This window comes from Marinobacterium iners DSM 11526 (genome assembly GCF_900107855.1).
In the GTDB taxonomy this organism is placed as follows: domain Bacteria; phylum Pseudomonadota; class Gammaproteobacteria; order Pseudomonadales; family Balneatricaceae; genus Marinobacterium; species Marinobacterium iners.
In genome coordinates, this window is the sequence record NZ_FNRJ01000003.1 from 113,690 (window position 1) to 229,032 (window position 115,343).

Genomic DNA, 115,343 nt, shown 5'->3' on the forward strand with positions numbered 1-115,343 from the left:
GCGATTACATCAGCCGGTTTTGGTTGCATGGCAGCACTGGATGCCGAAAAATATCTGGATGATCTCGACGCCTGATGATTCCGTGGCTGGCTGATGACAGCCTGCTCTTTCCTCCGCTCGATAAGGCCCTGGCAGAGCCCAACGGCCTGTTGGCGGCTGGCGGAGATCTGAGCAAGGCAAGGCTTTTGAGTGCCTATCGCAGCGGGATCTTTCCCTGGTATAACCCCGGGGAGCCTATCCTGTGGTGGAGCCCTGACCCGCGTTGCATTGTGTTGCCGAACAAACTGCACGTATCGCGCAGCCTGCGCAAACGCCTGCGCCGCACTGACTACCGGGTGACTTTTGATCAGGCCTTTGAGCACGTGGTCAGAGCGTGTGCAGGGCCGCGTCGAGGACAGCAGGGCACTTGGATCAGCCATGAGATTTTCTCGGCTTACGTGAATCTCCACCACCAGGGCATCGCACATTCGGTTGAAGTCTGGATGGGTGATGAACTGGTCGGTGGGCTTTATGGCCTGGCCATTGGGTCGGTTTTTTTCGGCGAATCAATGTTCTCGTACCAGCGTGACGCCTCAAAAATAGGCTTCACCTGGTGCGTGACACAGCTCAAACAATGGGGATATCAGCTCATTGATTGCCAGGTATATAACGACCATTTGGCGAGCTTAGGTGCGATAGAAATCACACGACATGACTTTGCTGCAAGTCTGGATCAGCTGTGTGAACAGTCGCTTGATCATATCTGGCAATTTTCCATTACCCGCGAGGCAGTTTGTGAAAATTCGTGTAGCTGATCTGTGTGCGCTGCGGTTCTATGCCACGCCAGAACATGATTGCAGCTACTTGCCTGACCGACAGGCGCGCACTCTTTTTGTAGACCCGCGTGCCGATATTGATCGTAACCTGTACAGCCAGCTGTCAGAACTGGGCTTCCGGCGCAGTGGTGGACATATCTATCGACCGCATTGCGAGCAGTGTCAGGCCTGTATTTCCGTTCGCGTACCTGTTGCTGAATTCAACCCCTCCAAAACACAGCGGCGTATCGAGAATCGTAACGCCGACCTGATTGTTCGTGCTGTTCCCTGCCAGCTTACACACGAGTACTACGCGCTTTATGAGCGTTATATCAATCAGCGCCATGCTGATGGCGACATGTACCCCCCCTCCCCGGATCAGTTTTTCAATTTTCTTGTTGAAGGTACGGTGGATTCCTGTTTTTACGAATTCCGCAACCAAGAAGGTACGCTCCTGGCAGTGGCGGTATCCGATATACTGGAACAGGGGATGTCGGCTCTCTACACTTTCTATGATCCTGATATGGAGTGGCGCAGTCTCGGTGTGTACGCCGTTATCTGGCAGATTCGACAAACCGCAAGGAGCGGCAAGGAGTGGCTGTATCTTGGCTATTGGGTGGAAGACTGCCGCAAAATGAACTACAAGATTCGCTACCGGCCGCTGGAGATGCTTATCAACAGCGAGTGGCGTCGATTGAGCCCTGAGGCAAGCACCGATTAGCTTTTGAAATCGGGCGTCTTTTAGGGCACAATACTGCGCTTTCCACACTCAGGCTAACCAGCCTCAAAGGTAGGTAGTGAATGGCTAAAGAAGATTCATTTGAAATGGAAGGTACCGTTATCGATACCCTTCCCAATACCATGTTCCGCGTTGAGCTCGAAAATGGCCACGTTGTGACTGCCCATATCTCCGGCAAAATGCGCAAGAACTACATCCGTATTCTGACTGGCGACAAGGTCAAGGTCGAACTGACTCCCTACGACCTGAGCAAAGGCCGTATCGTTTACCGCGCCCGCTGATATCACGAGCGCGGCTGCGGTGGATGGCAGCCCTCAGGCTGCCACCGCTGCGACCTCCAGACAGATCTCTCCATCCTCGCCGATACCAATATCCACTTCTCCGCCGGATTCTGCCAGTTCTCCAAACAGAATCATCTCGGCCAGCGGCTTCTTCAGCTTTTCCTGAATCAGACGCTGCATCGGGCGGGCACCCATCTTCTCGTCATAACCGTTCTCAGCCAGCCACTGGCGTGCAGCCTCATCCACATGCAACACTACATGTTTGTCGTCCAATTGAGCCTGGAGCTCAGTCAGGAACTTGTCGACCACACCCTTGACGATTTCCAGAGTCAGGGGCTTGAACTGAATCACGGTATCCAGGCGATTGCGGAACTCCGGTGTAAACAGTCGTTTCAGAGCCTCCATTGCATCCGTGCTGTGGTCCTGCTGAGTGAAGCCGATTGACGGCCGGCTGTGTGCTTCGGCACCTGCGTTGGTCGTCATCACCAGAATGACGTTGCGGAAGTCTGCCTTACGACCGTTATTGTCGGTCAAAGTGCCGTTATCCATCACTTGAAGCAGCAGGTTGAACACCTCAGGGTGCGCCTTCTCGATCTCATCCAGCAGCAGTACGCAATGCGGTGACTTGGTGATCGCTTCTGTCAGCAGTCCTCCCTGATCGAAGCCCACGTAGCCCGGAGGCGCACCGATCAGGCGTGAGACGGTGTGCCGTTCCATATACTCTGACATGTCAAAGCGCACCAGCTCGATACCCAAAATGCGCGCCAACTGCTGGGTAACCTCAGTCTTGCCGACACCGGTTGGGCCGGCAAACAGGAAGCTGCCCACCGGCTTGTTTGGCTCCTTGAGGCCTGCACGAGACAGTTTGATGGCCGAAGCCAAAGAGCTGATCGCTTCATCCTGCCCCAGTACCACCATCTTGAGATTGCTTTCCAGCTTACGCAACTGATCCTTATCGGATGTGGACACGCTTTTCGGCGGGATACGTGCGATCTTGGCGACCACCGACTCGACTTCAGCCACGTCGATGACCTTTTTGCGCTGTTCAACGGGCATGAGCCGCTGATAGGCCCCCGCTTCATCGATTACATCAATGGCCTTGTCCGGCATATGCTTGTCATTGATGTAGCGATCCGCCAGCTCGGAGGCTGCGCGCAGTGCCGCATCGGTGTACTCCAGGTCGTGATGCTCCTCGAAGCGAGACCGCAGGCCGCGCAGAATGTGGTAGGTATCATCCACGTTCGGCTCAAGCACATCAATTTTCTGGAACCGGCGCGCGAGCGCACGGTCTTTCTCAAAGATGCCACGAAATTCCTGAAAAGTGGTCGACCCGATGCATCGGATCTCACCGGAACTGAGCAGCGGCTTGAGCAGGTTGGAAGCGTCCATGGAGCCGCCGGAAGCGGCACCTGCCCCGATAATGGTATGGATTTCATCAATAAACAGGATAGAACGCGGCTGTTGTTTGATCTCGTTCAACAAGGCCTTGAGCCTTTTTTCGAAATCACCGCGGTACTTGGTGCCCGCCAGCAAAGCACCCAGATCAAGGGCATAGACAATGCTGTCGGAGATAATATCCGGCACCTTGTCTTCAATGATCAGTTTTGCCAGTCCCTCGGCAATCGCTGTTTTGCCGACACCGGCCTCCCCCACCAGCAGAGGGTTGTTCTTGCGACGACGTGACAAAATCTGTACCACCCGTTCGACTTCGGAGTCACGCCCTACCAGCGGATCGATCCGACCCAGTGCAGCCTGCTGATTCAGATTGACGGCATACTGAGACAGGGCGCTTTTGCTGCTTTCACCACTCTCTTCACCATCAGCACCCAGCCCGGGTTCGTCAGACTCCTGTTCGTTGATGCGGGATATACCGTGCGAGATGTAGTTGACCACATCCATGCGTTCGATGCCCTGCTGCTGCAGAACAAACACAGCGTGACTTTCCTGCTCGCTGTAGATGGCCACCAACACATTGGCGCCATTGACCTCAGACTTGCCGGAGGACTGCACATGGAAAACTGCACGCTGCAATACGCGCTGAAAGCCAAGTGTCGGTTGGGTTTCCATGTTGGGAATGTTATCCGGCAGCAGTGGTGTGGTTTCATCGATAAACACCGACAACTGCTGGCGCAAACGGCTCAAATCGGCGCCGCAGGCATTGAGCACCGCAACCGCCTGACGGTTGTCGAGCAACGCCAACAGCAAGTGCTCAACCGTCATGAATTCATGTCGCTTATCCCGGGCTGACCGGAATGCAACGCTCAGGGTGTCTTCAAGCTCTCGATTCAGCATGGCATTCGCCTCCCGTCAGACCGATTCCACTTCACACAGCAGAGGGTGCTTGTTCTCTCTGGCATATTGATTCACTTGTGTGGCTTTAGTTTCAGCCACATCGCGGGTATACACTCCGCATACGCCTTTACCCTGAGTATGGACCGCCAACATCACTTGTGTAGCCTTCTCTTGGTCCATATTGAAAAAAATCATTAATACCTCGATGACAAAATCCATCGGTGTGTAGTCATCGTTCATCAGCACCACCCTGTACATGGGAGGGCGCTTGAGTTGCGGTTTGGTTTCCGCTGTTGCCAGACCACCATCATCATCGTGGTGTTCTTCATCAGCATTATGGTTTGAACTCATGAGCCTGAACTCGCGTTCGTTCACAAACAACGTCGATACCTTCGATATTAGTCTAAAACAACCGGGAAAAAACCCGGCAATGTCTAGTGTCATTAACTGCAAATGCTATACTCGCGCTTACAAGGAGAGGTTAAAGGCAGCCGACGGATAAGTCCATGGTGCTGCCCTTGCCTGTAGTCCCTGGCGTAGAAATGCATACACATAAGGAGTTCCTGCAACGCCGCATCCCTGTTTTGATCGGTATTGCAGGTAATGACCAAGGAGCTGTGCTCCGAATGTCACGGGGGAGTATTTTATGCAAACAGGGACAGTCAAGTGGTTCAACAACGCCAAAGGCTACGGTTTTATTCTGTCCGAGGCCTGCGAAGAAGAGTTGTTCGCGCACTTTTCTGCCATCGCGATGGATGGCTACAAAAGTCTCAAGGCGGGCCAAGCGGTCCAGTTCGAAATACAGCAGGGCCCAAAGGGGCTGCACGCTGTGAATATTCAACCTGCGGAGTAGCCAACCGGTCGCTGCATGTCGAGAATCCTTCTGTTCAACAAGCCTTTTCGTGTACTGACCCAGTTCACGGACTCTGAAGGACGCTCGACACTGGCGGATTTCATCAAGGTTCCTGGTGTCTACGCGGCCGGTCGCCTTGATTTTGACTCCGAAGGACTGCTGATTCTAACGGATGATGGTCGGTTGCAGCAGCAACTGGCCAACCCTGCATTCAAGCTGCCCAAAACCTATTGTGTTCAGGTTGACGGCGAAATAAGTGAAGCGGCACTTAATCGGCTGCGCCAGGGCGTTCAACTCAAGGATGGCCCGACTCGCCCGGCTCGGGCCCGTCGAATCAACCCACCCCGCTGGCTTTGGCCACGCAACCCACCCGTCAGGTTCCGCAAGGAACAGCCCACCAGCTGGATCGAACTGATTATTACCGAAGGTCGCAACCGACAGGTGCGCCGCATGACCGCAGAGGTCGGCTTCCCGACCCTGCGCCTGATTCGTTGGTCGATCGGTAATTGGACACTGGACTCGCTGGCGCCAGGGCAGTGGCGCGAGGAGCAGGTGAACCTGCCCGCGCCACCTGCACGACCCGCTGCCGCACGGCGCAACAGTCGTCGTCCATCTGCAAAACGCCCGCGCAGCCGAGCCTGAATCCTCACCGGACAAATACGCTGCCAAACTGCTATTATTGCGCCCGAATCCAAACCTTGTCGGGAGTTTCAATGCGCTGGACACCCCACGCAACCGTTGCCTGCATCGTTGAACAGGAAGGCCGTTTTCTGCTCGTCGAAGAGATGGCAGGTGGTAAAGTCGTTATCAATCAGCCTGCGGGCCATCTGGAACGCGGCGAGTCCTTTGTTGCAGCCGCTCGGCGCGAAACCCTTGAAGAAACCGGTTGGCAGGTCGAGCCCGAGGCTTTGTTGGGCATGTATACTTACTTCGCCCCGTCCAATGGTGTGACCTATCACCGTTTCTGTTTTATCGCGCGCGCCGTTGCCGAGCTGCCTGACGCCAGTCTTGATGAAGGCATTATCCGCCCGCTCTGGCTGACACGAGACGAAATGGAGCAACACCGCGCCCAATTGCGCAGTGAATTGGTGACCCGCTGCGTTGATGATTATCTTGCAGGCACCCGTTACCCTCTGGACTTTATTCAGGAAACTGTCTGAACCATGAATTCTGCTAACGCCCAGACCAAAGTGATCGTCGGCATGTCCGGCGGTGTTGACTCTTCCGTATCGGCTCTGCTGTTGCTGCAGCAGGGCTATCAGGTCGAAGGCCTGTTCATGAAAAACTGGGAAGAGGATGACGGAACCGAATACTGCACGGCCAAGGAAGATATGGCCGATGCCCAGGCCGTGTGTGACAAACTGGGCATCCCGCTGCACAGCGCCAACTTTGCGGCCGAGTACTGGGACAATGTATTCGAACATTTTCTGGAAGAATACAAGGCCGGGCGCACCCCCAACCCGGATATTCTTTGCAACCGCGAGATCAAGTTCAAGGCATTTCTTGAGTATGCTCAGCTGCTGGGCGCTGATCTGATTGCGACCGGCCATTACGTGCGCCGTGGTGAGCGTGACGGCCATACCGTACTGCTCAAGGGACTGGACCCGAACAAGGACCAGAGTTATTTCCTGCATCAGGTCGGCGAAGATGAGCTTAAACTGACACTTTTCCCGGTTGGCGAGCTGGAAAAGCCCGAAGTGCGTCGACTGGCGGAAGAACATGGGCTGATAACCCATGACAAGAAAGACAGTACCGGTATCTGCTTTATCGGCGAGCGTCGCTTCAGCGACTTCCTGAAACAGTATCTGCCGGCACAGGCTGGCAAAATCGAAACACCTGACGGTGACGTGATCGGTGAGCACCAGGGACTGATGTATTACACCATCGGTCAGCGTCAGGGGCTCGGCATAGGGGGGCTGAAAGATTATCCTGAAGAGCCCTGGTTTGCGGCGGCGAAAGATCTGGATCGAAACGTGTTGATCGCGGTTCAGGGACAACATCCCCTGCTCTATTCCAACTGGCTGCATGCAGGTGATATTTTCTGGATCAGCGGCGAAGCACCCGAGCTGCCGCTGCGCTGCAAGGCTAAGGTGCGTTACCGTCAGGCGGATCAGGACTGCACCGTGGAAGCCGCTGCCGAAGGCGGTTACAGAGTGGTGTTTGACCAGCCGCAACGTGCCGTAACCCCTGGCCAGTCTGTTGTATTCTACGTAGATGACCTTTGCCTTGGTGGTGGTGTCATCGAAACCACCTCGCGCCATTCGATAGCCGGCTCGGCTAAGGAGCACTGATGTCGCGTCAACATGATGAACAAACCATCGCGCTGGCCGGAATGTTTCAGGCCGCCAGCCTGGTGGACCAGATCGCCCGTCGTGGCATGGTGCCGCAGAACAACCTTGAAACCAGCATCGCCAGCCTGTTCGTGACCGATCCGCGCCAGACGGAAGATGTCTATGGCGGTGTCAACAACATCCCCTACTCGCTCAACCTTGGCCTGCGTCACCTGCAGGACATGGTGGACAAGAACGAGAGCGCCCAGAACAAGCAGATTGTGCAATATGTGCTGGGCATGATCATGTTGGAGCGTCAGCTCGACAAACACCCTGACGTGATGCAAAAGATCGGCGAAGGTATCGATGAGGTGGCACGCAAGGCGCGCTATTTCAGTGAGCAGGATGACAACGCCGAACTCGACCCTTCAGCCTATACCCACAGCAACGTGATCGCGGCGCTGGATGGCCTGTATCAGACCACCGTGAGCACCTTCAGCTTCCGTATCCAGGTTGGCGGTGATCCAAGGCATCTGCAGAACACCGAAAACGCCGCACGTATTCGCGCTCTGTTGCTGGCCGGTATCCGTTCTGCACTGCTCTGGCGGCAGGTCGGTGGCAAGCGCTGGCATATGCTGTTTTTCCGTTCGCGCCTCAAGCCTTCGTTGAGACGCATTCTCAAGTCATCCTGATCCAGAGCCGCACTGGCGTACCCAGCTGCGGCCATTTCCCGTATAATTCGCGCTTTATCGACGCAAGCCAAGAGTGAGACTGTGTAACATGGAGCTTTCTGCCCTTACCGCCGTATCCCCGGTTGATGGCCGCTACGGCAGCAAAACTGCCGACCTGCGTGCTGTATTCAGTGAATTCGGTCTGATCCGTTCCCGCGTCCAGGTCGAGATCCGCTGGCTGCAGCAGCTGGCCGCCCACCCGCAGATTGTGGAGGTTCCGGCGCTGAGTGAAGCCGCCAACGCGCAGCTGAACCGTATCGTGGACGAGTTCGGTATCGAGCATGCCGAGCGCATCAAGGAAATTGAACGTACTACCAACCACGATGTAAAAGCGGTCGAGTACTTTATCAAGGAGCAGATCGCCGACAACGCCGAGCTGGCCGCGATCAGCGAGTTTGTTCACTTCGCCTGCACCTCGGAAGACATCAACAATCTGTCGCACGCACTGATGCTGCGCCATGGCGTTGAAGTCACCCGCAATCAGATGCAGCAGGTAACCGATGCCATCGCGGCACTGGGGCGCGAACATGCTGACCAGCCTATGCTTTGCCGCACCCACGGCCAGACCGCTTCGCCGAGCACCATGGGCAAGGAGATGGCCAACGTTGCATACCGCCTGCAGCGTCAGTTGAAGCAGATCGACAATATCGAATATCTTGGCAAGATCAACGGTGCCGTAGGCAACTACAATGCTCACCTGTCCGCCTATGCCGATATCGACTGGGAAGCCAACGCCAAATCTTTCGTCGAGAGCCTGGGGCTGAGCTGGAACCCGTACACCACTCAGATCGAGCCGCATGACTACATCGCCGAGCTGTTTGATGCCGTATGCCGTTTCAACACCATCCTGATCGATTTTGACCGTGATGTGTGGGGCTACATCTCGCTTGGTTTCTTCAAGCAGAAGACAGTGGCCGGTGAAGTAGGCTCTTCCACCATGCCGCACAAGGTTAACCCGATCGACTTCGAAAACTCCGAAGGCAACTTGGGCATCGCCAATGCGATCATGCAGCACCTGGCCAGCAAACTGCCGATCTCCCGCTGGCAGCGTGACCTGACCGACTCCACCGTACTGCGCAATCTGGGTGTCGGTTTTGGCCACAGCCTGATCGCCTACCAGGCCAGCCTCAAGGGTATCAGCAAGCTGGAAATCAACGCTGCCCGTCTGGCGGAAGATCTGGACAACGCCTGGGAAGTGCTGGCCGAGCCGATTCAGACCGTGATGCGCCGCTACGGCATCGAGAAGCCCTACGAGAAACTGAAGGACCTGACCCGTGGCAAGACCATGAACCAGTCCACCATTCAGGACTTCATCGACACGCTGGATATGCCCCAGAGTGCCAAGGATGAGCTCAAGGCGCTGACGCCATCACTCTACACAGGCAACGCCGCGGCTCAGGCCAAGCGCATCTAAGTTGTTTCACGGGGCCTTCTGGCCCCGTTTTTGATTCCATGACAGTCTTTTACAGGTGCAGGTATGGAAACACTGCTCGCTACCGATAATCACCCCATTCGATATGTTAGCCTGGGCAAGGGCCAGCCCGTAGTGTTTCTGCATGGCTGGACCTCTGGCGCTCGCGAATGGCTCCCTTTCGCCTCCGAGCTGGCCGAATCCCATCAGGTCTTTTGCTGGGATGCCCGTGGTCACGGCACCCATGAACCTCCACCCTGCGATCAGATGGTGATCAGCCAGATGGCGGCTGATCTTGACCGCCTGCTCACCGAACATGATCTGCGCGATGTGGTACTGGTGGGCCACTCCATGGGCGCTCTGATCAGCTGGGAGTACATTCGCAGCTACGGACTTGGGCGCCTCGGTGGCCTGTGCATAGTAGACCAGTCCCCCAAACTGGTTACCGATATCGACTGGCCTCTGGGTATCTACGGCGACTTCGATTACGACCGCAACCAGCGCTTCCTGCAACGGTTGGAGCAGGACTTTGCTGAAGGGGTGCTGGAGCTGGCGGCGCACGGCCTTAACCGACGCAGCCGCGAGAACTATGAAGCCAACTCGCGCGGTTTTCAGCAAATGCGCGACTATCTGCGCGGGCTGAACGCACCGGCACTGACTCGGTGCTGGGATTCGCTGACGCAACAGGACTACCGCGACCTGCTGCCACAGATCGACCTGCCGACTCTGCTGATCTACGGTGACAGTAGTCAGTTCTACAGCTCGGAGGTGTCGCAATGGGTTGAGGCCCAGCTGCCCTTCCCCGAACTGCATATCTACCCCAAGACGGATCACTCACCACATCTGTGGCATAAAGAGCGCTTTGTGCATGACCTTAAACACTGGTGTCGACGACTGTGAGTCTGATACGTCCTCTGTTACTTTGTCTCACCCGCCTTGCCCCCTATAATGCGGCTCAATTCTGTTTGTGAGGCACCGCATGCTCGACAATATTCGCATCATCATGGTCAACACCTTTCACCCCGGCAACATCGGCGCTGCGGCCCGTGCTTTGAAAAACATGGGCCTGAGCCAACTCTGGCTGGTTGACCCCATCGAGTTTCCGCATGCAGAGGCCGAATCACGTGCAGCCGGTGCCAAGGATCTGCTCGATAATGCCGTGGTCGTCAAGACCGTCGAAGAGGCCATTGCCGATTGTCAGCTGGTCATCGGTACCAGTGCCCGCCAGCGCAGCTTCGATCAGCCTCTGATGGACGCCGAAGCCGCCGCAGCCATGATGGTGGATGAGGCCCGCAGTGGCCAGATCGCCATTCTGTTTGGCCGCGAAACCATGGGGCTGACCAATGAGGAGATGCTGCTGTGCAACCGCCATCTTTACATTGATGCCAATGAAGACTATCCGGTACTCAACATCGCCCAGGCGATACAGCTGGTCACCTACGAGCTGCGCAGAGCCGCCCGTGGTGCAAAAGCCGTAGCCGAGCCTGCACCCTATCCACGCCAGGGTGAGATCACCCTGTTTTATGAACATCTTGAAAAGGTGCTGCGTCGCACCGGCTTCATCATCCCCCAGCATGAGGGGCGAGTGATGGAAAAACTGCGCCGTTACTTCAATCGCACCCGCCCCGAAAAGGCCGAGTTGGGCATGTTGCGCGGCATTCTGACTTCGGTTGAAGAGGTGCTGGAGCGCGAGAAGCACTGAACCAAAGTTGACTTCGTTGCCAATGCACCACTCTGTCAGACTGAGGTCTGCAATCAACAAGGAGAGATCAATGAGCCATTCACACAGCCTGCTTGAGCTGGCCGCCCAGGCCGAAGCCCTGCGCAACGGCCTGCAACAGACCGCTCGCGACTACGAACAGTTCGAGTTTAACGTTGACGGTGTGCACAGCTGCATGGCGCGTATTCAGAAGTGTATTCGTATGGTCGGTAACGACCGTCAGGCCGCACTGGCCAACCGCGACAAGCGCAAGGTGATGGCTGAGCTTGAAGATGCGGTCACTGAAATGGCGGAGCTGCTTAATCTTGATCACTGAACTGAATTGGGGCGAGCTAAGCCCTGAAATCTTTCTGCGTGACTACTGGCAGAAAAAGCCCCTTTTGATTCGTAACGCCTTCCCCGGCTTCCAACCGGCAATCGATGCAGATGAGTTGGCCGGCCTGGCATGTGAAGATGATATCGAGTCACGCCTGATCATCAATGATCCAGCCAGCGGGCACTGGGCACTTGAGCACGGCCCTTTTGCACCCGAACGCTTTGCTGAGCTGGGTGACGCCCCCTGGACTCTGCTGGTACAGGCCGTGGATCACTGGGTGCCGGATGTTGCCCCGCTGCTGGAGGCTTTCAACTTCATTCCTCAGTGGCGCCGCGATGATCTGATGATCAGTTACGCCAGTGATGGCGGTGGTGTGGGACCGCATTATGACAACTATGATGTGTTCCTGCTGCAGGCAGAGGGCGTGCGCCGCTGGGAAGTGGGTGGCCTGTTTGGTGAAGACTCCCCTCGACGTGAAGATACTCCGGTCATGATCTTGCCTGAATGGCATGCCGAGCAGAGCTGGGAACTGAACCCGGGGGATATGCTCTACTTGCCGCCCCGTGTGGGTCACAACGGGGTGGGTGTGGGTGATGGCTGCATGACCTGGTCGATCGGGTTTCGCGCCCCTTCCCATGCAGAGATCTTGCGTGGCCTGACCGACACGCTATGCGACTCACTCAGTACCGACTTGCGTTACACCGATGCTGACCTGGCATTGACTGCCAAACCCGGTGAAATTGATGCAGCCGCAATTGCCCGCCTAAGCTCAATCCTGCAGCAATACCTTGGCGACCCTGACCGACTTGCACACTGGTTTGGTACCTTCATGACTGAGCCAAAGTACCCGGAGCTGGCCGGAAGTGATGAAACCCTGACAGCAGCCGAGTTGGCTGAAGCACTTGAGGAGGGTGCGGAACTGGTGCGTGCAGAAGGGGCACGACTGGCTTGGCATCAGAACAGCGATTCCAGCCTGACCTTGTTTGCGGATGGGCAGCCTTTTCCTGTTTTTGCAGTTGCAGCAAAAAACCTAGCGCAGCAATTGTGTCTTCATCACAGGTTTAGACCTTTGTTTGATGACGAGACAGCACCGCTGCTGCTGGCATTACTCAACCAAGGTAGCCTGTATCTCGAATAAGCGGCATCAAACTCTCATTTCAACTCTAAAGGCCATTCTTTCACGAGTGGCCTTTTTTATTTCGGATCGACTTTGGTCGTAAGGAAATCCACCATAAGTCACTGATATAGCGAATTTTTACTGTAAATGTAGTGAGAATTTTTTAGATTTTTTAGATATAAGCCGGATAACCAAAATAACTTAAAACCCGTGTAAAACACGTTTTTATTGACTAATACCAAAGTGGCTAATCCTTAAGTTTTAGGCACTCAAACCACGGTAATTACTGGGGTTTTAGAGTTTCAGACTCGTTTTCCTATTGTAGTTAAATTACAGCCGAAAAAAGGTTTCGAATGTAGTGAGACTACATTTTTGTTGCTGTGCACAAAATCATTTTGACACCCTCACAGCATGCGCCCATTATTCGCTTCAACAAGGCACTGCCACTCCAGCGGAATGACAGCGCCGCAAGATCTGGAACGGGGTTACCCGATCCAACATTACCTAAACACAAACACTGTGAAGGAATGACCATGTCAGCTTACAAAAACGAGATCGATGCCATCGCTACCGTCCGCGCTGCCGCCGGCAACACCTGGGAAGCGATCAACCCTGAATACGCGGCTCGCATGCGCATTCAGAACCGTTTCAAGACCGGTCTGGATATCGCACGCTACACTGCCAAGATCATGCGTCAGGATATGGCCGAGTACGATGCCGACAGCTCTCAGTACACTCAGTCTCTGGGTTGCTGGCATGGTTTCATCGGTCAGCAGAAGCTGATCGCCATCAAGAAGCACTTCGGTAACACCAACAAGCGCTACCTGTACCTGTCCGGCTGGATGATTGCCGCGCTGCGTTCCGAGTTTGGCCCGCTGCCCGACCAGTCCATGCACGAGAAAACCTCTGTACCGGCGCTGATCGAAGAGCTCTACACCTTCCTGCGCCAGGCTGATGCCCGTGAAATGGGCGGACTGTTCCGCCAGCTGGACGACGCTCGCGAATCCGGTGATGCAGCGAAAGAAGCTGACATTCAGGCTCAGATCGACAACTTCCAGACCCACGTCGTGCCGATCATCGCCGACATTGACGCCGGTTTCGGTAACGAAGAAGCCACTTACCTGCTGGCCAAGAAAATGATCGAAGCCGGTGCCTGTGCGATCCAGATCGAAAACCAGGTATCTGACGAGAAGCAGTGTGGTCACCAGGATGGCAAGGTAACCGTTCCGCACGCCGACTTCCTGGCCAAGATCCGCGCCGTACGCTACGCATTCCTGGAGCTGGGTGTTGAAGACGGTGTCATCGTTGCCCGTACCGACTCTCTGGGTGCCGGCCTGACCAAGCAGATCGCCGTAACCAACGAACCGGGCGACCTGGGCGACAAGTACAACAGCTTCCTGGATGGTGATTACATCGACAGCGCAGCTGACATCGACAACGGTGACGTGGTTGTTAAGGCTAACGGCAAGCTGCTGAAGCCGAAGCGCCTGGCCTCTGGCCTGTTCCAGTTCAAGAAAGGCTCCGGTGAAGACCGCGTGGTTCTGGACTGCATCACCTCACTGCAGAACGGTGCCGACCTGCTGTGGATCGAGACCGAGAAGCCGCACGTAGGCCAGATCGCTGCGATGGTTAACCGCATCCGTGAAGAAGTACCCAATGCCAAGCTGGTGTACAACAACAGCCCGTCCTTCAACTGGACGCTGAATTTCCGCCAGCAGGTGTTCGATACGATGGCTGAAGCCGGTCAGGATGTATCCAAGTACGACCGTGCCAACCTGATGAGCGTTGAATACGACGAAACCGAACTGGCCGCCGTTGCTGACGAGAAGATCCGCACCTTCCAGGCTGATGCAGCCCGCGAAGCCGGCATCTTCCACCACCTGATCACTCTGCCGACCTACCACACTGCGGCCCTGTCTACCGACAACCTGGCCAAAGAGTACTTCGGTGACGCTGGCATGCTGGGCTACGTTGAAGGCGTACAGCGCAAGGAGATTCGTCAGGGTATCGCCTGCGTTAAGCACCAGAACATGGCAGGTTCCGACATGGGTGACGATCACAAAGAGTACTTCTCTGGTGACGCTGCACTGAAAGCCTCTGGTAAAGACAACACCATGAACCAGTTCTGATCTGGTCTCATAGCCCCTTGCAGATCAAGGGGCTATGAATAAAGAATATTTCGTGTGCCAATCGTGTGCCGAAATATCACAGAGCCGCGCCATTCTTCCCCGAGATGGCGCGGTTTTTTTGCCTCTCCTTGGCAAATACAGGTGTCTATTCGCCTCCGGAGAGAAACATTTCCAAAACCTCGGGACCGTCTTTTTCAACTATCAGTTCACGGGCAGCTTGGCCTTTTATACCTTTTAGATTCAGGTCTCCGCCATATTGTAGATAGAGACGAATGAGTGCATGCGCTTTATCGCGATTAAAAAACCGAGCGGCCCGATGTAAAGGACTCTCACCATGATTGTTCTGCAAGTTCGGATCTGCACCTTTATCAAGCAGGTATGGTGCGAGCCGTTGTCCAAAAGAGGTCGCCTCATGCAAAGGTGTGTCGCCCTTTTTATCCTGCGCATTAACATTGGCTCCCTTTTCTATTAACAGCTCAAATAATTCATCGGTAAATCTGTCTGCCTTGCGAGTAGCTTCGTGAAGCGGTGTTTTTCCAGCGTCGTCCCCTAGTTGAACACTGGCGCCTTTTTCAATCAGTTGAATGGCGGCCTGCTGATTAAGTTTTTCGATCGCCAAATGCAGCGCTGTGCACCCAAGACTATCCCATCGTGCATCCAACAGACTGCATCTATCCAGTAGAAACTCAAGTAGCTGTAAACTGCTTTCTGTTTGATCCCATTCAGCGGCATAATGAAGAACCGTTTTCCCGTAGCAAATCAGAGTATCGCAATCACACTGATCAACCTCGATTAAGCGGCGAATCTCAGATAGATCTTGGTTTGCAAGTGCATACTGTAGTGTCTTGCAGCGCTCCTCTCGGGAAAGCCTAAGCGGTACATCATTTCTTTCATCAGCAAGGAAGTGTTTAAAAAAACTTGCCATCTGTCGAGCCGTATTTTCTTCCCAAAGCGAGTCTTTAAGTGAGATATTTTCAGATATTTCACCTTCTTTTGTGAAAGCAATAAAGGTAGGCGCGACTTTCGGATCAAGACCTTGCTGATTTATATAATTGAGCCAATGTAAAGCGTCCACTCTAAAGATACTGGTATGTTTTAATGCTTCATTCAGAACAGGGTGATCCAATAGCTGTTCAAACGCCTGACAGGGCTCGCAGTCTGGCATCGCGATATACATAATAGCCCGATATTCTTTTTTCTTAGCGCGCTCTGTCAATTGCTTGATGACGCTGTTTTTCATGGTGGCTGGCGAACGTTTTGTCCGGGTAAAAATAAAATCACCACTGAGCTTGGGTCTGGCGGGCATAGCTGCAAGAGTAATACCTGCTTTTGCAGCTGATTCGATTATTCTTTTAGATTGGTTTTTTCGAGAGATAAAACCATAATAGGAATCGCTAAAATCATTGTATTGTAGGAAAACAAATTGCTTCAGAGATAACCAGTCGTTAAAAGCCTGCAACCCTTCCTCAACATTATCCTCCCCATCCAAGGCAAATTCCGCCGTCAACTCATGAGTACGTGCCATGGCATTGGCTTGCCAAACCAGCTCATCCAACCCCTTAACGTCCAATTGCATCAACAACCAATGCTCTTCGGGATTCAGCGAAACCAAAGCGTAAAACAGAGCCTCTATAAAAGTCTCGCCCTCTTCATAATCATAGGTATCTATCAATTGTTTTAGTTGTTCAAGACTTTTTTCAGGTAGCTTGCGTGTAATATTAATGAAAAAAGTCATTTCTTGTTCATTCATAATCATCCTAAAGTTTCTTGTATATCAGAAATTATTCTGAGGGCCATCTCTTCCATAAGCCTGATTATTAAAAGTGTTTATTTTTCTTAGGGAACTACAGTCCTCGCCTACGCCTTGTGGCGCAAGCTACCTGAACTTGGCAGACTCAACCGCAAAGAGATAGCTGCACCCTCGGGGTCGTTCCCGTATCTTTACGGTCATACTCATGGCGATGCTGTCATCAATCCAATGTAACACTGCGTTCAAATGCTTCTGCGGGCATCTGAAAACCCAGGGCAGGCGACCATCATTGCCTGCATGTGCAAGCTGATCGTGGTGCTCAACACCATGCTCAAGAATGAGACACGATGGGGCAGAAAATCTGCCCCAAGTATTTACTAGACACCATCGCCACTTGGTTGTCTGTAATTCACGGCCAAGCCGTTCTGCGGTTCTGTGCTTATTTCATTGGTTGAATTTGGAAATCGGCAGCGCCCAATCCAGCTTCGGTGAAGGTGATGAGGAACCGGTTTGCAGCGCCCTTTGGATCAGCAATCCACATTTCTCTCCATGCACGAGAGCCTGGCACCCCAACAGGTTGCTGAACTACGAACTTGAAAATTCTGGCGCCCGGTTTAACTCTCAAACCTTCGGGCAGCTGCTCTAAGGCTGCAGTGGTATCGGAAACCAACTGTGCATTGGCAAGAGTGCCTTCACTGGCTACTCCGGGTTTGATCTGTGAAACAGGCTTCAACTGATCGTTTGATTGGCATGCTGTAAGCGCAAGCATGACGGTGGCAAGAAAGACTCCTTTCTTCATAAACTTTTCCATCGGTTAATTCATTTCCTTAGTGTTAGTGAAGGTTTTTACATATTACGCCCGCATAAAGGGCGCCCGATTAGGGCATCCAGTGGACGGTCGCCAGGCCGGGAACGGACTTGATTGATTTGTTAAATGTCGTCGCGCCATTCCCTATGCTTGCACGCCCTATTGTACTCAAGCCATGGCACGTCGTGCGACACCCAAATATGGGCCTCTGGCTTCAAACCGGGATCATCGTCCAGAGTGGCTACCCGAACAATTACGTGAGGCTGCCCAAGCCTCTCGGCAACCAAATGAGATCCACAGCGTTTGCAGAAATGGCGCAATTTGCCAGGAGATGATTCGAACGTAGAAATAGAGTCTATGCCACTGAGCCAGCGGAAATTCTCGCGCTTTACTCCCGCGGTGGAGGCAAACGGGGCCGCATGGGCTTTACGACAGGTCTGACAATGGCAATGCACGATCGGCATATCCAGAGAGTCGATTTCGTAACGTATCTCGCCACACAAACAGCTTCCCTTCAACCCCATAGGGGATCTCCTTCTGTACATTTAACACCTTGCAGCAAGCGCGCCCACGGAATGGAGCCGTAGTGGGTGTCGCCGTGCCTGCACTGGTTATGCAGTGTTGGCACGGGCTAGTAATTCCAATGCCTGTTCAAAAATCTTCTCTACATGCTCTCTGTTCTCAATATTTTCTGGAAGTGCTGCCCGGTCGCCTTCAACACCCGCGATCATTTCCTGGAGCATGCCAGGACGCTCAGCATCAAGACGCTGAAGCAGTCCCGTCAATAGATACAGAGCCGCATCGGCTTTAACGCTTTCCATATATTAACCTCAGTTCCCAGTTCCATAATGCTGCATAGCGTCGCCGTGCCTGTTCTAAAAGCGCATGTGCAAACTAATAATTTCATGGCCGTATGAATTGTCAATAGAACATAGCCAGGCGCCACTAGGTGATTTATTGAATACGTATGTAGCCTTGCGTTCGGCAGCCGGAAAGCCTGGACCCGATACTACAGTGTTTGCTAGCACCAAAGCTGTATCTCCCGACTCTAGTATCTCCATACCGTTTTGCTCAACTTGCAATCCGTTTTTGAAATATACAGCTATAGCTTCAAAAGCTTTACGGATTTCACTTTTTCCCACTGCATTCCGGCCCGGCTCTATAACTAATACTGCGTCATCAGTATAGATATCCATGAGGGCATCGAAATCCTCAGCAACGATAGCTTTGTCTGCCCTTTCGATTTGAAGCTGTACTGGATGTTGATTCATTTTCTTATTTCTCCTTTATGCATGATGCAAAACACAGCGGCGCGAGTTTACGAGTGATATTCCATGATGAGCTCAGGGTGCCCAGTGTGCTCATCGATCTGCTCTCCAAGTAAATTGAATCCGTGCTTCTCATAAAATTTGATGCTCGGAATATTATCTTTATAAACAGTGAGCTGAATCTTCTCTCGCCTATTCTTCGCATCATAAATTAGAGCAGAACCCAATCCTTTGCCTTGCAGGCCTGGTCTCACAAAGATCGCAGCTAGATTGTTCTCATACAGGCTATAGAAACCAACCACCTCTCCCTCTTTTTCATATACAAGCGTCTCCGATGCAGGAATGTATACATCACGCATCATGCCAATCATCGACTTCCAAAATTCAGGTTCGATAAAGTTGTGGGCTTTAACCGATGCAGATAGCCAGATTCCCAAGATTTGATCAATATCGGCTGCCTGATAGTCGCGAATCATTTATTTGTTTCCTGGTTCTTGTAACGCAAAGTTTTGCGGCAATTTTGGAACCGCGAAGCGGTGGAGAAATTGTCCGACAATAGCGTTTTTTAAGTGCTGCCTAGATCTCAGTTGCATCTGGGACATCATAAATATTGTCAGTGATCTCGCTCATCAGACGGTGATCTAGCAAAACCTGCATAATGACTTTTACAGTCTCAGAGCATGGGATCATTGTGTTACTGGCATTATCAAAATTAATACCCCACCCCCTAGCATTATTGACTCTTTGTAGATTTTGGATGAAATTCAGCCGATTATAGATCCCTTTTTTTTCAATAACGGCCATTCTTCTCAACTGTATGGAGTTGTTTCCTACATACTCTACTATTGGCGATAGATCAGAGAATAAGTTACTGAACGAAGGTGACTGCTGAAGCTGTGAAAATGCAGCAACATACTCTTCACGATACTTCATTGCAGACTCAAACCCGCGTTTATTTGCAATAAATGCCGTATTACCAAAAACGTAAAAGTCGAAACTTTTTTCAATAGAAAAACTATTATTCTCCACTGCCGATAGTTCTCCATTGGAAAAAATCATATTTATATACTTCTTAGGGTAAGAGGTCTTCCATGATGACGTGGAACGTTTTACAGCATAGACCGTAATGCCATTTAATGTAAACTTAACCACATACCCTTTAGCCCCTTTCAGATCTTTTGACTCTGAGATCCTATGTTCGCTTTCTAGACGATCTACGAGAACCTTTAGGTTGGAGAAATCTGTAGTAGAAGGATCTAAAGTAAGACAGCTACTTTCATTATTTTGCGATATGTAAGTATATGGGCTGTGCTCTGTTATCCTATCAATCTCTTTCTTGACGAACTCTTTTAGTTTCGAGTTTAAATCGTCCTCAGTTTGAACATAAAATGCACGAAATCGTGAAGACGTAGTACTATCTTTGAAAACCCATAGATGTGGATTAGAATTATCGAAGTCGAATGTTTTCAAAGATTGGAAGTCAACTGACATTAGCCACCTCTCGCAACATAGCAATCTTGTATTGTTTGCACACTATAATCACCGGGGATCAGGTTTCCTTTATACAACACTCTTACACTTCTTTCGTTTCCGTTTATTTCTATTTCTGCCTCATAAAGCTTCCATCCAAACATCAGCAAAAGTGGATTCATTATTATCTGTCCTGACTTGTATGTTATTGCGAACATCCAGATCAAGAACACGGCAAAACCTAAAAGTTTTTCAGGATATTCGTAGCTAATCCCCATGAATGAAACAACATACGGAAAAACATAGTTAATAATGTCGTTGGGAATTGCTTTCGTTTTTTTTACTCTGGCCTCAAATGGAAACGATATTTTTTTGAGCGATATATTGGATAAAATTACTGAGACAAAGGTTATAAGGAGAAAAGCTATAGACAAATATGGGTTAGAGAACGAGTTAAAGTAACATTCGCTCATTTTTGAAATGTCACAAAATGAGCGCCCCCACCAAGAAAACGGTATGTCTTGGACGGCAAGTATTAGGGCCAGCGGTAGGTAAGAGCCAATGAAAATTACAAAAGCTGAAAAAATTCTAAATTGCATTTCGAATTACCATCCGATATCTCCTGGCACACTGACACTTAACGCCGCATTAAAGGGCCGAGCGTAGCGAGGTCCCAGTGAGCGCAGCGAACGATTTTAAATGCTTTGTTATGCATTTGACGTTCCTCCGTAACTTGATACTTGCTCAAGATATATTGAGCCACTATCAGTTTGAATTAGCTCGACTAAAACACCTACGGATACACCCAACTGAAAATTACATTCAACTAATGATTTGAGACCCGTTTCGTTTGGCTCAAAGTGGCTAACAGCGACTGCAATCTTAGATTGCTCTATGTTGCCTCCACATTCAGTAATAGCAACATCGAAGTCTTGTTCTATCGCTTCTTCGGCAGAAGAATCCATCTTAAGAGCATACCCGTAAGTAGAACCAATCTTTTCAAAGCTTCTATTTTTAAAAAGATCTACAACCTCAAGGCCAATTACTTTAAGTTCTTCGTCAGTCATAGTCATTTTGATGCATAACATTTTGATACTGCGCATGCGCATTTTCGCTCACGTAAGGAGCCATGATATACTCGCTAACTGACTGTATATACGGGATAAATTATGAATCACAGCCATTCTCCTCCGTTGAAAACGAGCATGCGCATTTGTGCGAAGTGTTGTGCGCAGTTGCAGTATCCCGCAGCACAGTATCCATAATCACCTGATACTGAACTATTTTCAAAACTCATTCCAGTAGCAAATGAGCACAGAACTACTGCTATGGGACTGAGCTGTCAATCCATCTCCTTCCCGATCTGATACTGGGCAGACCTTGGTCTGCCCTTTTTTGTTTCATAAACATGACTCCCAACCCGGATATGTTCTGTTATTCTTGTGTCCTACCGTCACAATTTACAGCCAACAAGGATAATGACAGGGAGTGCTTCATGACTAACGCCATGCCCACGCTACAGGATGCCCGGCTGGAGCTGGAGGATCGGGTTGCCGTACTCACGCTTGCACGCGATGACCTGCGCAACGCCCTGACCGGTACGGCCCTGATCGATGACATTGTCACCACCGTTGAATGGGCCAATCGCGCCCCTACAGTTTCTGTACTGGTAATTACCGGTGATGGCAGCGCGTTCTGTGCCGGTGGCAATATCAAGGAGATGCAGTACCGTGATGGTGACCACCGCCAGGGCCCCTTCGGCGGTGATGCACTGGAACTGGAACGCAAGTACCGTCAGGGTATCCAGCGTATTCCCTTGGCGCTGCATCGCGCCGAGATTCCCGTCATCGCGGCTGTTAATGGCCCAGCGATTGGTGCCGGCTGTGACCTTGCCTGCATGTGCGATATTCGGATCGGTTCCGAACGCGCCACTTTCGGTGAGACGTTCGTTAATCTTGGCATCATCCCCGGTGATGGTGGTGCTTGGTTTTTGCAGCGCTTGATCGGTTATCAGCGAGCGGCAGAAATCACGCTGACCGGACGCCTGGTTCACGCAGAGGAAGCGGTCGAGATCGGACTTATGCTGGAACAGGTGCCTCAGGATCAGCTGATGACGAGGGTCATGACGCTGGCTCGCCAGATGGCTGCCAAGCCGCCACAGGCATTGCGCATGAGCAAGCGCCTGATGAAACAGGCACAGCGGCACGAACTGCCGGACTTTCTGGAACTTTGTGCTGCCTGGCAGGGGATGCTGCACAACACCGATGATCATCAGGAAGCGGTGATGGCATTTGTTGAAAAACGTGAAGGCCTCTACAGAGGTCGATAAGATCTAGCGCTGCAGCAGGCGGTGAATGGTTGGCAGCATCTCTTCCACCGCCCGCTCCCCTTCCCTGATCGCTTCTTCTGCTCGGTAAAACTCCAGCAACCCAATATCGGCCAGCGGTGGCGACAGCAGGATATCGGGTGGATCCCCCGCCATGCGGCTACGTGTAATACGGTCCTGTATGATATTGATCGAGCCGGCAATGGCATCAAACATGCTCGGTGAATGATCCTCAGGCTCATCAGCTCCGGTCAGCCGGGTTGTATATTCGTCGACCAGCTCAGTTAACCGACCCATCACGCCATTGCGCGGCTTTTGTGTTTCGACCGGTTTAGGTTTATGCAGGTGGCGCCCGATGATATCGCCATTCAGATTGACCGCAATCACCACCTCAGCACCCATCGCTCGGCACAGAGATACCGGCACCGGGTTCACCAGGCCGCCGTCTACCAGCCAGTGGTGATCATGACGAATGGCTGGAAACAGGCCCGGTAACGAGATTGAGGCCCAAACGGCCTGTAACAGTGAGCCCTCGGTAAACCATACCTCACGCCCTGTCTCCAGCTCGGTGGCTACCGCGCCATAGGCGCACTGAAGTGATTCAATATGGGTATCGTCATCAGAAATGTAGGTGTTCAGAAAGTGGTGGAAACGTTCAGTATTGACGAAACCTTGACGAGAAAGATTCAGTTCGAAAAATCGAGCGGTCTCGAATCGGCTCAGTGAACGCACCCACTGTTCGAGGCGGTCGAGACTGCCACTTGCACAGGAAGCGCCAACCAGTGCACCAATTGAGGTGCCGCAAATGATTTCGGGCTTAATCCCTTCCCGGGCCAGTGCATTGATCACACCGATATGAGACCAGCCGCGTGCGGAACCACTCCCCAGTGCCAGGCCAATTTTCATGCGTAGATCTCCCTGTCATTTCGACATCAGTTAGACATGCTGACCCGCACAGTAACCTGAAGCCCAGGCCCATTGGAAGTTGTGTCCCCCCAGATGCCCGGTCACATCCAGGCACTCACCGATGAAATACAGCCCCGGGGCCTTGTTGGCCGCGAATGTTTTTTGAGACACCTCAGCCGTATCAATGCCTCCAAGAGTTACCTCCGCGGTACGATAGCCCTCGGTGCCTGAGGGTTTGACCTGCCATCGGTTGAAACGCTCGGCAATCTCGGCAATGCGTGCATTGCGGCACTGGCCAATCTCGTCGTGTATTTGCCAGAGATCGCACAACGTCTGTGCCAGGCGCTTGGTCATATGCTGTGCCATGAGGGTACGTACCTCGGCCTTTGGGCGCTCGTCACGTTGCTGCCTGAGCCAGTGTTCAAGGTCAGTGCCCGGCACAAGATCGATTTCAACTGCATCGCCTCCACGCCAATAGGATGATATCTGCAGAATGGCTGGACCGCTCAGGCCGCGGTGGGTAAACAGCAGGTTCTCATTGAATGAAACGCCGTTGCAACTGACTCTGACCGGCTGAGATACCCCTGCCAGTGGCTTCAGGTGCTCCAGCAGATCAGGTTGGAGTGTAAAGGGTACCAGTGCCGCCTGACGCGGTGTGACGTTGAGTCCGAATTGCTCGGCGATCTGGTAGGCAAATCCGGTGGCACCACCGTTGGGAATCGACAGACCGCCGGTGGCAATCACCACCGATTCGGCAACAAATTGTCCGCGGGATGTGCGCAACGCATAGCCACTGGTGGTGGGCTTGACTTCAAACACCTGGGTTTCGGTCATAATCTCAACCCCTGCCCATTCACACTCGGTCAGCAGCAGCTGAAGAATTTCCTTGCTGGATTCGTTACAGAACAGCTGACCGGGTGTTTTCTCGTGGTATTCGATGCCATGGCGGTCAACCAGCTCAACAAAATCAGCAGCCCCAAAACGACTCAGCGCTGATTTACAGAAATGCGGATTGTCACTCAGGAAGTTGGCTGCCGTGTTGTGTAAATGGGTAAAGTTGCAGCGCCCACCACCTGACATGAGAATCTTGCGACCGATCTTTTTGGTGTGTTCGAGCAGCAGTACCCGACGGCCGCGGTAGGCCGCAATAGCCGCACACATGAGACCAGAGGCACCGCCGCCGATTATGATGACATCCCGCTCAGACACGCCTTAATCGTCCTGTTCAGCATCGGGCTGGACGGCTTTGTCCTGGGGCTTGTCTTTGGCAGCATTGAGCTTGCGAATCTTGGCCGCCAGCGGCCCTCCATGACGGGTTCCCTTACGCCCGGCAGCCTTGTCCCGTTCCAGCGCGTTCTGGCTGCCCTGCGCCTTCTCATACACGGACTTCTGTTTCTTGCGCTGTTCAAGTGCGCGCTTGCGCCGCGCTTCCTTGCTGGTCGGATCCGCAAGGCGCTCCTGTTTCTTGGGCTTGCGCTCCAGTACGGTCATGAAGGCGCCGATCTTGCGTTGTTTTTTACCGCGACTCATCAGTTACTCTCCCCGGCTTCAGCGGCTGCCAGTGCAGCGGCTTCGGCGGCGGCCTGTTCGGCCTCAATTCGTTTACGTTCCCACTCTTCGACGGTTTCGAAGGTTATGGGGCCCAGCTTGCCTGCACGCAGCTCAGTGAGCAGGATTTCAGACGCCTTGTGGCGGTCGACAACACCACCTGGACGAAGGCAGCCTCGCTTGCGACCGATCTCATCCAATAGTGCTTCGCGCCCTTCGGGCAGGGTTTTGAGTTTATAGCGCTCCACCAGTCGCTGCGGATAATCCTGCAGCATGAAGCCTGCGGCATAGGCCGCCACCAGTTCATGTTCTATGGCGGTATCCTTGATCGCACCGCTGGCGGCAAGGCGGTAACCGGAGTCTTCATCCTCGATTTTCGGCCACAGAATGCCCGGTGTATCCGACAACGCCATGCCGTTGTGCACACTGTAACGCTTCTGAGCCTTCGTGACGGCCGGCTCGTTGCCGACTTTGGCAATCTTGCGCCCAAGCAGTGCATTAATCAGAGTCGACTTGCCCACATTCGGGATGCCCATGATCATGGCACGTACGGGACGATCCTGACGGGTGCGTGCCGGCACCATCTGCTTGCACAGTTCCGGAATTCGCTTGATCAAAGCCTTCTGCTGCATATCCAGTGCAACTGCCGTGATCGCTTCGCGCGCATTGAAGTGATCGAGCCACTCCCGAGTCCGCACGGGATCGGCAAGGTCCTGCTTGTTCAGCAGTTTCAAGACCGGCTTGTTGCGCCGCAGCTGATCAACCAGCGGGTTTTCACTCGACATGGGCAGGCGGGCGTCCAGGACCTCGATCACCACATCGATCTCATCCATTACCTGCGCAATTTCCTTGCGCGCCTTGTGCATGTGTCCGGGAAACCAGTTGATACGTGACATTAACAATCCAGTGCTTGCAAATCAGGGGGCAGCATTATACCTGCAGGCCGTACTCAACCATACCTGCAGGTGCTTGCAACATGATAAAATTATACACTTCCAGCCTGAAAACGCCGATTCGGGGACATGAATGGACAGTAATACTGAACGGGGACAGCCTCTGCTGGCCCGACAGCCGATCTTCGATCACCAGCAGCGTGTTATCGCCTATGATCTGTTGTACAAGGAAGACGAACACCTGAACGCGATGTTGCAGACGGACCCTGAAGCTGAATCCAGCTCAGAGGTGATTCTGCACGCCTATACCAGTATTTCGGATCAGGGCGAAGTGAAGCGCGTGCCCGCATTTATCCAGATTGCACCACGCATGATTCTGGAAGGCACCATGCCGACACTGCCGGCCAAGCAGGTCGTGATCTGTATTCGCCTGACTGAGCCGGGCAACATGGATCTGCTGCGTGCTCTGCATAAAATGTCGAAAGATGGCTACCGTATTGCGCTCACCGACTTCCGCTTCAGTCCCGAATACGATACTGCCCTTAAAATTGCCAAGATTATCAAAATTGATGTTGGCCAGTTGGATCGCGAGGAAATTCGCCGCCAGGCAGAGCTGCTTGCGCCTTACAAGTCTACTCTGCTGGCAACCAACATCACCAGCTTCGACACGCTTGAACACTGCATCGAGAGCGGGTACAAGCTGTTCCAGGGCAGCTTTCTGAGCAAGCCCAAGGTTGTGAAGGGCCGCAAGGTCAATGCCAATCAGATAGCCTTGATGCAGCTGATGCAGGAGCTGCAGAAGCCCAATGCTACACCGGAAAAGCTTGAAGACTTGATCATCCGTGACCCTATACTCACCTATAAGCTGCTGCGCATCGTCAACTCTGCCGCCTACTCACTTGTGCGCCAGGTTGAGTCGATCGCGGAGGCTGTTGTGTTGCTTGGAATGGAGCAGATCAGAAAGTGGGCCACCCTGATTGCGATGACGGCGAACCGAGATAAGCCGGAGGAACTTACCCGCATCTTGCTTACCCGTGGCCACATGTGTGAAATGATCGCGCTGAGTGAACATCAACCCAACCCGTCCGGTTTCTTTATGGTTGGCATGATGTCGGGCCTTCATGCGATGCTGGATATTGATCAGGAAACACTGCTTGAGCAGCTGCCACTGGGCGAGGATATCAAAGCGGCATTGGCTAGAGGTGAAGGCAAGATGGGACAGCTACTAAGGCAAGTGATCGCGTATGAATCCGGTGACTGGGATCAGTTGCCCAGCGATTTTGATATCTCGCTGTATGAGGCAACCTATCGTCACAGCTTGAAGTGGACCAAAGAGTCGATGCAGGCGATGTACGAATAAACCCATAAAAGAAAGCGCGTATCCGGAGAAGGGGTAGCCGGATACGCGCAGTGTGTACTTCCTTTTCAGCCTGCTCTGACAGGCCAGCGCACATCCGGTACGCTGTTGAATCCAGTATAGCCTTGGCTTTGAGCTTGTCACTGCAAAGTTAAAATATTTTTTAACTTTTCTGTTTTTGTTTTTAAATAACAAAAGGTTGGAAAGGAATTCAAGAAAGCATATGAGGATTGGTCGATAGAGCTATGGGCGGCGGGCAGTTTTGCCCGCCGCAACAGTAATCAGGCGGATGGCAGTTCCAGCTTTTGTTCGGAAACGAGTATGCCGTTGTTATCCGCATAGATAAATTCGCCCGGGTTAAAGGTCACCCCACCGAAGGTAACTGGTACGTTCAGCTGACCGACACCCAGCTTTTCTGTCTTCATGGGATGGGTTCCCAGTGCCTGGACCCCCAGCTCATCCAGCTCGGAAATCGCATTCACATCACGGATACAGCCGTAGATGATGATCCCTTCCCAGCCATTCTGCTGAGCCTTTTCAGCCAACATGTCCCCCAGCATGGCACGGCGCATTGAACCACCGCCATCCACTACCAACACCTTGCCTTTGCCGGGCTGAGCAACTTGCTCGCGTACCAGCGAATTGTCTTCAAACGCCTTGATGGTGACGATCTCACCACCGAAGGTTTCGCGACCGCCATAGTTGCCGAACATCGGCTCAACAACGCGTACCAGTTCCTCAAAGTGATCACACAGATCAGGCAGCAGATCTTGCATCGGGGTGCTCCTTGTTTCAGTTGGCGTAAATGTGCGCCATCATCGCCGATCGATTATATGTTTGCACTACAACTTAGGCATGGGGCCACAGCCCCATACCTTGAGAACTTAAACCGCCGATACTACATCGAGCAGCACCTGTACCGGGTGCGGCAGCTGCTGATCGTCAAAACGTTTCACCTGAGAGCGGCAGGAGTAGCCAGTGGCCATCAGCTTGCCCCGGTTTTCCGGGTGGTTGACGATATCGCGCCAGCTCAGGTCATAAATATCCTTCGAGCGCTGCAGGTTGGCAGTTTCATGACCGAAGGTGCCCGACATGCCACAGCATCCTGTCGCCACCACATCCAGCTGCTGGCCCAATGCAGAAAAAATGTTCTGCCACTGACGAATGCTCGGTGCAGCAGAGGTTTTCTCTGTGCAGTGAGCCATCAGACGGTATTCGCCCTGAGGCAGAATTTCAGGCAGCTCAACACGCTCCAGCTGCTGACTCAGCCATTCCTGAATCAGCTGTACCGGCGGCAGCTCACCTTCGACAGCGTCCTTGTACTCCTGGCGGTAGGTAAGTGTCATGGAGGGATCGATACCCACCAGCGGCAGGTCTAACTCAGCCAGTTGGTTGAGCATGCGCGTATTGCGCTGAGCCGCCTTGTCAAACGCAGCCATAAAGCCATGGACATGCAGAGGTTTGCCGTTGGGCATGAACGGGGCCACCATGACGTAAAATCCGAGTTTGCCCAGCAGATCAACCAGGTCCAGCACCAGCCGGGTTTCAAAGTAGCTGGTAAAGGCATCCTGCACGATCACCACGGCGCGTTCACGCTGGGCTGCACTGAGCCTGCTGGCGACCTCTGGCGTGGCCCAGTCGATGCCGCGCTGATCCAGACCTTGCCTGAGGCTGTTGGTGCAGATCACGGGGCTGTCGACCATGCCACCGATACGGCGCATGACACTGCGTACCAATGTATTGCGCATGGCCCAGTTGTACGGAGCCGGATACTTCGACAACGCTGGGATCATGAACTCAAGGCTACCGACCAGATAATCCTTGACCGGGCGCAGATAGCGGCCGTGATAAACTTCAAGAAAACGCGCACGGAAGTCCGGCACGTTAACCTTGATCGGACACTGGCTGACGCAGGACTTGCAGGCGAGACATCCCATCATCGCCTCATGTACTTCGTTTGAGAAGTCATAGCGCCCCTTGCGCCTGGCCAACGTGTTGCTGATTTTCTTCGGCAATGCCAGCAGACCACTGCGGCTGCGTGCCTTTTCAGCTTCTGCTTTCACATCCACGCCACGGCTGGCCATCAGGCGCAGCCATTCACGGATCAATGAAGCGCGCCCTTTTGGTGAGTGAATACGCTCACGGGTGCCTTTCCAGCTTGGGCACATGGCATCGTTCGGGTCGTAGTTGTAGCAGGCACCGTTCCCGTTACAGTTCATGGCGGAATCGTATTGCTCACGCACCGCCGCACTGATCTGCCGGTCATGCTGCCCCCGCGTCGGGACCGCATCGATCTTGAGCAGTTCGGCTCCATCAATCGCAGGCGTTGCAATTTTGCCCGGGTTCAGCTGGTTGCGCGGATCGAAACAGCCCTTGATCTGCTGCAGTACAGGATAGAGCGGGCCGAAAAACTCGGGGGCATATTCGGAACGCACGCCTTTGCCGTGTTCGCCCCAGAGCAGCCCCTTGTACTCCTGTGTCAGGCGCACCACCTCATCGGTAATTTCACGGATCAGCTTTTCCTGCTCGGGGTCTTTCATGTCGATGGCGGGACGCACGTGCAGTACACCGGCATCCACATGACCAAACATGCCATAGGCCAGACCGCGATCATCCAGTACCTTGCGGAACGCCATGATGAAGTCGGCCAGGTTTTCCGGTGGCACGGCGGTATCTTCCACAAACGGGATCGGACGCTTCTGCCCCTGCGCGTTGCCCAACAGACCTACGGCTTTCTTGCGCATGCCCCAGATCTTGTTGATCTCGCTGGCGCCATACACCACGCTGAAGCCGAAGCTTTTACCCGGTTCGCCGCTGATCTGCTCAAGATGTCGGCAAAGCTTCTCGACCTTTTCGCGCAGCTCCGCCTCATCATCACCGGTGTACTCCACCAGATTGATCCCCTGAATGACCGGGTCGCCCTCTTTCTCGGGGAAGTAGTTACGCACGCTGTCCCAGACGATATCGCCCATTGCCAGATTCAGCACTTTGGAGTCCACGGTCTCGATCGAGGTGGGCTGCCACTGCATCAATGCCTGAGCATCACGCAAAGAGGCTTCAAAGCTGTCATATTTAATGTTGACCAGTGCTGCATGTTTGGGGATCGGCAAGACATTGAGCTTTGCTTCAGCGATAAACGCCAGTGAGCCTTCGGCGCCGCAGAGGATGGAGTTCAGATTGAAACGGCCGGATTCATCACGGATATGGGCCAGATCATAGCCGGTCAGGCAGCGGTTCAGCTTGGGGAAGCAGGTATCAATCTCATCCTGTCGCTCACGCTGAATGCCATCCAGCAGACGGTGTACTTCTCCCACACGATCGGTACGTTGCTTAATTGTTTGCAGCTCGGCCTCATCAATCGGGCCGGATTGCCACAGCGTACCGTCCAACCAAACACTGGTGAGCTCAAGAACATGGTCACGGGTTTTGCCATACAGCACCGATCCCTGGCCGCTGGCATCGGTGTTGATCATGCCGCCGATGGTGGCGCGGTTGCTGGTGGACAGCTCCGGCGCAAAAAAGAGTCCGTAAGGCTTGAGCGCGGCATTGAGCTGGTCCTTGACGACCCCGCCCTGCACTCGCACCCAGCGCTCATCCGGATTGATCTCCAGAATCCGGTTCATGTGCTTTGACACATCAACGATCAGGCCATCGGTCAACGACTGCCCGTTGGTGCCGGTGCCGCCGCCGCGAGCACTCAGTACGATGGAACGGAAACGGGGTTGATCCGCCAGACGCGCTATCAGCACAAGATCTTCACTGTTTTTCGGATACAGCACACCTTGAGGCAGGATCTGATAGATGCTGTTGTCGGTTGCCAGCACTACGCGGTTGGCATAGTCCGAGTTCAGATCCCCCTTGAACCCTTGCTGTTTCAGGGTTTCGATAAAGTCCAGATACAGGCTTTGAGTATCGTCGATGCTGTCAATGCGAGGGATCATGGTGCTCTCCGGGGCTTGTTTGAGGCGCAAGCGGGCTGTCATCAGAACAGACAGTCTGACAACCATTGTTCAGTGGCGGGTAATGATGCAGAATCTTTATTTATCATTCAAATGATTAAATTCTATAAATTAATCAATATGGCTAATCAATAATGAGCAGCCCGATCGGTATTCGTCATCTGCAGGCTTTTATCGAGGTCGCACGCTGCGGCAGCTTTACACGTGCCGCCGAGCATCTGTTTCTGACCCAGTCCGCCCTGACCGCTACCATCAAACAGCTGGAGCAGGATGCAGGGCTGATTCTGTTTGACCGCACCACTCGGCGCGTTGTGCTCAGTGCCGAAGGAGAGCGTTTTCTGCCGGTAGCCGAGCGCCTACTGTCGGACTTTACCGCAGCTCTGACCGACCTGCGCGCCCGTGCTCAGCTGCAACAGGGGCAGGTCAGCGTGGCGGGCTCCCCTTCGGTCGTGACCCGCCTGCTGCCCGCAGCCTTGCTGCAGTTCCGCACCCGCTTCCCTTCGATCCAGGTCAACATCCGCGATGAAAGTGCCGGCAGCCTGGAGCAGCGCGTGCTCAACAATGAGGTGGATTTTGCGGTCGCCGGCAACCACTCACAGCAACCCGAGCTTGAATACGCCCCCCTGTTGCGCGACCGCTACGGGCTGGTGGTGCCCAGCGATCACCCGCTGGCGCGGCATACCCATCTGTCATGGCAGGCGATACCCGATGATCATCTGTTGTTGCTGTCGCAGGATACCGGCATTCGCGCCCAACTCACCCGCTTCAGTCAGCGAGGCGATATTCCGATTCGATTGGACCGGGTTCAGATTGAGGTATCCAACCCTGCCGCCATGGCGGCGCTGATCAGTCAGGGACTCGGTATCAGTCTGCTGCCGGCCCTGGCCGCCGACGTGCACTCCTTTGCGGGGCTGGTTTTCATTCCGCTGCATGAACCACAGATCGAGCGTGAAATCTGCATCATTACCCGCAAGGGACGAGCACTGAGCCCGGCTGCAGCAGCACTGCTCGATACCCTGCGAGAACATCTGCACCAGACCCAGCTGCCCGCCTGGTGCAGCGCAATCAATTGAGCGGGATCTGTTTATGCCTGTGCGACGTAAGGATCTTAAACACAGCCTAGCGTGCATGAGATTACCCGATGCCGACTCGACCGATCCTTTTCTATGATGGCCAATGCCCACTTTGTCGCAAGGAAATTGCCCACTACCAGCGGCTAGACCGCCAACAGCGGGTTGATTGGCAGGATCTTTTCACTCCCAAATCCAACCCGGAGCACTATGGTCTTGATCGTATTCAGGCAATGCGCGTGATTCATGCGGTTGATCGGCAGGGACAGCTCCAAACCGGGGTACATGCCTTTATGGTGATCTGGCGAGAGCTGCCCTACTACAGACACCTGGTCAGCGTGATCGATCAACTGCATCTGACTCGGCCGCTGGACTGGGCCTACCACCGTTTTGCCATCTGGCGTTTTCGATCTCGCTGCAAGCAGGGTTGTAAGCTGCCACCTGTCAAAAGGCTCACCAACTCATGAGCCTGCCGGGGGGTGTCCAAGATCAGGATACTGTTGCTTTAGGCGATGCAGCCGCCAGATTGTGATGGCGTTGGTAACCAGCACCAGCCCCTCAGCGAGAGTGGCTCCCACTGAGCCGATCAGGATGTTGCTGGTCATCCAGCAAAGCGCTGCAGCCCCCAGCATCAGCCGCATCGGGATACCACGAAGCAAAAACATGCCCAGTGTACCCAACGTACCGGCCAGCAGAGCGAAAAGGTCATGCCAGCTCTGCCAAGTCACCCAGGCTCCAGCCATATTGAGCGCCAATATCACTCCAAGCAGCCACAGGTTTCCAGGGTAACGGCGGGCCAGAATTATGCGCAGGATCACAATCAGTGTCAGCACTGAGGCTGTCCAGCTCTGAAACAGGGCAAATTGCAGCGCAAAGGCTACATTCGCCGCCAGCAGCCAGACCATCAACCGTTGGTCCTGTTTGCTGGCAAAGGCGATCAGGCATAAGACAAGCGCTGTCAGACTGACCAGCTGGCCTGCGAGTTCCATTGGACTTAAGGATGCCAGCATCAGCGTACTGCCCATTTCGAAAGACTATCAGCGGGTATCCGCATCACCTGCCTCGAAGTCGTCAGCATTATGCCGTTCAGGCAACTGTTCAGCCTCATCACCCCAGGTCCGGTTTACCCGACGACCACGTTTAACAGCTGGACGAGCATCAATTGTTTCGGCCCAGCGTTTCACATGCGTATAGCTGTCAACGTCCAAAAACTCGGCGGCACCATAAAGGCGCCCCAGCACCAGTGCGCCATACCAGGGCCAGATCGCCATATCAGCGATGGTGTATTCATCTCCAGCAACATACTCATGCTCAGCCAGCTGACGGTTCAGTAGATCGAGTTGGCGCTTCACTTCCATGGTGTAGCGATTGATGGGATATTCGTATTTCTCGGGTGCATAGGCATAAAAATGACCAAAACCACCGCCCAGGAAAGGTGCGCTTCCCATCTGCCAGAACAGCCAGTTGAGGGTTTCAGTACGCGCAGGCATTGTTTTGGGCAGGAAAGCATCAAATTTTTCGGCTAGATAAACCAGAATAGAGCCTGACTCAAACACACGCTGAGCCGGCATAACACTCTGGTCCAGCATGGCAGGAATCTTGGAGTTCGGGTTTATCTCCACAAATCCGCTGCCAAACTGATCACCCTCACCAATACGAATCAACCATGCATCGTACTCAGCGCCGCTGTGCCCCTGTGCCAGCAGCTCCTCCAGCATGATCGTCACCTTGACACCATTGGGGGTTGCCAGCGAGTACAACTGCAAGGGATGCTTGCCTACCGGCAGCTCTTTTTCGTGGCTTGCACCGGCAACCGGGCGGTTAATACTGGCAAACTGACCGCCACTGGGTGCTTCCCAGGTCCAGACTTTTGGCGGGATGTAACTGGAATCACTCATAACAACGCTCCTGTTGATCCGCATGGATCATTCATCCTGTGGGCTGGAAGGAACAAAATCAAGCGCTGGAACTGAGGTCTAAAAGCCAGACGTGTGATGAATGGGTATAGTAGATGCATTTTCATGAACAGCCATCTATGGAGGAGTGCCATGTCAGCGCTGCAATCCCTGTTTAATATCCAGTTTCCATTGATTCAGGCACCGATGGCGGGTGTACAGGGATGGGAACTTGCTGCAGCTGTTTCAGGCGCAGGTGCGCTGGGCTCTATCCCCTGTGCCATGTTGACGCCTGATGCCGTGCGAGATGCCGTCACCCACTTTCGCGCCCGAGCTGACCGTCCGGTTAATCTGAACTTTTTCTGTCATCAACCACCGGAACCTGATCCCGAGGGGCAACAGTGTTGGCTGGAGCAATTTCTGCCCTGGTATGCAGAGTTGGGGCTGGAGGTACCGAGCGCCCCAGCTGGACCTGGTCGCTTGCCCTTCAATAAGGTGATTGCCGATCTGGTGACCGAATTGGCACCGGAGGTTGTGAGCTTTCATTTTGGCTTGCCTGAACCATCGCTGCTGGAGCAGGTACGCAGCAGCGGTGCCAGTATCATTTCATCGGCGACCACAGTTGAGGAGGCGTGCTGGCTTGCGCAAAACGGAGTCGACGCGATCATTGCCCAGGGACTGGAAGCCGGCGGACATCGCGGCATGTTCCTGAGTGAAGAGATCAGTACCCAGGTGGGCACTTTTGCGCTGCTGCCGCAGATCAAGGCCGCGGTCAAAGTACCGGTGATTGCCGCTGGTGGTATTGCGGATGCAGCAGGAGTTCAGGCGGCGTTGGCATTGGGGGCTGATGGCGTTCAGGTAGGAACTGCCTACCTTCTTTGCTCTGAAGCCAACACGTCGGCGGTACATCGAGCCGCGTTGCAGTCGCCGGGGGCAAGCCAGACAGTACTGACCAACCTGTTCAGTGGCCGCCCCGCTCGCGGCATTGTAAACCGCATGATACGAGAACTGGGACCGTTCAATCCGTCAGCCCCGTCCTTTCCGCTTGCGACAGCTGCATCGGCGCCTCTGCGTGCCCAAGCCGAACACTTGGGCAGCGGTGATTTTTCGCCACTGTGGGCCGGGCAGAATGTCACAGGCTGCCTCTCCATCCCTGCCGCTGAACTGACGCTGGCACTGGTCAGCGATCTGAAGCCCTCCGTCAGCTCCAGCTGACGGCCAGCTCAGGTCAGGTGGATACCGGTTTCATCCTGACGGATGCGTCCGGCCTTCATCAGCTGGCCAAGCGCCATCTTGTAGGCTTTTTTACTTACACCGAAAAGGTCACGGATGGCTTCGGGGTCACTCTTGTCCCCCAGCGGGCAAAAACCATCACGGCTCTCCAGGTATTTCAGCACTTGCTGGGCCAGCGGATCGATACGGGCATAACCGGGCTTTTCCAGCATCACATCAATTTTGCCGTCTTCGTCTCGCACCTGCTTGATGAAGCCGGGCATACGCTGACCGGGGCGTACCGGTCGGTGGATGTCCTGATGCTGCAGCAGTCCCATGGCACGGTTATCGATAATCACCTGATAGCCAATATCGGTTGGCCGCACCACCAGCAGCTCAACCAACTGGCCCTGAGTGTAGTCATCGCCCGGTTCCAGATGCTTTTCCAGTTTGGCGCTGGCCGCGATGCGGTTGGTGTTATCGAGGTAGAGGTAAACGGTGACATAATCGCCAATCGTTAACGGTTTTACCTGCTCATTGAACGGCAGGAACAGGTCCTTGGGCAGCCCCCAATCCAGAAAGGCGCCGACCTTGTTGACATCAACCACTTTCAGGCTGGCAAACTGCCCTACCTGAGCCCTTGGGCGTCGCAGGGTCGCCACCGGCATGTCGTCAGAGTCCAGATAAACGAACACCTGCAGCCGATCGCCCAAGCGCGTTCCTTCAGGCACCTCTGGCTTTGGCAGAAGAATGCCGCCTTCGGCTCCGCCCTCAAGATACACACCAAAATCCACTTCTCGGATCACTTTCAGCTTGTTAAAGCAGCCGGTTTCGACCATTGATACACTCCACCCGCTCGGGGCCACTGTCTGTCTACGCGATTCAACTGTATAGGGTACCTGTTTATGACGGTTTTGCATGTAAAATGATGCTGTAAATCCTCAGAGCACTCACAGAAGGACAGCGCAATGCTGTGGCGATATGAGATTACCGGAGTCGATACCATCACCCTGCATTTCGGTGACCGGATCGAGCTGGCGCTGACACAGAAGGTTCACACGGCAACCCGACGGTTGAGCGCAGAGCTTGGCAATCGCCTGATCGACTGCGCGCCCTCCTACACCAGCATCATGTTGCGCTACGACCTGTTGCAGGATGACTTGGCCAGCCTGATGGCAACGGTCGCTCCGATACTCTCATCCCTGCATGACACGGACGAGAATGAAGAGCCACCGCTGGTGAACATCCCCGTGTTCTATCATCCATCTGTAGGGCCAGACCTGGAGCGAATTGCCGGGCGTGCCGGCATCAGCACCGAGCAGGTCATCGAACTGCACACGGCGCAGACCTACCATGTTTTTGCCATCGGCTTTGCTCCCGGTTTTGCCTATCTGGGTGAAGTGCCGAAAAGCATTGCAACACCACGCCTGGCTACTCCGCGCCAAAATGTGCCTGCCGGTTCTCTGGGTATTGCGGATACACAGACTGCAATATACCCACGCAACTCACCCGGTGGCTGGAATATCATTGGCCGTACTCCGCTGGCCATGTTTGACACCCGACGTGAGCCAAACAGCCTGCTTCAGGCAGGTCAACGTGTGCGTTTTCACCCCATTGACCGCGATGAGTATCTCGCTCTGGGTGGTGAACTGGACGGAGGCTTTGCCCGATGACAGCCGATTTACCTGGCCTGAGCATTATCAAGCCCGGCTTTATGACCTTACTGCAGGACTCCGGCCGCCGCGGTGTTATGCATCAGGGGCTGGCCTGTGGCGGTCCAATGGATCGCCACGCCTGGGCATGGGCCAATCGCTTGGTGGGTAATCCCTGGCATACAGCGGCACTGGAAGTCAGCTTTGGCGGTTTTGAATGCATGGCTGAGACTCACCTTCAAATTGCCATTACCGGAGCAGATAGCAGCCTTCACATCAACGGAAGTCCACAACCACGCTGGACGGCACTGAACATAAATCCGGGTGATCGGCTTGTATTGGGTCATCCGGCCTCCGGCGTCCGCGTCTACCTGGCGGTAGAGGGAGGCTTTGCACTTACCTCGGGGCTCGGTGGCAGCAACTCGACATTGGTGCGTGAAGGCACAGGGGGCTTGCGGGGAGACGGCTCTGCACTGCAGGCCGGTGATCATCTGCCCTGCAATACTGTAAAATCGCACGGCATACAGCGTCAGATGCCAGAGCAATGGCTACCGGACTACACTGCCCCACTTGTGCTGGATGTGATTATGGGTGCACAGCTGGACCGTTTCCCGTCCTCAACACTGCACCGGTTTTTCAGCAGTTGTTATACGCTGACACCCCGCAGTGACCGAATGGGGGCACGACTGAGCGGGCCTGTACTTGAGCATCACGGGGTGACATTGATATCGGAAGGCATCAGTTTGGGAGCCATTCAGGTGCCTGCTGACGGTCAACCAATCATCCTGCTGCAGGATCGTCAAACTGTCGGCGGGTACCCCAAACTCGGTGCTGTCACGCCCCGCAGTCTGGATGCGCTGGCGCAACGAATGCCTGGCAGTGAAATTCGTTTCCGGCCGATTGCGTTGCACGAAGCTCAGGAACAGGAAAAGCGGTTTCTGGCATTTTTTCAGGGTCAGTAGATATTCACGGTATTGCGCCCCAACTGCTTCGCTTGATACATCGCTTCATCCGCCTTGCGGATCAGCTCTGTTTGGCTCAAATCGCCACCGGTAAACAAAGTTGCTCCGATACTTGCCGTACACTGGTACACGACTGACTGCAGGCTGCCATCTTCCTGTACAAACTTGAGTTTGCAGGGGGCTTCTATGGCGACTCGGATTTTTTCGGCTACCTGTTTTGCCTGCCTGACTGCCGTATTGAAATCCGGGCTCAATCTCTCCAGCACCACCACGAACTCATCCCCTCCCAGTCGAGCTACTGTATCCCCACTTCGTACATGACGGCTGAGTCGCTTGCCAATTTCAATCAGCAACTGGTCACCCACGGCATGGCCGTATTGGTCATTTAATGGCTTGAAGTTGTCAAGATCGAGCAGCATCAACACCGTGTAACTTGAAACTGAGGTCTCGTCTGCAAGTACGAGGGCAAGCTTGTCGTCCAGCAACCTTCTGTTCGCAAGGTTTGTCAAAGGATCGTAGTAGGCAAGTTCACGAATGGTGTTTTCAGCGCGTCTTTTTTCAATCGCGATACTGGACAACCTAGCACAGTGCTCGATGATTTCTATCTGCTTATCAGTGGGTACAGCTGTAGTGCGGTGATAAATGGCAAACGTACCCAGAACAGCCCCGTGGCCTGTCTTGATTGGCTGAGACCAACATGCCTTCAAGTTGGCCTGCTCCGCCAGCTTTCTGACTGTTTTCCAGTAGGGGTGTGTTGATATATCCTCAACGATGACGCGCTCACCGGTAAAGGCCGCGGTGCCACATGACCCCATACCGTGCACGATCTCAACCTTCTTCAACGCTGCATTGTAAAAATCAGGCAGGCTTGGGGCGATACCGTTGCACAGATGGCTGCCTAGAATATCAGTCTGCATAATGCTGCACAGCATGTCCGGGTACAGTGACTCAATGCCCATCACCAGTTCAAGCAGAATATCTTCAAGTACGGCGCTGCTTGCCAGCATTTCCAGAATACGGTTGCGAAGGCGTTCAAACTCTTCCGCTCTTTTTCGTTCCGATATATCAATGATCAACCCCAACAGCCCGCCCTGATTATCACCCATATCAAAGGTTTTCCGTTGATAGAGGACCGTACGGGGATTACCGTCGCTGAAGGCCAGCTCGATCTCTTCACGCGTCTCTCCGCGTTCCTGCAAAAGCTTCAGGTCTGCCTGCTGGAAAGCCAGGCGTGCGGATTCAGGCAGGTATTCAAGATCAAGAACGGTTTTGCCAACAAAATTCTTGCGCTGAATCCCAAACGCTTCTTCATATGCAGCATTACATGCAATAAAGACGCCCTCATTGTCTTTGACAAAAATGGGGGTTGGGAGCGCATCAAGGAAGGCGGAAAAAAGCGTGAGCTGTTTTTTTAGCTCCTGCTCACTTTTAACCAGGCTATTGACCAGCTGATCGACGGAAAGAGTGCTTTCAAGCGGGGTACTTTGATATCTGTTTGGTCCTTTATCATCCATAGTGATACCCAGACTTGACTCGCACTTCACCCCGGAAAGGGATAATCAGGCTCATGCCTGTTATTAATCAAAGCATACATCACGTACGCTGAACAGCATGTTTCATGTTTTAACCAACCAGATCAGCGTTTTTTGCCAGCGCGCTTTTTCTTGAAGTAGTCTTTGACGGGAGTCGGCTTGTCCGGCAAAGCGGCAGCAAACCGTTTGCGCATCGATTCCACACGCGATTCTTTCTGCTGGTGCCGCTTTTCCTGGCGACATCTGTCACCAGCCTCATTGAAATCCACTACCCTGTTATCGGTCATGATCCCCTCTTGTAACCTTTGCCATGGGGCAAGAGCTGCCGGGCTGTTGACTGAAGGTATCGCCACAGCCCGGCGCTTCAGATTCAGGCGCCAGGCTTTTCCTCATTGGCAAGGAAGAACCAGGTGTCCAGTACCGAGTCAGGGTTCAGCGAGACACTGTTGATCCCCTGCTCCATCAACCAGTGCGCCAGGTCCGGGTGATCCGATGGCCCCTGGCCACAGATGCCGACGTACTTGCCGGCCTTACGGCAAGCATTGATCGCCATCGCCAGCAGGCACTTGACCGCTTCATTACGCTCGTCAAACAGGTGCGCAATGATACCGGAGTCACGGTCCAGCCCCAGCGTCAACTGAGTCAGATCGTTGGAACCGATGGAGAAACCGTCGAAGTATTCAAGGAACTGGTCCGCCAGCAAGGCGTTTGATGGTATCTCACACATCATGATCAGGCGCAGTCCATTGTCACCGCGCTTCAGACCATTTTCGGCCAGCTGCTCGACGACCTGTTTGGCTTCGCCAGGAGTGCGCACGAACGGCAGCATGATCTCGACGTTGGTCAGCTTCATCTCATCACGCACCCGCTTGAGTGCACGACACTCCAGTTCAAAGCAGTCACGGAAGTTATCAGAGATGTAACGTGCCGCGCCACGGAAACCCAGCATCGGGTTTTCTTCACTGGGTTCATAGCGATCGCCGCCGATCAAGTGACCATATTCGTTCGACTTGAAGTCGGACATGCGCACAATCACCTTCTTCGGGTAGAAGGCAGCCGCCAGAGTAGAGATACCCTCGACCAGCTTGTCGACGTAGAAATCGACAGGTGATGCATAGCCACCGATTCGGCGCTCAATCACCTGCTTGACGTCGCGTGGTTGATCATTGAAATTCAGCAGTGCCTTGGGGTGTACGCCGATCATTCGGTTGATGATGAACTCGAGTCGTGCCAAACCGACACCCGCATTAGGCAGTGACTGGAAATCAAATGCACGGTCAGGGTTACCCACGTTCATCATGATGTCGAACGAAAGGGTTGGCATCGACTCGACGCTGTTGCTCTGATGCTCGAACGCCAGCTTGCCTTCATAGGCACGACCGGTATCGCCCTCGGCACAGGACACGGTCACCAGCTGTCCATCGTTGAGTTTTTCAGTTGCATCACCACAGCCGACAATGGCCGGGATACCCAACTCACGGGCAATAATCGCCGCATGGCAGGTGCGGCCGCCACGGTTGGTCACGATAGCCGCCGCGCGTTTCATCACCGGCTCCCAGTCCGGGTCGGTCATGTCCGTCACCAGTACATCGCCCGGCTGCACTTCATGCATTTCGTCCAGACCATTTACCACGCGCACGGTACCTGAACCGATACGATGGCCAATGGAACGGCCCTCAACCAGCACTTTGCCCTTTTCCTTCAGCAGGTAACGCTCAATGACAGTGCTTTTGCTCTGGCTGCGTACGGTTTCCGGCCGCGCCTGCACAATGTAAAGCTTGCCGTCATCACCATCCTTCGCCCACTCGATGTCCATCGGACGACCGTAGTGTTTCTCGATGATTACAGCAATACGCGCCAGTTCTTCCACATCGGCATCGTTGATGGAGAAGGTGTTGCGTTCAGCTTTCGGCACATCGACGGTCTCAACAGCCTTACCGGTACTGCCATCACCGGTATAAATCATTTTGATCGCCTTTGATCCCAGAGTACGTCGCAGTATTGCAGGCGCCCCCTGAGCCAGTATGGGCTTGTACACGTAAAACTCATCAGGGTTCACGGCGCCCTGAACGACGGTTTCACCCAGACCATAGGCAGAAGTAATGAACACTACATGATTGAAGCCAGACTCGGTGTCCATGGTGAACATGACACCCGACGCACCGGTTTCAGAGCGCACCATGCGCTGAATGCCGGCAGAGAGTGCGACCTCAGCGTGAGTAAAGCCCTTGTGCACACGATAGGAGATCGCGCGGTCGTTATAGAGTGAGGCGAATACTTCCTTGATCGCCTGCTTGACGTTATCAAGCCCGCGAATATTGAGAAAGGTCTCCTGTTGACCGGCAAAAGAGGCATCGGGTAGATCTTCAGCGGTGGCAGAGGAACGAACGGCAACCGCGATCGCCTCTCCCTGACTCATCTCCGCCCAAGCGGCTTCAATGGCCTGATTCAGCTCAGGCTGAAAATCGGCTTCCATGATCCACTGGCGGATATTGCGGCCTGTTTCAATCAAGGCGCGCGTATCGTCTGCATCCAGGGCATCCAGTGCCTTGTTGATGCGATCAGCCAAGCCGCTTTGTGCCAGAAAATCACGATAGGCCTGCGCCGTGGTAGCAAAGCCACCCGGAACACGCACCCCAGCATCACTGAGCTGATGGATCATCTCGCCCAAGGATGCATTCTTACCGCCGACTTTGTCGACATCACCCATGCCTGCCTGTTCAAGGCGCAGTACATAATCCTGCAAAGCCAATTCTCCTGAATCTGAGCTGTTTGACGTAAGGATCATTGTTATTATTATTGACCGGAAAAACCGGATGATACTGCAGATAAGCGTAAAAATCTTGGCTGTAGCGAAATGTAATTTTGCTACAAAAACAACCGCCACTTTATCTGTTAAAATTGCGCTTCTGATCACAGACCCATGCTTTCAATTGTCGACACTTGAGGCCCACTGATGAAACGAACCGCATTTTTTATCTCTGATGGTACTGGCATCACGGCTGAGACATTGGGAAACAGCCTGCTGTCACAGTTCGAGGCCATTCGGTTCGAAAAGATTACCCTTCCTTATGTAGACACGATTGATAAAGCCAAGGCCGTTGTTGAGCGCATCAACCGCCAGGGAGAAGAGGACGGCAAACCTCCCATCGTGCTTGATACCATTGTCGATGACGAGATTCGTGAATTGCTGGCCACCTGTAACGGCTTCAAGATCGACGTTTTCTCCACCTTCCTGAAGCCGCTTGAGTCAGAGCTGGAAACTCACTCTTCCTATTCGGTTGGCAAGTCTCATGCGATCAATGAGGTGGATCGCTACAAAGACCGCATCGACTCAGTCAATTTTGCACTGGATAACGATGATGGTGCCCGAACCCGCCAGTATGATAAGGCCGACATTATACTGGTGGGCGTATCCCGCTGTGGCAAAACCCCTACCTGCCTCTACATGGCGTTGCAGTTTGGAATCCGTGCGGCCAACTACCCACTGACAGAAGAGGATATGGAGGCCAGCCGCCTGCCTGAATGCCTTCAGCAGCACCGGCATAAACTCTATGGCCTGACCATTGATCCCTTTCAGCTGGCAGCCATTCGTCACGAACGCCGTGCCAACAGCCGCTATGCCTCGCTGGATCAGTGCGATTTTGAAATCCGTACCGTTGAGCGACTGTTCCAGAAGGAAAACATACCCTGTATCAACACCACCAATTTTTCCATTGAAGAGATTGCGACCCGCATCATTAACGAGTCTGGGCTCAAGCGTCGCATAAGCTGATGGACTACTGTGCCGCCGCCGTTTTTTCTCATAAAATGGCGACCTGTTTCTCACTTCTGTGTGGAGTATCACCATGCCCAAAGCGGCAGATGTCAAACGCGGTAACCTGATCGAACTCAATGGCCAGTACATGCTGGTGCAGCAGATCGATGTAAAGAGTCCGACAGCACGCGGTGCCCAGACCCTGTATCGGATGCGCTTCAGCAAGCTGCCCGGTGGCGGCAAGTATGAAGAAACCTTCACCGGCGACGACATGCTCAAGGAAGCACAGCTCGAACGGCGTAAGTGCTCCTACCTGTACAAGGAAGGTGATTTGTACACCTTCATGGATTCAGAAGACTACAGCCAGTACATGATTGATGCCGACACGATCGAAGCACAGCTGCCCTACCTGATGGATGGCATGGAAAACATCATGGCACTGCTGGTTGAAGGCAAGGTGATGACTATTGAAGTACCCGGCACAGTGGTGATGGAGATCATCGAAACCGTACCGGGCATGAAAGCAGCCAGCGCGACTGGTCGCACCAAGCCGGCCAAGTTTGCAACCGGCCTTGAACTGCAGGTACCCGAGTTCCTCGAATCGGGTGAGAAGGTCAAGATCAACACAGAAACCGGCAAGTACCTTTCGCGCGCCTGAGGTTTACAGGGGTTTTCCTTGATGCCCGCCCCGGGTTCAACATAGAATCCCCTGCTTCTTAACGAAAATGATACATTTTTGATGACCAGACTGCGCTGTATTGAAGAACTTGTTCAGGAGTTCCAGGAACAGAGGCCCATCCGAGGCGGATCGCTGATCATCACCATCTTTGGTGATGCCATCGCGCCCCGTGGCGGTACCGTGTGGCTGGGCAGCCTGATCAATCTGCTGGAGCCACTGGGCCTTAATCAGCGACTGGTGCGCACTTCCATCTTTCGTCTGACCAAAGGCGGTTGGCTGACCTCCAATCAAATTGGCCGCCGCAGCTACTACACCCTGACCGATTCCGGTCGGCGCCGCTTTGAGAGCGCCTTTCGTCGCATCTACGCCGAACTCTACCCCGAGTGGGACGGCAAGTGGGACATGGTGCTCGCCACCCAGCTGGATAACGAACTGCGCAAAGTACTGAAAAAAGAGCTTGAGTGGCAGGGTTTCGGTAACATTGCGCCGAGCATCATGGCGCACCCGATGGCAGATCAGCAGGAGCTCTATAACACCCTGCAGGAGCTGTGTGTTCAGGCTGAAGTGATCCATATGCGTGCTGAAATGGTGGGTACGACCCAAACGTCGGCTGCGCTGAAACAGTTGGTGCATGAATGCTGGAATCTGCAGCAACTGGCAGAGGACTATAAGCAGTTTCTTGACCGGTTTCGTCCGATCCTGCGTGCATTGGAGTCTGCCGAAAATCTTGACCCGGAACAGTGCTTTCAGCTGCGCACATTGTTGATCCACCATTACCGACGATTGCTGCTACGTGACCCGCTGCTCCCCGAAAAGCTGCTGCCTGCCGACTGGGCTGGTACGTCCGCGCGGGTGCTGTGTCGGAATATCTACCGCCGGATTTACTCCGGAGCCGATCAATGGCTGGCGGCTACCCAGGAAACTGCGGATGGCCCACTGCCTGAACCCGCGCCCCGTTTTTACAAACGCTTTGGCGGCCTTTAAGCCGCCTGGCCAGCAAACCGAGTGACGAACGATGCCCCTGCCCCCTGCTGAAGACCGTGAACTGCTACACACCCGTTATATTACCTGCAAAGGCTACAAGCGCAGAGATGGACTATGGGACGTGGAGGGCGAACTGGTAGACCTTAAGAGCTTTGACCTGCAGGTTATTGAGCGCAACGATGGCATCATTCCCACCGGAGAGCCACTTCACAAGATGGCACTGCGGCTGACCGTTGATTACGACCTGCTGATTCATGACGTTCAGGCCAGCATGGACTACACGCCATTCAAGCATTGCCCGAATATCGCCGACAATTTTCGCCGCCTGATCGGTCACCGGATTGCACCTGGCTTTACTCGTCTGACCCGTGACTTGTTGGGTGGAACTCAGGGCTGCACCCATCTGCTGGAGATGCTAGGCACCATGGCAACCACCGCCTACCAGACCACCCATCAGGAGCGCGAAAAACGGGAGGATTTTGGCATTGGTGGCGAAACACCTCCGCCAACACTGAACACCTGCCACAGCTTTGATACCCACGGGCCAGTGGTTCAACGCTACTGGCCGCAGTTCTATACCGGTGACAAGGATTCAGACAAGGATGATACGCCGCAGTCCTGACTTGCGGCGTATCCTGTCACTCAATCCCGGGCTGAGCGCTGTTTGAGTTCAGACAACGGAATGACACTGTCATCAAAGCTGAGTCGCTTGCGATCAGGCTCAACCTCTGTGAGCGGTTCCACTTCCTGCATGGTATTCAGGCTGCGGATGGTCAGGTCCTGGTACTGGCGCGTGCCCATTCCCTTCCACTCAATTTCTTCATCGCTCAGCTCACGAATAATGCGCGCAGGTGATCCTGCCACCAGTGTACGTGCTGGAACTTCGAACTTGGCCTTTACGAATGACATGGCAGCCACAATCGCGGACTCGCCAACCACTGCATCATCCATGATCACGGCATTCATCCCAACCAGTGCGTTACGCTTGATGACGCAACCGTGCAGCACAGCCCCGTGACCAATATGGCCATCCTCTTCGATCACGGTATCGGTACCGGGGAAACCGTGCATGACACAGGTATCCTGAATGTTGGCACCCTCTTTCAGCACCAGGCGACCAAAGTCACCGCGCAAACAAGCCGCCGGCCCCACGTAACAGCGCGGACCAATGATTACATCCCCAATCAGTACAGCAGTCGGGTGTACATAGGCCGTTGGATCAATCACCGGGGTAATGCCGTCAATGGAATAGACTTTCATAACAGACTCCATGGCTACTGTTTTGTTGTGATTATCAGCATTAATGGCTCGGCAGGCTACCACATCCCTGCCAAGATGCCATATCGACAACGCTGAATTGATCCATCCGGTTTCCCTAAAATCATTGCAGCCGCTATGCTGCAACAAAAACGCAGCGAGGAGACACCATGCTGATTCATCCTGACAAATCCTGCCTGCTGGTGATCGACATCCAGCAGCGCATGGCGCCGGTTATCCATGAAGCTGACCAGATTGTCAGCAACTGCGAATGGCTGATCAATATTGCCAACCGGCTTGAAGTGCCTGTCTTGACCACCGAGCAGTACCCGCAGGGGTTGGGTGCTACATTGCCACAACTTCAGGCGATTCTGCCGCCTGAAAACGTGATGGAGAAAATTCACTTTTCGGCCATGTCCGACCCCGAACCCAACCGCCGCATCAATGCCGGCAAGCACAATCAGGTGATCCTGATCGGCATGGAAACCCACGTGTGCGTGCTGCAAACCGCCATTGAACTGAAGCAGCAGGCACGTGAGGTCTATGTGGTTGAGGACTGTGTGTCATCTCGTTCACCGGCCGACAAGGCGGCTGCTCTGGCGCGATTCCGTCAGTGCGGCATTTATGTAGTCACCCGTGAAATGGTCGCCTTTGAGTGGTTACGCCGTGCCGGAACCGACACCTTCCGCGAAATAAGCCGCGAATACCTGCGCTAAACCATTCAGTAATAACCCCTACCCCCTTGACTAAAACCGGCAGATCCATGAAAGTTTACGTTAACGTAAACTTTCGGCTGCCTGCTTATGTTTCGTGCATACAGCCGACTCACCATAACAACAAGAGAACAATCAGGAGAGGTCGATGACTGAGCCACTCTGGGCACCCGATGAGGCACGCTGCCGGGCTACCCGCCTTTATGATTTCATGCAGACTCTGAACCAGCGCCATCAGCTCGATCTGAACAATTATCAAGCCCTGCATCAGTGGAGTACTGAGCACAGCGAGACTTTCTGGAGTGACCTGTGGGATTACGCCGGGATTATCGGTGACAAGGGGAACCGTGTGCTGGAGCATCCTGAACGCATGCCCGGTGCTCGCTGGTTTCCTGATGCGCGACTGAATTTTGCTCAAAACCTGCTGCGCTACCGGGACCAAAGGCCTGCCGTTATTTTCCGTGGCGAGGACGACACTCGCATAGAACTGAGTCATGCCGAGCTTTACCTTCAGGTGGCACAACTGGCGAGTGCTTTGCGGCGCGAGGGGGTTACTCGAGGTGACCGCGTCTCAGGCTTCATGCCCAACATTCCGGCAACCCTGATCGGGATGCTGGCAACAGCTTCCATCGGTGCCATCTGGAGTTCCTGCTCACCGGATTTCGGCATCAATGGCGTACTGGACCGTTTTGGTCAAGTTGAGCCGAAAATCCTGCTGACAACGGATGGCTATCGCTACAACGGCAAGCGGCTCAACAGTCTGGAGCGGGTACAGGGGATCGCTGATCAACTGCATTCGGTTGAAAAAATAGTTGTAGTCCCCTTCCTTGAAGCCACGCCCGATATCAGCGGCCTTGATCGTGCGGTACTGCTGCCTGACTTTATCGACGCACAAGCGAGTGAAATCGAGTTTGAGCCATTGCCGTTCGACCACCCCCTGTATGTGATGTACTCATCAGGCACAACCGGTGTACCCAAGTGCATCGTACACAGCGCCGGTGGCACCCTGATTCAGCACTTGAAAGAGCATATCCTGCATACGGATGTGGGCCGTGACGACTGCCTGTTCTACTACACCACCTGTGGCTGGATGATGTGGAACTGGCTGGTATCCGGGCTTGCAACCGGTTGTACCCTGATGCTGTTCGACGGCTCGCCCTTTGCTCCCCAACCTTCCATTCTCTGGGATATCGCCGAACAGGAAGGGATCACGGTATTTGGCACCAGTGCAAAATATATTGCAGCGCTTGAGAAAGCCGGCGTTAAACCTCGTGAGAGCCATAACCTGGAAAAACTGCGTTCAGTGCTGTCGACCGGCTCGCCACTGGCACATGAAAGTTTTGAATATGTCTATCGTGACATCAAGCATGAACTCCAGCTGTCATCCATTTCAGGCGGCACTGACATCGTCTCCTGCTTTGCGCTGGGCTGCCCTATCCGTCCGGTCTACGCGGGTGAACTGCAGTGTCGAGGCCTTGGCATGGCGGTCGAGATCTTTGATGACAACGGCAAACCTGTGCGCGGTAAAAAGGGCGAGCTGGTCTGCACCCGCCCCTTCCCATCCATGCCAATCGGGTTCTGGAATGACGAGGATGGTCAGAAATACCATGATGCCTACTTTGGCCAGTTCGACAACATCTGGGCGCACGGTGACTACGGCGAGATTACCGAACATGATGGTCTGATCATTCATGGGCGCTCCGATGCCGTGCTTAACCCCGGTGGTGTTCGCATCGGCACGGCCGAAATCTATCGTCAGGTTGAAAAGGTGGACGAAGTACTGGAAAGCCTTTGTATCGGCCAGCCTTGGGACAATGATGTTCGGGTCGTCCTGTTCGTGCGACTCAAGGAAGGCTTCAACCTCACCGATGAGCTGATCAAGCGGATCAGGGATACCATTCGGGCCAACACCACCCCCCGTCACGTACCCGCCAAGGTGATACAGGTAACGGACATTCCGCGCACCATCAGCGGCAAAATTGTTGAGTTGGCTGTGCGCAAGGTGGTATTGGGAGAAGAGGTTAAAAACAAGGATGCGCTGGCCAACCCCGAGGCGCTGGAGCTGTTCTGCGACTTGCCTGAGTTGCAGAGCTGACATACCACCAGTAAAGCGCCGAAACAGCTTCGCCGCTTTACTGTTTACGTCTCAGAATGTGATCCGGCCGGTCTGAGCGATGAAATCTTCAGGATCGATCACACCGATTAAAGTCAGATCGGGGCGTACCTCACCATTGGCATCGTAAAAAACCAGTGCCGGTGGACCGATGATGCCGAATCGTTTGTACAAGGCACGTGCCTCGTCATTGTGTGCGGTCAGATCCAGCTTGACCAACCGGAACGGAGTCAAGGCCCTCTGTACACCTGCATCGCTGAAGGTGACATGCTCCAGTTCGATACAGGCGATACACCAGTCCGCATAGAAGTCCAGCATCACAGGCTCGCCATTGGCCTGAGCCTGCTGCAGAATCGCATCCAGCTCAGACTCGGTTTTGATCGTGGTGAACGGCAGCTCAGCCCTCTGCTGCGCCTGGGCCCCACCGCCGACAATTCCCTGCAGTGGATACAGCAGGCTGGGATTACCCGCCATGACTCCGATCAGCAGCGCAGCGCCGTATACCAGCAGGATCAGCCCCACCCCTTTCCAGAAGCGATGCCAGCCATTGCCTTGTTCCGGCAGTTTGTCCAATGCGCGTAGATAAACGGCACTGATTACCAGAATCAGACCGGCCAACAACATAGTTACTTCGGTGGCAACCACCCGATCCAGCATCCAGACCGCCATCAACAACAGAATGACACCAAACCCAGCCTTGACACTTTCCATCCAGACACCGGCTCTTGGAAGCAACTTGCCGGCAGACGCGCCCACCAGCAGCAAAGGTACGCCCATACCCAGCGACAGCGCGAACAATGCAGCACCACCCAATACAGGATCACCGCTCTGGCCAATATAGATCAACGCACCGGCCAGCGGGGCCGCCATGCACGGGCCGACGATCAACGCTGACAGCAGGCCCATTACGGCCACCCCTGTAAGGGTACCGCCTTTCTGGCGATGACTGACTGTACTGACACGGCTCTGAAGTGCCGAGGGCAGCTGCAATTCATAAAAGCCGAACATCGACAGGGCCAGCAACACAAAAACAGCGCTGAAGCTGCCGATAATCCACGGATTCTGAAAGCTTGCCTGCAGATTGGCCCCAAACAGGCCCGCGAGAACGCCGGCCAGGGTATAGGTCAGCGCCATTGCCAGCACATAAACCAGCGACAGCATAAAGGCGCGCAGAGTACTGACATGATGCCCCTGCCCCGCGATAATTCCAGACAGTATCGGAATCATCGGCAAGACACAGGGCGTAAACGACAGTGCCAGGCCGGCAAGGAAAAAGGCCCCAAGCATCAGGAGCCAGTTGCCACTGGCCAAAAGGCCCGCGAACTGATCCTGCTCACTGACAAAGGGCTGGTCAGCCTGGGCCGTGGCAGGTACCGATGCCACAGCTGACGACTCAGCCCAGGCAAGACCCGCTGCAGCCGGCAAATTGTTCACATCCAGCTGCTCCGTTACGGGCGGATAACAGACGCCGCCTTCCCAGCACCCTTGATAGGTGACATTGAGAGTGCCCGCATCAGCCTTACCCATCTGATGGCCCAGCAACAAATCAACCTGTGCAGTGTTGTGATAGACCTCCACCCGCCCAAACAACGGGTCCTCTTTCATTTCACCACTCATATCACGCCGGTCGACCAGCTGCAGATGATCTGGCAGACCGATCTCGATCTTGTCACGGTAGAGGTAGTAGTCCGGTTGTACGTCCCACACCAGCTTAATTTCACCTGCATTGCCCAGCTCACTGCGCAGCTGAAATGCCTGTTCGACCGGCAGTGGCTCATTACTGGATGAGCCAAAGCTGAATGCGTTGGCAGCTGACGGCAGCGCCAGCAGCAAGGTCAAAAGCAGATACAGGGGTTTTGACAGAGCGGGATACAAGGCTGAATTCCTTTATCGGTCAATGAGATGTGAATTGTGACCCTGACAGGGCCTGAACGTTCATCGCAAAAAAGCCAGTTTATCACTGACACCTGAACAAGTGAGTACAACTACAACCTAAAGGCACTTATAACCACTGCAGCGATATGGTAAAACTAGCTGAGATCGGCGCCGGGCGCCGTATTTTCAGCATTCCAGCCGCTGTCAGGACTTAACGATGACCGATACACGTGTAGAAGACCTTAATATTGAATCCAACACCCCTCTGGTAACGCCGGAAGAGCTCAAGGCTCGTCTGCCCTTGACGGAAACCGCTGCCGCCAGCGTGATGCAGGGCCGCCAGGTAATCAAAGACATACTCGATCGCAAGGACAATCGCCTGTTTATGGTCGTTGGCCCCTGCTCGATCCATGACCCTGAAGCAGCTCTGGAGTATGGCCGCCGTCTCAAGGTGCTGGCCGAAGAGGTCAAGGATACTCTGTATCTGGTTATGCGTGTCTACTTTGAAAAACCTCGCACCACCGTGGGCTGGAAAGGCCTGATCAACGACCCACACATGAACGACTCCTTTGATATCGAGGAAGGACTCCATATTGGTCGAAAGTTGCTGCTGGATCTGGCTGAAATGGGCCTGCCGCTGGCAACAGAAGCTCTGGACCCCAACAGCCCTCAGTATATGCAGGACTTGATCAGCTGGTCCGCCATTGGCGCCCGTACCACTGAATCTCAGACCCACCGCGAGATGTCATCCGGTCTCTCCTGTGCCGTGGGGTTCAAGAACGGTACCGATGGCGGTCTGGATGTGGCGGTAAATGCCATGAAGTCGGTCAGCCATCCTCACAGCTTTCTAGGCATGAATGGCGGCGGCCAGGTATCGATCGTGCGTACCCGTGGCAACCGTTATGGACATGTCGTACTGCGCGGCGGCGATGGCAAGCCCAACTATGATTCTGTCAGTGTAAAACTGTGTGAGCAGGCGCTGGAAAAAGCCGGACAGAAAGCCAACATCATGATCGACTGCAGTCATGCCAACTCCAGCAAGGACCCGGCACTGCAGCCGCTGGTGGCAGACAACGTGGCCAACCAGATTCTGGAAGGCAACCAGTCAATTGTTGGCCTGATGATCGAAAGCAACCTGGAGTGGGGCAACCAGTCCATTCCTCAGGATCTGTCTGAGCTGAAGTATGGCGTATCCGTTACTGATGCCTGCATCGACTGGAAAACCACCGAAGACAGCCTGCGCACCATGAACGAGAAACTCAAACCGGTCCTTAGCCAACGCTGAGTATATCTCTCCCGCCAGAGTTCAGCTCTGGCGGGCCCGTTTTTCCTGTTTACGCTCGTACATCCGGCTGTCAGCCAAATTGATCACGGCCTCCACATTATTCACATCCTGCGGGAACACCGCGCAGCCCACACTGGCCGAAATCTGCAACGAATGACCCTCAATCATAAATGGCCGGTCCATCATCGCCTCAAGCTTCGATGCTATAGCCGATGCATCACCGGCATTGACCCCCGGCTGAAGCAAAATGAATTCATCGCCCCCGTTGCGGGCCAGCGTATCGGACTGTCGGACACTTTGACTCAACCGGTTGGCCGCTTCGATCAATAGCTGATCACCCACATGGTGACCGAACCGGTCATTCACCTGCTTGAATCGGTTCAGATCGACAAAGAAAAGTGCAAACCCCTGCCCTGTGCGTGAGTACAATTGGGCAAGGTACTCTGCACGCCCCAGCAGCAGCCGTCGATTGGCCAGACCGGTGAGCGGGTCGGATACAGACTGCTCGTGGGCAAAGCGATAAAGGCGGAACAGCAACAGAAACAGGCCTGCCAGAATCATGATCAGCAACCATGCGGCAAGTCGGATAACAATAACAGGCGTTGAAACACCCGGGCTTGAGCGCGCAGCCATTATCCAGCTGCCGTTGGGGAAATGAACCGTCATTTCAACTACAGGGTCTTCAAACACCTTGGCAAGCCCAAAAAACACCGCGCCTTTGGCACCAAAACCATCTCGCCCCCTGATCGCTATATCAAAGCCCTCAACATGAGCACTCACCCTGGCCTGCTCAAGCAGACGTGGGAAATCTATAACGATGGATGCCAGCCCCCAGTAGCGCTTCTTTCCGTCATCCATGAAATAAACAGGGCTGCGAGCAACAATGCCGACCCCGCCCTGTTTCAGCTCGAAAGGTCCTGCCAGGTTCAACTTTCCGCTTGAAATGGCACGTTCAACAGCCGGCCATTGCTCAGGTGTGTTGCGGTAATCAAGCCCCAGGGCCTGCTCATTACCTTCAAGCGGATAAACAAAACGCATCACGTTATCAGGCGCCAAACCGATATTGCGCACAAGCGTCGAATCGTGAGCCACTTCAGCCGCCAGCTCACGCCAGCGATCAGGGTCATAGGCAGGCTGAACAGCCACGTAGCTTATCAGTCCTCGGGAGAGATAAAGGACAGAATTGATTTCGCTTTCTAGCTGCGCTCGCATCTGTGCCAGAATCGCTGTTGCTTCGATGGTCCTGACCTGAGCCACCCGCTGTTCCGCCATTCGGACAACATATTCCGTCACCGCCAGCCCGGCAATGACCAGGAGGAGTGCAGCCAAAAAAACAACTCGACTGGAAATGGGTTTGTGGGGACGATGCAGGGGTGGCATGACCAATCCATGTACTGCTGGTTTAGAAGTCTGATTGTACGCCAGTCAAGCAAATACTGTCTCGCTTAAGCTTATATTCATCCAATAATAAAACGCCCGCGCTGTAAAAGGCGGGCGTTGTTGTATCAGATCACAGTGAAATGGCTGCTAGAAGGTATCGCCCGGAATTCTAACCCAGCCTTCCATCAACACTCGGGCACTGCGGCTCATGACCGCTTTGGTGGCCGTCCATTCACCGTTAACCTGTTCAGCTGCGGCACCCACTCGCAGGGTACCGGACGGATGGCCGAAGGTCACAGCGTCTCGGTCAACACCGCCGGCAGCCAGGTTAACCAGCGTGCCGGGTACGGCTGCAGCGGTGGCAATTGCAACAGATGCGGTGCCCATCATGGCATGATGCAGCTTGCCCATGGAGAGCGCACGCACACATACATCAATATCGCTGGCCTTGATCTGCTTGCCGCTGGAAGCTTCATAATCGGTCGCCGGTGCCACAAAAGCGATCTTCGGAGTATGCTGGCGGGCAACGGCCTCTTCGATATCCTTGATCAGGCCCATCTTGACTGCACCATAGGCACGCATGGTCTCAAACCGGGCCAGTGCCTCGGCATCGCCATTGATGTCTTTCTGCAGTTCGGTACCGGAGTAACCGATATCGGCCGCGTTGACGAAGATGGTGGGGATGCCGGCATTGATCATACTGGCCTTGAAGGTACCCACTCCCGGTACTTCCAGCTCATCGACCACGTTACCGGTCGGGAACATGGAGCCTTCGCCATCGGCGGGGTCCATGAACTCGATCACTACCTCGGCTGCCGGGAAAGTCACGCCATCCAGCTCAAAATCACCGGTTTCCTGTACCTCACCGTTGGTGATCGGCACATGGGCGATAATGGTTTTCTGGATGTTCTTCTGCCAGATGCGCACGGTGCAGATACCGTTTTCCGGCACGCGCTCAGGGTCAACCAGCCCTTTGCTAATGGCAAAAGCCCCCACCGCAGCGGTCAAGTTGCCACAGTTGCCGGACCAGTCGACGAACGCCTTGTTGATCGCGACCTGTCCGAACAAATAGTCCACGTCGTGATCGGGCTGTTCACTTTTGGCCAGAATGACGGTTTTGGAGGTGCTGGACGTAGCACCGCCCATGCCGTCAATCTGCTGGCCGTAGGGATCGGGGCTGCCAATAACGCGTTGCAGGATCTTGTCACGGGCTTCGCCCGGTACCTGAGCTGCTTCAGGCAGGTCGGTCAGGTTGAAGAAAACACCCTTGGAGGTACCGCCACGGATATAAGTGGCCGGAATTTTAATCTGGGGAACACTGGACATTGAGATGCTCCAAAATAAGTCGGTTGCCGGGCTTGGAATACTGTCGAGAGACGAGAACGAATGGCGGGGTGTGGCTGCAACGGACCGTGTGGCGCCAAGGATGGCGCCATCGAGCCCCCATGGATGGGTTTACGGCGTGTCCGTTGCAGTTACATCCCGGCACGGATTCAATATCAAGTCCGGGAAATGCGCGGGCCATCAAAATGACCCGAGCGGTTACAGAGTCCGGAATCAGGCAGCGCCTTCCGCTTCCAGGAACTCCTTGGCAAAGCGCTGCAGCACACCACCGGCCTTGTAGGTTTCCACTTCGGCAGCGGTATCCAGACGACAGATCACCGGCACTTCAACGCTTTCGCCGTTGCGACGGTTGATCACCAGCGTCAGGGTGGCACCCGGTGCGATCTCGCCTTTCACATCGTAGGTTTCGGTACCATCGATGCCGTAGGTGTGACGGGTTTCGCCTTCACGGAACTGCAGCGGCAACACACCCATGCCCACGAGGTTGGTACGGTGAATACGCTCGAAGCCTTCGGCCACAATCGCTTCAACACCCGCCAGACGCACGCCCTTGGCCGCCCAGTCACGGGACGAGCCCTGACCGTAGTCAGCACCGGCAACGATGATCAGGTTCTGCTTGCGCTGCATGTAGGCTTCAATCACTTCCCACATCCGCATGACTTTGCCTTCAGGCTCAACACGCGCCAGCGATCCTTGCTTGACCTCACCGTCGACGATGGCCATCTCGTTGATCAGTTTCGGGTTGGCAAAGGTTGCACGCTGCGCCGTCAGGTGGTCGCCACGGTGCGTTGCGTATGAGTTGAAGTCCTCCTCCGGCACTCCCATCTTGTGCAGGTATTCACCAGCCGCACTGTCCATCATGATGGCGTTGGAGGGTGACAAGTGGTCGGTGGTGATGTTGTCAGGCAACACCGCCAACGGACGCATACCAGTCAGGGTACGCTCACCGGCCAGCGCACCTTCCCAGTACGGCGGGCGGCGAATGTATGTGGACATCTCACGCCAGTCATAGAGCGGGCTTTCTGCTTCTTCAACTTTGCCCAGATCGAACATCGGAATGTAGACCTGCTTGAACTGCTCAGGCTTCACCGCTTTGGCTACAATCGCATCGATCTCTTCGTCCGACGGCCACAGATCCTTCAGGGTGATCGGGTTACCATCCTTGTCGGTGCCCAGCGCATCTTTCTCGATATCGAAGCGAACGGTACCGGCAATGGCGTAGGCCACAACCAGCGGCGGAGACGCCAGGAACGCCTGCTTGGCGTATGGGTGAATGCGACCATCGAAGTTACGGTTACCGGACAGAACAGCAGTCGCGTACAGATCGCGATCGATGATCTCCTGCTGGATCTTCGGATCCAGTGCACCGGACATGCCGTTACAGGTGGTGCAGGCATAGGCCACGATACCGAAGCCCAGCTTTTCCAGTTCCGACAGCAATCCAGCCTCTTCCAGGTACAGACGAGCCACTTTGGAGCCCGGTGCAAAAGAAGACTTCACCCAAGGCTTGCGGATCAGACCCAGCTCGTTGGCTTTCTTGGCCAGCAGGCCGGCTGCCACCACGTTACGCGGGTTAGACGTGTTGGTACATGACGTAATTGCCGCAATGATCACAGCGCCGTCCGGCAGCTTGCCTTCAGCCTCTTCAGCACGGGCTGCCGCTAGCTTGTCTTCATCGGCAATGCCACGCTCGTGCAGAGCAGCGGTCGGGAGGCGACGGTGCGGGTTGGACGGACCGGCCAGGTTGCGTTCAACTGTAGACAGATCAAAGCTCAGCACACGCTCGTACTGGGCGGTTTTCAGGTCATCAGCCCAAAGACCGGTTTCCTTGGCATACTGTTCCACCAGGGCTACCTGTTCAGGCTCACGTCCAGTCAGCTTCAGATAATCGATAGTCTGTCCATCGATGTAGAACATCGCCGCAGTGGCACCGTATTCCGGTGTCATGTTGGAGATGGTGGCACGGTCACCGATAGTCAGGCTGTCAGCACCTTCACCGAAGAACTCCAGGTAGGCCCCAACCACACGTTCCTTACGCAGGAATTCGGTGATAGCCAGTACGATATCGGTTGCGGTGATGCCCGGCTTGCGTTTGCCGGTCAGTTCGACGCCGACGATATCCGGCAGGCGCATCATGGACGGGTGACCCAGCATTACAGTTTCGGCTTCCAGGCCACCCACACCGATGGCGATGACGCCCAACGCGTCCACGTGCGGGGTGTGGGAGTCGGTACCTACACAGGTATCCGGGAAGGCAACACCATCACGGGCCTGAATCACCGGGGACATCTTCTCCAGGTTGATCTGGTGCATGATGCCGTTACCGGCCGGGATCACATCCACGTTCTTGAATGCGGTTTTGGTCCATTCGATGAAGTGGAAGCGGTCTTCATTGCGACGGTCTTCGATGGCGCGGTTCTTCTCGAACGCGTCCGGATCGAAGCCGGCTGCCTCAACGGCCAGCGAGTGGTCAACGATCAACTGGGTCGGTACAACCGGGTTGACCTTGGCAGGATCACCGCCCTTCTCGGCAATGGCATCACGCAGACCGGCCAGATCAACCAATGCTGTCTGACCCAGAATGTCGTGGCAAACCACGCGCGCCGGATACCAGGGAAAATCCAGGTCGCGCTTGCGCTCAATCAGCTGCTTCAGTGAATCGGTCAGTGCTTCGGGCTCACAGCGGCGCACCAGCTGTTCGGCCAGTACACGCGAGGTATATGGCAGAGTGGCGTAAGCACCCGGTGCAATGGCATCGACCGCCGCGCGGGTGTCGAAATAGTCCAGACCGGTGCCCGCAAGTGATTTACGGTATTGAGTGTTCATATGACTGGTGTCCATCGATGTATTCAGGGGCATATGGCAGCGGCTGCGGATGCAGACCGCTGCAACCAGGGACGATCAGACAGCCCGATCAGGGACGGTCTTTGATCGCAACCCATTCGGCCGACTCGGGACCTGTGTAGTCAGCGGACGGACGGATAATGCGGTTATTGGCACGCTGCTCCATCACATGCGCTGTCCAGCCGGCTACACGCGAACACACGAAGATCGGCGTGAACAGCTCGGTCGGGATACCCATGAAGTGATAGGCAGACGCGTGGAAGAAGTCGGCGTTACAGAACAGTTTCTTCTCGCGCCACATAACCGCTTCAACACGCTCGGAAACCGGGTACAGCACGGTATCACCCACCTGCTCGGCCAGTTTCTGTGACCACTCCTTGATGATGGCGTTACGCGGATCGGAGTCACGGTAGATCGCATGACCGAAGCCCATGATCTTGTCCTTGCGGGCTAGCATGCCCATGATCGCCTCTTCCGCTTCGTCAGCCGATTTCCAGTTCTCGATCATCGCCATGGCAGCTTCGTTGGCACCACCGTGCAGCGGGCCACGCAGAGAGCCGATAGCTGCAGTTACACAGCTGTGGATGTCAGACAGGGTGGAGGCACATACACGAGCGGTAAAGGTGGACGCGTTAAACTCATGCTCAGCGTAGAGGATCAGGGATGCATGCATCACCTTGACGTGCAGAGGCTCGGGCTTCTTGTCGTGCAGAGTCCAGAGGAAGTGTTCGCCAATGGAGTCGGCGTCGGTCTCGGTGTTGATACGCTTGCCGTGGTGCGCAAAGTTGTACCAGTAGTTGATGATCGACGGGAAAGCAGCCAGCATGCGGTCGATATGATCGTGCTGCTCGGAGAAATCCTGCTCGGTTTCCAGATTCCCCAACATTGAACAACCGGTGCGCATCACATCCATCGGGTGCGCATCCTTGGGGATCTGCTCCAGCACGGTTTTCAGTGCATCCGGCAAACCACGCATACCCTTCAGTTTCGCCTTGTAGCCGTCGAGTTCTGCCTGGTTCGGCAGTTTTCCGTACAGCAGCAGATAAGCCACTTCTTCAAACTGGGCCTTGTCAGCCAGCTCCTTGATGTCATAGCCGCGGTAGGTCAGGCCGGCACCGCTTTTACCAACGGTACACAGAGCGGTTTCACCAGCGGACTGTCCACGCAGACCGGCACCGCCGAGTTTCTTTGCTTCTGCCATCTGTCTCTCCTTCAATCTGTTGTCGGGAGGTCAGACCTCCCGATACCGTGATTCTTATTTGTTTTTGCCTTCTTTGAACAGCGCATCCAGCTTCTGCTCAAAGTCGTGGTAGTTGAGGAAATCGTACAGTTCCATGCGGGTCTGCATGGTGTCGACAACCGCTTTCTGGTCGCCATCTTTCAGCAGGTGTTCGTATACATTCAGTGCAGCCTTGTTGGCGGCACGGAAGGCTGACAGCGGGTACAGCACCATAGTGGCACCAGCCTCACCCAGCTCTTTCTTGTTGAACAGCGGCGTGGCACCAAACTCGGTGATGTTCGCCAGCAAGTGAGAACCGTTGATGCCGTTGGAGAAGGCACGGTAGTCATCCAGCGTGTGTACGGCTTCGGCAAAAATCGCATCGGCACCGGCTTCCAGGCAGGCCTGGGCACGCTCAACAGCGGCACTCAGCCCTTCCATTTGGAACGCATCAGTACGTGCCATGATGAAGAAATCATCATCGGTACGGGCATCAACGGCTGCCTTGACACGATCAACCATCTCTTCAAGGGATACGATCTCCTTGTTGGGACGGTGGCCACAGCGCTTCTGCGCAACTTGGTCTTCGATATGAACGGCCGCAGCGCCACCCTTGATCATCTCTTTTACGGTACGGGCGATGTTGAATGCTCCACCCCAGCCGGTATCGATATCGACCACCAGTGGTGTATCGACGGCACTGGTGATGCGACATACATCTTCCAGCACATCGTTCATTGAGGTCATGCCCAGATCAGGCAGGCCGTAAGAAGCGTTGGCAACACCACCACCGGACAGGTAGATCGCCTGGTGTCCCACTCGTGTAGCCATCATTGCATTGTAAGCGTTGACGGTACCAACGATCTGCAGCGGCTGGTTCTCAGCCAGCGCTTTACGGAAGCGCGCACCCGCAGTCATTTTCTCAGCCATGTTTATCCCCTTCAGGTTTGGTCACTGTATCCAGTTTGTCTTCGATGTTGCGGCGTGCGGCACTGATATGACGACGCATCAGCATCTCGGCCAGCTCCTCATCTCGTGCCTCGATTGCATCGATAATCTGACGATGCTCCTTGAGGGCACGCTTGGGGCGCGAGCTGGACACACTGAATTGATAACGGTACATACGTACCAGGTGGTACAGGTCGTCACCCAGAAGCTCCAGCAGTTTGGAGTTCTTGCTGCCCTGTACAATTCGGTAATGGAAATCGAGATCACCCTCCTTCTGAAAGTAGGAGCGGCCTTCGCGTTGCTCAATGGAGGCTTCATGCTCATCCAGCAGGCGCTTCAGACTCTTGATCTCGGCATCGGTCATGTTCTTGGCGGCCTGTCGGCATGCCATGCCTTCCAGCGCTTCGCGAACGCGGTAAATTTCGATCAACTCGTGGGCACTCAGCTTAACCACTCGAGCCCCTACATGCGCCTTGCGCTCAACCAGACGCCAGCCTTCAAGGCGGCGAATGGCTTCGCGCAACGGGCCGCGGCTGATACCATAGGTTCTGGCCAGCTCGGGCTCGCTGATCTTGTGGCCGGGCGGAATTTCACCCTTCACAATGGCCGTCACGATCTGGCGGCACACTCGGTCAGCCAGCGTACGGGCTTCCGGTTCAAGCGGCACCACTTTCGGATACCCGATTTCTTCACTCACGTCAGCTACAACCCCTGATCAAGATTGTCGACAATATTTTCAGAAGCAACGATACCCATGCCAAAAAGGGGCGTCAACCTGATCTGGCTGAAAAATTGTCAACATCAGACAAAAGTCTAGGGGCTTTCCCTCAGCATTCGCGTACGTAGCGTTCGAGTTCCGCATTCATAATGCGGGCGATCTGTCGTGGCTTCTGGAACGGCAATGAATGATCGGTTCCTGGCACCATAAAGTAGTGCCAATTGGGCATCTGTTCAGCCAGAGTCAAATGCAGCTGATGCATCAACTCCACACTCAACCCTCCGATAAAGCTGCTCACATCCCCTTGAGATGCCAGTAGCGCATCACGGTCGATACTGTTGATGGCAGCCGTTACGGCGTCCAATGCATGAGCAAAGCCCAGCGGCCGACGCGCCAATCGACTGACTGCAACCGATTCTGTTTGCGCACTTGCCTTGCGATTCGGTGAAATAGTGTCGAGGAATTGACGTATCCCCTGCTCCCGGTCATCAGAGCGCAAATGCACGGCCGCGCTCGAATAGCGCTGTCGCAACTCAATGGTGCTGACCCAGTCGGGCCGATCCAGCACAGCCGACTCCAGTAAAAACTGTTTGCCGACACGATCTGGGTAACGCTGCTTGAGCAGCATGCTCACGAGCCCACCCAGGGAATAGCCTCCCAGGTCGAACTGCCACCACCCAAGCTGGTCGAGTAGCGCAGACATGTCACTGACCAAAGTCTGCACGCTAAAGGGGTACTCGCCCCCATCCGGGAATTCACTTTGCCCTGCGCCGCGCAGATCCGGCACGAGGATCTCCTGCCAGTGCTCAAGAAAGGCGGTCAGCATGTGCCAGGTGTCTTCACCTGCCACACCCGCACCATGGATCAAAAGCAGTTTGCGGCCATTGTGCAGGACTGGGTTGCGGTACAGACGGTAATGAAGGTGCTGATCCGGCAGTACCAGTTGATGCTCACTGATGACGGAGGGGTGTTTCATGCTGAACTCCTGACTACACAATGAAGCAATTATACCCATGTGCGGCAACGGACTCGCCCCCCGCCGGGGACAGGAGTAAAATGAGCTTTTTGCGTGAGGATCAAGGGTGATTCAATATCAGTCGCTACCCTATCCGCTGGATGCACACCGGATCTTCGAGATCATGCGTGATCTTGGCGAACCTGTCCTGCTTGACAGTTCACACCCCGTCGCTCACTGCGGACGCTACGATATCATTTCGGCCGCTCCCGACCTCGTAGTCCGCTTTGGCCCCGAGGGTCTGCAGATAAATCGAAACGATATCGCCCTCGACACCAAGGAAGACGACCCCTTTGCTTGCCTTGAGAATCTGCTTGCAGAGATTGAAATACCCACGACAGATCCGGATATACCGTTCAATGGCGGCTTTATCGGCACCTTCAGCTATGATCTGGGACGCGCGCTTGAGCAGCTGCCCAGCAAGGCTCAGGCTGATATCAATTTCCCATGGCTGCGGGTCGGCCGTTATCTCTGGGCTGTTGTCATTGACCATCAGTTGCAGCGCAGCTGCCTGATGCACCACCCCAAAGTGAATGAGACCAGCCTGCAACAGGTCCAGCAGCGGCTCGCGCAGAATCTCACGACGGACAGCGTGCGGCAGGCACACCCGTTTGTACTCACAACTGCGTTTGTCAGCAATATGGACCGTGCAACCTATGGCCAGGCACTGAATCGGATTGATGACTACATCCATGCGGGTGACTGCTATCAGATCAATTTTACCCAGCGCTTCTCCGCCACCTGCAGCGGTGACCCTTGGTTGGCATATCGCGCCCTGCGTAAAACTGCCCCCACTCCCTTCGCCGCCTTCCTTGAGTCGAACGACGGTACGATTCTGTCACTTTCGCCCGAGCGTTTCCTTGAGGCTTCTCGTGAAGGCAAGGTTGAAACACGCCCCATCAAGGGTACACGACCGCGTGCAACCAACACAGACGAAGACCAGTATCTGGCACAGCAACTGCTGCAGTCGCCCAAGGACCGTGCTGAAAACCTGATGATCGTAGACTTGCTACGCAACGATTTGAGCAAAAGCTGCCTGCCTGGCAGTGTAAACGTGCCCGAGCTGTTCAGCATCGAGCACTATCCGAATGTGCACCACATGGTCAGCAGCGTTTGCGGTATATTGAGACCAGGTGTGACTGCAGTTCAGCTGCTGAGAGACTGCTTTCCGGGCGGCTCAATCACCGGCGCCCCCAAGATTCGCGCCATGGAGATCATCGATGAGCTGGAACCTCAGCGCCGTTCCATTTACTGCGGCTCGATTGGCTACATCAGCGCCTGCGGTACAATGGATACCAGCATTACCATTCGGACGCTACTGGTACAGAAAGACAGGATTTATTGCTGGGCGGGGGGAGGAATTGTCGCCGATTCGGATATCGACGACGAATATCAGGAATCCTATAACAAGGTCAACAACCTGCTGCAGACCCTGGAACAACTGTAAAGCCGTTTGAGTAATGGAAACGGGAGAAAGCGGTTAGCTCTCCCCCATCTGTGCCAAGATGCGATTGCGCAGCTCGTTAAACGCCACACGATCCTTGTCACCCACAGCCTCGGCAACAGGGATCGGTGCACGCATGGCATCAACCGGACGGCCGCTGATATGCAGCTCATAATGTAAGTGCGCTCCGGTAGAGCGACCCGAGTTGCCTGACAGGGCGATTTTCTGCCCCCGACTCACAGTCTGCCCTTTGCTGACCAGCGACTTGCTCAGATGCAGGTATCGGGTACGATACTTTTGACCGTGCTCAATCACGATATACAACCCCGCGTAGGGGTGGTTCTGCACCCGTGTTACCACACCATCCCCGGTTGCCAGAATGGGGGTGCCGATCGGAGTCGCGAAGTCGGTACCGTTGTGAGGTCTAACACGCCCCGTGACAGGATGCTTGCGATTGGGGTTGAAGGGCGAACTGAGACGAAACTTGCGCTCAGTGGGATAGCGCATGAATGCCCGCGCCAGACTCTCGCCATTCAGATCATAGTAGTGGCCATCAAACATGAAAGCGGTCAATTCACGCGCACGGTTGATAATCCGCAGCCCTTCCAGTCGTGAGTTGCCTGTCGGCTCGCCATTCACGAACTGCTCGGCACGCACGACTTGAAACAGGTCGCCTGCACGGAGGTCGCGCCGGAAATTGATCTTGTCTTGCAGCAGGTTTGAGATGCGCTGAACCTCAAGCGCATTGAGCCCTGCATTTTTGGCAGCCACATAGAAGCTGCCGTTGATTTCGCCCGCGATGAGCTCTTCTTTCCACTCGCCTTCAAGCAAATTCTCGTGATATTCAAACGTTTCATCACCAACACGGCTGAACACCACCTGGTGGGCCGGGCTGAAGATCAGTTCCAGCTTGCTCAGCGCTCCCTCATTGAGCCAGAACGCCAACTGATCACCAGGCTTGAGTGTATCCAGAGCAAGAATCGAAACATCACTTTCGAGTACCTGATACATATGTTTCTGGGGTATACCCAGCATCTCAAAGATGGTACTGAGAGTATCACCAGGCTCAATGGTATAGACAAAGTCAGCCGGCTCAAGATCCTTCACCTCTTCAGCATCTGCAGAAGAAAGGTCGGATACTTCAGGCACCGACAACCGCAGTTCAAGTGGAGCTGACAGTGGTTGATAGGACAGCAGACCGGCTGCTACCAGGGATACAGGCACCGCAACACCGAGGGCCAGAAGCAGGCGTTTGGGTCTTATCATCTTCATGCTCTTATCCTCTGTTGTAGCATCCGCTGCTGTCGCCGAGTCATTAGACAGTCAGGTTACGTACGCTGGCATCAACAAAAGCCTGCTTCAGGTCTTCGTAGGTATGTACAGCCGGGAATTGCGGGAACTCAGCGATGACATTATCCGGTGCGTGGAACAGGATACCGGACTCAGCCTGCGTCAGCATGGTCGTATCATTGTAGGAATCACCGGTTGCGATCACACGATAGTTCAGCAGCTGAAATGCACGTACAGACTGGCGCTTCGGGTCGCGTTGGCGCAACGTGTAGTCGGTGATGCGCCCTTCATCATTCACTTCCAGCTTGTGGCAAAGCAGAGCCGGGTAGCCAAGCTGCTTCATCAACGGAGCAGCAAACTCATAGAAAGTATCTGACAGGATCACCACCTGGAAGCGCTCCCGTAGCCAATCGATAAACTCACGGGCTCCTTCAAGTGGAGTCAGACGGCTGATGGTGTCCTGTATCTGAGGCAGGGTCAGGCCATGCTCATCCAGAATGCGAAGACGCTGCTTCATCAGTACGTCGTAATCCGGGATATCCCGGGTGGTGGCTTTAAGTTCCTCGATACCGGTTTCTTCAGCAAATGCAATCCAGATTTCGGGAATCAATACACCTTCAAGGTCAAGACAAGCCAGTTCCACGCGGGACGCCTCCAGTCAGTTAATAAATTGCTCCACAATTTACCCTGTCATTCAGAGGCTTTCAATGCTCAAGGCCTGTTACAGCGGGCTTTTACGCTTAATGCTCAGGCAGATTGAGGCCTTCAAACAGCGCATCAACCTCATGCCGGTTGCTGCACGCCTGTACCTGACGTACCAGATCAGGTGTCAAATGAGGTGCAAAGGTTTGAATGAAGTCGTACATGTAGCCACGCAGGAAAGTCCCTTTGCGGAAGCCGATGCGGGTGATGCTGTGCTCAAACAGATGGCTCGCATCGAGCGCGACCAGGCCTTCATCTTTGCCTTCCTCAAATGCCATGGTGGCGATGATGCCAACCCCAAGACCCAGACGTACATAGGTTTTAATTACATCCGAATCAACGGCGGTCAGCACCACCTTGGGCTCCAGGCCGCGATTGCTGAAAGCCTCGTCCAGTTTTGAGCGACCGGTAAAACCGAATACATAGGTAATCAACGGCCATTCGGAGAGTGCTTCAAGCGTCAGCTCCGGCAGCTCTGTCAGAGGATGCCCTTTTGGTACGACAACAGATCGATTCCAGCGGTAACAAGGCATCATAATCAGATCACTGAAGTGGGACATGGCTTCAGTTGCAATGGCAAAATCAGCCGTGCCGTCAGCAGCCATCTCAGAGATCTGCATAGGCGTGCCCTGGTGAATATGCAGGGACACATCAGGGTAGATTTTGATGAAATCGTGGATGGTATCCGGCAGCGCGTATCGAGCCTGCGTATGAGTGGTTGCTATTTCCAGCTTGCCCTTTTTCTCGTCACTGAACTCCTGAGCAACCTGGCGAATTGCATCACACTTCTGCAGCACTTCTCCCGCAATGGCAAGAATCGCTTCGCCAGCGGGGGTTACACGGGTCAGATGCTTGCCACTGCGCGCAAACACTTCGACCCCGAGCTCGTCCTCAAGCAGTCGAATTTGCTTGCTTATGCCCGGCTGTGATGTGTACAGGCTTTGTGCCGTTGCCGAGACGTTGAGATCGTGATGAGCAACCTCCCAGATGTAACGCAGCTGCTGCAGCTTCATCGAAAAACCCTTGGAGTTATTAGATATTTGTTTAATATAACACTATAGAATAATGAAGAAAATCCCCTTAAACACAAGGGTTATCTTTCAGGCGCGATTTTTCAAGCGTTTGTTTTCCTCTTCCAGCCCCGCCACTCGTTTCTCCAGTGTTCCTGCACGCCCTTGAGCCTGGAGCAGCTGTTCTTCTTTTTCTTTAAGCAGGCCGCGAAGCTGATTCTCGCGACGGCCGCTCTCGCTGTTAAGGCCAACCTGCTTCTGGTTCAGTCGCTGCAATTCCTCTTCAAGCTGCCGTACACGTTCTTCGAGACGCTTGCTGCGGTTCGTCTCGGTAAGAAGCTGCGAATTGAGCTGCGCGAAGTCTCGCTGCTGCTGAACATCCTGCGCCTTCAGTTTGCGCAGTTCCTCATCCTGACTTTTGATTTGAGTTGTCTGGGTTTCCACTTTGACATCGCGTCGTGCCAGCAGCCCCTGAAGCTCATGTATTTCTCGGGTCAGCTCACCTTCTCTGCGCCCTGATTCATCACGCAGTTTTTCAAGCGCGTTGCGATAGTAGCGGGTATCAACTTCAGCCTTGGCAACCGTTTCCAGTCCGTGTCGCTGCTCGTCACGAATACGTTGATCAAATACACGCTTGGCATCTTCGTGTGCCTTGCGAAGGTGCGCCAACTCCTGGTCGGCATTGGAGCGCAGCTGCTCTTCCTTTTTTCGCAATGTCGTTTCGTTACCCAGGTTCTGACGCAGTACCTGAATTTCCGCTTCCAATGCCTGAGTCTGCTCACGCGCCTGGTCGAGCTTGACTCCCTGTTCTCGGTAACGGGCTTCCAGCTCCCCTACTTCACCTTGAGTACGGCGCAAGGCGTCGTCACAGGCACGCTGTGCCTGATCCAGTGAAGGATCCGGGCGCTGCATCTGCAGGCTTAGTTCGGTGTGGGCTTCCTGTACCGCCTGGTGCCAAATTCTACTGAACGTCTGTTTCATCACATCCGGCATATCGGGGATGTGAGGACTGGTATCACTAAGACGTACACGCGCTGGAAGTAACTGCCACCACTCAATCAGCCCCGTGTTAATTGTCTGTACCGCGTTGCACTGTTCCCCCAGGTCAATTTTCAGACGCTCCGGGGTGGGCGCTTCACCCGCCAGAAGACAACGATCGGCAGCAGCAAAAAGAGCCGCTTTCAGTTCTTTATCCATACTCGCTTCATCCTTATCACTGCGGGTGCACAACTGAGAGTTGCTGTAGCGAAGTCGCTGTCGCTTCGTCCAGAGGCGCATCGACCTGCAGTTTGTCACCATCAGGCAGAGTTAGTTCAAGGCGGGCTGCATGCAGCATGAGGCGCCTCAACCCAAGCTGACGAAAGCCGCTGTTATCCTCGTCGGGAGTATACTTGCTGTCACCAACTATCGGGTGCCCTGCAAATTGCGTGTGAACCCTGATTTGATGAGTGCGTCCTGTCAGAGGTCTTGCCTCCACCAGAGTCGCAAGATCCCCAAAGCGCTGCAACACCTTAAACGACGTAATGGAAGCTTTGCCGTCAGGGTGTACTTTGACCATGCGCTCCCCCGATTTGAGTTCAAATCTCTGTAGCGGCGCATCCACCTGGTTACAGCGAGCCGTCCAGCGACCAACCACCAGCGCGTGGTAAATCTTGCGAATCTTGCGCTCTCTCAATGCTTCATGAAGGTATCGCAGCATACTGCGTTTCTTGGCAACCATGATGCAGCCTGATGTATCGCGGTCGAGCCGATGCACCAGCTCGAGGAAGCGGCAATCTGGCCGCACCTGCCGCAAGGCTTCAATCAGGCCAAGGCTAACGCCGCTGCCGCCATGAACAGCAAGCCCGGCGGGCTTGTTGATGATCAACAGGCTGTCACTTTCGTACAGAATGGCCTCTTCCAGATGATCTGCCAGACCTTGCCCGACAGGCGCGGCCTCGCCACGCTGCGCTGTTCTGATCGGTGGTATGCGTACTACATCACCCGATTCCAGCCGAGTGTCCGGCTTTACTCGTTTCTTGTTAACACGGATCTCGCCCTTGCGAAGAATCCTGTAAATCAGACTCTTGGGTACACCTTTTAATGCAGTGCGCAAAAAGTTATCGACTCGCTGGCCGGCTTGATCCACATCCACTTCCAGATAACGGACCTGATGCTGCTCATTTTCTGCTGTATGCGTCATAAAGACGAACTGACTCTCAATTGATGCCTATGGGGTTAGCTGTTATATTCTACCGATGCCGCAGGCGGTTGGCTTTAGTAAATTTGGAATCCATGCAGCCGGCCCCGCCATTTAATTCAGGATGAGTGGCCGCTCAAGACCCCGACCCACGGCAGAATACTGAGATCCCAACATGGGGTCACAAACTTTTTACGTAACGCTTTCACGGCCTTCGCCTGACAGGAAGGTCCAGTTGGAGGTGAAGACGCACACTGACCAGGAACCTGCCCGCACCATCAGGGCAGCCACAGCCAGAACCTATAACGACATGGGTCAGCGTTTCCTTCACCGCCGATATGCAGTACGCCGTTTGCGTGACTGCAGGCAAGACTGCCACCCGCGGCTGCCAATCCAAAGACTGGACATCAGACTCTTTACCCTCTGCTTGCGCAGGGCGTAAAGCGTTGCGTTTATGAGAACGCACACAACATGAAAAGAATGCTTATCAACGCAACTCAGCCCGAAGAGTTGCGCGTTGCGCTGGTTGACGGCCAGCGTCTGTTCGATCTGGATATAGAATCCGACAGTCGCGAACAGAAAAAAGCCAACATCTACAAAGGCCGCATCACCCGGGTTGAACCCAGCCTGGAGGCGGCTTTTGTTGATTTTGGTGCAGAGCGCCATGGCTTTTTGCCGCTTAAAGAGATCGCCCGCGAATACTTCTGCAAGCAGCCCGAACGTGGCCAGCGTCCCAATATCAAGGAAATGGTCAAGGAAGGCACTGAGGTCATCGTTCAGGTCGATAAGGAAGAGCGTGGCAATAAAGGGGCAGCGCTGACCACTTTCATCAGCCTTGCTGGTCGCTATCTTGTTCTGATGCCTAACAACCCACGTGCCGGCGGCATTTCTCGCCGCATCGAGGGTGACGACCGCGCTCAGCTCAAGGAGGCGCTGTCAGGTGTCAATATCCCTGACGGCATGGGCGCCATTGTGCGCACCGCTGGCATTGGTCGCAGTTCTGAAGAACTGCAGTGGGATCTGGATTACCTGATTACCCTTTGGGATGCCGTCAAGGAGGTTAATCAGCGCCCTGCTCCCTTCCTGGTCTATCAGGAAAGCAACGTGGTCATTCGCGCCATCCGTGATTACCTGCGCGCTGACATCGGCGAAGTGCTGATTGACAACCCAACCGTGTACGAACAGGCCGTTCTGTTTGCACAGCAGGTGATGCCGAGTTACGAGAACCGCATCAAGCTGTACAAGGAGCAGACTCCGCTGTTCAACCGTTTCCAGATTGAAAGCCAGATCGAGACCGCGTTTGAACGCGAAGTCAAACTGCCTTCCGGTGGCTCCATTGTTATCGATCCCACTGAAGCGCTGGTATCTATCGACATCAACTCTGCCCGCGCAACCCGCGGTGGTGACATCGAAGAAACCGCATTACAGACCAACCTGGAGGCGGCCGAGGAGATCGCACGCCAGCTTCGCCTGCGTGATATCGGCGGACTTATCGTAATCGATTTCATCGATATGACGCCGATCAAAAACCAGCGTGAAGTGGAGAACCGCCTGCGCGATTCACTCAAACTTGACCGCGCCCGCGTTCAGATGGGACGAATTTCACGCTTCGGTCTGCTTGAAATGTCACGTCAGCGTCTTCGTCCTTCACTGAGTGAGTCTCGTGGCATGGTCTGTCCGCGCTGCCACGGTCAGGGGACTATTCGCGATACGGAATCACTGGCACTGTCGATTCTGCGCCTGATTGAAGAAGAATCCTCCAAGGATCGCACATCACAGATTCGTGCCATCCTGCCAGTCACCGTTGCCACCTATCTGCTCAACGAAAAACGTCATGAGGTGCACAACGCCGAACTGCGTCATCAAGTGCGTGTCGTTATCGTACCCAACCCGAACATGGAAACACCGCACTACGAAGTGGTTCGCCTGCGTGACGATCATACAATTGCCACCACCCATGATGCGAGCTACACCCTGCAGCCAGAGATCGAGGTAGAAACACCTGATCCTGGTCGTGTCGTGCCGGTGAAGCGCGAGCAGGCTGCCGTGAAAGCGGTTGTACCACCCACTCGCGCACCACAGGGAAAAACCGAAGCAAACACTCCCGTGGCAGCTCCTGAAAAGCCCACTGCCCAGACCCCGTCTGTCACAGCAGCACCTGCCGCCGCTTCGGCTTCTTTTGGTGAACGCGTACTGACTACATTGCGCACTCTGTTCGGAGGCAAGGCCGAGTCTGCTCCAGCCAAGGATAATAAGCAGGAAGCGCAGCCCGGTATCTCAGGCAATAATGATGCAAACGACAACCGCACCAGCCGAGGCAATCGTGACAGCGGTCGTGACAATAAGCGCCGCGCACGCGAGCGCCGCGAGAATGATCGTCGCCGTAACAGCCGTGAGCGTCGTGACAGCGATGAGGTGATTACGGTTGAACGTGATGCCAATCTGCCACCGATTGGCGAAACCGGCAACGGAGACAAAGAGAAGAAAGAAAACAATGGCCGCAGCCGCCGCCGTCGCAGTCGCAACCGTCGCGATGAGCAGTCACCCCGTCAGGAGAATACCGCAGCTGAGGACAACCAGAGCAGCAATACACCTGAAAGCAAGTCTGAGGCACTGCAATCTCAAGCACCCCAGGCGGAGGTAACAGAAGAAGGTAGCCGCAGCCGTCGTCGTGGACGCCGTCGTCGCAACACCGAACAACGCAGCGCCACTCGTACACCTCTACCTCAGGAAATGCGTGACGAAAAGGCTGAAGACGAAATTCAGACTCTGCTTGCTGAAGACAAGATCACCAATGCTACCTTGGCAGTGCCTGATGATGCTGCTGAGCAAACTGAAGTGGTGACGGCCGAGGTCAGCCCTGCAGCGATGCACGATTCTGCAGAGCAGGTACACGCTGCCGCCAAGCCGCAAGTCGCTGAGACAGCCACTGAAGCGGTAGAGACCTTGGCTATCGAAAACGAGCCTTCGACAGCACAACAAGAGTCGTCTACCAAAGAGGAAGCCGTTTCGGCAGCCACTTCTGCTGAAGCAGTGCCGGATGTACCAGCACCGGAAGAGACTGCGACATCATCTGCCACGGAAGCCGAGCCAGCTGATGAACAGCCCTCTGCTGTAGAAAAAGCTGCAGCAGCCGAGCAGTCTGCTTCAGTCGACACTGCCACTGAAGCGGAAAGCAACGAGCAGGCCGATAACAGCAGCGAGCGAAAGCGCTCCAGTCGTTCACGTGGACGTGACCGTCGTGGTCGTGGCAAGTCTCGTCAGGATAAGACTGCCGATGCAGAACAGACCCAGCCTGCGACTGATGCCGAAAACAGTTCGGCTGCAGAAATGGTGGAAGAATCAGCGCAGGCTGTGCCTGACACCGCTGTCGAGCTGTTTGCCCAGAGCGAGGACGACACACCCAAGGTGGCTGTTGAGTCCCCCGCTACCGATCAGCACAGTGATCAGGAAGCGAACCGGAATGAGGCTGCAGAAATAGACCCGGCTACAGTGGAAACTCTTGCGGTAAAAGCGGAGCTGCAGCCAGCTGAGTCTGAGTCTGAGTCTGAGTCTGAGTCTGATAATCAGCAGCCTGCTGCAGCCGAAGAAAAAGCTGAAGCTGAAGCTGAAACTGAAGCCAATGAGACAAAGGCCGAGGCAGACGATACAGCGTCTACCAAGCCCGTGTCTCGCCGCCGTGCTCGTCGTGCGCCCAATGACCCACGCGAAGTGCGCCGTCGTCAGCAGGCAGACAATAAGGACGGTGACCTGTAAAGCTCACAGATAAAAAAACCGCAGCGGCGAACGCCCCTGCGGTTTTTTTTATCCGTTAGTTACTGCACATTGCGATCAGGGATAAAAACGTGGCTCCGGTTCCAGAATGACGCCGAAACGCTCCTGCACCACCTTTTGCACATGCATGGATAGATGTTCAATATCCTCACGGTGAGCAGCGCCAAGATTTACCAGCACCAGCGCTTGCTGGGCAAACACGCCAGCGCGATCGAGGGCAAACCCTTTCAGACCACATTGATCGATCAGCCAGCCTGCAGCCAGTTTATAACCACCGGTGTCAGCATAGGCAACGAGATTCTGGAACCGATGCTTCAGTTGCTCATACTTCTCAACCGATACCACCGGGTTCTTGAAAAAGCTGCCGGCATTACCGATGTCTAAGGGGTCAGGCAGTTTCGTACGACGGATTCTACACACTGTATCGAATACACGCTCCGATGTGACAGGACCGTCGCCAAGCCCATCTCTCAGGCCTGCATAGCTCACTTCCGCTGTGAACTGCCGCGCAAGGCAAAACTCCACAGCCGTGATAACGTACCGCTCAGGCTCACTGCTTTTAAACAGGCTGTCTCGGTAACCAAATCGACACGCCTCTGGGGTCAGGTCACGCTGGCGGTGCTCGTGTCGATCAAACACTTCGACTGCACTGATTCGATCCTTCAGCTCAACCCCGTAGGCACCGATATTTTGTACCGGTGCCGCTCCAACGGTTCCAGGTATCAGGGCAAGATTCTCAAGTCCGTAGAGTCCCTGCCTGATTGACCTTTCAACTGTTGCATGCCAATTTTCCCCGGCCCCTACACGCAAACGGACATGATCTCCCGGCAGGTCAGACAATTGCCACCCACGAATCATTATCCGCGCAACAAGCCCCGGCACACGATCAGCCAGCACCAGATTGCTGCCGCCACCAAGCAGCAACAGCGGCATAGGGTGATGTTTCAACCACTGCTCCAGTTGCTTCAACTGATCAGCGGCATGAATTTCAGTGTAGTACTCAGCCACTGCTGGCAGCCCGAACGTATTCAGGGCCTGCAAGGGATATTCAGTCCTGAATTGTAGCGATTCAGTCACGGCACCCACCAGAGCGCAGGTGTCGCAACAGGCCTGCAGAAGCCGCCTCTACCAAATCGAGTACCTCATCGAAGCCTTGTTCACCGGAGGTGTAATAGGGGTCTGGCACTTCGCGAACACGGCTGTTGGCTGCAAATTCCAGAAACAGGCCAAGATGGCCACGAAAGTCTGTAGGGCAGCGCCTGCGAAGCTCGCGCAGGTTGGCGTCATCCATCGCCAGAATATAGTCAAACCGACCAAAATCCTCATCCTCAACAGTCCGAGCACGCAAGTGCTCAAGTGAGTACCCCCGCCGTGCCGCTGCGGCTCGAGTACGTGGGTCCGGCGCCTTGCCAACATGCCAGTCACCGGTACCCGCCGAGTCAACATCAACCCTCATGCCGCCATTGTCTTGACTCAACAAATGCTCAAACACGCCATGTGCCGTTGGTGATCTGCAGATATTGCCTAAGCAAACAAAAAGAATGCGCGTTGGTTTAGTCATCCCTACCCCTGCTATTTAAGTACCAACAGCTGGCGGATGCGTTCCAGATCTTCAGGCGTATCAACCCCTGCAGGCGGTGTTTCATCAGCCGCATCCACATGGATGCCAACACCATTCCAGAGTGCACGCAGCTGTTCCAGGCATTCGGTCTGTTCCAAGGGTGCTGGTGGCCAACGAACAAAGTCATTCAGCAACTTGACCCGATAGGCATACAGGCCAATATGCCTTTGCCAGGAAAAACCTTCCGGCATTGTGGACCGACCTACCTCGCTCATGAAGCTGTCACGCGGCCAAGGTATTGGTGCGCGACTGAAATACAGTGCCATGCCCTGGTGGTCGGTCACCACCTTGACTACGTTGGGGTTGACTAGCGCATCAACCGTTTCGATCGGCTCGGACAGGGTTGCAATTCCAGCCATCGGCAGTGCCATAAGGTTGTGTGCAACCTGGTTGATGATTCTGGGTGGAATCAAGGGTTCATCGCCCTGAACGTTCACCACAATATCGTCGGCGTAAAACCCCAGCTTGTGAACGACCTCCTGCAGCCGGTCAGTACCGGAAGGATGGTCGTCTGAAGTCATGCATACTTCAGCGCCAAAGTTCTGGGCAACATGTGCAATACGCTCATCATCCGTTGCAATGATGACGCGAACTGCTTCACTTTCACAGGCACGCTCATAGACATGTTGCAACATCGGTTTGCCGGCAAGATCCGCCAGCGGCTTGCCAGGAAAGCGGCTGGAAGCATATCGAGCAGGAATGACAACTGAAAAACTCATGGCTTACTTGCTCTCTTTGAGTCGTTCATCGGTCGTCAGGGTACGAGCCTCGGACTCCAGCATGACCGGAATATCGTCTCTGATCGGGTAGGCCAGGCCGCTGGCACGGCAGATCAGCTCATTGCTTTCCCTGTTCCACTCAAGCGGTGCCTTGGAGACTGGGCAAACGAGAATATCAAGCAGTTTCGGATCCATCTTTGTGTCCTGTGGGTTGTGCCGACCTGGAGGTCAGGCGTGTCAGCAAGGTCTGCTCTACATGAGCATCCAGCTGGGCATCCACTCTAAGAGCCCAGCCATTGGCAAGATCGAACTGGCTGCATTTTACCGCATCTTTCTCGGTCATGATCAACGGTAACCCGGATCCAAAGCTGAGTGCATCTTCATTCAGGTTTGCATGGTCAGCCATAGGGTGCTCAATAGGATCAAAACCCAGTTCACGCAGAGTTTGAAAAAAACGGGCCGGGTTACCAATACCAGCTACCGCATCGACACGTCGCTCAAGTGGCCAGGTATCGGCCGTTATCGCGTCACCACCAGCAAGCGGATACAATTTTCCAGCTTCAAGATTCATTGGGCACCATGGCAGGCGAAGATCAGTCAGCTGCTTTCGTGCGGTTGGTGAAAGCGGGCCATTGACGACCACGAGATCCACCAGCTGCAGCCGTTCTGGAGGCTCACGCAGAGGTCCCTCCGGCAGACAGCGCCCATTGCCAAGCCCTCGAGCACCGTCTATCACTGCGATTTCAACCGTACGCGGCAATGCATAGTGCTGCAGGCCATCGTCACTGATCAGAACATCGCAGGCATGATGCTGCAGAAGCTCACGTGCAGCCGCAACACGATTCGGATCAATATACAGTGGCACTCCTGTTCGCCGCACTATCAGACAGGGCTCATCCCCCCCTTCCCGGGCTGAAGTAGAAGATGTAACTGGCCATGGGTAGCACGCCGGCTTGGCGCCATAGCCTCGACTGATAACGCCCGGTGTCCAGCCATGTCTTCGCAGCAGTTCAATCAGCGCGATGGTTAGAGGAGTCTTGCCCGTTCCCCCTACACTGATATTGCCCACGATGATCACAGGGACCGGCAGCTGATTTTCCGCGGACGCTTCGAAGCGGCTCGAAAACCTCTTGCGGGAAACCCGCTCCACCAGCGCTGACAGTGGTCTCAGCAACTTCAACCAACGGGCATTGCGATACCAGGCAGAGGCTAGTGACATCAGTCGGCGCTGGTTTTTTGAGTGGTGATGCTGAGCTTGCTGAAACCCAGCTTTCCGGCTACATCCATGACGGTAACCACCGACTGGTGTGCCGCCTGGGCATCTGCCGTGATAATGAATGGCACGTCGCGCGCCTCACCCGCGAGCTTGAGCAACGCTCGGCGCAGGGTCAGGGCATCGCTGCTCACCAAAGATTCGCCATTGATTGTGTACTGCCCTTCAGCTCCTACAACTACATCAATGCTGCCTGTCTGTTGCTGGGCTTCTCCTTCCGCAGAAGCTTCCGGCAAACTGATGGTCAGGTGAGCTTCGCGCGTGAAGGTGGTGGATATCATAAAGAAAATCAGCAGCAGAAAGACCACATCAATCAATGGTGTCAGGTTGATATTGATCTCTTCCCTGCGTTGACGTTGAAATTTCACCCTGGACTCCGTTAGCGAATATCAACTTCACGATCACCATGGATCGCTTCGACCAGCTTGATCGATTCCTGCTCCATGGTCAGTACCAGAGAGTCGACGCGCCGCTGGAAATAACGGTGCATGACCAGGGCGGGGATGGCAACAGACAAACCTGCCGCCGTGGTTATCAATGCCTCGGAGATGCCACCAGCCAGCACCCCGGCGTTACCGGTACCCTGAATCATGATCTCCGTGAACACCTTGATCATGCCAATAACAGTACCCAACAGACCCAGCAGTGGTGTTATGGCAGCAATGGTCCCCAGAGGGTTCAGGAACCGCTCCATATCGTGCACCACATGTGAGGCTTCTTCCTGGATACTCTCTTTCATGATGTCACGACCATGACGGGAGTTGTTCATGCCCGCCACAATGATGCGCCCGAGTGGGCTTTCCTGTCGGATAACACTCATGTACTCGGCAGTGAGAGTACCACTGCGCGTCATCTCCCAGACTTGGGCCAACAGTCCCGGGGGAGTAATTTTCCGTGGGCGCAACACCATCAGCCGCTCCAGGCAGATAGCCAGCGCAACCACTGAACAGGCAACAATTGGCAGCATCAGCCAGCCACCAGCGACAATAAGTTCAAACACCTTCAGATCACCTCCTGTTGATTGAAATAACTCTAACACAGCCCCATAGGCAGGAGTAGGCGTTAACCAGCTGTCCAGTAACGCTTTTTAAGTTCTCTGTGTGAGATCACGCTACAGCTGTCACTGTCAGCTTTCAGCAGCAGCGCACCCTGCCTTGCAGTACTGCTCCAGGGGATGTCGCGGTTCTCGATGCGTTCAATGACATCGGCATGCGGATGACCGAAGCGATTGCCATTTCCGGCACTGATCACAACATGTTCTGGCATGGCGTAATCCAATAACGCCCCTGCAGTGGAATCACGACTGCCATGATGCCCCGCTACCAGCCAGGTAACCGGTTCAACCTTCCCTGACGACAGCAGGCGATATTCACCACTCTGACTCAGATCACCGGTCAGCAGCAGTGAACAGCGCCCATTGCTGACCCTCAATACACAGGAGCGATCATTGCTGCTGAGGTCTGCATAGTCCCCGAAGGGGTCCAGCAAGGTGAACGAGATGTTCCCTATTTGCCAGCTGCCGCTGCGACACTCCTGCACCTGTGCATTGGGAAGCTCTTCACCTCCCAGCAACGTACCGATTGCATATCCCTGCCGCAGCGCTGCAAAACCTCCGCTGTGATCCGCATCTGCGTGACTGACTACCACCCACTCAAGTTCAGGGCGAGCCTGGCTGCGAAGATAGGGCTCCACTGTATATGCAAAGGCTGAACGTCCATTACCAAATCCGGGACCGGTGTCGTAGAGAAGGCGGCCCTCTGCCGTTTCAATCAGGATTGCCTGCCCTTGGCCAACATCAAATACCCAGGCATTGAAATGCCCTCTTGATGGCTGAGACACAGGCTGAACAAGCAACGGCAAACAGGGCAACAGTGCGATGGCCCGTATTCGAAACGGCAGCGGCAGTAATATGATTGCTGAACCCAAAATGGCCAGCACCAGCAACGTCAGACTCGGGCGACCGACCTGCAGCAACAGACCTGGAATCTGTGCAGCCCATTGCAGCAGCCCCCAGATCATCTCAAGGTTCCAGTTCAACAGCGTCGCGGCATCAGGCCACTGAAGCACTAACAGAAGCAGAACCGGCAGCGCCCAGATCGTGGCCGAGATCCAAGGCACGGCAATGAGATTCATCACAATCCCCGCCGGACTGAGCTGATTGAAGTTCATAACCATAACCAGAGACATGCCAGCAAACAGTGTCAGCTGTAATCGCCACCACTCTCCGGGCAAGCGTAACCAGACACAGGAGAGCGGCTGCTGCCGGCGTTGCTGCAGCTGCCAGAGAATCAGTGCCACCGCGCCAAAGGAAAGCCACAGTCCCGGCTCCAATATCGCCAGCGGCTGTACGGATACTATCACCAGCAACGAAAGCTTTAGGCGCTGCCAGCCTGACAGGCTCAACAATTGCCAGTTACCCAGCAGAAACACAACAAGCATTAGCCACGCGCGCTGTACCGGTAATCCCCAGCCTGCCAGTGCCGCATACAGAGTCGCCAGCAGCAAGGCAGCAGCGGTTGGCAGCCAGCGACTGCACCCCATCCAACCGCACAACTGCAGGGGCACCGCGATCAGCCGTCCAAACAGCCAGCCCAGCGTTGCCATTACGGCAATATGCAAACCACTGACGACCAGTAAATGTGCAGTTCCGGTGCGGCGCAGCCATTCCCAGTGCTGATCATCTAGCCCTGTGCGATCACCAATGATCAATGCACTTAAGGTGTTTGCTGCCTGTGGTTCAAATTGCTCGTGCAGCCAGTTTTTGACTCTCATACGCACCACACCCACACCGAAAGATTCTGCAGGTTTATGCTTCACAAGCGTGCGGATATACCCGCGCGCATCAAGACCCGAAGCAAGGTAGTAGCGTTCAGTATCTCTTGCTTCGGGGTTGTGTAGTCCCCTTGGAGCGCGAAGACGTATGACGGCCTTGATCTCATCACCAAAGCCGAAACGGATATCAGTATGGTAAACACTGAGCCGAATGCGTCGCAGCCGTTGATGAGTGGGTAAATCCGACTCTACAGTCAGGACGGCAAGCTCAAATACCTGCCGCTGGTCATCGTGCTGAACCAGACTGTCCACTAGACCGGAAATCTGCAGATCCTGCGCTTGAGGGCTAGATGGCAAACGATGATGCAACTGCCAGGCCCCCCAAATAGCAGCAACAGCCACACCAAGGAGATAAAACAGAAGCGATTGGCGAAGCCGCTTGAAGCGCAATAGTAGCAGCAACAGAGCCAACAATGCGGCATAGGTCAGTGACGGCAACAGTGCTACTGTAAGAATTCCGCCGATATACGCGATCATCCTTGATCTCCGAGTTGGCTTGGCAGAGCACAGGCGTCATAATGTGGCCACTTTCAGACTCTGGTCGCGACTGTTTCTCATGCCTCGAAAGCTGATCCGAAAATTCATGCCCGACGAACACAAGCTGCGCAACCACCGTCACTTGGGTTGGCTCGGCCGTCATCTGCATGACCCCAACCTCTGGCACCTCACACGCAAGTCCGTTGCGCGTGCCTTTTTGGTGGGGCTTTTCTGTGCATTCCTGCCCATACCAGGGCAGATGTTGGTCGCGGCACTGATCGCCGTGCTGGTCTCCAGCAATCTGCCGATATCAGTCGGGCTGGTGTTTATTACCAATCCTCTGACAATGCCGCCCATCTTTTATCTTTCCTACCGTCTCGGCGTTTGGGTGCTGGGCATTGAACGCGGCATTGCCAGTGAGCACAGCTGGAACCTGCAGACCCTTCAGACCGAGCTTACCTCCATCTGGTGGCCCCTTTTAGTGGGCTCCATCATATGCGGGGTTCTCAGCGGCCTGATCGGTTACTTTCTGATAAACCGTTTCTGGATCTGGCATGTCAACAAGAGCTGGCGCCGCCGCATACTGTCACGCAGCCGCCGACCAAAGGACAATACCTGAGCAAGGATTCAGGCGTCAAAACGCCCATCCACCAGCTCATACACGCGCCCCATTCTTTCAGCCAGCTGCATGTCATGTGTCACAATAACAAATGCCGTATCAAGCGTCTGATTAAGCTCATCCAAGTAGTGTTGAACATCAGCCGCCGTATGTCGGTCCAGGTTGCCGGTAGGCTCATCCATCAAGACACAGGCTGGCTCCATCACCAATGCTCTGGCAATAGCCACACGTTGACGCTCCCCGCCACTGAGCTGGGCTGGCTTGTGCGCAAGCCTGTGCCCAAGACCAACCCGCACCAGTGACTGCTCGGCACGTTCGATCGCCTGTTTGGAGTTCATATCTCCGATTAGAAGTGGCATTGCCACATTTTCCAGTGCCGTAAACTCATGCAGCAAGTGATGAAACTGATACACAAACCCAAGCGACTGGTTACGCAAACGACATCGTTGCGTTTCGGAAATCGAGTACAACGCCTGACCTGCCACTTCAACTTCACCACTATCCGGCGTATCTAATCCGCCGAGGATATTCAATAGGGTACTTTTGCCGCTGCCCGAACTACCCACTATGGCTACGCGCTCTCCCACAGCGACGGTCAGACTAATGTCGTGCAACACTTCGACTGTATTACCCGCTTCTTCATAACGCTTGTTGATATTACGACAGCTGAGCACTGGCTCACTCATAACGCAGGGCCTCCGCGGGCTGGGTTCGTGATGCTCTCCAGGCTGGATAAAGCGTGGCGACAAAGCTAATCAGGAGAGCGGCAGAGGTAATAAGCCCAACATCCGACCACACCAGCTCAGAGGGCAGGTAACTGATAAAATAGACCTCGGATGACAGAAACTGGATTCCCAGCATGCGCTCAACCCAAGCCACCAGGTCAGTCACGGTCAGTGCCAATGTGACCCCAAGCCCAACGCCGAGTGCCGTTCCAATGAAGCCGATCAAAACGCCCTGCACCATAAAAATCCGCAGGATACTGGCAGGAGTTGCGCCCATGGTGCGCAAAATCGCAATATCCGAACGCTTGTCTGTGACTACCATCACCAGTGTGGACACAATATTGAACGCAGCCACAAACACAATCAAAAGCAACAGCAACGCAATCATGCGCTTTTCCATCTGAATGGCCTGAAACAGGTTGCCGTGGGTGCGGGTCCAGTCGCTGACATAAAACGGCCGTTCCTGCGCCATTGCTACCCTTCTGGCAAGCTCTGGTGCCTTGAACAGATCGTCCAGTTTAAGCCGGAGTCCATCCACCCGCCCCGGCTGCATTCGCTTGAGTCTGGCGGCATCGTCGATATGGATATACGCCAGATTGGCATCCAGTTCGGCACCCACCGAGAACAGGCCCGCCACCGTAAAACGTTTCATGCGGGGAACCACACCTGCCACACTGACCGAAGCTTCGGGCAACACCAGTGTCACCTTGTCACCCACACTGACACCAAGAAACCTGGCAAGCAACTCGCCCAACACGATGTTGTACTCCCCCGCCTGCAGTAACCCGGTCTCACCCTGCTGCATATGATCGCTGATTATCGACACTTCATTCTCAACCCGTGGGTCGATGCCATTGACCTGCACGCCCTGTACTCGACCATAACTGGTCAACATGCCCTGGGCCTGGACAAACGGCGCTACACCAGCTACTCCTGGCTCGAGACGAATTTCCGTGGCCAGCTCTTGCCAGCCATCAAGACCTTCATCTCCATAGGCCCCAAGCGTGGCATGCGGCACCATGCCGAGAATGCGCTGACGAAGCTCGCGGTCAAATCCATTCATGACAGAGAGCACCAGAATGAGCGCCGCCACGCCCAGCATCAGCCCGAGCATCGATACAAGTGAAATGAAGGAGATGAAATGATTCCCGCGTCTGGCTGCGGTATAACGCAGTCCGACAAAAAGCGACAAAGGTCTGTACATGTGGCCGGTTTCAATCACTGTTGTGGCCGCAGCTCTAACAGCAGCGACACTATGTTGGTTATACTGAATGTTACGCGATTCTATCACTAACCGCAGGAGTATTAACGTGTCTGAAAGGCGTCAATACTATCGGATCGATCATCCGGTCATCATTGAACACAAATGTGTCAGTGACGAGGATGTGGCTCATTCAAATCAGCCGTTCCAATTTGAGGTATCTGCCTATTTTTCATTGCAGGCACAATTGCACGCAATCGATGCCGAATGTAGCCATTATCTGCACCGGATCAGTGAGAGCTCTGCCCCCCTGAGCGCCTACCTCCAGTCCCTTAACAGAAAGATAGAACTGATTGCACAAGCACTGACTGCCGACAGCCTGAAGCTGGACCAAGGGGAACCTCAGTTCATCAACCTAAGTGAAGGCGGCATCAATTTTTTGTCTCAGCAGTCACTGGAGCCGGGACAGGCACTGGCCCTTAAACTGGTATTCACCGAGTCAAGGCTTGGCATGATGCTCTATGCTCGTGTGATTCGTTCCGAGGCCCAGGCCGAAGGCTTCGAAGTTGCTGCAGAGTTCCTGCATATGCCTGAAAACTGTCGCACCCAGCTTGCCCGCCTGATTCTTGAAGCACAGGCTCGACAACGCCAGAACGAGCTCTATCAGGAATGAGCATGAATAATGTCCCCACACCTACGCCTCATCCAAAACTCTACCTGCTGGCCATGGGAGCCGGTTTTGCCGGTCTGATTGCATGGTTCGTGATTGGGCGTTCACTGGGCATATTGGACTGGATAAGCGGCCTGTTTCCTGAGTCACATGCAGGCGCCGGACTTATGGTCGCCATCATGGCACTGATGACACCCGGCTTTCTGCTGTGGAAATACTATAACCGTTGGATTGAAAAGCGTCTCAAGGTGAAGGGGCGTTATTACGAAGATGGTGTCTATCTGCCTCCAAAGCAGAAATGAAACAGCCGGGCTGGGCCCGGCTGAAAAACCCAACACACCAAAGTCGGTTGCTTAAAGGTTCGCAACCCTGTTGAGCCCGGAAATAGCAGCAACACGGTAGGCTTCAGCCATGGTCGGATAGTTGAAGGTTGTGTTGATGAAATATTTCAGTGTATTCGCCTCACCCGACTGGCTCATGATCGCCTGGCCAATGTGAATGATCTCCGAAGCCTGATCGCCAAAACAGTGGATACCAAGAATCTGAAACGTTTCACGATGGAAGAGCACCTTCAGCATGCCTACAGGTTCACCGGAAATCTGGGCACGTGCCGTGTCCTTGAAGAACGCCTGCCCAACTTCATAGGGCACACATTCCGCTGTCAGCTCCTCTTCTGTTTTGCCGATGGAGCTGATCTCCGGGATGGTATAGATGCCGGTCGGGACATCATTGATATAGCGGAAATCATCCGCTGACAACATGTCAGCCGATGCAGACCGCCCCTGATCCAGGGCAGCCGATGCCAGGCTCGGCCAACCGATCACATCACCGACCGCATACACCCCATCGGCCTCGGTGCGATAGTGTTCATCGACTGCCAACTGACCCCGGCTGTTGGCTTCAAGTCCAATCTTGTCGAGCCCCAGACCCGCCGTATTGCCACTGCGGCCATTGCACCAGAGAAACGCATCGGCACGTATCTTCTTACCGGATTGCAATTCGATGGTGACACCATGCGCATCGCCGGTAACCGATTTGTAGTCTTCGTTATGACGAATTTTTACAGCGTTGTTGCGCAGGTGATAGCTCAACGCATCGGAGATTTCATCATCAAGGAATGAAAGCAGTCGATCACGCATATCAATCAGGTCAACCTTAACCCCAAGACCACTGAAAATGGACGCGTATTCACAGCCTATGACGCCGGCGCCAAAAATCACCAGCGTACGCGGTGTGTGACTCAGCTTGAGAATGGTATCGGAGTTATAAATACGCGGATGCGCGAAATCGATATCCGGTGGGCACCAGGGACTGGAGCCGGTTGCGATCACAAAGTTACGGCTGCGCAAGGTTTCCTTCGAATTGTGCTCTCCCGCTACTTCAATCTCACCAGGCTTCTGGAAGTGAGCGCGGCCGAAAAACACATCAACCCGGTTGCGGGCGTAGAAATTGGTCCGCAGCATAACCTGATTGGAGATTACCTTCTCCGCACGCTTTAGCACCTTGGGAAAAGAAAACCAGCGTGGCTCGCCGATATCACGGAACATGGGGTTAGTGTTGAACTCAATGATCTGCTTGACCGAGTGTCGCAATGCCTTGGAGGGAATCGTGCCCTTGTGAGTACAGTTCCCGCCCACGGTATTCTGTTCTTCGACTATGGCAACACGGCGGCCCTGCTTGGCAGCATTGATCGCAGCGCCTTCGCCAGCCGGACCGGAGCCAATCACAACGACATCATAGTCATACACAGCCATTACTTTCCCCTTAGTAGAAAACGAGATCGGAGCCAACTACTCCGCCCTTGGTTGTTGACCAAGCATAGAGATACTGCTGGCAACAACCAATTAGCTTTTAGATTTAACCTCATAGGCAAGATCACCACCAACATTGCCCTGTTGGCGCTCCTGCTCTTCATCACACTTGTTCGGATCACCGCCACAAATGTCACATACGGTATCCATGCCAACGGCACTCATGCCGCCACAGGAACCGGTAATTGGCTTACGCCCCATCAACACCCCCACAGACATGGCTGTGATGATCAACAGCAGCGCAGCGAAGGTCAGAATCATGGTTTCCATTACATACCTCCGAGCATTATCAGTTCAGATAGGCCTCAAAATCAGGCGTGGCGCGGGTTATAAACCCCTCAGCACCCTTGCTTATGAAAAAGGCTTTCACATTATGTTCGATAGCAAAATTGTACCCCTGTTCCTCTCCCATCACCATGAGTGCAGTGGCAAGTGCGTCTGCTTCTGCACAAGTGGGCCTGATCACCGTTACCGAAGCCAGGCGGTGAGTGATGGGGCGCGCGGTGCGGGGATCAATGGTATGGGAGTAACGTACACCATCTTCTTCAAAATAATTACGATAATCGCCTGACGTCGCGACCGCATCACTTTCAAGGCTTATAATCGTCTGAGCCACACGCTCAACGCCGGCCACAGGCGCCTCGATCGCAAGCTTCCAGGCTGAACCGTCCGGTTTAAGCCCCTCTGCTCGCAATTCACCTCCAATTTCAACCAGGTAGCGATCAACTCCCTCTTGCTCCAGCAGATTGGCCAGTGCGTCTACACCATAGCCCTTGGCGATTGCTGAAAGGTCAATGTACTGCTCACCGAGACGCCGAACCTGTCGGGTTGCAGGTATCAGCTCAACAAACCGGTACCCAATCCGCTCCCGCAAATGTTCAATCTGCTCGTCCGTCGGTGCATGTATTATCCGGCCATCCGGCCCAAACCCCCAGAGGTTCACAAGCGGGCCTACGGTTACATCAAACGCACCGTCGGTCCACTCACTGATCCGTTGCGACTCCTGCAGTACAAACATCAGCTCGGCAGGAATAGTCTGAGCATAACCAAGCTCAACACTATTGAGTTTCGACAGCTCCGAGTCGTCAATGTAGGTCGACATTTGACGATTGACTTCAGCCAGCAAAGCACCGGCCTTGGCACGAATCGAGGCAACACGGGTGTCATCCTCGGCAACCCACTTCACACTAAAGCTGGTTCCCATCGTTAAACCGTCAAAGGAAACAATGCGCTCTCGGGGGCGACTGTCACACCCCAGCAGCCCCAAAACAAAAACGGCCAGCAGCGAAGCTGCCAGCCATTTTGTCAGACGTATCTGATTAGCCATCAATATCAGCCACCAAAGTCGTCCAGCAGGATATTCTCAGGCTCGACACCCATATCTTCAAGCATCTTGATAACGGATGCATTCATCATTGGCGGTCCGCACATGTAGTATTCGCAATCCTCAGGGGCCTCATGCTCCTTCAGATAGTGTTCATACAGCACGTTATGGATGAAGCCCGTATAGCCGGTCCAGTTATCCTCCGGCAGAGGATCGGACAGGGCCAGATGCCAGGTAAAGTTCTCATTCTCTTCAGCCAGCTTGTCGAACTCTTCCACATAGAAAGCCTCACGTACGGATCGAGCACCGTACCAGAAGGAGATCTTGCGCGTAGAGTTAAGACGCTTGAGCTGATCAAAGATGTGTGAGCGCATTGGTGCCATGCCAGCACCACCACCGATGAAGACCATCTCATTATCGGTTTCCTTGGCGAAGAACTCACCGAAGGGTCCGTAAACAGTAATGGTGTCCCCCGGCTTCAGGCTGAAGACGTAAGAAGACATCTGCCCCGGCGGAATGCCCTGGCTGCCCGGAGGCGGCGAGGCAATACGAATATTGAACTTAACCAGTCCACGCTCTTCCGGGTAGTTTGCCATTGAATAGGCACGGATAACCGGCTCATCCACCTTGGAGACAAACTGCCACATATCGAACTTGTCCCAGTCGCCGCGGAACTCTTCCTGGATATCGAAATCCTTGTAGTGCACTTCATGCGGCGGTGCTTCCAACTGTACGTAACCACCGGCGCGGAAATCCACGTTCTCACCTTCAGGCAGACGCAGAGTGAGCTCTTTGATGAAGGTTGCCACGTTCGGGTTGGATTCAACAGTGCACTCCCACTTCTTCACGCCGAAGACATCATCTTCCACGTGGACCTTCATATCCTGCTTAACGGCTACCTGGCAGGACAAACGCCAGCCTTCCTTGCCCTCACGCAGGGTGAAGTGGGATTCTTCGGTCGGCAGCATGGAGCCACCACCATCCAGCACCTGACATTTGCACTGCGCGCAGGTACCGCCACCACCACAGGCAGACGCAAGGAAAATCCCCTTGTCAGCCAGAGTTTGCAGCAGCTTGCCACCTGCAGGAACAGTGATCGATTTTTCCGGATCGTCGTTGATCTCGATGGTCACATTGCCGGAGCTGACCATCTTGGCTCGGGCAGCGAGGATTACGGCTACGAGTGCAAGCACCACCGCCGTGAACATCACTACACCGAGAATGATGACTTCTGTATTCATCGGTTCATCCCATCCTTTTCGCTATTCATGCCAACCGGTTACAGCTGTACGCCGGAGAAGGACATGAAGCCGAGAGACATCAGACCCACGGTAATGAAGGTGATACCCAGACCACGCAGACCGTGCGGTACATCGCTGTACTTCAGCTTTTCACGGATACCTGCCAGCGCAGCAATGGCCAGCGCCCAGCCGATACCGGCGCCAGCGCCGTAGACGACACTCTCACCGAAGGTGTAGTCACGCTCAACCATGAACAAAGCAGCACCCATGATGGCGCAGTTCACGGTAATCAGCGGCAGGAATACGCCCAGCGCGTTGTAGAGGGCCGGTACAAACTTGTCCAGGAACATCTCCAGAATCTGCACAATCGCGGCAATTACGCCAATGTAGGAGATGAAGCCCAGGAAGCTCAGATCCACTTCAGGATAACCGGCCCACGCCAGTGCACCCTCACGCAGCAGGTGGTTATAGATCAGGTTGTTTACCGGCACTGTGATGACCAGCACCACAATAACGGCAATACCCAGACCAATGGCGGTCTGTACCTTCTTCGAAATCGCCAGGAAGGTACACATCCCGAGGAAGAAGGCCAAGGCCATGTTTTCAACGAAAATCGCCTTAACAGCAAGGCTGATCAGCTGTTCCATGATTTACGCAGCCTCCTTCTTGGTGTTCGGAGCCATTTCGTACTCCGGCTTTTCAACCTGCTCCGGCTTCCAGGTACGGATGATCCAGATGAACATGCCGATCAGGAAGAATGCGCTCGGCGGCAGCAATAGCAGACCGTTGCCCTGATACCAGCCCCCGTTGTTGACCAACGGCAGGATTTCAATACCGAACAACGAGCCTGAGCCGAACAGCTCACGGAAGAAACCGACGAACAGTAGCACCACACCGTAGCCCATACCGTTGCCGAGACCGTCCAGAAAGCTCGGGATCGGCGGATTTTTCATCGCATAGGCTTCAGCGCGACCCATCACGATACAGTTGGTGATAATCAGACCAACGAATACCGACAGCTGCTTGGAGATCTCGTAAGCAAAGGCCTTCAGGAACTGGTCTACTACGATTACCAGCGAGGCAATAATGGTCATCTGCACGATGATGCGGATACTGCCCGGAATGTGGTTACGGATCAGCGACACGAAAAAGTTCGAGAACGCCGTTACCACCATAACCGCCAGGGTCATGACCAGCGCCGTCGCCATGTTGGAGGTAACCGCCAGCGCAGAACATACACCCAGAATCTGCAGAGCGATCGGGTTGTTCTTGAAGATTGGCGTTACCAGAACATCTTTAGTCTTGGACATGGATTAAGCCTCCCCTGCACGCAGGTTGTTCAGGAACGGCGCGTAGCCATTCTCGCCCATCCAGAACTGAACCAGGTTGGTGACACCGTTGCCGGTCAGCGTAGCCCCAGACAGACCGTCGATCTTGTGCTCGGCATCGGCTGTAGAGGCGTCAACACTGCCCTTGATCAGCTGGATTTTCGGATCCATCTTGTCTTCACCGTAGACTTCCTTACCCGGCCATAGCGCTTTCCAGGCAGGATTGTCGACTTCGCCACCCAGCCCCGGGGTCTCGGCGTGCGAGTAGAAGCCAAGCCCTACCACGGTGTTCAGATCGCCTTCCAGCGCCAGGAATCCGTAAAGGGTGGACCAAAGACCCTTGCCATGAACCGGCAGGACTACCTTCTCGACAGCGCCGTTGGCACTTTCAACCAGGTAGACCGGTTGCACACGCGCAATGGTCTTGATACCGGCCTGATCTTCATCACGGCTCAGACGAATGTTCTGCGCAGGATCCTTTGCAGCCTTGGTTTCGTCATAACTGGACGCAACATCAACGAACTTGCCAGTTTCCAGATCAACATATTTGGTCGTGATTTGCTGGAACAGCTCGTCAACACTCTTAGCAGGATCACTGATACCGGCCGCAGCAAGAATGTTGCTCTTGCGGTCCAGTTCTTTGTTGGCAACCTGCTTGGGCTTGAGGATTACCGCCGCCGCCGACACCACTACCGAGCAGATAACACACAGCAGGATGGTGACCAGCAGGGTTTTACCCATAGTATCGTTATTAGCCGACATTACGCTTCATCCTCCGCTTAATGTTCGCCTGGACAACGAAGTTGTCGATCAGCGGTGCAAACAGGTTGGCAAACAGAATGGCCAGCATCATACCTTCCGGGAACGCCGGGTTGGCCACACGGATCAGCACTACCATCACACCGATCAGCGCGCCGAAGAACCACTTACCGGTGTTGGTCATGGATGCAGACACGGGGTCGGTCGCCATGAAAATCATACCGAAAGCGAAGCCACCCAGAACCAAGTGCCAATAGAACGGCATGTTGAACATCGGGTTGGTATCGGAGCCGATCAGGTTGAACAGCGTGGACGTGGCCACCATGCCAAGGAATACGCCCGCAACGATTCGCCAAGCCGCAATCCGGGCAAACAGGATAACCGCACCACCGATTAGAATCGCCAGAGTGGACGTTTCACCCACCGAGCCTTGAATGGTACCGATGAAAGCATCGAACCAGGTTACGTTCGCAGCCAGAATCGCTTCAACGCCGCCCATGGCAGCCAGACCCAGCGGGGTTGCTCCAGAGAAGCCGTCAACAGCGGTCCAGATCGCATCACCTGACATCTGTGCCGGGTAGGCAAAGAAGAGGAATGCACGACCGGTCAACGCCGGGTTGAGGAAGTTTTTGCCGGTACCGCCGAATACTTCCTTACCGATCACCACACCGAAGCTGATACCCAGTGCAACCTGCCACAGCGGGATGGTCGGCGGCAGAATAAGCGAGAACAGGATGGAGGTCACGAAGAAGCCTTCGTTCACTTCATGCCCGCGCTTCATGGCAAACAGCACTTCCCAGAAGCCACCAACAATAAATGTCACTGCATAAATCGGTAGCCAGTAGACAGCACCGTGAATGATGTTGTCCCACACGCTGTCCGGGCTGAACCCGGTCAGTGATGCAGCCAGCGCACCACGCCAGCCGGTAGACTCGGTCAGGCCCAAATCCGCCATGGCGGTATTGGCCTGCAGGCCTATGTTGTACATCCCGAAGAAGATCGCCGGGAAAGTACACAGCCACACCAGAATCATGATGCGCTTCAGGTCAACACCATCACGTACATGAGCGGCGTTTTTGGTGACCTGGCCGGGTGTGTAGAAAATGGTATCCACTGCTTCATACAGGGCGTACCAGTTCTCGTATTTGCCGCCTTTATGGAAATGCGGCTCCATTTTATCCAGAACGGTTCTTAAACTCATGACCAGCCTCTCTTACGCCTCTTTCTCGATGCGCGTCAGGTTGTCGCGAAGAATCGGACCGTACTCGTACTTACCAGGGCACGCAAACGTGCACAGTGCGAGGTCCTCTTCATCCAGCTCAAGACAACCGAGCTGCATCGCGGTCACGATATCGCCGGTCACCAGTGCACGCAGCAACTGAGTCGGCAGGATATCCAGCGGCATCAACGTTTCAAACTGACCTACGGGGATCATCGCCCGCTCGGATCCGTTTGTCGTTGTGGTGAAGTTGAATTTCTTGCCCGGTGAAAGCACGGACGCAAACATGTTCAAGACAGAGAACTTATTGCTGCCAGGGGCGATCCAGCCCATAAATTCGCGCTTGTCACCTTCCAGCAGCACGCTCACCTGATTGGCATAACGGCTCAAAAAGGCATGAGCTCCCAGTGCTGCACGGCCGTTCCAGACAGAGCCGCTGATAACACGGTTTTTGCCCGGCAGTAACCGACCGGCAATCAACTCCTCGGTAGAAGCCCCAATACGAGTGCGCACAAGCTGCGGCTTCTCAACCTGAGGACCTGCCAACGCAACAACACGTTCGACCGGCAGACGACCTTCAGTAAACAGGCGTCCAAATGCGATCACGTCCTGATAACCGATGGTCCAGACTGTTTTCTGCTGCGACACCGGGTCCAGGAAGTGTATATGTGTACCGGCATTTCCAGCAGGATGCTTGCCGGCGAACTCGGCCACATCAACACCATCCGCTGTCGGCACGTTGGCGCCGGCAGCCTTGCAGAGATACACCTTGCCACCGCTGAGACAGGTCAGCAGCTTGAGGCCGTTGGTAAATGCGTCAGCCTGCTCATTGATGATCAGCTCAGGACTGGCTGCTAACGGATTGGTATCGATCGCAGTAACGAAAATGGAGTGAGGCGTGGTACCGACCTGAGGCACCCGACTGAAAGGACGGGTACGCAGCGCAGTCCAGAGACCGGATGATTGCAAGCTTTCTTCGATCTGCTCGCGTGTCAGACTGCCCAGTTCATCGGCAGAATATCGAGGGAATTCGACCGCTTCTTCCTGTTCGTCCAGCTCAATGACCACGGATTGCAGTACACGTCGTTCGCCACGGTTGATCGCACGGACCACACCGGCGCCCGGAGCCGTATACTGGACCCCTTCTGTTTTTTTATCGGTAAAGATCACCTGACCGAGTTTCACCCGGTCACCCTCTTTGACCTTCATTGACGGCTTCATGCCGACATAATCCTGGCCAAGGAGAGCCACAGTGCGTACAGCGGGACCATCACTGATGGTCTGCTCGGGCGCACCTGCAATCGGTAGATCCAGACCCTTATTGATCTTGATCATTCGTCTCACCCAACTATCAAAAATATTCAGGAGATCACGCCCCCGCCCAAACGCGGTCAGCCAAAATGAAACTAGCCTTCCGTGCCGGGAAACAGACGCAGGATTCCCACCTAAAAATCCGCACAAGTATAACCGACACCCTTGTCGTTTTTCTACAAGCCACTGATTTCCTGAGCTGGAACAGAGTGATAAAAAGGCATATACGAATAGATCGTATAGGAATATATATATTATATTTAAGAATATAATATCTCAGAAACAAAAAAGGCCACCCAACACGGGCAGCCCTTTTCAACAGCACAGGTAAACAGACGCTTACTTGCTGTTTTTCGGGAACGCCTGCAAAGTGCACTTGGCCAGATGCTGTGCCATGCGAACCACCTGACAGCTGTAACCAAATTCGTTGTCATACCATACGTACAGCACGCAACGATTGCCATCCACGATGGTTGCAAGGGCATCGACCACACCAGCCGCACGCGATCCTACAAAGTCACTGGAAACCGCTTCCGGCGAGTTGCTGTAGTCGATCTGCTTTTGCAGATCAGAGTGCAGTGCTGCATCGCGCAGGAAGGCATTCAGCTCGTCTTTGTCGGTGGACTTTTCCAGGTTCAGGTTCAGGATCGCCATTGACACGTTCGGCGTCGGCACGCGAATCGCATTACCGGTCAGCTTGCCTTCCAGCTCCGGCAGCGCCTTGGCAACGGCTTTGGCAGCACCGGTCTCGGTCAGAACCATGTTCAGCGCAGCCGCACGACCGCGGCGATCACCCTTGTGGTAGTTGTCGATCAGGTTCTGGTCGTTGGTGTAGGAATGCACAGTTTCAACATGTCCATTCACGACACCAAACTGATCATTAACCGCTTTGAGTACCGGCACGATAGCGTTGGTGGTACATGAGGCAGCGGACAGCACACGGTCATCATCATTGATGTCGTTATGGTTAACACCCATAACAATGTTTTTGACGCCCTTACCCGGCGCCGTCAACAGCGCACGCGCGACACCCTTGGACTGCAGGTGCAGTGACAAGCCTGCTTCATCGCGCCATTTGCCGGTGTTGTCGATCACCAGCGCGTTCTTGATGCCGTACTGGGTATAGTCAACCTGGTCCGGACCATCGGCAAAAATCACCTTAATGTAATTGCCGTTAGCGATGATCGCATTGCTTTCTTCATCGATCTGGATGGTGCCCTTGAAGGAGCCGTGAACCGAGTCACGACGCAGAAGACTGGCACGCTTCTCAAGATCGTTATCGGCGTTACCCTTGCGTACAACAATGGCACGCAGGCGCAGGGAATGGCCACCGCCAGCACGATCCAGCATCAGACGCGCCAACAGGCGACCGATACGGCCAAAGCCGTACAATACAACATCGGTCGATTCGTGCGCTTCAGCCGGCTCGGTAGAAGCGTCGGCCAGCTCATCAGCAAGGAAGGCCTGCAGGGTGCGGCCATTACCTTCGTTGCGGAATTTTACCGCCAGTTTGCCAATATCGATGTGAGCATTGGTCACATCCATTTCGGCCACGGCTTCCAGTACCGGGAAGGTATCCACTACGGACAGCTCTTCAGCTTCCAGCTGACGCACAAAACGATGTGCCTTGAGAATATTGATCACAGACCGCTTGACGATCAGACGACCATAGACAGAGATCTCTACGTTTCGGTCACGATACAGACGACCCACCAGCGGCACCATCGCTTCCGCGATCGCTTCACGGGCTTTCCAGTCTGCAAAAATCAGTTCTTGGCTCACGGGGTAACTCCGAAATTGTCAACGCTCAATTTGGGTGCGCGCATTATCCTCTTTTCACACGGTCGGGGCAAACCTGACAAGGCTAGACTTTGGTCCCCTTGCTGTCGTGAGGCTGCGTTTTGCAGTTTCAACGGTTAAACTGCTCGCCTTTACAACCTGAAGGGAGAGACAGCATTGGCGGTCGAATTCAACTTTCCATTACCCAAGGGCCCCGGTGACATCCGCCGTCTGGGTCAGGTACAGGGCAGTGCCACCGGCCTGTTGACACAGCAGATCGCTTGCCGTCATAACGGCTTGATGCTGCTGATCTGTCAAGATATGGAAAGCGCGGAGCGGCTGCAGAATGAGGTCAGGTTCTACAGTTGTGACCAACTGCCGGTGCGCTTGCTGCCCGACTGGGAGATTCTGCCCTATGACAGTTTTTCACCGCATCAGGACATTATTTCCACACGCATCCAGACATTGCACCAACTCCCGGAACAGAAACACGGTGTGCTGATTCTGCCGATCAGCACACTGATGCACCGCCTTCCCCCACTGAGCTTCATTACCGCCAGCGCTCTGTTTCTTGAGCCTGGACAGAAACTCGACAGCATCGCCTTGCGCCAACGCTTCACGGACGCCGGCTACACTGCCGTAGATACTGTCTATGAGCATGGTGAATTTGCCATCCGCGGCGCAATTATCGACCTGTATCCCATGGGATCTGAGTTGCCGCTGCGCATCGACCTGTTCGATGATGAAATTGACACCATCCGAACATTTGACCCGGAAAGCCAACGCTCCATCGACAAGGTGGATCGGGTAAGACTGTTGCCTGCAAAAGAGTTCCCGTTTCATCAAGATGCCATCACCCGCTTCAAGCAGCGCTGGCGTGAACGCTTTGATGTGGATCACACCCGCTGCCCCATATACCAGGATGTATCCAGCGGACTGACGCCGCCGGGTATCGAATACTACGCCCCACTCTTTTTCGAACAGTCAGCAACCCTGTTTGACTATCTGCCCGAAAACACACTGATTCTTCATGACCGACAACTCAACTCGGCAGCCGAACACTTCTACCATGATGTACGCCAACGCCACGATGAACGCCGAGGTGACCTGCAGCGCCCGATACTTTCCCCTGACGAGCTGTTTCTTTCAGCTGAAGAGCTTTTCAGCACTCTGCGACAACGCCCCGTCATCCGTCTCAATGAAGAGGCGGAAGAGCTCAAGCCTGGCCGTGACAACCTGCCCTGTGTCGACCTGCCCGACTTCAGCACGGATGACCGCCAGACACCGCTGGCCTCTCTTCAGGCATATCGACAGCATGACACTACGCCGATCCTGATCTGTGCGGAGTCAGCCGGTCGCCGTGAGGCCTTGCTGGAACATGCACGCAAGGCCGGACTTGATCTTGCTGAGTGTGATAACTGGTCGGATTTCATTTCACAAAGGCCCAACCTGGCCATCACCACCTTCGCACTGGAGCGTGGACTGTTCATACCAGGCCAGCTGCAGCTGATCACAGAAACACAGCTATTCGGACGCCAGGTATTTCAACGTCGTCGGCGTGAAAAACAGCAAATCGACTCGGATCAGGCCATTCGCCACCTGTCCGAACTGACCATAGGTGCACCGGTAGTGCACCTTGATCATGGTGTTGGCCGCTATCAGGGCATGCAAACCATTAGTGTCGATCAACAGCCTGCCGAATTTCTGGTGCTTGAATATGCCGATGAGGCCAAACTGTATGTGCCGGTATCCTCACTACATCTGATCGGTCGGTACTCCGGTGCCAGCGACGAATCAGCCCCATTGCACCGATTGGGGACAGAGCAGTGGAGCAAGGCACGGCGCAAGGCAGCCGAAAAGGTTCGTGACTCTGCTGCCGAGCTGCTCGACATCTATGCACGCCGTGCTGCACGCAAGGGGTTCAGTTTTGATTGCAGCGAGGCTGAATATGCGCGCTTTGCAGCCAGTTTCCCATTTGAGGAAACCCCGGACCAAGCCAATACCATTAATGCAGTGGTAGGTGACATGCGCGCTGCGGCGCCCATGGATCGGCTGGTGTGTGGCGACGTCGGCTTCGGCAAGACTGAGGTTGCCATGCGCGCGGCCTTTATCGCGGTACAGAGTGGCAAGCAGGTCGCCGTACTGGTACCCACCACGCTGCTGGCACAACAGCATTTTGAAAACTTCCGTGACCGTTTTGCCGATTGGCCCGTTGAAGTGGAGCTGATTTCGCGCTTCAAAAGCGCCAAACAACAACAGGCCACTCTTCTCGCACTCAGCGAGGGCAAGGTCGACATCCTGATCGGCACGCATAAACTGCTGCAGGGGGATATCCGTTTCAGTGATCTGGGACTGTTGATTATTGATGAAGAACACCGCTTTGGCGTCCAACAAAAAGAGCGACTCAAATCGCTGCGTTCAGAAGTCGATATTCTGACCCTGACGGCAACCCCGATTCCACGAACGCTTAACATGGCCATGTCCGGTATCCGTGATTTGTCGATTATTGCCACTCCGCCAGCCCGCCGCCTGTCGGTCAAAACCTTTGTGCGCCAGAATGATGCACCCATGGTGAAGGAAGCGATCCTGCGTGAGCTGCTGCGTGGCGGCCAGGTGTACTACCTCCACAACGAGGTCAAGACGATCGAGAAGGTTGCCGAGGAGATAGCGGCTCTGGTACCGGAAGCAAGGGTGGCCATTGGCCATGGTCAGATGCGCGAGCGTGAGCTGGAGCAGGTCATGAGCGACTTTTATCACAAGCGCTTTAACGTACTGGTCTGCACCACCATCATTGAAACCGGCATTGATGTACCCAGTGCCAACACCATTATTATTGATCGCGCCGACAAATTCGGCCTGGCCCAGCTGCATCAGCTGCGGGGTCGTGTAGGCCGCTCTCACCATCAGGCCTATGCCTACCTGTTAACACCGCCAGTTCGGGCCATTACACAGGATGCGATCAAACGACTGGAAGCGATCAGCGAGGCCAACACCCTTGGAGCCGGTTTTACCCTTGCCACCCATGATCTGGAGATCCGTGGTGCGGGTGAGCTGCTGGGCGAAGAGCAAAGCGGTCAGATGCAAAGTGTTGGCTTCGGTCTGTATATGGAAATGCTGGATCAGGCGATCAAGGCGATCCGCGAGGGCAAGACTCCTGATCTGGACAAGCCTCTGCATCATGGCTGCGAGATCAACCTGCACCTGCCCGCACTGATTCCGGATGACTATCTGCCGGACGTACATAATCGACTGATCATCTACAAACGCATAGCCAATGCTGCTGATGCCAACGCACTTGATGAACTGCAGGTTGAAATGATTGATCGCTTTGGCCTGCTGCCCGAACCGACCCGCAACCTGATGAGACTGACGCATCTCAAACTGAAAGCGGAAGCCCTGGGCATCGTCAAGCTTGATGCCGGCGACAAGGCCGGTCGCATCGAGTTTGAAGCCGAGCCGAACATCGATCCACTGACACTGATCACCATGATTCAGCGCCAACCTCAGCGCTTCCGTCTGGACGGTGCCAGCGTATTGCGGTTTACTCAACCCATGGAAAAGGTCGCGTCCCGCTTTGAAGCGGTCGAGTCACTGCTCACCCAACTGTCACCCAAAGAGAAAGAGTAATCCTATGCCCGGTTTACTGCAACGCACCCTGACACTGGTAACCCTTTCAAGCCTGACGGCAATGGCCAGCGCCGCCAACCTGTACAAGGTCGAAATGCTGGTGTTTGCCAATCAAAACGGAATCGGTGTGAACGAGGAATATTGGCCGGATATCGCACCTGCCGACGTCAGTGGTGCCGTATTCCCACGCAGCTGGGACGGCTACCCTCTACAGGCCTTTGAGGAGCTGCCACGCAACGATCTGCGTTTGAGTGCAGATGCCAGCCGTCTGGCCCGCAGCAGCGAGTACAAAGTGCTGTATCACAGCGGATGGCTACAATCCATTGGCAGCAAAAGCCAGGCACGACCCGTGCGCATCAAAGCCAGTACTGAAGGCTACGAGCTGGACGGTTCAATCAGCATCTACCGCAATCGCTTTCTGCACGCTCAGCCAAGCTTGCAACTAAGCAGCCACGGATCGATGCAGCAGACACTGTCTGAAACCGACAGCAGCGACCGCTATAGCCCTGCTGCATGGCTACTGCAGGATGCCCGCCGCATGCGCTCCAACGAGATACATTACATTGATCACCCGCATATGGGCGTGCTTTTGATCATTCGTCCTGTCGGTAACTGAATCGGCTTAACGGGCTTTCAAACTGCATTTAGCTGACTGAAGCGGCTGTCGGGGATAGCCGCCAAAGCCTGTGGCGATCCTTCCTCAATCACCCGCCCCTTGTCCAGTATCACAACACGATCAAACAACGCTGCCGTTTGCAGATGGTGACTGATCATCACCAGTGTTCGTTCGGGGTAAAGCCGCAACACATTCTCCACAACGGCGGCTTCCGTTGCGGCATCAAGCCCCTCGGTTGGCTCATCAAGCAGTAGGATGGGGGCGTCACGCAATAGCGCCCTTGCCAGTGCCAGCCGCTTGCGCTGCCCCCCTGAAAGGCGGCTGCCAGACTCGCCTATTGAGTATGCAAGAGGCTCTTCGCCCAACTCCATATCCAGTCGCACAGCTGCCAGTACCGATGCCATATCGGCCTCATCGGCACTCACATTGGCCAGGGCAAGGTTATCGGCGACAGTACCGGCAAAGAGCTGAACCGGTTGTGATAGCACACCCATCTGAGCTCTCAGGGTTGATTCACTGTAGCAGGCAACCGGCTGACCACCCAACAACACATGTCCCTGTTGCGGATCATGGAATCGCGCCAGCAAGCTGATAAGCGTGCTCTTGCCGCTGCCGGTATGCCCCAGCAGCAGTATTTTTTCTCCGGCCGATACCTGTAGTGAGAACTTCTCAAGTACCGCTGATGAAGAACGATCATAATGAAAATATACCTGATCAAAACTGAAGCTGCCGGGCAGCGACACTGGAGCTTCATCGGCTGGCGGATAGTGGATCAGCGGGGCGGTTGCAGCAACTTCCTGCAGGCGTGCAGCCGCACGGCGAGTTTTGCCAAGATACTGATATGCCAGAGATAGTGGAGCCACAACTTCAAACACAGCCAACACACAGAACAGCACCATGGCCAGCTGAGCAGGTTCAAGCCTGCCATCGTATACGCGCTCAACACCCATAGCCAAAGCCAGCAGGCCAGTTGTACCACCAATAAATACGATCAGCGCCGTCATCAGCCCCGTCAGCAGCGTCATGCGCAGCTGGGTTTTCTGCAGCCTCGCCTCCTCGGCAGCGGTAGCATCAATCGCTCGCTGAACACCGCCATAGATGTACAGGTCGGCCAGCCCCTGTACCAACCCTATCAGCCGTTGACGCAGGCGAGCGGTCGCCACTACCTGCTGCTCGCCCACATGACGTGCTGACAAGTGTGCCAGCAGTGGCGTGATCACTCCTGCCAGCAATAACCCCACAGCTGTCAGCAACGCTATCCCAGGGCTGTACAGTGCCAGAAAACCCAATACCAGTGCCGACACCAGTAACGCAAGTACGCTGGGAGCCAGTACACGCAGATACAGGTTATCCAGCGCATTTACATCAGCGATAAGGCGGCTCAAAAGGTCAGCGGAGCGAAACTGCTGCAACCGAGCAGGGCCAAGCGGCTCAAGGCAACGATAGAACCAGCTGCGTAGATCGGCCAGCAGACGGAAGGTTGCTTCGTGGGTTGTTACCCGCTCAAAATAGCGCCCAACTGTTCTGGCGATGGCAAAACCTCGCACGCCAGCCCCCGGCGTAAAGTAGTTGAACTGCTGGGCTGTGACCGCACTGATGCCAGCCAGAGCCGCTGCCGAAATGAACCAGCCTGACAGGGTCATCAGGCCGATACTGGCCAGCAGCGTGACCAGGCCCAGCAAAGTGCCAAGCAGGACCCAGTTCAAGTGTGGTCGCATCAGCCCAACGAATGGACGCAATTCTTTCATGTCGCGCCTCCGACTTCGGGTGCGTCTGTATTCAAGAGGCTCAGCTGCCCGTTCTCAAGCTGCCATACCTCATCCGCCCGCAGCATCGAGGAGCGCCGATGTGTCAGCATCAGCACCAGCCTGCCTGCACACAGCGTCTGCAGAGACTCCAGCACCAGCTGCTCACTGTCTCGGTCAAGGTTTGCAGTAGGCTCATCCAGCAACAATACCGGCGCATCCTTAAGAAAGGCTCGTGCCAGCGCCAGGCGCTGAATTTGTCCGCCGGAAAAACCACTTCCCAGCTCTCCCACAATAGTATCGAGACCGTCAGGAAGGCGCTGTACAAATTCCAGTGCATTGGCTTGCTCCAGTGCCAAATACAGAGCATGCTCGCTGGCATCGGGTGCTGCCAACAGCAGGTTATCGCGCAGACTGCCCGGAAACAGTGTTGTATGCTGACTGACCCAGGCAACCTGTTCCAGCCAAGCATAACTGCCTACCATATCCAGCGGTGTCTGATTAACCTTAACCTGACCTTCGCTGAGTTGGCGAAATCCCAGAAGTACTTGCAGCAGGGATGACTTGCCCGCACCACTCGGGCCCACCAGTGCAACAATTCGGCCTCGCTGAAGCGTCAGATTCACGCCCGTAAATACTGGCGTCTGGCGCCCGGGGTAAGTCAGTCCCGCACCCTCAAGGCTAATCTGATGGACAGTAGCATCCAAACCCGCTCCCTCTCCGGCTATCGCTTTGGGGGTAGCCTCCAGCAGTTCACGCAGCTTGTCGGCGGCAGCCACCGCTTCCTGTCGCGCATGATAATGCGTGCCCAGTTCTCGTAAAGGAAGGTAAAACTCCGGCGCCAGCAGCAGTATAAACAATCCCTGGTAAAGGTTGACCGGCGCGTCCCAGTAACCAAAGTCCAGGTGGCCAAGAAAGCTGAAACCCAAATAAACCGCGACTACGGCAATGGATATGGAGGCGAAGAATTCAAGCACCGCCGACGACAAGAATGCCAATCGAAGCACCTGCATCGTACGTTGACGAAACTCATCAGCCCCGGCCTCAATCACCTCCACCTGGGCTCGACTGCGATCAAACAGTTTCAGCGTAACGATACCCTGTACGACATCAAGAAAGTGGGACCCCAGTTGCGACAGCGCGGCGAAGTTACGTCGGTTGGCTTCAGCTGCACGGGTGCCGACCAGCGCCATGAAGAGCGGCACCAGAGGTGCCGTAATCAGGAAAATCAGCCCTGCCGCCCAGTTTACCGGGAATATGAAGGCGAGTATGACCAGCGGCAACATTGCCGCCAACGCCATTTGTGGCAAATAGCGGGCAAAAAAACCATCCAGCGCTTCAACCTGCTCAAGAAGAATGCTGCTCAGTTCACCGCTGCGCTGATCACCCGTATAGGCGGGTCCCAGCCGATTGATATGATTAAGCAGCAATCCTCTCAGGCTTCGCCTGATCCGAATCGATGCCTGCTGTCCAGCCCACTCCTTTACAACACCCAGCAGAGCTCTGAGCAACAGTGCCGCCAGCAACATCAACAGCAATGGCGTGTGCTGTGCAAGAGACTGCCCGCTGAACAGGGTGCCATCGACAACTCTGGCCAGCAGGTGGGCCTGAACAATCAGCATCAGACCGATACCAACCCCTGCTGCCACGCTCAGCCAAACCCAGCGTTTTTCCTGTTTGCCAAGCTGCTGTAGCCAGCGCTTTTGCTCCCGCTCCTGCAAGCGGCTCATGCCTGCTGCCCCGTTTCGGTCGGCCGTTGTGATACAGGTTCCGGCAACTCCGGCTCGCCTGCGGCAAGGTGAATGGTCTGAGTCGGGAAGGCAAATTCGGCTCCGTGACTGAAAATAATATCCGCTATTTTCAACATCACATCCTGTTTGATTTCGTGATACTTAACCCATTGTATGGTTTTGGTGAAGGTATACACCATAAAGTCGAGAGAGGATGGCCCAAAGCGGTTCAGCTGTACTATGATCGTCTGACGTGTATCGATTTCCGGATGATTGCGAATCATCTCGCGTACGTCATCAATGATTGCCCTGACCTTGTCTGCATCATCATAGCGGACCCCCACATGCTCAAAAATACGCCTGTTGCGCATCCGTGAGGGGTTTTCTACCGAGATGCTGGTAAAGGTCGCGTTTGGGACGTACAGGGGCCTTTGATCAAAGGTCCGGATGCGAGTCAGGCGCCAGCCGATGTACTCGACGGTCCCTTCTATCTCCTTATCGGGGGAGCGCACCCAGTCACCTACTCGAAACGGGCGATCCATATAAATCATCAGGCCACCGAAAAAGTTGGCCAGTAGATCCTTGGCAGCGAAGCCTACCGCGATACCGCCGATACCGCCAAATGCCAGGATGCCGGAAATACTGACACCTGAAGATTGCAGTACCGTTAGCCCAGCAAGAATGAACACAACCAGTCGCAGCAGCTTGGCAACAGCATCTGCGGTTGTGCGATCCACCTGTTTACGGCCGGCAACGGGCGTTGTCAGGTACTTTTCCCCTGCCTTGATAAAACGAATCACTCCCCAAGCCAAGAGGATGATGACCCCTAGTCGACGAAGGTCACCGCCTACTTCGGTGCTGACCGGCAGGCCGTTTCGGCTGAAAATTTCCAGCAACAGGGATACACCAGTGACCCAAATCAGAATACGCAGCGGTGTTCTGATCGATTTTAAGAGCAAATCGTCCCAGGCAGGGGCTTTCTGACTCAAGTGGTGAATCAAGCGCCCCATCACCCAGTTGAATACGATGGTTAACAGCCAGACCAGAACCACAACTGTTGCAGCAGCCACCTGCCAGCCGTAGTCCTCCAGCACGGGCCACTGTTTAAACAGAGGAGCCAGCAGCGGTTTCAGCAGCTGTTCAAGCATCAGATCTCCTTGAGTAACTCTGCCGCCAGCTGGCGGCTTTCATTCAGCCGATCAGAATCCGGAATCCGCGCAGGACGTGCGCGCATCCTGGCCAAGCGATGTGAGGCAGCAACCGAACCAGCCTGCAGATGTTCCAGAACCTGTCCTGCGCCGTCAGGATGATTACAGACCAGTACCATGTCACAACCGGCTGCAAGCGCACGATCACAGCGTTCTGCATAGCTGCCGGCCTGGCTGGCGCCCTCCATGCTGAGATCGTCACTGAAAATCACACCATCAAAATGCAACCGCTGGCGCAGAACCTGCTGCAGCCAATAACTGGAAAAGCCCGCCGGAGCCGAGCAAACCTGACTGTACACAACGTGTGCCGGCATTACGCCATCAAGCCCGCGTCGGATCAATGCGTCAAATGGCCGCAGATCCTGCTCTTCGATTTCAGCCATGCTGCGTTCATCAATCGGCAGCTCAAGGTGCGAGTCGGCCTGTACCCAGCCATGGCCCGGAAAATGCTTGCCGGTCGCGGCCATCCCGGCTTCATGCATACCGGCCATAACACCACCGGCCAGCTGGATAACCACCTCAGGATCAGCACCGAAGGCGCGGTCTCCAATAACACTGCTCTGACCCCAGTCCAGATCCAGCACCGGGGCAAAGCTGATATCGATATCAAACCGGCGAAGCTCTGTCGCCATCAACCAGCCAAGTTCATGGGCACAGGCGATCGCATGATGCGGGTTCTGTAGCCAGCGACGGCCCAAGGCAGCCATGGGCGGCAAACGAGTAAAGCCTTCATGGAAACGCTGGACACGCCCCCCCTCCTGATCAACCGCCACCAGCAGGTCTGCCCGCAAGGCACGAATGGATGTCATCAGTGATTTGAGCTGGTCGGGATTGTCATAGTTGCGGCTGAACAGAATCAGTCCGCCTACCTGGGGACTCTTGATCTGTTCGGTTTCAACTGCATTCAGTGCAGTCCCCTCAATATCAAGCATCAGAACGCCAGTGGTCATGATCTACTCTTCTATCAGAATATCAGTGCCAGGAGAGACCTGTTCAAACAGCTCCAGCAGGTCCGTGTTTCGCATCCGTATACAACCATGAGACAAGGGTGTGCCCATGGGTTCCGTATCCGGGGTGCCATGAATATAGATATACCGCCGCTGGGTATCGACCTCTCCCCCTCTGTTAAAGCCGGGCTCACGGCCACAAAGCCAAAGAATTCGGGTCAATATCCAATCGCGTTCGGGATGAGAAGCTGCCAGATTGTCAGAATAGATCTCGCCCGTTGGTCGGCGACCGACAAATACAGCCCCCAGGGGTTGGTCAGAGCCGATGCAGGCACGAATGAAGTGCCTGCCACGCGGCGTACAGCCACTGCCGTTGCGCTCACCGGCTCCGGCTTTCGCCGTTGACACCGGGTAGCTGTACTCACCCTTTTCGGTAAGCACAAACAGCTGCTGCCGCTTCAGTGAAACCCGCAGCCTAACCTGCATCAGTGGGTTCCGTTGCGGACAGGCGCCTTCATTCCGGCTGAAATTACCGGAATCATTCGAGCCAGAATCTGCTCCAGCTTCACTTCAGTGGCTTCCCCCTGCTGCTCAAGCGCACTCAGTGTGTGCATGTTGGACAGGGTAAAAATCACCGAACCAAGCAGAAAGTGGAGACGCCAGAAGAATTCACGCTCGTCCAGCGGCGCTGCGTCCGCCCTGAAATACTGCAGATAACGATCAAAACGCGCCCCGTAGCGTTCACGCAGGAAAGCCTGAAGATCATGCTGACTGGGCAGATAGGCCTGATCCAGCAATCGCATCAGTACCGAAAGGGCATTCTGGTTTTGACCATGCACATGCACCAGAGCCTGAGCCATCAACTGAAGCAACTGATCAAGACCCGGGGTGGCATCTGCCACATTAAGCTGCACCAGCCCTTTATCGACCTGTTCGCACAATGGTGACAGCGAGCGTTCGGCAACAGAGCGAATCAGTCCGAACTTGGAGCCAAAGTGATAATTGACCGCTGCAAGATTGACTTCAGCAAGCCCCGTAATCTGACGCATGGTGGTTTCCTTGAAGCCCTGTTCGGAGAACAGTTTTTCTGCGGCCTGAATGATCCGCCCAGCCGTATCAGAGGTGTCATACATTTGCAGATCCTCCGGCCGATCCATTAACGATCTCCATCTCATCTCAACTCACGATCCCATACAACATCAAGTATTCAAAAATCGATTCTGTCAGCGTGACAGCAGACGGCTGTTATTCAGGCGTTGCCACCAGCGCAGCAATAGGCTGTCAGATGTCGATACCGCCAGTTGCCCTAACCGCTCCTGTAAACCACGCCTGACCTCATAGCGCAACTCATATACGTCGCAATCCCGACACAGTTTAAACAGATAGTCGTCGCTTGTGCTGATTGCGTCAACGAGCTTTTCATCCAGCGCCCTGCGACCAAACCACACTTCACCCGTCGCAACCTTGTCCAGATCCAGCTGCGGACGGTATTCACGAACAAACGACTTGAACAGAGAGTGGGTGTCTTCCAGCTCCTCGATGAATTTCTCCCGACCTTTTTCGGTGTTTTCGCCGAAAACAGTGAGTGTCCGCTTGTACTCACCCGCGGTCAGTACTTCATAATCCACTTCATGTTTTTTCAGCAGGCGATGGAAGTTGGGCAGCTGCGCAACCACCCCTATTGAGCCAATAACCGCAAAAGGCGCAGCCACAAGATGATCGGCAATACAGGCCATCATGTAACCACCACTGGCCGCTACACGATCAACGCATACCGTCAGCCGAATATTGCCAGCCCGGAACCGCTCCAACTGCGAGCTAGCCAGACCATAGGCATGCACAAGCCCACCCGGACTCTCAAGCCGAACGACCACTTCGTCATCAGCATCGGCGATTGTCAGGACGGCCGTCACCTCTTCCCTCAAATGATCGACATCAGAGGCATGCATGTCACCATCGAAATCAAGCACAAACACACGGTTACGCGGTTTTTCGGGCTCTTCACCCTTCTTCAGGGCTTTCTTCAGCGCCTTGGCTTCAGCCTTTTCCTGCTTGCGGCGCGCTTTCTCATGCTGGCGCGCCAGGGCTTCGTCTACCACTGCCGCTTCGATATCGGTTTTCATGTCTTCGAGATGATCATTCAGGCTTTTGATCTCGATATGACCTTCACGCTGTTCCTTTCTTCGCTCAACCAATGCGGCAAGGCCGCCCAGAAACAACAGAAGCCCGATAATCAGGGTCAGGGTTTTGGCCAGAAACAGGCCATACTCGGCTAAAAACGCTGTCAATCTATCTCTCCGGTCAGGGCTAACGGGTTCACTTCAAAGCCGGGGCTACTGTACCATAAACAAAGCTTTTATCATGCCCGTATCACCGCCAAGGACAACCCTAAACATGACCCAGCCACTCACGCTTGAACGCATTGTCAACAAGTTGCCTCAGAAATTTAATCCCGAGCAGGCAACAGACCTCAATGCCATATTTCAGTTCCGGCTTACCGATGCCAAGCCTTTCTATATTGATATCCGTGACGGTGAATGCGCCAGCGAATATGGCCTGCATGAAGACCCCAACCTGGTACTGCATCTCGATGAGGCAACCTTGATCCGTATCATCAGCGGCGAACAGGATGGCATGGGGGCATTCATGAAAGGGCAATTGAGGGCTGAAGGCAACGTAATGCTCGCCACTCGACTGGGCAAATTATTCAGTCGATGAGTCATATTTGACAGCGAAGAAATGGTCGATCAACTGGCGCGCGATACTGAATGGCGGTGGCAGGTCCGGCAGGTCGTCTACTCCAAACCAGCCGGCTTCCAGAATCTCTTCACCATCCGGCACCAGCTCACCACTTAGATGGTCCGCAAAAAAACCAAGCATCAACTGATGGGGGAAAGGCCATGACTGGCTGGCAAAGAAGCGGATGTTATGTACCTTGACCCCCACCTCTTCATACACTTCTCGCTTTAGCGCCGCTTCCGCGGTTTCGCCGGCCTCAATAAAACCGGCAAGAGTGCTGTAGCGGCCGGAAGGGAAACGTGCAGAATGAGCCAGCAGACAGCGATCACCCCGGGTGACCAGAACAATGATACAGGGCGAGATGCGCGGATACTGAACAAGACTACAGACTGGACACTGCCGGGCCATATCTTGCGGGTGTGCTTGAAGAGTGCCGCCACAGCGGCCACAGAAACGGTGCTGATCGTGCCATGTAGCCAGCTGGGATGCGCGCGCCAGACGTGCGTACTCTACCTCATCAACCGACCGCGCCAGCAATCCACGTAACCCGTCAACCGCCGTCAGGCCCACTGGAGGCTGAGCCAGAACAGCAAGCCCGAAACCATCATCAACACCATAACGAACGTCCGTATCACCCACGTCTGCCGCCGTGAAGATAATCTGATCATCGCGTTGCAACAGCCGCCCCTCATGAGCAAGAAACCAATGCTCGGCGGTTATGGAATCTGCCATTACGCCCCCCTCAGCTCAGATTGCGCCAGACAGCCCCATCACTTTTCTTGTCCAACAGATCAAGAAACGCTTCATGGAGTGCAATTTCATCGGTGTTGGCCCGGACAATGGGTAACACCAAGGCACTGGCATCAATACGCCGAATTGGCTCTTCACCCTCACCGTCCTCGCTGTCACCCTGCCCCAGTTGCAGGCTGGTTTGCCCACCCGTCAGGACCAGATAGACATCGGCCAAAATCTCGGAGTCAAGCAACGCCCCGTGCAGTTCACGGTGGGAGTTATCGATGCCATAGCGACGACAGAGTGCATCCAGACTGTTGCGCTGCCCAGGATGTTTCTTGCGCGCCAGCATAAGGGTATCGATAACGGTGCAGATCTCATCCACTCGCTCATTGATACCGTTTCTGGCCAATTCAGTATTCAAGAAGCCGATATCAAAGGCTGCATTATGGATGATCAATTCAGCCCCGCGCACAAACTCAAGGAACTCGTGCGCAAGCTCGGCAAACCGTGGCTTGTCAGCCAGAAATTCATTGGTAATGCCATGCACCTCAATCGCTTCGGCTTCCACCTCACGATCAGGTTTGATGTATTGGTGCCAGGTATTTCCGGTCAGCTTTCGTCGCACCATCTCGACACAGCCGATTTCGATAACGTTGTGCCCTGCCTCCGGGTCGATACCGGTTGTTTCGGTATCCAGAATGATCTGCCGTACGCTCACGCCCTGCCAACCTCCTCTACACCACGATTTGCCAGCTGGTCGGCTCTTTCATTTTCAGGATGACCACTGTGCCCTTTGACCCAGCGCCATTCAATATCATGACGCGCCACTTGCTCATCAAGTGCTTGCCAAAGGTCAATGTTTTTCACTGGCTGTTTCGACGCCGTTTTCCAGCCATTGCGCTTCCAACCGGCCATCCAGCTGGTAATGCCTTGGCGCACATATTGTGAGTCAGTAGTCAGCACCACCTTGCAGGGGCGTTTAAGGCTTGCCAGCGCTTCGATGGCAGCCTGCAGCTCCATTCTGTTGTTGGTGGTATCCCTGGCACCGCCAAACAACTCCTTTTCCTGCTCACCATAACGCAGCAGAGCGCCCCAGCCACCAGGGCCAGGGTTGCCCTTGCAGGCACCATCCGTAAATACTTCTACTTCTTTCAAAAACTTTTTCCTCTGGCAGTCGGCTTGGGTTCAGCTACGGGCAGACTGAGCAAACGTCTGCGTTTCCAGCCCGGACGGATCGGAGTCATACCTGCCACATCCTTGCGCGCCAGCACCATCAATACAGCACCACTGCACCCAGGTACACGCCGACTCAAGCGCTCGAACAGGCTGAGGCGACATCGCCACAGCCGATTTTCCAACGGCAGGTGGTGGCAGGCGGTTTGCGCCCTGACTTCAGTCATTTCAAGCAGACTAAGCCAATCATGCAGGCGACCATGACTGATTAGATGGCCACCCCATGGGGGCAGATTACGTCGTTTCAGCCTCGACCAAAGCCCCCAGTAGCTGGCCGGATTAAAACTGAAGCTGAGCATAAAACCACCGGGACGCAGTACACGAGCGGCTTCTCGCAGCACCTGGTGCGGGTTGGCGGCATAATCCAGTGCATGGTGCAAAATCACGACATCCAGCTCATTGCTGCACACCGGCAGCTCATCATGGTCGGCAATGATGGTGAGCGGTTGAGCGCCCAGTTGCATCTGTGGCATCAGCATCACCTTGCGCGATACCGGACTGGCATCAAATAACACTTGCCGATGATCCAACCCCACCTGCAGCAGGTGATAACCGAACAGGGTCGGCAACACCGATTCTGCCAAGGCCTGCTCTGCCTGAACCACCTCTTGCCCCAGCGGGGTGTCAAACCACTGGCACAGCGGGGGAATTAACTGCTCGACGGGTAGCTGCTCATTGAACTTCATACCGCTGGAGCCCCATGCCGGACTAAGATTTCATCGCATTCAAGTATACAGTACCCTAGTTGTCATCTATACCCTAAGTGCCCTGCACCCATTGGGCATTGTGTATCTTCACAACTAAAAGCAGGAATCCCTAACATGTTTGACGTTCATCCAATCCCTGCCTTCAATGACAACTATATTTGGGCGCTTTGCAGCCCTCAGCAGCCGGCCGAGGTTGCCGTGGTCGATCCCGGTGATGCCGCTCCGGTTCTTGCATGGCTTGAAGCGAACAATTACAGCCTTGCAGCAATCCTGATCACCCATCATCATGCCGATCACACCGGCGGGGTTGAGACACTGCTCAACCATGCTTCTGTACCGGTTTACGGCCCCCAAAATTCGCCTTTTGAAGGTATCACCCATCCACTACAGGATGGTGAGACGCTGAAGCTGATGCAGCACTCTCTTCAGGTTAAGGGCGTACCCGCTCACACCAAGGACCACATCAGTTATTTTGTGGGCGGCGACCAGCCGCAGCTGTTCTGCGGTGACACCCTGTTTCTTGCCGGCTGCGGTCGGCTGTTTGAGGGCACTGCACGTCAGATGCTGGCCGCCATGCATTACTTTGCTTCACTGCCCGACAATACTGAGGTCTACTGCACCCATGAGTATTCACTGTCCAATCTTGCCTTTGCAGCCAGCGTAGAACCCGCCAACGCCGAGATTACCCGAGTGCATGAACGCTGCCACCATCTGCGCCACGAAGGACTGCCAACCCTGCCCTCCAGTATTGAACAGGAAAAACAGATAAACCCTTTCATGCGTACAGCTGAGCCCGATGTAATCAGCTCTGCTGAACATTACAGCGGCAACCCACTTAAAACCGAGGTAGAGGTTCTGGCAGCACTGCGAGAATGGAAGAACCGTTTCTGATTGACCGCAAACCTATTCCCCTCATAAAATCAGGCCTTTGCGATTTTTCGGGAACAGGGACTGATGCGACAACTGCCTGCTTTGCTTCTGGCAACCACCTTGGGTCTGGCGCTTACTGGCTGCCAGACCCAAACAGTACAAAAACAGCCACTCAAGGCATCCAGCCTGGTCAAACCCGTACAAACAGCAGCGCCCAGAGCGATCCAACCCGAGGAGAGCGACCTTTGGCAGCTTACCCGCCAGCATCTGCAGCTGCCGTTGGACTATCAGCACCCTCGGCTTGAAAGCCAGCTCAACTGGTATTTGCGCCACCCCAGCCATATGCCCCGCGTAACCGAACGCGCGAAACCCTACTACCATCACATCCTGCATGAAGTGCTCAAGCGCGACATGCCGGCCGAAATAGCTCTGCTACCCATCATCGAAAGTGCCTACGACCCCTTTGCCTACTCACACGGCAGTGCGGCTGGTCCCTGGCAATTCATTCCCGGCACGGCACGGCACTTTGGCCTTCGCTCCAGCTGGTGGTACGACGGCCGCCGCGACATTCTTGCATCCACTGATGCCGCTCTCACATACCTGGAACAGTTACATCGCCGTTTTGATGGTGACTGGTTGTTGGCACTGGCGGCCTACAATGCCGGAGGTGGAACCGTCAGTCGCGCCATGCGTCGCAACCGCGAGCAAAACAAACCGACCGATTTCTGGTCTCTGGACTTGCCTGCCGAAACCAAGGCCTATGTTCCCAAACTGCTGGCTGTGGCCCGGACAGTACGTGATGCCGACACCCTTGGAATCACATTAACTCACATCGACAACACCCCCTACTTTGAGGCTGTAGAAACCGGCGGCCAGATCGATCTGGCTCAGGCGGCTTCTATGGCCGGTCTTGATCTGGACACTCTGTACCAACTCAACCCCGGCTTTAATCGCTGGGCCACCGATCCTGATGGCCCTCACTTGTTGCTGGTACCAACTGAGAACGCCGCCCCCCTGCGCCAAGCTCTTCAAACACTGCCACCCGAAAAGCGGGTTAATTGGCACCGCTATACCGTACGTCCCGGTGACACCCTCAGCACCATCGCCCAGCGGTTTAGCAGCTCGGTCAGTGTGATAAGACAGGGCAACAAACTGAACAGCCACCTGATTCGTGCAGGCCAGGCATTACTGGTGCCAAAACCGAGTGCCTCGTCAGAAAGTTACAGCCTTAGCCTGGAACAGCGTATCCAGGCCGAACGCCAACAGCTTGAGCAACGTGCAAAGCGCAAGCACTACCACCGCGTCGATTCGGGCGAGAGCTTCTGGAGTATTGCACGCCGCTATGGTGTCGGCGTACGTGATCTGGCACGCTGGAATCAGATGGCGCCCAGCGATACGCTCAAGATTGGCCAGACGCTCCTGCTGCTCAACGTGGATATTGCCGATGCAAGCTGATCATGGATAACCTGAGTCTATTCATCATAGCGGTTTCAGTGTTGCTGGCCGTTCTATTCAAGTGGGTACTGTTTCGCAAGATTCGAGGCTGGATGGAGCGGGACCAGGAGCGAGAGCGTTCCAACGACTCCGAACCGGATTGACCCGGCGTTGTCACAGGACTACAGCACGGGTTAAATTCGCACAAAAACAATACTTCCAAGGAGAAAACAGTGCCTGTACAGTTGCGTTCAGTATGCCTTTATCTTTCTGCCGTTTTCTCGCTTCTGCTTTTCGGCCTTCCGTTGCATGCGGCCCCGGACAGCCAGCACGGCATTGCCATGCATGGCGACCTCAAATATCCGCCCGATTTCAGCCATTTCGACTATGTTAACCCGGACGCTCCCAAAGGCGGACATTTCAAGGAATCCTCCATTGGTACCTTCGACAGCCTCAACCCGTTCATAGTCAAGGGTACCGCCGCCGCAGGGACCGGGTTACTGTACGACTCTTTGATGGCGCGCGCACTGGATGAGCCCTTTTCCCAATACGGTCTCCTGGCCCAACAACTGCGGGTTGCCGTGGATCGCAGCTGGATTGAGTTCGACCTTCATCCTGACGCTCGATTCAGTGATGGGCACAGCGTATCGGCAGACGATGTCGTGTTCACGTTCGACATACTGCGCGAGAAAGGTAGCCCCTTCTTCAAAAGCTACTATGCAGGGATTCAAAGCGTAACGGCACTGAGCCCTCAGACAGTACGTTTCGAGTTTGGTGACAGCACCAACCGAGAACTCTCACTGATAATAGGCGAGGTTCCGATCCTGCCACAGCACTTCTGGGCCGAGCGTGATTTCGAAACACCATCACTGGAACCACCGCTTGGTTCGGGCCCCTACCTGATTAAAAAGATCGACCCGGGCAGAACCATCGTTTACACACGCAACCCCAACTACTGGGGACGCGACTTGCCAGTAAACCGCGGCCGTCACAACTTTGATCAACGCCAATATGACTATTATCGCGACAGTACGGTAGCACTGGAGGCCTTCAAGGCCGGTGAGTACGATTTCCGCAGTGAACATGCCTCCAAGGCCTGGGCAACCGGTTATACCGGCGCGCCCTTCGCTGATGGTCGCATCATCAAGGAAGAGATTGCACACGAAAACCCGCGTGGCATGCAAGGTTTCATCATGAACACCCGCCGGAGCATGTTCAGCCAGCCTGAAGTGCGCAAGGCACTTGCGCTTGCATTCGATTTTGAATGGACCAACAGCAACCTGTTTTACGGCGCTTACACCCGCAGCCACAGTTATTTTTCCAACTCTGAGATGGCTGCAGATGAGCTGCCAACCCCAGCTGAACTGGAGATTCTCGAAGCCGTGCGTGACCAGGTACCACCTGAAGTATTTACTCAGGTTTACCGAGCCCCAACCACGGATGGCAGTGGTCGCAACCGTGCGCAGTTGCGTGAAGCTCTGGGGCTTCTCAAACAGGCTGGCTGGCAACTTGAGTCAGGCAAGCTGGTTGACGGCAACGGCTCTCCATTTACATTTGAAATATTGCTGGTGCAGAAGGAATTCGAGCGAGTGGTTTCTCCGTTCATTCGCAATCTGGAAAGGCTGGGTATCAGCGCCAGTATCCGCATCGTCGACGTATCCCAATATATAAACCGGTTGCGTCAGTTCGACTTTGACATGGTGGTGTATGGCTTTGGCCAGTCCAGCTCCCCTGGCAATGAGCAGCGTGACTATTGGCATTCCAGCTCAGCTGACATGCCCGGAAGTCGCAACCTGATTGGCATTAAGAATCCAGCCGTCGACTACCTGGTTGAACAACTGATCGCCGCACCAGACCGGGAGCAACTGGTTTTGCGTGCCCGTGCGCTGGATCGAGTGCTGCAGTGGAATCATTATGTGATTCCCCACTACCATATCAGTGCCTATCGCATCGCGTACTGGAACAGGTTCGCCCACCCTGAGGTAAGTCCTGCCTATGACCTCGGCCTTGATACCTGGTGGACCAAGCCCTGATGGCCGCGTACATTGTCCGTCGCCTGTTGCTGATCATACCCACGCTGCTGGGGATACTGCTGCTCAACTTCATACTGGTTCAATTTGCTCCCGGCGGCCCGGTTGAACAGACTATTGCGAACCTTGAGGGGCTCGGGATTGATGCTGGCAACCGCATCGGCAGCGGCGCACAGTCCGACATCGCTGCTGGCAGTGAAAACAGCGGCTACCGCGGAGCCCAAGGGCTGGATCCTGCTTTGATAGCTGAAATAGAGCGCATGTATGGCTTTGACAAGCCAGCACACGAACGCTTCTTCCAGATGCTGCAGAACTACCTAATGTTCGATTTTGGCAAGAGCTTCTACAGCGACAAAAGCGTTATCGACCTGATCATCGAAAAACTCCCGGTTTCAATATCTCTGGGCCTTTGGACCACACTCATCACTTATTTAATCTCGGTCCCGCTTGGCATCCGCAAGGCCGTACGTGATGGCTCATCGTTCGATGTCTGGACCAGCAGCGCCATCATTGTGGGGTACGCAATTCCCAACTTCCTGTTTGCCATTTTATTGATCGTTCTGTTTGCAGGCGGCACCTGGCTGGAATGGTTTCCGCTACGCGGACTGACTTCGCCCGACTTTGAACAGATGACCTGGTGGCAACAAGTGGCAGACTACTTCTGGCACATCACTCTGCCGGTACTGGCTTCGGTGGTCTCCAGTTTTGCCACACTGACCATGCTGACCAAAAACTCATTTCTGGATGAAATACACAAGCAGTATGTATTGACTGCCCGCGCCAAGGGACTGGATGAAAACGCGGTGCTGTACCGTCATGTATTCCGCAATGCCATGCTGTTGATCATTGCCGGCATGCCCGCCGCCCTCATCGGCATTTTCTTCACCGGATCGATGTTGATCGAAGTGATTTTCTCTCTCGATGGACTCGGACTGCTGGGCTACGAAGCTGTCATCAATCGAGACTACCCAGTGATCTTCGGTACACTCTACATTTTCACGCTGGTGGGTTTGCTGCTGAAACTGGTCAGTGATATCACCTACACGCTGGTAGACCCCCGTATCGACTTTGCCAGCAGGGAGGTATAGGCCGGTGCAGCTCTCCCCTTTGCAACGTCGTCGTATTGACAGCTTCAAGCGCAACCGCCGAGGCTATTGGTCACTCTGGATCTTTCTAATCCTGTTTGGACTGAGCCTGGTCGCCGAACTGATTGCCAACGACAAACCACTGCTGATCAGTCACGGGCAGCAGCTCTACTGGCCACTGGTCCAGGAATACACCGAGGCTGACTTTGGTGGCGACTTTGCCCTGCCCGTGGACTACCGAGACCCCTTCATTCAAGAGTTGATTACAGAGTCCGGGGGTTGGACCGTTTGGCCACTGATCCGCTTCAGCTACAGCACCATCAATTACGATCTTGAACAACCTGCTCCTTCGCCACCAACGGCAACCAATTGGTTGGGGACGGATGATCAGGGCCGGGATGTACTGGCACGTGTCATTTACGGTTTCCGTATTTCGGTTCTGTTTGCACTGGCGCTGACACTGGCAAGCTCGGTTATCGGCGTCTGCGCCGGTGCTGTTCAGGGTTACTACGGCGGCCGCATCGATCTGTTTTTTCAGCGTTTTATCGAAATCTGGTCTGGCTTGCCCGTACTCTTCCTGCTGATAATACTGGCTTCACTGGTACAGCCCGGATTCTGGTGGCTGCTCGGCATCATGCTGCTGTTTTCATGGATGAGCCTGGTCGATGTCGTCCGGGCCGAGTTCCTTCGCGGACGCAACCTTGAATATGTGCGTGCCGCACGCGCGCTAGGCCTTAGTGATACCCGCATCATGTACCGCCATGTACTGCCCAACGCCATGATCGCGACCCTGACGTTCATGCCCTTTGTGTTTAACAGCGCCATCGTTACACTGACCGCCCTCGATTTTCTGGGCTTTGGTCTACCCCCGGGTTCGCCATCCCTGGGCGAGCTGGTCTCACAGGGCAAGGAAAACCTTCACGCCCCCTGGCTGGGCCTGACCGCATTCATCTCGCTGTCGGTCATGCTGACGCTGCTGATCTTCATCGGTGAAGCAGTCCGTGACGCCTTCGATCCGAGGAAAGTCTGAGTGAGTACACCGCTGATCTCTGTCCAGAATCTCAGTGTCCGTTTCGGCTCTTCACGCGAGGCGGTTGTGCGCAATATCAGTTTTGATATCGAGCCGGGCAAAACGCTTGCCATCGTTGGGGAATCGGGCTCTGGCAAATCGGTTACGGCTCTTTCACTGCTGCGACTTTTGCCCCAGGCACAGACGGAAGGCGCCGTGTTGTATCAAGGTGAGAACCTGCTTCAGGCACCTGAGAAGCGATTGCTGCAACTGCGTGGCAACAGGGTGGGTATGATTTTTCAGGAGCCGATGACCTCGCTCAACCCACTGCACACGCTGGAGAAGCAGATCGGTGAAACTCTGCATCTGCATCGCGGCCTGAGCCTGCCCTCATGTCGCACTCGTGCGCTTGAACTGCTCGACCTGGTAGGGATTGATCACCCTCAGGAGCGGCTGGGTCAGTACCCGCACCAGCTTTCAGGCGGGCAACGTCAGCGCGTCATGATCGCAATGGCCCTGGCCAATGAACCTGAACTGCTGATTGCCGACGAGCCGACAACCGCTCTCGATGTCACCATACAACACCAGATCCTCGAACTGCTCAGACGTGTTCAGAAACAGCTTGGCATGGCGATCGTACTGATCTCTCATGACTTGAATATTGTACGCAGGGTAGCGGACTCGGTGTGTGTCATGCATAAGGGAGAACTGCTTGAGCAACAGCCCTGTGCCGAGCTGTTTCGCGCTCCCCGCCATGCGTACACACGTAATCTCCTGGCTGCCGAACCGGAAGGCCAGCCAGCTGCAATTGCCGATCCTGATGATATTATCCTTCAGACCCATGCGTTGAAAGTCTGGTTTGCCGAGCGCAAGGGAATACTGCAACGAGTCAGCCGCCATCACAAAGCGGTGGACGAAATAGATCTGC

Annotated in this window: 112 protein-coding genes (2 of these 112 running past the window's edge); 44 read left to right on the forward strand and 68 right to left on the reverse strand. The window is 54.5% G+C overall.

Translation table 11 applies throughout. The features are described 5' to 3' along the window. From trxB to infA, 4 genes are all read left to right on the forward strand, one after another. Positions 1-75, forward strand: the final stretch of a protein-coding gene (gene trxB, locus BLV48_RS05185) for a thioredoxin-disulfide reductase (RefSeq protein ID WP_091824136.1). It extends 882 nt beyond the left edge of the window; the window shows 75 of its 957 coding nt (coding positions 883-957); its start codon lies beyond the left edge, outside the window; its stop codon occupies positions 73-75. Further along, on the forward strand, positions 75-794 hold the full coding sequence (gene aat / locus BLV48_RS05190; protein WP_091824138.1) for a leucyl/phenylalanyl-tRNA--protein transferase: 720 nt from the start codon (positions 75-77) through the stop codon (positions 792-794). The genes trxB and aat overlap by 1 nt, the downstream gene beginning before the upstream one ends. Beyond that, positions 775-1,515, forward strand: coding sequence for an arginyltransferase (locus BLV48_RS05195; RefSeq protein ID WP_254774971.1), 741 nt, complete (start codon positions 775-777; stop codon positions 1,513-1,515). Before aat ends, BLV48_RS05195 begins: the two co-directional genes overlap by 20 nt. Positions 1,516-1,595: 80 nt before the next feature. After that, positions 1,596-1,814 (forward strand): translation initiation factor IF-1, encoded by a 219-nt coding sequence (gene infA / locus BLV48_RS05200; protein WP_091824146.1) that lies wholly within the window; start codon positions 1,596-1,598, stop codon positions 1,812-1,814. 33 nt (positions 1,815-1,847) lie between these two features. Here infA and clpA read toward each other — a convergent pair whose 3' ends face one another. Together clpA and clpS are read right to left on the reverse strand one after the other, a co-directional pair. Beyond that, positions 1,848-4,106: an ATP-dependent Clp protease ATP-binding subunit ClpA gene (clpA, locus tag BLV48_RS05205; protein WP_091824149.1), complete on the reverse strand. Its 2,259-nt coding sequence runs from the start codon at positions 4,104-4,106 to the stop codon at positions 1,848-1,850. A 15-nt stretch (positions 4,107-4,121) separates the two neighbouring features. Further along, positions 4,122-4,457 carry an ATP-dependent Clp protease adapter ClpS gene (clpS, locus tag BLV48_RS05210; protein ID WP_139253891.1) on the reverse strand — a complete coding sequence of 112 codons (336 nt, stop codon included), beginning with the start codon at positions 4,455-4,457 and terminating at the stop codon, positions 4,122-4,124. 295 nt (positions 4,458-4,752) lie between these two features. On the opposite strand from clpS, the gene cspD reads away from it, so the two are divergent. The 11 genes from cspD (at position 4,753) to BLV48_RS05265 (ending at position 14,653) form a co-directional block, all read left to right on the forward strand. Beyond that, on the forward strand, positions 4,753-4,959 hold the full coding sequence (cspD, locus tag BLV48_RS05215) for a cold shock domain-containing protein CspD (protein WP_091824154.1): 207 nt from the start codon (positions 4,753-4,755) through the stop codon (positions 4,957-4,959). Between the two features lie 15 nt (positions 4,960-4,974). Continuing rightward, a complete protein-coding gene (locus tag BLV48_RS05220; protein WP_091824157.1) occupies positions 4,975-5,601 on the forward strand; it encodes a pseudouridine synthase in 627 nt (208 codons plus the stop codon). 71 nt (positions 5,602-5,672) lie between these two features. After that, positions 5,673-6,119: an NUDIX hydrolase gene (locus tag BLV48_RS05225; RefSeq protein WP_091824159.1), complete on the forward strand. Its 447-nt coding sequence runs from the start codon at positions 5,673-5,675 to the stop codon at positions 6,117-6,119. A gap of 3 nt (positions 6,120-6,122) precedes the next feature. Beyond that, a complete protein-coding gene (mnmA, locus tag BLV48_RS05230) occupies positions 6,123-7,250 on the forward strand; it encodes a tRNA 2-thiouridine(34) synthase MnmA (RefSeq protein WP_091824162.1) in 1,128 nt (375 codons plus the stop codon). Next, positions 7,250-7,921, forward strand: coding sequence for a high frequency lysogenization protein HflD (gene hflD / locus BLV48_RS05235; protein WP_091824165.1), 672 nt, complete (start codon positions 7,250-7,252; stop codon positions 7,919-7,921). Before mnmA ends, hflD begins: the two co-directional genes overlap by 1 nt. An 88-nt stretch (positions 7,922-8,009) precedes the next feature. Further along, positions 8,010-9,374, forward strand: a complete 1,365-nt coding sequence (purB, locus tag BLV48_RS05240) for an adenylosuccinate lyase (RefSeq protein ID WP_091824168.1) — start codon at positions 8,010-8,012, stop codon at positions 9,372-9,374. Between the two features lie 63 nt (positions 9,375-9,437). Further along, positions 9,438-10,271 (forward strand): alpha/beta fold hydrolase, encoded by an 834-nt coding sequence (locus BLV48_RS05245; protein ID WP_091824170.1) that lies wholly within the window; start codon positions 9,438-9,440, stop codon positions 10,269-10,271. Positions 10,272-10,350: 79 nt separating this feature from the next. Continuing rightward, positions 10,351-11,073 carry an RNA methyltransferase gene (locus BLV48_RS05250; protein WP_091824173.1) on the forward strand — a complete coding sequence of 241 codons (723 nt, stop codon included), beginning with the start codon at positions 10,351-10,353 and terminating at the stop codon, positions 11,071-11,073. A 70-nt stretch (positions 11,074-11,143) separates the two neighbouring features. Next, positions 11,144-11,407: a hypothetical protein gene (locus BLV48_RS05255; RefSeq protein WP_091824175.1), complete on the forward strand. Its 264-nt coding sequence runs from the start codon at positions 11,144-11,146 to the stop codon at positions 11,405-11,407. Then, a complete protein-coding gene (locus BLV48_RS05260) occupies positions 11,397-12,545 on the forward strand; it encodes a cupin domain-containing protein (protein ID WP_091824178.1) in 1,149 nt (382 codons plus the stop codon). Before BLV48_RS05255 ends, BLV48_RS05260 begins: the two co-directional genes overlap by 11 nt. Positions 12,546-13,057: 512 nt before the next feature. Next, positions 13,058-14,653 carry an isocitrate lyase gene (locus BLV48_RS05265; RefSeq protein ID WP_091824182.1) on the forward strand — a complete coding sequence of 532 codons (1,596 nt, stop codon included), beginning with the start codon at positions 13,058-13,060 and terminating at the stop codon, positions 14,651-14,653. Between the two features lie 145 nt (positions 14,654-14,798). On the opposite strand, the gene BLV48_RS05270 is transcribed toward BLV48_RS05265, so the two are convergent. From BLV48_RS05270 to BLV48_RS05310, 9 genes are all read right to left on the reverse strand, one after another. After that, on the reverse strand, positions 14,799-16,403 hold the full coding sequence (locus BLV48_RS05270) for an ankyrin repeat domain-containing protein (protein ID WP_175527589.1): 1,605 nt from the start codon (positions 16,401-16,403) through the stop codon (positions 14,799-14,801). A 439-nt stretch (positions 16,404-16,842) separates the two neighbouring features. Then, positions 16,843-17,214, reverse strand: a complete 372-nt coding sequence (locus BLV48_RS05275) for a hypothetical protein (RefSeq protein WP_091824188.1) — start codon at positions 17,212-17,214, stop codon at positions 16,843-16,845. Between the two features lie 119 nt (positions 17,215-17,333). Next, complete coding sequence (locus BLV48_RS05280; RefSeq protein WP_309546606.1) at positions 17,334-17,756, reverse strand: GFA family protein; 423 nt, start codon at positions 17,754-17,756, stop codon at positions 17,334-17,336. 66 nt (positions 17,757-17,822) lie between these two features. Next, the gene (locus BLV48_RS05285; protein ID WP_091824194.1) at positions 17,823-18,032 is read right to left on the reverse strand and encodes a hypothetical protein; all 210 of its coding nucleotides are present in this window, start codon (positions 18,030-18,032) and stop codon (positions 17,823-17,825) included. A gap of 54 nt (positions 18,033-18,086) precedes the next feature. Next, entirely contained in the window at positions 18,087-18,482 is a 396-nt protein-coding gene (locus tag BLV48_RS05290; RefSeq protein ID WP_091824197.1) for a YybH family protein, read from the reverse strand. A gap of 47 nt (positions 18,483-18,529) precedes the next feature. Beyond that, entirely contained in the window at positions 18,530-18,955 is a 426-nt protein-coding gene (locus tag BLV48_RS05295; protein ID WP_091824200.1) for an N-acetyltransferase, read from the reverse strand. Positions 18,956-19,055: 100 nt separating this feature from the next. Continuing rightward, positions 19,056-19,970, reverse strand: a complete 915-nt coding sequence (locus tag BLV48_RS05300) for a DUF4868 domain-containing protein (RefSeq protein ID WP_091824202.1) — start codon at positions 19,968-19,970, stop codon at positions 19,056-19,058. Beyond that, complete coding sequence (locus BLV48_RS05305; RefSeq protein WP_091824205.1) at positions 19,970-20,548, reverse strand: hypothetical protein; 579 nt, start codon at positions 20,546-20,548, stop codon at positions 19,970-19,972. Before BLV48_RS05305 ends, BLV48_RS05300 begins: the two co-directional genes overlap by 1 nt. 108 nt (positions 20,549-20,656) lie before the next feature. Continuing rightward, complete coding sequence (locus tag BLV48_RS05310) at positions 20,657-21,016, reverse strand: hypothetical protein (protein ID WP_217632950.1); 360 nt, start codon at positions 21,014-21,016, stop codon at positions 20,657-20,659. A 428-nt stretch (positions 21,017-21,444) separates the two neighbouring features. Here BLV48_RS05310 and BLV48_RS05315 point away from each other — a divergent pair, with 428 nt between their 5' ends. Beyond that, positions 21,445-22,278 (forward strand): enoyl-CoA hydratase-related protein, encoded by an 834-nt coding sequence (locus BLV48_RS05315; protein ID WP_091824211.1) that lies wholly within the window; start codon positions 21,445-21,447, stop codon positions 22,276-22,278. A 3-nt stretch (positions 22,279-22,281) separates the two neighbouring features. Here BLV48_RS05315 and rssA read toward each other — a convergent pair whose 3' ends face one another. Genes rssA through ylqF form a run of 4 tightly spaced genes read right to left on the reverse strand, consistent with a single transcriptional unit; the run spans position 22,282 to position 25,625 of the window. Continuing rightward, positions 22,282-23,181 (reverse strand): patatin-like phospholipase RssA, encoded by a 900-nt coding sequence (rssA, locus tag BLV48_RS05320; RefSeq protein WP_091824214.1) that lies wholly within the window; start codon positions 23,179-23,181, stop codon positions 22,282-22,284. Positions 23,182-23,211: 30 nt separating this feature from the next. Then, complete coding sequence (locus BLV48_RS05325; RefSeq protein ID WP_091824217.1) at positions 23,212-24,390, reverse strand: BaiN/RdsA family NAD(P)/FAD-dependent oxidoreductase; 1,179 nt, start codon at positions 24,388-24,390, stop codon at positions 23,212-23,214. A gap of 3 nt (positions 24,391-24,393) precedes the next feature. Further along, complete coding sequence (locus BLV48_RS05330) at positions 24,394-24,711, reverse strand: hypothetical protein (RefSeq protein WP_091824219.1); 318 nt, start codon at positions 24,709-24,711, stop codon at positions 24,394-24,396. Continuing rightward, positions 24,711-25,625 (reverse strand): ribosome biogenesis GTPase YlqF, encoded by a 915-nt coding sequence (gene ylqF, locus BLV48_RS05335; RefSeq protein WP_091824222.1) that lies wholly within the window; start codon positions 25,623-25,625, stop codon positions 24,711-24,713. The genes BLV48_RS05330 and ylqF overlap by 1 nt, the downstream gene beginning before the upstream one ends. Positions 25,626-25,755: 130 nt before the next feature. On the opposite strand from ylqF, the gene BLV48_RS05340 reads away from it, so the two are divergent. Beyond that, entirely contained in the window at positions 25,756-26,982 is a 1,227-nt protein-coding gene (locus BLV48_RS05340) for an EAL and HDOD domain-containing protein (protein ID WP_091824225.1), read from the forward strand. Between the two features lie 278 nt (positions 26,983-27,260). Here the strand turns inward: BLV48_RS05340 and BLV48_RS05345 are convergent, their stop codons facing one another. Further along, positions 27,261-27,755, reverse strand: a complete 495-nt coding sequence (locus tag BLV48_RS05345) for a putative 4-hydroxy-4-methyl-2-oxoglutarate aldolase (RefSeq protein ID WP_091824228.1) — start codon at positions 27,753-27,755, stop codon at positions 27,261-27,263. 108 nt (positions 27,756-27,863) lie between these two features. After that, the gene (gene ydiJ, locus BLV48_RS05350; RefSeq protein WP_091824548.1) at positions 27,864-30,920 is read right to left on the reverse strand and encodes a D-2-hydroxyglutarate dehydrogenase YdiJ; all 3,057 of its coding nucleotides are present in this window, start codon (positions 30,918-30,920) and stop codon (positions 27,864-27,866) included. 152 nt (positions 30,921-31,072) lie between these two features. On the opposite strand from ydiJ, the gene BLV48_RS05355 reads away from it, so the two are divergent. Next, the gene (locus tag BLV48_RS05355) at positions 31,073-32,011 is read left to right on the forward strand and encodes a LysR family transcriptional regulator (RefSeq protein WP_091824231.1); all 939 of its coding nucleotides are present in this window, start codon (positions 31,073-31,075) and stop codon (positions 32,009-32,011) included. A gap of 68 nt (positions 32,012-32,079) precedes the next feature. Beyond that, on the forward strand, positions 32,080-32,475 hold the full coding sequence (locus BLV48_RS05360; RefSeq protein ID WP_091824233.1) for a thiol-disulfide oxidoreductase DCC family protein: 396 nt from the start codon (positions 32,080-32,082) through the stop codon (positions 32,473-32,475). Here BLV48_RS05360 and BLV48_RS05365 read toward each other — a convergent pair. Together BLV48_RS05365 and yghU are read right to left on the reverse strand one after the other, a co-directional pair. Next, positions 32,470-33,033, reverse strand: coding sequence for a YgjV family protein (locus BLV48_RS05365; protein ID WP_254774972.1), 564 nt, complete (start codon positions 33,031-33,033; stop codon positions 32,470-32,472). The genes BLV48_RS05360 and BLV48_RS05365 overlap by 6 nt on opposite strands. Positions 33,034-33,045: 12 nt before the next feature. Then, the gene (gene yghU, locus BLV48_RS05370) at positions 33,046-33,906 is read right to left on the reverse strand and encodes a glutathione-dependent disulfide-bond oxidoreductase (protein WP_091824236.1); all 861 of its coding nucleotides are present in this window, start codon (positions 33,904-33,906) and stop codon (positions 33,046-33,048) included. Between the two features lie 150 nt (positions 33,907-34,056). On the opposite strand from yghU, the gene BLV48_RS05375 reads away from it, so the two are divergent. Continuing rightward, on the forward strand, positions 34,057-35,118 hold the full coding sequence (locus BLV48_RS05375) for an NAD(P)H-dependent flavin oxidoreductase (RefSeq protein WP_091824239.1): 1,062 nt from the start codon (positions 34,057-34,059) through the stop codon (positions 35,116-35,118). 8 nt (positions 35,119-35,126) lie between these two features. Here the strand turns inward: BLV48_RS05375 and BLV48_RS05380 are convergent, their stop codons facing one another. Next, positions 35,127-35,954, reverse strand: a complete 828-nt coding sequence (locus BLV48_RS05380; RefSeq protein WP_091824242.1) for a CvfB family protein — start codon at positions 35,952-35,954, stop codon at positions 35,127-35,129. Between the two features lie 129 nt (positions 35,955-36,083). On the opposite strand from BLV48_RS05380, the gene pxpB reads away from it, so the two are divergent. Both pxpB and BLV48_RS05390 read left to right on the forward strand, forming a co-directional pair. After that, the gene (pxpB, locus tag BLV48_RS05385; RefSeq protein WP_091824245.1) at positions 36,084-36,788 is read left to right on the forward strand and encodes a 5-oxoprolinase subunit PxpB; all 705 of its coding nucleotides are present in this window, start codon (positions 36,084-36,086) and stop codon (positions 36,786-36,788) included. After that, positions 36,785-37,729 carry a 5-oxoprolinase subunit C family protein gene (locus BLV48_RS05390; protein WP_091824248.1) on the forward strand — a complete coding sequence of 315 codons (945 nt, stop codon included), beginning with the start codon at positions 36,785-36,787 and terminating at the stop codon, positions 37,727-37,729. Before pxpB ends, BLV48_RS05390 begins: the two co-directional genes overlap by 4 nt. Here BLV48_RS05390 and BLV48_RS05395 read toward each other — a convergent pair. The 3 genes from BLV48_RS05395 to ppsA form a co-directional block, all read right to left on the reverse strand. Continuing rightward, the gene (locus BLV48_RS05395) at positions 37,723-39,243 is read right to left on the reverse strand and encodes a sensor domain-containing diguanylate cyclase (RefSeq protein WP_091824251.1); all 1,521 of its coding nucleotides are present in this window, start codon (positions 39,241-39,243) and stop codon (positions 37,723-37,725) included. The two genes, BLV48_RS05390 and BLV48_RS05395, sit on opposite strands and share 7 nt — an antisense overlap. Positions 39,244-39,365: 122 nt before the next feature. Next, on the reverse strand, positions 39,366-39,548 hold the full coding sequence (locus BLV48_RS05400) for a tRNA (uracil-5-)-methyltransferase (RefSeq protein ID WP_091824254.1): 183 nt from the start codon (positions 39,546-39,548) through the stop codon (positions 39,366-39,368). Positions 39,549-39,631: 83 nt separating this feature from the next. After that, a complete protein-coding gene (gene ppsA / locus BLV48_RS05405; protein ID WP_479691118.1) occupies positions 39,632-41,971 on the reverse strand; it encodes a phosphoenolpyruvate synthase in 2,340 nt (779 codons plus the stop codon). Between the two features lie 246 nt (positions 41,972-42,217). Between ppsA and ppsR the strand changes: the two genes are divergently transcribed. The 4 genes from ppsR (at position 42,218) to BLV48_RS05425 (ending at position 45,303) form a co-directional block, all read left to right on the forward strand. Beyond that, on the forward strand, positions 42,218-43,036 hold the full coding sequence (gene ppsR, locus BLV48_RS05410; RefSeq protein WP_091824260.1) for a posphoenolpyruvate synthetase regulatory kinase/phosphorylase PpsR: 819 nt from the start codon (positions 42,218-42,220) through the stop codon (positions 43,034-43,036). Between the two features lie 73 nt (positions 43,037-43,109). Then, a complete protein-coding gene (efpL, locus tag BLV48_RS05415) occupies positions 43,110-43,676 on the forward strand; it encodes an elongation factor P-like protein EfpL (RefSeq protein ID WP_091824264.1) in 567 nt (188 codons plus the stop codon). A gap of 81 nt (positions 43,677-43,757) precedes the next feature. Continuing rightward, positions 43,758-44,681: a phenylacetic acid degradation operon negative regulatory protein PaaX gene (gene paaX, locus BLV48_RS05420; RefSeq protein ID WP_091824267.1), complete on the forward strand. Its 924-nt coding sequence runs from the start codon at positions 43,758-43,760 to the stop codon at positions 44,679-44,681. A 31-nt stretch (positions 44,682-44,712) separates the two neighbouring features. Next, a complete protein-coding gene (locus BLV48_RS05425; RefSeq protein ID WP_091824269.1) occupies positions 44,713-45,303 on the forward strand; it encodes a DUF2889 domain-containing protein in 591 nt (196 codons plus the stop codon). 20 nt (positions 45,304-45,323) lie between these two features. On the opposite strand, the gene paaY is transcribed toward BLV48_RS05425, so the two are convergent. Next, entirely contained in the window at positions 45,324-45,941 is a 618-nt protein-coding gene (gene paaY, locus BLV48_RS05430) for a phenylacetic acid degradation protein PaaY (protein ID WP_091824272.1), read from the reverse strand. Between the two features lie 167 nt (positions 45,942-46,108). Between paaY and BLV48_RS05435 the strand changes: the two genes are divergently transcribed. Both BLV48_RS05435 and BLV48_RS05440 read left to right on the forward strand, forming a co-directional pair. Then, positions 46,109-46,654 (forward strand): hydrolase, encoded by a 546-nt coding sequence (locus tag BLV48_RS05435; protein WP_091824275.1) that lies wholly within the window; start codon positions 46,109-46,111, stop codon positions 46,652-46,654. 145 nt (positions 46,655-46,799) lie between these two features. Next, on the forward strand, positions 46,800-48,746 hold the full coding sequence (locus tag BLV48_RS05440; RefSeq protein WP_091824278.1) for an acetoacetate--CoA ligase: 1,947 nt from the start codon (positions 46,800-46,802) through the stop codon (positions 48,744-48,746). A 51-nt stretch (positions 48,747-48,797) separates the two neighbouring features. Here BLV48_RS05440 and dsbD read toward each other — a convergent pair whose 3' ends face one another. After that, the gene (gene dsbD, locus BLV48_RS05445) at positions 48,798-50,639 is read right to left on the reverse strand and encodes a protein-disulfide reductase DsbD (protein WP_091824281.1); all 1,842 of its coding nucleotides are present in this window, start codon (positions 50,637-50,639) and stop codon (positions 48,798-48,800) included. 217 nt (positions 50,640-50,856) lie between these two features. Between dsbD and BLV48_RS05450 the strand changes: the two genes are divergently transcribed. Next, positions 50,857-51,924: a 3-deoxy-7-phosphoheptulonate synthase gene (locus BLV48_RS05450; protein ID WP_091824284.1), complete on the forward strand. Its 1,068-nt coding sequence runs from the start codon at positions 50,857-50,859 to the stop codon at positions 51,922-51,924. 21 nt (positions 51,925-51,945) lie between these two features. On the opposite strand, the gene BLV48_RS05455 is transcribed toward BLV48_RS05450, so the two are convergent. The 7 genes from BLV48_RS05455 to BLV48_RS05485 form a co-directional block, all read right to left on the reverse strand. Continuing rightward, complete coding sequence (locus BLV48_RS05455; RefSeq protein ID WP_175527590.1) at positions 51,946-53,253, reverse strand: diguanylate cyclase domain-containing protein; 1,308 nt, start codon at positions 53,251-53,253, stop codon at positions 51,946-51,948. A gap of 198 nt (positions 53,254-53,451) precedes the next feature. Then, a complete protein-coding gene (prpF, locus tag BLV48_RS05460) occupies positions 53,452-54,630 on the reverse strand; it encodes a 2-methylaconitate cis-trans isomerase PrpF (protein WP_091824290.1) in 1,179 nt (392 codons plus the stop codon). A gap of 231 nt (positions 54,631-54,861) precedes the next feature. Further along, positions 54,862-57,474 carry a Fe/S-dependent 2-methylisocitrate dehydratase AcnD gene (gene acnD / locus BLV48_RS05465; protein ID WP_091824553.1) on the reverse strand — a complete coding sequence of 871 codons (2,613 nt, stop codon included), beginning with the start codon at positions 57,472-57,474 and terminating at the stop codon, positions 54,862-54,864. Between the two features lie 88 nt (positions 57,475-57,562). Continuing rightward, positions 57,563-58,693: a bifunctional 2-methylcitrate synthase/citrate synthase gene (prpC, locus tag BLV48_RS05470; protein WP_091824293.1), complete on the reverse strand. Its 1,131-nt coding sequence runs from the start codon at positions 58,691-58,693 to the stop codon at positions 57,563-57,565. Between the two features lie 54 nt (positions 58,694-58,747). Continuing rightward, positions 58,748-59,641, reverse strand: a complete 894-nt coding sequence (gene prpB, locus BLV48_RS05475) for a methylisocitrate lyase (protein ID WP_091824296.1) — start codon at positions 59,639-59,641, stop codon at positions 58,748-58,750. Then, on the reverse strand, positions 59,634-60,356 hold the full coding sequence (locus BLV48_RS05480; RefSeq protein ID WP_091824299.1) for a GntR family transcriptional regulator: 723 nt from the start codon (positions 60,354-60,356) through the stop codon (positions 59,634-59,636). Before BLV48_RS05480 ends, prpB begins: the two co-directional genes overlap by 8 nt. 130 nt (positions 60,357-60,486) lie before the next feature. Beyond that, on the reverse strand, positions 60,487-61,353 hold the full coding sequence (locus BLV48_RS05485; protein WP_091824301.1) for an alpha/beta fold hydrolase: 867 nt from the start codon (positions 61,351-61,353) through the stop codon (positions 60,487-60,489). Between the two features lie 106 nt (positions 61,354-61,459). Between BLV48_RS05485 and pabB the strand changes: the two genes are divergently transcribed. Beyond that, the gene (gene pabB / locus BLV48_RS05490; protein WP_091824304.1) at positions 61,460-62,839 is read left to right on the forward strand and encodes an aminodeoxychorismate synthase component I; all 1,380 of its coding nucleotides are present in this window, start codon (positions 61,460-61,462) and stop codon (positions 62,837-62,839) included. Positions 62,840-62,872: 33 nt separating this feature from the next. On the opposite strand, the gene BLV48_RS05495 is transcribed toward pabB, so the two are convergent. The 5 genes from BLV48_RS05495 to rluC all read right to left on the reverse strand — a co-directional run bounded on the left by BLV48_RS05495 (position 62,873) and on the right by rluC (position 68,020). Continuing rightward, positions 62,873-64,108 (reverse strand): peptidoglycan DD-metalloendopeptidase family protein, encoded by a 1,236-nt coding sequence (locus tag BLV48_RS05495; RefSeq protein WP_242530164.1) that lies wholly within the window; start codon positions 64,106-64,108, stop codon positions 62,873-62,875. Positions 64,109-64,151: 43 nt separating this feature from the next. Then, positions 64,152-64,769, reverse strand: coding sequence for a bifunctional phosphoserine phosphatase/homoserine phosphotransferase ThrH (gene thrH, locus BLV48_RS05500; protein ID WP_091824308.1), 618 nt, complete (start codon positions 64,767-64,769; stop codon positions 64,152-64,154). 97 nt (positions 64,770-64,866) lie between these two features. Then, positions 64,867-65,841, reverse strand: coding sequence for an HTH-type transcriptional regulator CysB (gene cysB / locus BLV48_RS05505; protein ID WP_091824311.1), 975 nt, complete (start codon positions 65,839-65,841; stop codon positions 64,867-64,869). Positions 65,842-65,928: 87 nt separating this feature from the next. Continuing rightward, a complete protein-coding gene (locus tag BLV48_RS05510; RefSeq protein WP_175527591.1) occupies positions 65,929-67,035 on the reverse strand; it encodes a DNA-binding protein in 1,107 nt (368 codons plus the stop codon). Between the two features lie 16 nt (positions 67,036-67,051). After that, complete coding sequence (rluC, locus tag BLV48_RS05515; RefSeq protein ID WP_091824317.1) at positions 67,052-68,020, reverse strand: 23S rRNA pseudouridine(955/2504/2580) synthase RluC; 969 nt, start codon at positions 68,018-68,020, stop codon at positions 67,052-67,054. A gap of 468 nt (positions 68,021-68,488) precedes the next feature. Between rluC and rne the strand changes: the two genes are divergently transcribed. Beyond that, a complete protein-coding gene (gene rne / locus BLV48_RS05520; RefSeq protein WP_175527592.1) occupies positions 68,489-71,773 on the forward strand; it encodes a ribonuclease E in 3,285 nt (1,094 codons plus the stop codon). Between the two features lie 75 nt (positions 71,774-71,848). Here rne and murB read toward each other — a convergent pair whose 3' ends face one another. The 8 genes from murB to BLV48_RS05560 form a co-directional block, all read right to left on the reverse strand. After that, the gene (gene murB, locus BLV48_RS05525) at positions 71,849-72,868 is read right to left on the reverse strand and encodes a UDP-N-acetylmuramate dehydrogenase (protein ID WP_091824323.1); all 1,020 of its coding nucleotides are present in this window, start codon (positions 72,866-72,868) and stop codon (positions 71,849-71,851) included. Continuing rightward, positions 72,861-73,352, reverse strand: coding sequence for a low molecular weight protein-tyrosine-phosphatase (locus BLV48_RS05530; RefSeq protein WP_091824326.1), 492 nt, complete (start codon positions 73,350-73,352; stop codon positions 72,861-72,863). The genes murB and BLV48_RS05530 overlap by 8 nt, the downstream gene beginning before the upstream one ends. 11 nt (positions 73,353-73,363) lie before the next feature. Beyond that, on the reverse strand, positions 73,364-74,131 hold the full coding sequence (kdsB, locus tag BLV48_RS05535) for a 3-deoxy-manno-octulosonate cytidylyltransferase (RefSeq protein ID WP_091824329.1): 768 nt from the start codon (positions 74,129-74,131) through the stop codon (positions 73,364-73,366). A 3-nt stretch (positions 74,132-74,134) separates the two neighbouring features. Continuing rightward, complete coding sequence (locus tag BLV48_RS05540; protein ID WP_091824332.1) at positions 74,135-74,326, reverse strand: Trm112 family protein; 192 nt, start codon at positions 74,324-74,326, stop codon at positions 74,135-74,137. Further along, positions 74,307-75,350, reverse strand: a complete 1,044-nt coding sequence (gene lpxK, locus BLV48_RS05545; protein WP_254774973.1) for a tetraacyldisaccharide 4'-kinase — start codon at positions 75,348-75,350, stop codon at positions 74,307-74,309. The genes BLV48_RS05540 and lpxK overlap by 20 nt, the downstream gene beginning before the upstream one ends. Then, positions 75,350-75,772: an ExbD/TolR family protein gene (locus tag BLV48_RS05550; protein ID WP_091824338.1), complete on the reverse strand. Its 423-nt coding sequence runs from the start codon at positions 75,770-75,772 to the stop codon at positions 75,350-75,352. Before BLV48_RS05550 ends, lpxK begins: the two co-directional genes overlap by 1 nt. 11 nt (positions 75,773-75,783) lie before the next feature. Next, positions 75,784-76,404, reverse strand: coding sequence for a MotA/TolQ/ExbB proton channel family protein (locus tag BLV48_RS05555; RefSeq protein WP_091824341.1), 621 nt, complete (start codon positions 76,402-76,404; stop codon positions 75,784-75,786). A 62-nt stretch (positions 76,405-76,466) separates the two neighbouring features. Then, a complete protein-coding gene (locus tag BLV48_RS05560) occupies positions 76,467-78,713 on the reverse strand; it encodes a DNA internalization-related competence protein ComEC/Rec2 (protein WP_091824344.1) in 2,247 nt (748 codons plus the stop codon). 43 nt (positions 78,714-78,756) lie between these two features. On the opposite strand from BLV48_RS05560, the gene BLV48_RS05565 reads away from it, so the two are divergent. Further along, positions 78,757-79,332 carry a DUF2062 domain-containing protein gene (locus tag BLV48_RS05565; protein WP_254774974.1) on the forward strand — a complete coding sequence of 192 codons (576 nt, stop codon included), beginning with the start codon at positions 78,757-78,759 and terminating at the stop codon, positions 79,330-79,332. An 8-nt stretch (positions 79,333-79,340) separates the two neighbouring features. Here the strand turns inward: BLV48_RS05565 and lolD are convergent, their stop codons facing one another. Then, entirely contained in the window at positions 79,341-80,018 is a 678-nt protein-coding gene (lolD, locus tag BLV48_RS05570; protein WP_091824349.1) for a lipoprotein-releasing ABC transporter ATP-binding protein LolD, read from the reverse strand. Beyond that, positions 80,011-81,261 (reverse strand): lipoprotein-releasing ABC transporter permease subunit, encoded by a 1,251-nt coding sequence (locus BLV48_RS05575; protein ID WP_091824352.1) that lies wholly within the window; start codon positions 81,259-81,261, stop codon positions 80,011-80,013. Before BLV48_RS05575 ends, lolD begins: the two co-directional genes overlap by 8 nt. Positions 81,262-81,367: 106 nt before the next feature. Here BLV48_RS05575 and BLV48_RS05580 point away from each other — a divergent pair, with 106 nt between their 5' ends. Further along, on the forward strand, positions 81,368-81,931 hold the full coding sequence (locus BLV48_RS05580) for a PilZ domain-containing protein (RefSeq protein WP_175527593.1): 564 nt from the start codon (positions 81,368-81,370) through the stop codon (positions 81,929-81,931). A 2-nt stretch (positions 81,932-81,933) separates the two neighbouring features. Then, positions 81,934-82,230, forward strand: coding sequence for a hypothetical protein (locus BLV48_RS05585; protein WP_091824357.1), 297 nt, complete (start codon positions 81,934-81,936; stop codon positions 82,228-82,230). Between the two features lie 51 nt (positions 82,231-82,281). Here the strand turns inward: BLV48_RS05585 and sthA are convergent, their stop codons facing one another. The 10 genes from sthA to BLV48_RS05640 all read right to left on the reverse strand — a co-directional run bounded on the left by sthA (position 82,282) and on the right by BLV48_RS05640 (position 92,703). Then, positions 82,282-83,682 (reverse strand): Si-specific NAD(P)(+) transhydrogenase, encoded by a 1,401-nt coding sequence (gene sthA / locus BLV48_RS05590; protein WP_091824360.1) that lies wholly within the window; start codon positions 83,680-83,682, stop codon positions 82,282-82,284. 90 nt (positions 83,683-83,772) lie between these two features. Next, positions 83,773-84,009: a (Na+)-NQR maturation NqrM gene (nqrM, locus tag BLV48_RS05595; protein WP_091824362.1), complete on the reverse strand. Its 237-nt coding sequence runs from the start codon at positions 84,007-84,009 to the stop codon at positions 83,773-83,775. 19 nt (positions 84,010-84,028) lie between these two features. Further along, positions 84,029-85,066, reverse strand: coding sequence for an FAD:protein FMN transferase (locus tag BLV48_RS05600; protein ID WP_091824559.1), 1,038 nt, complete (start codon positions 85,064-85,066; stop codon positions 84,029-84,031). A gap of 5 nt (positions 85,067-85,071) precedes the next feature. Continuing rightward, positions 85,072-86,304, reverse strand: a complete 1,233-nt coding sequence (nqrF, locus tag BLV48_RS05605) for an NADH:ubiquinone reductase (Na(+)-transporting) subunit F (protein WP_091824365.1) — start codon at positions 86,302-86,304, stop codon at positions 85,072-85,074. A 38-nt stretch (positions 86,305-86,342) separates the two neighbouring features. Next, positions 86,343-86,951, reverse strand: a complete 609-nt coding sequence (gene nqrE / locus BLV48_RS05610) for an NADH:ubiquinone reductase (Na(+)-transporting) subunit E (protein WP_091824368.1) — start codon at positions 86,949-86,951, stop codon at positions 86,343-86,345. Between the two features lie 3 nt (positions 86,952-86,954). Then, positions 86,955-87,614 (reverse strand): NADH:ubiquinone reductase (Na(+)-transporting) subunit D, encoded by a 660-nt coding sequence (locus BLV48_RS05615; RefSeq protein ID WP_091824370.1) that lies wholly within the window; start codon positions 87,612-87,614, stop codon positions 86,955-86,957. 3 nt (positions 87,615-87,617) lie between these two features. After that, a complete protein-coding gene (locus BLV48_RS05620) occupies positions 87,618-88,394 on the reverse strand; it encodes a Na(+)-translocating NADH-quinone reductase subunit C (protein ID WP_091824373.1) in 777 nt (258 codons plus the stop codon). Continuing rightward, positions 88,384-89,592, reverse strand: coding sequence for an NADH:ubiquinone reductase (Na(+)-transporting) subunit B (locus tag BLV48_RS05625; protein WP_091824376.1), 1,209 nt, complete (start codon positions 89,590-89,592; stop codon positions 88,384-88,386). The genes BLV48_RS05620 and BLV48_RS05625 overlap by 11 nt, the downstream gene beginning before the upstream one ends. 12 nt (positions 89,593-89,604) lie before the next feature. After that, positions 89,605-90,945, reverse strand: a complete 1,341-nt coding sequence (locus tag BLV48_RS05630; RefSeq protein ID WP_091824379.1) for a Na(+)-translocating NADH-quinone reductase subunit A — start codon at positions 90,943-90,945, stop codon at positions 89,605-89,607. Positions 90,946-91,260: 315 nt separating this feature from the next. Next, positions 91,261-92,703: a glyceraldehyde-3-phosphate dehydrogenase gene (locus BLV48_RS05640; RefSeq protein WP_091824384.1), complete on the reverse strand. Its 1,443-nt coding sequence runs from the start codon at positions 92,701-92,703 to the stop codon at positions 91,261-91,263. A 174-nt stretch (positions 92,704-92,877) separates the two neighbouring features. On the opposite strand from BLV48_RS05640, the gene mfd reads away from it, so the two are divergent. Beyond that, a complete protein-coding gene (mfd, locus tag BLV48_RS05645; RefSeq protein ID WP_091824387.1) occupies positions 92,878-96,327 on the forward strand; it encodes a transcription-repair coupling factor in 3,450 nt (1,149 codons plus the stop codon). 4 nt (positions 96,328-96,331) lie between these two features. Next, positions 96,332-96,943 (forward strand): peptidoglycan binding protein CsiV, encoded by a 612-nt coding sequence (locus tag BLV48_RS05650; RefSeq protein WP_091824390.1) that lies wholly within the window; start codon positions 96,332-96,334, stop codon positions 96,941-96,943. Positions 96,944-96,960: 17 nt separating this feature from the next. On the opposite strand, the gene cydC is transcribed toward BLV48_RS05650, so the two are convergent. From cydC to sohB, 7 genes are all read right to left on the reverse strand, one after another. Then, positions 96,961-98,691 (reverse strand): thiol reductant ABC exporter subunit CydC, encoded by a 1,731-nt coding sequence (cydC, locus tag BLV48_RS05655; RefSeq protein ID WP_091824393.1) that lies wholly within the window; start codon positions 98,689-98,691, stop codon positions 96,961-96,963. After that, a complete protein-coding gene (gene cydD, locus BLV48_RS05660) occupies positions 98,688-100,418 on the reverse strand; it encodes a thiol reductant ABC exporter subunit CydD (RefSeq protein ID WP_091824396.1) in 1,731 nt (576 codons plus the stop codon). The genes cydC and cydD overlap by 4 nt, the downstream gene beginning before the upstream one ends. Further along, positions 100,415-101,566: a mechanosensitive ion channel family protein gene (locus BLV48_RS05665; RefSeq protein WP_091824399.1), complete on the reverse strand. Its 1,152-nt coding sequence runs from the start codon at positions 101,564-101,566 to the stop codon at positions 100,415-100,417. Before BLV48_RS05665 ends, cydD begins: the two co-directional genes overlap by 4 nt. Beyond that, positions 101,566-102,576 carry a beta-N-acetylhexosaminidase gene (nagZ, locus tag BLV48_RS05670; RefSeq protein ID WP_175527594.1) on the reverse strand — a complete coding sequence of 337 codons (1,011 nt, stop codon included), beginning with the start codon at positions 102,574-102,576 and terminating at the stop codon, positions 101,566-101,568. Before nagZ ends, BLV48_RS05665 begins: the two co-directional genes overlap by 1 nt. A 3-nt stretch (positions 102,577-102,579) precedes the next feature. Beyond that, entirely contained in the window at positions 102,580-103,059 is a 480-nt protein-coding gene (locus BLV48_RS05675; RefSeq protein ID WP_091824401.1) for a L,D-transpeptidase, read from the reverse strand. After that, a complete protein-coding gene (locus BLV48_RS05680) occupies positions 103,059-103,730 on the reverse strand; it encodes a TetR/AcrR family transcriptional regulator (RefSeq protein ID WP_242530161.1) in 672 nt (223 codons plus the stop codon). The genes BLV48_RS05675 and BLV48_RS05680 overlap by 1 nt, the downstream gene beginning before the upstream one ends. Positions 103,731-103,796: 66 nt before the next feature. After that, positions 103,797-104,861: a protease SohB gene (gene sohB, locus BLV48_RS05685; RefSeq protein WP_091824405.1), complete on the reverse strand. Its 1,065-nt coding sequence runs from the start codon at positions 104,859-104,861 to the stop codon at positions 103,797-103,799. 106 nt (positions 104,862-104,967) lie between these two features. Between sohB and BLV48_RS05690 the strand changes: the two genes are divergently transcribed. Further along, positions 104,968-105,291 (forward strand): SCP2 sterol-binding domain-containing protein, encoded by a 324-nt coding sequence (locus BLV48_RS05690; protein WP_091824408.1) that lies wholly within the window; start codon positions 104,968-104,970, stop codon positions 105,289-105,291. On the opposite strand, the gene nudC is transcribed toward BLV48_RS05690, so the two are convergent. The 4 genes from nudC to BLV48_RS05710 are packed head-to-tail and all read right to left on the reverse strand — an operon-like array spanning position 105,277 to position 107,966. Further along, a complete protein-coding gene (gene nudC / locus BLV48_RS05695) occupies positions 105,277-106,044 on the reverse strand; it encodes an NAD(+) diphosphatase (RefSeq protein WP_091824411.1) in 768 nt (255 codons plus the stop codon). The two genes, BLV48_RS05690 and nudC, sit on opposite strands and share 15 nt — an antisense overlap. A 10-nt stretch (positions 106,045-106,054) precedes the next feature. Further along, positions 106,055-106,765, reverse strand: coding sequence for a DNA polymerase III subunit epsilon (gene dnaQ, locus BLV48_RS05700; RefSeq protein WP_091824413.1), 711 nt, complete (start codon positions 106,763-106,765; stop codon positions 106,055-106,057). Further along, positions 106,762-107,202 (reverse strand): ribonuclease HI, encoded by a 441-nt coding sequence (gene rnhA / locus BLV48_RS05705; protein WP_091824416.1) that lies wholly within the window; start codon positions 107,200-107,202, stop codon positions 106,762-106,764. The genes dnaQ and rnhA overlap by 4 nt, the downstream gene beginning before the upstream one ends. After that, positions 107,199-107,966, reverse strand: a complete 768-nt coding sequence (locus tag BLV48_RS05710; protein WP_091824419.1) for a class I SAM-dependent methyltransferase — start codon at positions 107,964-107,966, stop codon at positions 107,199-107,201. The genes rnhA and BLV48_RS05710 overlap by 4 nt, the downstream gene beginning before the upstream one ends. Positions 107,967-108,101: 135 nt before the next feature. Here BLV48_RS05710 and gloB point away from each other — a divergent pair, with 135 nt between their 5' ends. From gloB to BLV48_RS05740, 7 genes are all read left to right on the forward strand, one after another. Beyond that, positions 108,102-108,878, forward strand: a complete 777-nt coding sequence (gene gloB / locus BLV48_RS05715; protein ID WP_091824421.1) for a hydroxyacylglutathione hydrolase — start codon at positions 108,102-108,104, stop codon at positions 108,876-108,878. A 63-nt stretch (positions 108,879-108,941) separates the two neighbouring features. Beyond that, a complete protein-coding gene (locus BLV48_RS05720; protein ID WP_091824424.1) occupies positions 108,942-110,312 on the forward strand; it encodes a LysM peptidoglycan-binding domain-containing protein in 1,371 nt (456 codons plus the stop codon). Between the two features lie 2 nt (positions 110,313-110,314). Then, the gene (locus tag BLV48_RS18950) at positions 110,315-110,455 is read left to right on the forward strand and encodes a hypothetical protein (protein WP_175527595.1); all 141 of its coding nucleotides are present in this window, start codon (positions 110,315-110,317) and stop codon (positions 110,453-110,455) included. A 69-nt stretch (positions 110,456-110,524) separates the two neighbouring features. Beyond that, entirely contained in the window at positions 110,525-112,324 is a 1,800-nt protein-coding gene (locus tag BLV48_RS05725; protein WP_091824427.1) for an extracellular solute-binding protein, read from the forward strand. Next, entirely contained in the window at positions 112,324-113,409 is a 1,086-nt protein-coding gene (locus BLV48_RS05730; RefSeq protein ID WP_091824568.1) for a microcin C ABC transporter permease YejB, read from the forward strand. Before BLV48_RS05725 ends, BLV48_RS05730 begins: the two co-directional genes overlap by 1 nt. A gap of 4 nt (positions 113,410-113,413) precedes the next feature. After that, positions 113,414-114,436 (forward strand): ABC transporter permease, encoded by a 1,023-nt coding sequence (locus BLV48_RS05735; RefSeq protein WP_091824430.1) that lies wholly within the window; start codon positions 113,414-113,416, stop codon positions 114,434-114,436. Then, positions 114,437-115,343 carry the 5' portion of an ABC transporter ATP-binding protein gene (locus BLV48_RS05740; RefSeq protein ID WP_091824433.1) on the forward strand. The gene runs 680 nt beyond the window's last position, so only the first 907 of its 1,587 coding nucleotides appear in the window; the start codon lies at positions 114,437-114,439; the stop codon falls past the right edge of the window.

What these genes read in the sequence shown, in the direction of transcription:
- BLV48_RS05310 (WP_217632950.1), bottom strand. Translation starts at nt 21,016, where the DNA reads ATGACTGACGAAGAACTTAAAGTAATTGGCCTTGAGGTTGTAGATCTT.
- clpA (WP_091824149.1), bottom strand. Translation starts at nt 4,106, where the DNA reads ATGCTGAATCGAGAGCTTGAAGACACCCTGAGCGTTGCATTCCGGTCA.
- BLV48_RS05390 (WP_091824248.1), top strand. Translation starts at nt 36,785, where the DNA reads ATGACAGCCGATTTACCTGGCCTGAGCATTATCAAGCCCGGCTTTATG.
- kdsB (WP_091824329.1), bottom strand. Translation starts at nt 74,131, where the DNA reads ATGAGTTTTTCAGTTGTCATTCCTGCTCGATATGCTTCCAGCCGCTTT.
- BLV48_RS05600 (WP_091824559.1), bottom strand. Translation starts at nt 85,066, where the DNA reads ATGGCTAATCAGATACGTCTGACAAAATGGCTGGCAGCTTCGCTGCTG.
- lolD (WP_091824349.1), bottom strand. Translation starts at nt 80,018, where the DNA reads ATGAGTGAGCCAGTGCTCAGCTGTCGTAATATCAACAAGCGTTATGAA.
- nqrF (WP_091824365.1), bottom strand. Translation starts at nt 86,304, where the DNA reads ATGAATACAGAAGTCATCATTCTCGGTGTAGTGATGTTCACGGCGGTG.
- BLV48_RS05305 (WP_091824205.1), bottom strand. Translation starts at nt 20,548, where the DNA reads ATGCAATTTAGAATTTTTTCAGCTTTTGTAATTTTCATTGGCTCTTAC.
- acnD (WP_091824553.1), bottom strand. Translation starts at nt 57,474, where the DNA reads ATGAACACTCAATACCGTAAATCACTTGCGGGCACCGGTCTGGACTAT.
- BLV48_RS05250 (WP_091824173.1), top strand. Translation starts at nt 10,351, where the DNA reads ATGCTCGACAATATTCGCATCATCATGGTCAACACCTTTCACCCCGGC.
- pxpB (WP_091824245.1), top strand. Translation starts at nt 36,084, where the DNA reads ATGCTGTGGCGATATGAGATTACCGGAGTCGATACCATCACCCTGCAT.
- BLV48_RS05720 (WP_091824424.1), top strand. Translation starts at nt 108,942, where the DNA reads ATGCGACAACTGCCTGCTTTGCTTCTGGCAACCACCTTGGGTCTGGCG.
- nqrE (WP_091824368.1), bottom strand. Translation starts at nt 86,951, where the DNA reads ATGGAACAGCTGATCAGCCTTGCTGTTAAGGCGATTTTCGTTGAAAAC.
- BLV48_RS05585 (WP_091824357.1), top strand. Translation starts at nt 81,934, where the DNA reads ATGAATAATGTCCCCACACCTACGCCTCATCCAAAACTCTACCTGCTG.
- BLV48_RS05400 (WP_091824254.1), bottom strand. Translation starts at nt 39,548, where the DNA reads ATGACCGATAACAGGGTAGTGGATTTCAATGAGGCTGGTGACAGATGT.
- nudC (WP_091824411.1), bottom strand. Translation starts at nt 106,044, where the DNA reads ATGGCAGATTCCATAACCGCCGAGCATTGGTTTCTTGCTCATGAGGGG.
- cspD (WP_091824154.1), top strand. Translation starts at nt 4,753, where the DNA reads ATGCAAACAGGGACAGTCAAGTGGTTCAACAACGCCAAAGGCTACGGT.
- paaY (WP_091824272.1), bottom strand. Translation starts at nt 45,941, where the DNA reads ATGAAAGTCTATTCCATTGACGGCATTACCCCGGTGATTGATCCAACG.
- BLV48_RS05265 (WP_091824182.1), top strand. Translation starts at nt 13,058, where the DNA reads ATGTCAGCTTACAAAAACGAGATCGATGCCATCGCTACCGTCCGCGCT.
- BLV48_RS05355 (WP_091824231.1), top strand. Translation starts at nt 31,073, where the DNA reads ATGAGCAGCCCGATCGGTATTCGTCATCTGCAGGCTTTTATCGAGGTC.
- BLV48_RS05560 (WP_091824344.1), bottom strand. Translation starts at nt 78,713, where the DNA reads ATGATCGCGTATATCGGCGGAATTCTTACAGTAGCACTGTTGCCGTCA.
- nqrM (WP_091824362.1), bottom strand. Translation starts at nt 84,009, where the DNA reads ATGGAAACCATGATTCTGACCTTCGCTGCGCTGCTGTTGATCATCACA.
- BLV48_RS18950 (WP_175527595.1), top strand. Translation starts at nt 110,315, where the DNA reads ATGGATAACCTGAGTCTATTCATCATAGCGGTTTCAGTGTTGCTGGCC.
- paaX (WP_091824267.1), top strand. Translation starts at nt 43,758, where the DNA reads ATGACCAGACTGCGCTGTATTGAAGAACTTGTTCAGGAGTTCCAGGAA.
- BLV48_RS05360 (WP_091824233.1), top strand. Translation starts at nt 32,080, where the DNA reads ATGCCGACTCGACCGATCCTTTTCTATGATGGCCAATGCCCACTTTGT.
- efpL (WP_091824264.1), top strand. Translation starts at nt 43,110, where the DNA reads ATGCCCAAAGCGGCAGATGTCAAACGCGGTAACCTGATCGAACTCAAT.
- BLV48_RS05225 (WP_091824159.1), top strand. Translation starts at nt 5,673, where the DNA reads ATGCGCTGGACACCCCACGCAACCGTTGCCTGCATCGTTGAACAGGAA.
- nagZ (WP_175527594.1), bottom strand. Translation starts at nt 102,576, where the DNA reads ATGACCACTGGCGTTCTGATGCTTGATATTGAGGGGACTGCACTGAAT.
- BLV48_RS05680 (WP_242530161.1), bottom strand. Translation starts at nt 103,730, where the DNA reads ATGGATCGGCCGGAGGATCTGCAAATGTATGACACCTCTGATACGGCT.
- rluC (WP_091824317.1), bottom strand. Translation starts at nt 68,020, where the DNA reads ATGACGCATACAGCAGAAAATGAGCAGCATCAGGTCCGTTATCTGGAA.
- BLV48_RS05295 (WP_091824200.1), bottom strand. Translation starts at nt 18,955, where the DNA reads ATGATTCGCGACTATCAGGCAGCCGATATTGATCAAATCTTGGGAATC.
- BLV48_RS05290 (WP_091824197.1), bottom strand. Translation starts at nt 18,482, where the DNA reads ATGAATCAACATCCAGTACAGCTTCAAATCGAAAGGGCAGACAAAGCT.
- BLV48_RS05495 (WP_242530164.1), bottom strand. Translation starts at nt 64,108, where the DNA reads ATGAAGATGATAAGACCCAAACGCCTGCTTCTGGCCCTCGGTGTTGCG.
- prpC (WP_091824293.1), bottom strand. Translation starts at nt 58,693, where the DNA reads ATGGCAGAAGCAAAGAAACTCGGCGGTGCCGGTCTGCGTGGACAGTCC.
- BLV48_RS05630 (WP_091824379.1), bottom strand. Translation starts at nt 90,945, where the DNA reads ATGATCAAGATCAATAAGGGTCTGGATCTACCGATTGCAGGTGCGCCC.
- cydC (WP_091824393.1), bottom strand. Translation starts at nt 98,691, where the DNA reads ATGAAAGAATTGCGTCCATTCGTTGGGCTGATGCGACCACACTTGAAC.
- BLV48_RS05620 (WP_091824373.1), bottom strand. Translation starts at nt 88,394, where the DNA reads ATGTCGGCTAATAACGATACTATGGGTAAAACCCTGCTGGTCACCATC.
- ylqF (WP_091824222.1), bottom strand. Translation starts at nt 25,625, where the DNA reads ATGTCACGTATCAACTGGTTTCCCGGACACATGCACAAGGCGCGCAAG.
- infA (WP_091824146.1), top strand. Translation starts at nt 1,596, where the DNA reads ATGGCTAAAGAAGATTCATTTGAAATGGAAGGTACCGTTATCGATACC.
- BLV48_RS05380 (WP_091824242.1), bottom strand. Translation starts at nt 35,954, where the DNA reads ATGGTCGAAACCGGCTGCTTTAACAAGCTGAAAGTGATCCGAGAAGTG.
- BLV48_RS05300 (WP_091824202.1), bottom strand. Translation starts at nt 19,970, where the DNA reads ATGTCAGTTGACTTCCAATCTTTGAAAACATTCGACTTCGATAATTCT.
- sthA (WP_091824360.1), bottom strand. Translation starts at nt 83,682, where the DNA reads ATGGCTGTGTATGACTATGATGTCGTTGTGATTGGCTCCGGTCCGGCT.
- BLV48_RS05395 (WP_091824251.1), bottom strand. Translation starts at nt 39,243, where the DNA reads ATGGATGATAAAGGACCAAACAGATATCAAAGTACCCCGCTTGAAAGC.
- BLV48_RS05575 (WP_091824352.1), bottom strand. Translation starts at nt 81,261, where the DNA reads ATGTACAGACCTTTGTCGCTTTTTGTCGGACTGCGTTATACCGCAGCC.
- BLV48_RS05220 (WP_091824157.1), top strand. Translation starts at nt 4,975, where the DNA reads ATGTCGAGAATCCTTCTGTTCAACAAGCCTTTTCGTGTACTGACCCAG.
- clpS (WP_139253891.1), bottom strand. Translation starts at nt 4,457, where the DNA reads ATGAGTTCAAACCATAATGCTGATGAAGAACACCACGATGATGATGGT.
- rssA (WP_091824214.1), bottom strand. Translation starts at nt 23,181, where the DNA reads ATGAAAATTGGCCTGGCACTGGGGAGTGGTTCCGCACGCGGCTGGTCT.
- BLV48_RS05615 (WP_091824370.1), bottom strand. Translation starts at nt 87,614, where the DNA reads ATGTCCAAGACTAAAGATGTTCTGGTAACGCCAATCTTCAAGAACAAC.
- BLV48_RS05625 (WP_091824376.1), bottom strand. Translation starts at nt 89,592, where the DNA reads ATGAGTTTAAGAACCGTTCTGGATAAAATGGAGCCGCATTTCCATAAA.
- prpB (WP_091824296.1), bottom strand. Translation starts at nt 59,641, where the DNA reads ATGGCTGAGAAAATGACTGCGGGTGCGCGCTTCCGTAAAGCGCTGGCT.
- BLV48_RS05650 (WP_091824390.1), top strand. Translation starts at nt 96,332, where the DNA reads ATGCCCGGTTTACTGCAACGCACCCTGACACTGGTAACCCTTTCAAGC.
- yghU (WP_091824236.1), bottom strand. Translation starts at nt 33,906, where the DNA reads ATGAGTGATTCCAGTTACATCCCGCCAAAAGTCTGGACCTGGGAAGCA.
- hflD (WP_091824165.1), top strand. Translation starts at nt 7,250, where the DNA reads ATGTCGCGTCAACATGATGAACAAACCATCGCGCTGGCCGGAATGTTT.
- ydiJ (WP_091824548.1), bottom strand. Translation starts at nt 30,920, where the DNA reads ATGATCCCTCGCATTGACAGCATCGACGATACTCAAAGCCTGTATCTG.
- BLV48_RS05435 (WP_091824275.1), top strand. Translation starts at nt 46,109, where the DNA reads ATGCTGATTCATCCTGACAAATCCTGCCTGCTGGTGATCGACATCCAG.
- BLV48_RS05280 (WP_309546606.1), bottom strand. Translation starts at nt 17,756, where the DNA reads ATGTACAGAAGGAGATCCCCTATGGGGTTGAAGGGAAGCTGTTTGTGT.
- BLV48_RS05450 (WP_091824284.1), top strand. Translation starts at nt 50,857, where the DNA reads ATGACCGATACACGTGTAGAAGACCTTAATATTGAATCCAACACCCCT.
- BLV48_RS05485 (WP_091824301.1), bottom strand. Translation starts at nt 61,353, where the DNA reads ATGAAACACCCCTCCGTCATCAGTGAGCATCAACTGGTACTGCCGGAT.
- gloB (WP_091824421.1), top strand. Translation starts at nt 108,102, where the DNA reads ATGTTTGACGTTCATCCAATCCCTGCCTTCAATGACAACTATATTTGG.
- cydD (WP_091824396.1), bottom strand. Translation starts at nt 100,418, where the DNA reads ATGAGCCGCTTGCAGGAGCGGGAGCAAAAGCGCTGGCTACAGCAGCTT.
- prpF (WP_091824290.1), bottom strand. Translation starts at nt 54,630, where the DNA reads ATGTCCAGTGTTCCCCAGATTAAAATTCCGGCCACTTATATCCGTGGC.
- BLV48_RS05315 (WP_091824211.1), top strand. Translation starts at nt 21,445, where the DNA reads ATGACTAACGCCATGCCCACGCTACAGGATGCCCGGCTGGAGCTGGAG.
- BLV48_RS05540 (WP_091824332.1), bottom strand. Translation starts at nt 74,326, where the DNA reads ATGGATCCGAAACTGCTTGATATTCTCGTTTGCCCAGTCTCCAAGGCA.
- ppsR (WP_091824260.1), top strand. Translation starts at nt 42,218, where the DNA reads ATGAAACGAACCGCATTTTTTATCTCTGATGGTACTGGCATCACGGCT.
- BLV48_RS05285 (WP_091824194.1), bottom strand. Translation starts at nt 18,032, where the DNA reads ATGGAAAGCGTTAAAGCCGATGCGGCTCTGTATCTATTGACGGGACTG.
- rne (WP_175527592.1), top strand. Translation starts at nt 68,489, where the DNA reads ATGAAAAGAATGCTTATCAACGCAACTCAGCCCGAAGAGTTGCGCGTT.
- BLV48_RS05530 (WP_091824326.1), bottom strand. Translation starts at nt 73,352, where the DNA reads ATGACTAAACCAACGCGCATTCTTTTTGTTTGCTTAGGCAATATCTGC.
- lpxK (WP_254774973.1), bottom strand. Translation starts at nt 75,350, where the DNA reads ATGTCACTAGCCTCTGCCTGGTATCGCAATGCCCGTTGGTTGAAGTTG.
- BLV48_RS05730 (WP_091824568.1), top strand. Translation starts at nt 112,324, where the DNA reads ATGGCCGCGTACATTGTCCGTCGCCTGTTGCTGATCATACCCACGCTG.
- BLV48_RS05245 (WP_091824170.1), top strand. Translation starts at nt 9,438, where the DNA reads ATGGAAACACTGCTCGCTACCGATAATCACCCCATTCGATATGTTAGC.
- BLV48_RS05345 (WP_091824228.1), bottom strand. Translation starts at nt 27,755, where the DNA reads ATGCAAGATCTGCTGCCTGATCTGTGTGATCACTTTGAGGAACTGGTA.
- mnmA (WP_091824162.1), top strand. Translation starts at nt 6,123, where the DNA reads ATGAATTCTGCTAACGCCCAGACCAAAGTGATCGTCGGCATGTCCGGC.
- BLV48_RS05340 (WP_091824225.1), top strand. Translation starts at nt 25,756, where the DNA reads ATGGACAGTAATACTGAACGGGGACAGCCTCTGCTGGCCCGACAGCCG.
- ppsA (WP_479691118.1), bottom strand. Translation starts at nt 41,971, where the DNA reads ATGGGTGATGTCGACAAAGTCGGCGGTAAGAATGCATCCTTGGGCGAG.
- BLV48_RS05375 (WP_091824239.1), top strand. Translation starts at nt 34,057, where the DNA reads ATGTCAGCGCTGCAATCCCTGTTTAATATCCAGTTTCCATTGATTCAG.
- BLV48_RS05510 (WP_175527591.1), bottom strand. Translation starts at nt 67,035, where the DNA reads ATGGATAAAGAACTGAAAGCGGCTCTTTTTGCTGCTGCCGATCGTTGT.
- BLV48_RS05690 (WP_091824408.1), top strand. Translation starts at nt 104,968, where the DNA reads ATGACCCAGCCACTCACGCTTGAACGCATTGTCAACAAGTTGCCTCAG.
- BLV48_RS05365 (WP_254774972.1), bottom strand. Translation starts at nt 33,033, where the DNA reads ATGGGCAGTACGCTGATGCTGGCATCCTTAAGTCCAATGGAACTCGCA.
- BLV48_RS05710 (WP_091824419.1), bottom strand. Translation starts at nt 107,966, where the DNA reads ATGAAGTTCAATGAGCAGCTACCCGTCGAGCAGTTAATTCCCCCGCTG.
- BLV48_RS05255 (WP_091824175.1), top strand. Translation starts at nt 11,144, where the DNA reads ATGAGCCATTCACACAGCCTGCTTGAGCTGGCCGCCCAGGCCGAAGCC.
- BLV48_RS05275 (WP_091824188.1), bottom strand. Translation starts at nt 17,214, where the DNA reads ATGGAAAAGTTTATGAAGAAAGGAGTCTTTCTTGCCACCGTCATGCTT.
- BLV48_RS05425 (WP_091824269.1), top strand. Translation starts at nt 44,713, where the DNA reads ATGCCCCTGCCCCCTGCTGAAGACCGTGAACTGCTACACACCCGTTAT.
- BLV48_RS05330 (WP_091824219.1), bottom strand. Translation starts at nt 24,711, where the DNA reads ATGAGTCGCGGTAAAAAACAACGCAAGATCGGCGCCTTCATGACCGTA.
- BLV48_RS05440 (WP_091824278.1), top strand. Translation starts at nt 46,800, where the DNA reads ATGACTGAGCCACTCTGGGCACCCGATGAGGCACGCTGCCGGGCTACC.
- BLV48_RS05675 (WP_091824401.1), bottom strand. Translation starts at nt 103,059, where the DNA reads ATGCAGGTTAGGCTGCGGGTTTCACTGAAGCGGCAGCAGCTGTTTGTG.
- aat (WP_091824138.1), top strand. Translation starts at nt 75, where the DNA reads ATGATTCCGTGGCTGGCTGATGACAGCCTGCTCTTTCCTCCGCTCGAT.
- BLV48_RS05270 (WP_175527589.1), bottom strand. Translation starts at nt 16,403, where the DNA reads ATGAATGAACAAGAAATGACTTTTTTCATTAATATTACACGCAAGCTA.
- cysB (WP_091824311.1), bottom strand. Translation starts at nt 65,841, where the DNA reads ATGAAGCTGCAGCAGCTGCGTTACATCTGGGAGGTTGCTCATCACGAT.
- BLV48_RS05665 (WP_091824399.1), bottom strand. Translation starts at nt 101,566, where the DNA reads ATGCTTGAACAGCTGCTGAAACCGCTGCTGGCTCCTCTGTTTAAACAG.
- purB (WP_091824168.1), top strand. Translation starts at nt 8,010, where the DNA reads ATGGAGCTTTCTGCCCTTACCGCCGTATCCCCGGTTGATGGCCGCTAC.